86 protein-coding genes and 1 tRNA gene are annotated in these 82,145 nt (G+C 49.1%); 47 read left to right on the plus strand and 40 right to left on the minus strand.

Annotated features, from left to right (window positions below; all coding sequences use genetic code 11):
* The first annotated feature begins 233 nt into the window (after positions 1 to 233).
* The 6 genes from GKC03_00605 to fsa all read left to right on the plus strand — a co-directional run bounded on the left by GKC03_00605 (position 234) and on the right by fsa (position 5,057).
* Positions 234 to 1,253 (plus strand): hypothetical protein, encoded by a 1,020-nt coding sequence (locus GKC03_00605; GenBank protein NYT11034.1) that lies wholly within the window; start codon positions 234 to 236, stop codon positions 1,251 to 1,253.
* A gap of 141 nt (positions 1,254 to 1,394) precedes the next feature.
* A complete protein-coding gene (locus GKC03_00610; GenBank protein NYT11035.1) occupies positions 1,395 to 1,694 on the plus strand; it encodes a transcription factor S in 300 nt (99 codons plus the stop codon).
* 65 nt (positions 1,695 to 1,759) lie between these two features.
* Complete coding sequence (gene pcn / locus GKC03_00615) at positions 1,760 to 2,497, plus strand: proliferating cell nuclear antigen (pcna) (GenBank protein NYT11036.1); 738 nt, start codon at positions 1,760 to 1,762, stop codon at positions 2,495 to 2,497.
* 134 nt (positions 2,498 to 2,631) lie between these two features.
* The gene (locus GKC03_00620) at positions 2,632 to 3,465 is read left to right on the plus strand and encodes a transketolase (GenBank protein NYT11037.1); all 834 of its coding nucleotides are present in this window, start codon (positions 2,632 to 2,634) and stop codon (positions 3,463 to 3,465) included.
* Entirely contained in the window at positions 3,390 to 4,406 is a 1,017-nt protein-coding gene (locus tag GKC03_00625) for a transketolase family protein (GenBank protein NYT11038.1), read from the plus strand. The genes GKC03_00620 and GKC03_00625 overlap by 76 nt, the downstream gene beginning before the upstream one ends.
* 3 nt (positions 4,407 to 4,409) lie before the next feature.
* Positions 4,410 to 5,057: a fructose-6-phosphate aldolase gene (gene fsa / locus GKC03_00630; GenBank protein ID NYT11039.1), complete on the plus strand. Its 648-nt coding sequence runs from the start codon at positions 4,410 to 4,412 to the stop codon at positions 5,055 to 5,057.
* 38 nt (positions 5,058 to 5,095) lie between these two features.
* On the opposite strand, the gene GKC03_00635 is transcribed toward fsa, so the two are convergent.
* The gene (locus GKC03_00635; GenBank protein NYT11040.1) at positions 5,096 to 6,316 is read right to left on the minus strand and encodes a GAF domain-containing protein; all 1,221 of its coding nucleotides are present in this window, start codon (positions 6,314 to 6,316) and stop codon (positions 5,096 to 5,098) included.
* Between the two features lie 337 nt (positions 6,317 to 6,653).
* Between GKC03_00635 and GKC03_00640 the strand changes: the two genes are divergently transcribed.
* From GKC03_00640 to GKC03_00650, 3 genes are read left to right on the plus strand one after another with little or no spacing between them, the layout of a single operon-like run.
* Positions 6,654 to 8,231: an ATP-dependent DNA ligase gene (locus tag GKC03_00640; GenBank protein NYT11041.1), complete on the plus strand. Its 1,578-nt coding sequence runs from the start codon at positions 6,654 to 6,656 to the stop codon at positions 8,229 to 8,231.
* A gap of 50 nt (positions 8,232 to 8,281) precedes the next feature.
* Complete coding sequence (locus GKC03_00645) at positions 8,282 to 9,451, plus strand: NAD(P)/FAD-dependent oxidoreductase (protein ID NYT11042.1); 1,170 nt, start codon at positions 8,282 to 8,284, stop codon at positions 9,449 to 9,451.
* 20 nt (positions 9,452 to 9,471) lie between these two features.
* Positions 9,472 to 10,512: a class I SAM-dependent methyltransferase family protein gene (locus GKC03_00650; protein ID NYT11043.1), complete on the plus strand. Its 1,041-nt coding sequence runs from the start codon at positions 9,472 to 9,474 to the stop codon at positions 10,510 to 10,512.
* 2 nt (positions 10,513 to 10,514) lie between these two features.
* Here GKC03_00650 and GKC03_00655 read toward each other — a convergent pair whose 3' ends face one another.
* Entirely contained in the window at positions 10,515 to 12,041 is a 1,527-nt protein-coding gene (locus tag GKC03_00655) for a hypothetical protein (protein NYT11044.1), read from the minus strand.
* Positions 12,042 to 12,186: 145 nt separating this feature from the next.
* Between GKC03_00655 and GKC03_00660 the strand changes: the two genes are divergently transcribed.
* The gene (locus tag GKC03_00660; GenBank protein NYT11045.1) at positions 12,187 to 12,936 is read left to right on the plus strand and encodes a DUF835 domain-containing protein; all 750 of its coding nucleotides are present in this window, start codon (positions 12,187 to 12,189) and stop codon (positions 12,934 to 12,936) included.
* A gap of 88 nt (positions 12,937 to 13,024) precedes the next feature.
* On the opposite strand, the gene albA is transcribed toward GKC03_00660, so the two are convergent.
* The 3 genes from albA to GKC03_00675 all read right to left on the minus strand — a co-directional run bounded on the left by albA (position 13,025) and on the right by GKC03_00675 (position 15,919).
* Positions 13,025 to 13,306, minus strand: a complete 282-nt coding sequence (gene albA, locus GKC03_00665; GenBank protein ID NYT11046.1) for a DNA-binding protein Alba — start codon at positions 13,304 to 13,306, stop codon at positions 13,025 to 13,027.
* Positions 13,307 to 13,456: 150 nt separating this feature from the next.
* Entirely contained in the window at positions 13,457 to 14,365 is a 909-nt protein-coding gene (locus GKC03_00670; protein NYT11047.1) for a hypothetical protein, read from the minus strand.
* Between the two features lie 303 nt (positions 14,366 to 14,668).
* Positions 14,669 to 15,919 carry a Glu/Leu/Phe/Val dehydrogenase gene (locus GKC03_00675; protein NYT11048.1) on the minus strand — a complete coding sequence of 417 codons (1,251 nt, stop codon included), beginning with the start codon at positions 15,917 to 15,919 and terminating at the stop codon, positions 14,669 to 14,671.
* Between the two features lie 121 nt (positions 15,920 to 16,040).
* Here GKC03_00675 and GKC03_00680 point away from each other — a divergent pair, with 121 nt between their 5' ends.
* Genes GKC03_00680 through GKC03_00695 form a run of 4 tightly spaced genes read left to right on the plus strand, consistent with a single transcriptional unit; the run spans position 16,041 to position 20,098 of the window.
* Positions 16,041 to 16,346 (plus strand): hypothetical protein, encoded by a 306-nt coding sequence (locus GKC03_00680; protein ID NYT11049.1) that lies wholly within the window; start codon positions 16,041 to 16,043, stop codon positions 16,344 to 16,346.
* Between the two features lie 53 nt (positions 16,347 to 16,399).
* Positions 16,400 to 17,332 carry a ribose 1,5-bisphosphate isomerase gene (locus GKC03_00685; protein ID NYT11050.1) on the plus strand — a complete coding sequence of 311 codons (933 nt, stop codon included), beginning with the start codon at positions 16,400 to 16,402 and terminating at the stop codon, positions 17,330 to 17,332.
* Between the two features lie 13 nt (positions 17,333 to 17,345).
* Complete coding sequence (locus GKC03_00690; GenBank protein NYT11051.1) at positions 17,346 to 18,590, plus strand: ribulose 1,5-bisphosphate carboxylase large subunit; 1,245 nt, start codon at positions 17,346 to 17,348, stop codon at positions 18,588 to 18,590.
* Positions 18,587 to 20,098: an AMP phosphorylase gene (locus tag GKC03_00695; protein NYT11052.1), complete on the plus strand. Its 1,512-nt coding sequence runs from the start codon at positions 18,587 to 18,589 to the stop codon at positions 20,096 to 20,098. The genes GKC03_00690 and GKC03_00695 overlap by 4 nt, the downstream gene beginning before the upstream one ends.
* Here the strand turns inward: GKC03_00695 and GKC03_00700 are convergent.
* From GKC03_00700 to GKC03_00725, 6 genes are all read right to left on the minus strand, one after another.
* Positions 20,095 to 20,826 carry a hypothetical protein gene (locus GKC03_00700; GenBank protein NYT11053.1) on the minus strand — a complete coding sequence of 244 codons (732 nt, stop codon included), beginning with the start codon at positions 20,824 to 20,826 and terminating at the stop codon, positions 20,095 to 20,097. The two genes, GKC03_00695 and GKC03_00700, sit on opposite strands and share 4 nt — an antisense overlap.
* A 26-nt stretch (positions 20,827 to 20,852) precedes the next feature.
* Positions 20,853 to 22,094: an MFS transporter gene (locus tag GKC03_00705; GenBank protein NYT11054.1), complete on the minus strand. Its 1,242-nt coding sequence runs from the start codon at positions 22,092 to 22,094 to the stop codon at positions 20,853 to 20,855.
* 60 nt (positions 22,095 to 22,154) lie between these two features.
* On the minus strand, positions 22,155 to 23,303 hold the full coding sequence (gene dnaJ / locus GKC03_00710; GenBank protein ID NYT11055.1) for a molecular chaperone DnaJ: 1,149 nt from the start codon (positions 23,301 to 23,303) through the stop codon (positions 22,155 to 22,157).
* Between the two features lie 11 nt (positions 23,304 to 23,314).
* Positions 23,315 to 25,168: a molecular chaperone DnaK gene (gene dnaK / locus GKC03_00715; protein ID NYT11056.1), complete on the minus strand. Its 1,854-nt coding sequence runs from the start codon at positions 25,166 to 25,168 to the stop codon at positions 23,315 to 23,317.
* Between the two features lies 1 nt (position 25,169).
* A complete protein-coding gene (locus GKC03_00720) occupies positions 25,170 to 25,712 on the minus strand; it encodes a nucleotide exchange factor GrpE (protein ID NYT11057.1) in 543 nt (180 codons plus the stop codon).
* A gap of 79 nt (positions 25,713 to 25,791) precedes the next feature.
* Positions 25,792 to 27,429: a thermosome subunit gene (locus tag GKC03_00725; GenBank protein NYT11058.1), complete on the minus strand. Its 1,638-nt coding sequence runs from the start codon at positions 27,427 to 27,429 to the stop codon at positions 25,792 to 25,794.
* A 297-nt stretch (positions 27,430 to 27,726) separates the two neighbouring features.
* Here GKC03_00725 and GKC03_00730 point away from each other — a divergent pair, with 297 nt between their 5' ends.
* A complete protein-coding gene (locus GKC03_00730; protein ID NYT11059.1) occupies positions 27,727 to 28,440 on the plus strand; it encodes a hypothetical protein in 714 nt (237 codons plus the stop codon).
* 1 nt (position 28,441) lies between these two features.
* On the opposite strand, the gene GKC03_00735 is transcribed toward GKC03_00730, so the two are convergent.
* Positions 28,442 to 30,289 carry a KamA family radical SAM protein gene (locus GKC03_00735; protein NYT11060.1) on the minus strand — a complete coding sequence of 616 codons (1,848 nt, stop codon included), beginning with the start codon at positions 30,287 to 30,289 and terminating at the stop codon, positions 28,442 to 28,444.
* A 304-nt stretch (positions 30,290 to 30,593) separates the two neighbouring features.
* Between GKC03_00735 and GKC03_00740 the strand changes: the two genes are divergently transcribed.
* A complete protein-coding gene (locus GKC03_00740) occupies positions 30,594 to 31,070 on the plus strand; it encodes a DUF2240 family protein (protein NYT11061.1) in 477 nt (158 codons plus the stop codon).
* Here the strand turns inward: GKC03_00740 and GKC03_00745 are convergent, their stop codons facing one another.
* Positions 31,071 to 31,559: a TIGR00270 family protein gene (locus GKC03_00745; GenBank protein ID NYT11062.1), complete on the minus strand. Its 489-nt coding sequence runs from the start codon at positions 31,557 to 31,559 to the stop codon at positions 31,071 to 31,073. It abuts the gene before it with no gap.
* A gap of 213 nt (positions 31,560 to 31,772) precedes the next feature.
* On the opposite strand from GKC03_00745, the gene GKC03_00750 reads away from it, so the two are divergent.
* Together GKC03_00750 and GKC03_00755 are read left to right on the plus strand one after the other, a co-directional pair.
* On the plus strand, positions 31,773 to 32,045 hold the full coding sequence (locus tag GKC03_00750; protein NYT11063.1) for a hypothetical protein: 273 nt from the start codon (positions 31,773 to 31,775) through the stop codon (positions 32,043 to 32,045).
* A gap of 182 nt (positions 32,046 to 32,227) precedes the next feature.
* Complete coding sequence (locus tag GKC03_00755) at positions 32,228 to 33,400, plus strand: proteasome-activating nucleotidase (protein NYT11064.1); 1,173 nt, start codon at positions 32,228 to 32,230, stop codon at positions 33,398 to 33,400.
* Here GKC03_00755 and GKC03_00760 read toward each other — a convergent pair.
* The gene (locus tag GKC03_00760; GenBank protein ID NYT11065.1) at positions 33,380 to 33,577 is read right to left on the minus strand and encodes a hypothetical protein; all 198 of its coding nucleotides are present in this window, start codon (positions 33,575 to 33,577) and stop codon (positions 33,380 to 33,382) included. The genes GKC03_00755 and GKC03_00760 overlap by 21 nt on opposite strands.
* Before the next feature lie 524 nt (positions 33,578 to 34,101).
* Between GKC03_00760 and GKC03_00765 the strand changes: the two genes are divergently transcribed.
* Positions 34,102 to 34,257: a hypothetical protein gene (locus GKC03_00765; protein NYT11066.1), complete on the plus strand. Its 156-nt coding sequence runs from the start codon at positions 34,102 to 34,104 to the stop codon at positions 34,255 to 34,257.
* 72 nt (positions 34,258 to 34,329) lie between these two features.
* On the opposite strand, the gene GKC03_00770 is transcribed toward GKC03_00765, so the two are convergent.
* From GKC03_00770 to GKC03_00780, 3 genes are all read right to left on the minus strand, one after another.
* Positions 34,330 to 35,133: a hypothetical protein gene (locus GKC03_00770; protein ID NYT11067.1), complete on the minus strand. Its 804-nt coding sequence runs from the start codon at positions 35,131 to 35,133 to the stop codon at positions 34,330 to 34,332.
* Between the two features lie 54 nt (positions 35,134 to 35,187).
* Positions 35,188 to 35,952, minus strand: a complete 765-nt coding sequence (locus GKC03_00775; GenBank protein ID NYT11068.1) for a GTPase — start codon at positions 35,950 to 35,952, stop codon at positions 35,188 to 35,190.
* A 21-nt stretch (positions 35,953 to 35,973) separates the two neighbouring features.
* Positions 35,974 to 36,070 (minus strand) — tRNA-Lys (locus tag GKC03_00780).
* A gap of 110 nt (positions 36,071 to 36,180) precedes the next feature.
* Between GKC03_00780 and GKC03_00785 the strand changes: the two genes are divergently transcribed.
* Both GKC03_00785 and GKC03_00790 read left to right on the plus strand, forming a co-directional pair.
* Positions 36,181 to 36,660: a CBS domain-containing protein gene (locus GKC03_00785; GenBank protein ID NYT11069.1), complete on the plus strand. Its 480-nt coding sequence runs from the start codon at positions 36,181 to 36,183 to the stop codon at positions 36,658 to 36,660.
* Between the two features lie 56 nt (positions 36,661 to 36,716).
* Entirely contained in the window at positions 36,717 to 37,490 is a 774-nt protein-coding gene (locus tag GKC03_00790; GenBank protein ID NYT11070.1) for an MBL fold metallo-hydrolase, read from the plus strand.
* Between the two features lie 12 nt (positions 37,491 to 37,502).
* Here GKC03_00790 and GKC03_00795 read toward each other — a convergent pair whose 3' ends face one another.
* Entirely contained in the window at positions 37,503 to 38,246 is a 744-nt protein-coding gene (locus GKC03_00795; GenBank protein NYT11071.1) for a hypothetical protein, read from the minus strand.
* A 40-nt stretch (positions 38,247 to 38,286) separates the two neighbouring features.
* Between GKC03_00795 and GKC03_00800 the strand changes: the two genes are divergently transcribed.
* The 3 genes from GKC03_00800 (at position 38,287) to GKC03_00810 (ending at position 39,328) form a co-directional block, all read left to right on the plus strand.
* Positions 38,287 to 38,667, plus strand: coding sequence for a YggU family protein (locus GKC03_00800; protein NYT11072.1), 381 nt, complete (start codon positions 38,287 to 38,289; stop codon positions 38,665 to 38,667).
* On the plus strand, positions 38,664 to 39,071 hold the full coding sequence (locus GKC03_00805; protein ID NYT11073.1) for a DNA primase: 408 nt from the start codon (positions 38,664 to 38,666) through the stop codon (positions 39,069 to 39,071). The genes GKC03_00800 and GKC03_00805 overlap by 4 nt, the downstream gene beginning before the upstream one ends.
* A gap of 86 nt (positions 39,072 to 39,157) precedes the next feature.
* Entirely contained in the window at positions 39,158 to 39,328 is a 171-nt protein-coding gene (locus GKC03_00810) for a hypothetical protein (GenBank protein ID NYT11074.1), read from the plus strand.
* A gap of 12 nt (positions 39,329 to 39,340) precedes the next feature.
* Here the strand turns inward: GKC03_00810 and GKC03_00815 are convergent, their stop codons facing one another.
* Entirely contained in the window at positions 39,341 to 40,450 is a 1,110-nt protein-coding gene (locus GKC03_00815) for a mandelate racemase/muconate lactonizing enzyme family protein (GenBank protein ID NYT11075.1), read from the minus strand.
* Positions 40,451 to 40,732: 282 nt separating this feature from the next.
* On the opposite strand from GKC03_00815, the gene tmk reads away from it, so the two are divergent.
* Genes tmk through GKC03_00830 form a run of 3 tightly spaced genes read left to right on the plus strand, consistent with a single transcriptional unit; the run spans position 40,733 to position 43,528 of the window.
* Positions 40,733 to 41,407: a dTMP kinase gene (gene tmk, locus GKC03_00820; protein ID NYT11076.1), complete on the plus strand. Its 675-nt coding sequence runs from the start codon at positions 40,733 to 40,735 to the stop codon at positions 41,405 to 41,407.
* Positions 41,408 to 41,462: 55 nt separating this feature from the next.
* Positions 41,463 to 42,662, plus strand: coding sequence for a bifunctional phosphopantothenoylcysteine decarboxylase/phosphopantothenate--cysteine ligase CoaBC (gene coaBC / locus GKC03_00825; GenBank protein NYT11077.1), 1,200 nt, complete (start codon positions 41,463 to 41,465; stop codon positions 42,660 to 42,662).
* Positions 42,659 to 43,528 carry a hypothetical protein gene (locus GKC03_00830; GenBank protein ID NYT11078.1) on the plus strand — a complete coding sequence of 290 codons (870 nt, stop codon included), beginning with the start codon at positions 42,659 to 42,661 and terminating at the stop codon, positions 43,526 to 43,528. Before coaBC ends, GKC03_00830 begins: the two co-directional genes overlap by 4 nt.
* A 1-nt stretch (position 43,529) precedes the next feature.
* Here the strand turns inward: GKC03_00830 and GKC03_00835 are convergent, their stop codons facing one another.
* Positions 43,530 to 43,823, minus strand: a complete 294-nt coding sequence (locus GKC03_00835) for a DUF357 domain-containing protein (protein ID NYT11079.1) — start codon at positions 43,821 to 43,823, stop codon at positions 43,530 to 43,532.
* Complete coding sequence (locus GKC03_00840; GenBank protein ID NYT11080.1) at positions 43,824 to 45,323, minus strand: ATP-binding protein; 1,500 nt, start codon at positions 45,321 to 45,323, stop codon at positions 43,824 to 43,826.
* Between the two features lie 298 nt (positions 45,324 to 45,621).
* On the opposite strand from GKC03_00840, the gene GKC03_00845 reads away from it, so the two are divergent.
* On the plus strand, positions 45,622 to 46,470 hold the full coding sequence (locus GKC03_00845; GenBank protein NYT11081.1) for a ribose-phosphate diphosphokinase: 849 nt from the start codon (positions 45,622 to 45,624) through the stop codon (positions 46,468 to 46,470).
* A gap of 70 nt (positions 46,471 to 46,540) precedes the next feature.
* Positions 46,541 to 47,938: a proline--tRNA ligase gene (locus GKC03_00850; GenBank protein NYT11082.1), complete on the plus strand. Its 1,398-nt coding sequence runs from the start codon at positions 46,541 to 46,543 to the stop codon at positions 47,936 to 47,938.
* Between the two features lie 30 nt (positions 47,939 to 47,968).
* Here the strand turns inward: GKC03_00850 and GKC03_00855 are convergent, their stop codons facing one another.
* Positions 47,969 to 48,181, minus strand: a complete 213-nt coding sequence (locus tag GKC03_00855) for a hypothetical protein (protein ID NYT11083.1) — start codon at positions 48,179 to 48,181, stop codon at positions 47,969 to 47,971.
* A gap of 42 nt (positions 48,182 to 48,223) precedes the next feature.
* Entirely contained in the window at positions 48,224 to 48,940 is a 717-nt protein-coding gene (locus GKC03_00860; protein NYT11084.1) for a hypothetical protein, read from the minus strand.
* Between the two features lie 133 nt (positions 48,941 to 49,073).
* Here GKC03_00860 and GKC03_00865 point away from each other — a divergent pair, with 133 nt between their 5' ends.
* A complete protein-coding gene (locus tag GKC03_00865; GenBank protein ID NYT11085.1) occupies positions 49,074 to 50,648 on the plus strand; it encodes an NAD(P)H-hydrate dehydratase in 1,575 nt (524 codons plus the stop codon).
* Positions 50,649 to 50,705: 57 nt separating this feature from the next.
* The gene (locus GKC03_00870) at positions 50,706 to 51,230 is read left to right on the plus strand and encodes a hypothetical protein (protein ID NYT11086.1); all 525 of its coding nucleotides are present in this window, start codon (positions 50,706 to 50,708) and stop codon (positions 51,228 to 51,230) included.
* A gap of 217 nt (positions 51,231 to 51,447) precedes the next feature.
* Here GKC03_00870 and GKC03_00875 read toward each other — a convergent pair whose 3' ends face one another.
* The 3 genes from GKC03_00875 to GKC03_00885 all read right to left on the minus strand — a co-directional run bounded on the left by GKC03_00875 (position 51,448) and on the right by GKC03_00885 (position 53,752).
* Positions 51,448 to 51,687 carry a hypothetical protein gene (locus GKC03_00875; protein NYT11087.1) on the minus strand — a complete coding sequence of 80 codons (240 nt, stop codon included), beginning with the start codon at positions 51,685 to 51,687 and terminating at the stop codon, positions 51,448 to 51,450.
* A 236-nt stretch (positions 51,688 to 51,923) separates the two neighbouring features.
* Entirely contained in the window at positions 51,924 to 52,520 is a 597-nt protein-coding gene (locus tag GKC03_00880; protein ID NYT11088.1) for a cobalamin biosynthesis protein P47K, read from the minus strand.
* 743 nt (positions 52,521 to 53,263) lie between these two features.
* Positions 53,264 to 53,752 carry a hydrogenase maturation nickel metallochaperone HypA gene (locus tag GKC03_00885; GenBank protein NYT11089.1) on the minus strand — a complete coding sequence of 163 codons (489 nt, stop codon included), beginning with the start codon at positions 53,750 to 53,752 and terminating at the stop codon, positions 53,264 to 53,266.
* Between the two features lie 181 nt (positions 53,753 to 53,933).
* On the opposite strand from GKC03_00885, the gene GKC03_00890 reads away from it, so the two are divergent.
* The 7 genes from GKC03_00890 to purQ all read left to right on the plus strand — a co-directional run bounded on the left by GKC03_00890 (position 53,934) and on the right by purQ (position 59,985).
* Positions 53,934 to 54,332 (plus strand): hypothetical protein, encoded by a 399-nt coding sequence (locus tag GKC03_00890; protein ID NYT11090.1) that lies wholly within the window; start codon positions 53,934 to 53,936, stop codon positions 54,330 to 54,332.
* Positions 54,333 to 54,374: 42 nt separating this feature from the next.
* The gene (locus GKC03_00895; protein ID NYT11091.1) at positions 54,375 to 55,148 is read left to right on the plus strand and encodes a tRNA (adenine-N1)-methyltransferase; all 774 of its coding nucleotides are present in this window, start codon (positions 54,375 to 54,377) and stop codon (positions 55,146 to 55,148) included.
* A 35-nt stretch (positions 55,149 to 55,183) separates the two neighbouring features.
* Positions 55,184 to 55,810, plus strand: a complete 627-nt coding sequence (locus GKC03_00900) for a MarC family protein (protein ID NYT11092.1) — start codon at positions 55,184 to 55,186, stop codon at positions 55,808 to 55,810.
* Between the two features lie 65 nt (positions 55,811 to 55,875).
* Positions 55,876 to 56,520 (plus strand): NAAT family transporter, encoded by a 645-nt coding sequence (locus tag GKC03_00905; protein NYT11093.1) that lies wholly within the window; start codon positions 55,876 to 55,878, stop codon positions 56,518 to 56,520.
* A gap of 47 nt (positions 56,521 to 56,567) precedes the next feature.
* Complete coding sequence (purS, locus tag GKC03_00910; protein ID NYT11094.1) at positions 56,568 to 56,807, plus strand: phosphoribosylformylglycinamidine synthase subunit PurS; 240 nt, start codon at positions 56,568 to 56,570, stop codon at positions 56,805 to 56,807.
* Positions 56,808 to 56,831: 24 nt separating this feature from the next.
* Positions 56,832 to 59,144, plus strand: a complete 2,313-nt coding sequence (gene purL / locus GKC03_00915; protein NYT11095.1) for a phosphoribosylformylglycinamidine synthase subunit PurL — start codon at positions 56,832 to 56,834, stop codon at positions 59,142 to 59,144.
* A 19-nt stretch (positions 59,145 to 59,163) separates the two neighbouring features.
* Positions 59,164 to 59,985: a phosphoribosylformylglycinamidine synthase subunit PurQ gene (purQ, locus tag GKC03_00920; protein NYT11096.1), complete on the plus strand. Its 822-nt coding sequence runs from the start codon at positions 59,164 to 59,166 to the stop codon at positions 59,983 to 59,985.
* Between the two features lie 11 nt (positions 59,986 to 59,996).
* On the opposite strand, the gene GKC03_00925 is transcribed toward purQ, so the two are convergent.
* Positions 59,997 to 60,656 (minus strand): DUF120 domain-containing protein, encoded by a 660-nt coding sequence (locus GKC03_00925; protein ID NYT11097.1) that lies wholly within the window; start codon positions 60,654 to 60,656, stop codon positions 59,997 to 59,999.
* 180 nt (positions 60,657 to 60,836) lie between these two features.
* Between GKC03_00925 and GKC03_00930 the strand changes: the two genes are divergently transcribed.
* Positions 60,837 to 61,673, plus strand: coding sequence for a DUF2099 family protein (locus GKC03_00930; protein NYT11098.1), 837 nt, complete (start codon positions 60,837 to 60,839; stop codon positions 61,671 to 61,673).
* On the opposite strand, the gene GKC03_00935 is transcribed toward GKC03_00930, so the two are convergent.
* From GKC03_00935 to GKC03_00945, 3 genes are read right to left on the minus strand one after another with little or no spacing between them, the layout of a single operon-like run.
* Positions 61,670 to 62,026 (minus strand): twitching motility protein PilT, encoded by a 357-nt coding sequence (locus GKC03_00935; protein NYT11099.1) that lies wholly within the window; start codon positions 62,024 to 62,026, stop codon positions 61,670 to 61,672. The two genes, GKC03_00930 and GKC03_00935, sit on opposite strands and share 4 nt — an antisense overlap.
* 1 nt (position 62,027) lies before the next feature.
* A complete protein-coding gene (locus GKC03_00940; GenBank protein ID NYT11100.1) occupies positions 62,028 to 63,260 on the minus strand; it encodes a translation initiation factor IF-2 subunit gamma in 1,233 nt (410 codons plus the stop codon).
* Entirely contained in the window at positions 63,257 to 63,649 is a 393-nt protein-coding gene (locus tag GKC03_00945; GenBank protein NYT11101.1) for a 30S ribosomal protein S6e, read from the minus strand. Before GKC03_00945 ends, GKC03_00940 begins: the two co-directional genes overlap by 4 nt.
* 183 nt (positions 63,650 to 63,832) lie before the next feature.
* On the opposite strand from GKC03_00945, the gene GKC03_00950 reads away from it, so the two are divergent.
* Both GKC03_00950 and GKC03_00955 read left to right on the plus strand, forming a co-directional pair.
* Positions 63,833 to 64,723, plus strand: a complete 891-nt coding sequence (locus GKC03_00950; protein NYT11102.1) for a class I SAM-dependent methyltransferase — start codon at positions 63,833 to 63,835, stop codon at positions 64,721 to 64,723.
* A gap of 52 nt (positions 64,724 to 64,775) precedes the next feature.
* Entirely contained in the window at positions 64,776 to 64,985 is a 210-nt protein-coding gene (locus GKC03_00955) for a hypothetical protein (protein ID NYT11103.1), read from the plus strand.
* Between the two features lie 16 nt (positions 64,986 to 65,001).
* Here the strand turns inward: GKC03_00955 and infB are convergent, their stop codons facing one another.
* From infB to GKC03_00980, 5 genes are all read right to left on the minus strand, one after another.
* Positions 65,002 to 66,753: a translation initiation factor IF-2 gene (infB, locus tag GKC03_00960; GenBank protein ID NYT11104.1), complete on the minus strand. Its 1,752-nt coding sequence runs from the start codon at positions 66,751 to 66,753 to the stop codon at positions 65,002 to 65,004.
* A gap of 273 nt (positions 66,754 to 67,026) precedes the next feature.
* On the minus strand, positions 67,027 to 67,479 hold the full coding sequence (ndk, locus tag GKC03_00965) for a nucleoside-diphosphate kinase (GenBank protein NYT11105.1): 453 nt from the start codon (positions 67,477 to 67,479) through the stop codon (positions 67,027 to 67,029).
* 14 nt (positions 67,480 to 67,493) lie between these two features.
* Entirely contained in the window at positions 67,494 to 67,754 is a 261-nt protein-coding gene (locus GKC03_00970; protein ID NYT11106.1) for a 50S ribosomal protein L24e, read from the minus strand.
* A 17-nt stretch (positions 67,755 to 67,771) separates the two neighbouring features.
* Positions 67,772 to 67,984, minus strand: a complete 213-nt coding sequence (locus tag GKC03_00975) for a 30S ribosomal protein S28e (protein ID NYT11107.1) — start codon at positions 67,982 to 67,984, stop codon at positions 67,772 to 67,774.
* 10 nt (positions 67,985 to 67,994) lie between these two features.
* Positions 67,995 to 68,360: a 50S ribosomal protein L7ae gene (locus GKC03_00980; protein NYT11108.1), complete on the minus strand. Its 366-nt coding sequence runs from the start codon at positions 68,358 to 68,360 to the stop codon at positions 67,995 to 67,997.
* Positions 68,361 to 68,588: 228 nt separating this feature from the next.
* Between GKC03_00980 and GKC03_00985 the strand changes: the two genes are divergently transcribed.
* Positions 68,589 to 68,897, plus strand: coding sequence for a hypothetical protein (locus tag GKC03_00985; protein NYT11109.1), 309 nt, complete (start codon positions 68,589 to 68,591; stop codon positions 68,895 to 68,897).
* A 5-nt stretch (positions 68,898 to 68,902) separates the two neighbouring features.
* Here the strand turns inward: GKC03_00985 and GKC03_00990 are convergent, their stop codons facing one another.
* From GKC03_00990 to ilvB, 4 genes are all read right to left on the minus strand, one after another.
* Positions 68,903 to 69,406 (minus strand): rubrerythrin family protein, encoded by a 504-nt coding sequence (locus GKC03_00990; protein NYT11110.1) that lies wholly within the window; start codon positions 69,404 to 69,406, stop codon positions 68,903 to 68,905.
* Between the two features lie 90 nt (positions 69,407 to 69,496).
* Complete coding sequence (locus GKC03_00995) at positions 69,497 to 70,411, minus strand: branched-chain amino acid transaminase (GenBank protein ID NYT11111.1); 915 nt, start codon at positions 70,409 to 70,411, stop codon at positions 69,497 to 69,499.
* Between the two features lie 54 nt (positions 70,412 to 70,465).
* Positions 70,466 to 70,828 carry an acetolactate synthase gene (locus GKC03_01000; GenBank protein NYT11112.1) on the minus strand — a complete coding sequence of 121 codons (363 nt, stop codon included), beginning with the start codon at positions 70,826 to 70,828 and terminating at the stop codon, positions 70,466 to 70,468.
* Positions 70,829 to 72,502: a biosynthetic-type acetolactate synthase large subunit gene (ilvB, locus tag GKC03_01005; protein NYT11113.1), complete on the minus strand. Its 1,674-nt coding sequence runs from the start codon at positions 72,500 to 72,502 to the stop codon at positions 70,829 to 70,831.
* Between the two features lie 396 nt (positions 72,503 to 72,898).
* Here ilvB and GKC03_01010 point away from each other — a divergent pair, with 396 nt between their 5' ends.
* The 4 genes from GKC03_01010 to GKC03_01025 all read left to right on the plus strand — a co-directional run bounded on the left by GKC03_01010 (position 72,899) and on the right by GKC03_01025 (position 78,409).
* Positions 72,899 to 74,056 carry a glycosyltransferase family 4 protein gene (locus GKC03_01010; GenBank protein ID NYT11114.1) on the plus strand — a complete coding sequence of 386 codons (1,158 nt, stop codon included), beginning with the start codon at positions 72,899 to 72,901 and terminating at the stop codon, positions 74,054 to 74,056.
* Positions 74,057 to 74,222: 166 nt separating this feature from the next.
* The gene (locus tag GKC03_01015) at positions 74,223 to 75,347 is read left to right on the plus strand and encodes a glycosyltransferase family 4 protein (GenBank protein ID NYT11115.1); all 1,125 of its coding nucleotides are present in this window, start codon (positions 74,223 to 74,225) and stop codon (positions 75,345 to 75,347) included.
* Positions 75,340 to 77,265, plus strand: coding sequence for a hypothetical protein (locus GKC03_01020; GenBank protein ID NYT11116.1), 1,926 nt, complete (start codon positions 75,340 to 75,342; stop codon positions 77,263 to 77,265). Before GKC03_01015 ends, GKC03_01020 begins: the two co-directional genes overlap by 8 nt.
* A 10-nt stretch (positions 77,266 to 77,275) precedes the next feature.
* Positions 77,276 to 78,409, plus strand: coding sequence for a glycosyltransferase family 4 protein (locus tag GKC03_01025; protein NYT11117.1), 1,134 nt, complete (start codon positions 77,276 to 77,278; stop codon positions 78,407 to 78,409).
* 32 nt (positions 78,410 to 78,441) lie between these two features.
* Here the strand turns inward: GKC03_01025 and GKC03_01030 are convergent, their stop codons facing one another.
* Positions 78,442 to 80,190: a hypothetical protein gene (locus GKC03_01030; GenBank protein NYT11118.1), complete on the minus strand. Its 1,749-nt coding sequence runs from the start codon at positions 80,188 to 80,190 to the stop codon at positions 78,442 to 78,444.
* Positions 80,191 to 81,082: 892 nt separating this feature from the next.
* On the opposite strand from GKC03_01030, the gene GKC03_01035 reads away from it, so the two are divergent.
* Positions 81,083 to 82,000, plus strand: a complete 918-nt coding sequence (locus tag GKC03_01035; protein ID NYT11119.1) for a glycosyltransferase family 2 protein — start codon at positions 81,083 to 81,085, stop codon at positions 81,998 to 82,000.
* Positions 82,001 to 82,145 lie beyond the last annotated feature (145 nt).

Below are 82,145 nucleotides of genomic sequence, written 5' to 3' on the forward strand. Positions count from 1 at the left end.
CCGAGGCATATCACCCCAGAAAGCACTCGCCGGGCACTTCAAGAATGTGGCCTTCATTATTATCTTCCCAGGTGATCGTCGGACACATAATGTGCATACGTCTGCCAAGAAAGTCGCCTTTCAATTAATCTAAAATCGAAGCAAGATTTTCCCGCCAGCAACCTGAATCAGAAAAGTTATTTATAGTATCAAAAAGATAAACAGAATGTCGGACGTTATGTCCGACCGAAGGGATGGGAGTGTTATTCAGACGCAAGCGTCAAGAACAGGATGAGGCCACCTATTCACTCATCCACAGAGGAGTCTACCGAGTGCCCGACTTCTACGAAGACGACGAGGGCAAGAGGTTCAAGGGTGCGAAGGTGGCCTATAGTTTCTGGAGCGCCGTTAGATACACTTTCTTCCTTTCATTGCTGCTCTGGTGGTTGCCCATCTTCGGGCAAATGATCGCCGGATATGTTGGAGGAAGAAGAGCGGGCACGCCCTGGAAGGGAGTGGCTGCAGCACTGATTCCAGTCACGGTATTCTTCGTCGTCATGATGGCAATGGATATGGGTTATCTACCCACTGAGTTCTTCGGGATCAGTCTTTCACCTGCTGCCCTGCTTGGGTCAATCGCCGCCGAAATTCCTCTAATAGAGCCGTTCCTGAACTTCAGCGTCATGTACCTCGATTCGTTCCTGGATGCGATCCAGGCAACTACTTCTCTTCGTTTGGACAGCTATATCATCACTATCGCTTTCGCATACATTGGTGGGATTCTTTCCGAGCAGACCAGGAGGGAGATGGATTATGTTTCTAAGACCGGTGGTCCAAAGACCACTGTCGTAGTTGAAGGCACACACACCTCCCCCCAGGAAGTCGCCTCTTCCATACCCTCCTGGTCAGCTCATTTGCTTCAGCCTAGGAGGAGAACCACCGCCCCCATGAGTTTCGAGGAAATGACCCCCCTCGGTGCCAGGGCCTATGCGGATTATCTACCAGAGCAGACTATCCAGCCTACCCGACGTGCAATCCACCGGGAGGAAGGGGTAGGCGACATCGACCCCCAGGAACTGAAGCTACTTCAAGCTAGGAATCAAAGCATGATCAAGAACCAGAAGAAAGTGGAGAGGAAGGTACACGGTAAGAACAAAAGCGTACCCTTCGTCAAGAAGGGGAGCAGGAAACGCCTGGTCAAAACTGGGCAATCAGAGATACCGAAAGCTCCTGAGGAGCAGCTTCAGCGCAATGGAGACTGGGAGTTCATCTGAGCTCTTTTTCCTCCCACAAGTCCACAGTCACCTCTCCACACCACATCACTTTTTATGATGGCCAGATGATGAATTGTAGAAAGTTTAACTCAGAAGAGTTTTTATAGAATCATAGATTAACCCGAAATTGGCGATAATGATATGTTCTGTCCAGAATGTGGTTCGTTGATGTTCCCGAGAGAGGGGTTTTTCAAGTGCAGCCGATGTGATTGTGAGAAGGAGACCAATGGGACTTCACAAACATTCAAGACCAAGACCCGGGAAAGAGAAATCGCCGTAATCGATTCCAATGCCCCTACACTCCCTAAGACGCGTGTGGAATGTCCCAAATGTGGCCACTATGAGGCGTTTTGGGTACTGAGGCAGACACGAGCAGCGGACGAGCCAGAGACCCGGATATACCGATGCACCGAGTGCGGCCATTCCTGGCGTGAATACTAATTCCAGCAATCGAACCTGAGCAAGGTTTAATTAGAGATATTTCATTTAGGAGCAGGGGTTATTTAATGTTCCACGCCAAGGTCAGGTCTGAGACTCTCAAAGGTATCGTCGACATCGTTTCGACTCTGGTTGACGAGGCCAAGTTCAACATCAACTCTGAAGGATTCTCTCTAAAGGCTGTTGATCCAGCTCATGTTGCCATGGTTGATCTTGAGGTCGAGAAGGGCGCATTCGAGGAGTTCGTGGCGGATGATACCGAGTTGGGTATTGACCTGGACAAGATCAAAGAGGTCCTAAGACTGGCAAAGTCTGGGGATATCATAGATATGGAACAGGATGAGGAGCGAAATCGCCTGATTATGAACGTGGGCAACGTCAGCAGGAGGATGAACCTAGTCGATACTACTGGAATGTCCGACCCAAAGGTACCCAACCTCGATCTTCCCACAAAGTTGTCAGTTAGTGCTGAGGAGCTTCAGAAGGGTATCAGGGCAGCGGAGAGCGTTTCTGACCATATCGCTATGAATGCTAACGCAGAGGGTTTCGAATTATACTCTGAAGGAGATACGGACACCGTCAGTCTGAAACTTGACAAGGACTCATTGGTCTCTCTGCAAAGCGAGGAGAGCGTGCGGAGCTTGTTCCCACTGGATTACTTCTCCAATATGATAAGGGCGATCTCTGCGGGTACAGTCGTCCAAATAAGCCTAGGTAATGACTACCCTGTGAAGATGGAGTTCAATGTTGCTGGCGACAAGGGCCGTGTTAGCTACCTCCTTGCTCCAAGGATTGAGAGCGAATAGAGAATTCCGAAGAATGTAATGCGCCATGTCCATCGGCCAATATTGCGGTCCTAAATTCCCACAATTACAAAAGCTTTTAATGCATTCGCCCATTACTGCTCGAACTCCACATCCGCAGAACGAGGTGGCCCGTAGTGGTTGAATACACTGACTATGAGATTCTAGAGCTGGAGAAGAAGGCCAAGGTCATCAGGAAACATGTGCTGAAGATGACTCATGCTGCAGGCTCCGGACATCCTGGTGGTTCGCTTTCATACGCGGACATAATAACCGCGCTATACTTCAAGATCATGAATCACCGTCCAGAGGAACCTTATTGGGATGGCCGAGACCGCCTAGTTCTCTCCAAGGGTCATGCCGCCCCCACATATTACGCGGCTTTGGCTGAGAGCGGATACTTCCCAGTCGGGGAACTCCTGACACTGAGGAAACTAGGCAGCAGGCTTCAGGGCCACCCTTCAAGATCCAAGACCCCTGGGGTCGAGATGTCCACGGGTTCCCTCGGCCAAGGCCTGAGCGTGGCGAACGGAATGGCGCTAGCTGCGAAGTTGGATGGAAAACCGCACCATATATACTGCCTCTGCGGCGATGGGGAAATGGAGAGCGGCCAGATATGGGAGGCAGCGATGCTTGGGTCCCATTACAGACTGGATAATGTCACTGCATTCATAGACAAGAACGGTCTCCAGATCGATGGGGCTACAGAGAAGGTGATGTGTTCCGAGCCACTTTATGATAAGTGGAAGGCTTTTGGCTGGAATGTCATAGAAATAGATGGCCACTCCATGAGAGAGATCCTAACTTCTTGTGAGAGAGCGAAACAGGTGAAGGGGAAACCCACAATGATCATAGCCACCACGGTCAAGGGCAAGGGTGTTTCCTTCATGGAGGGATGCCTGAGATTCCATGGCACTCCTCCAAGCGACGAGGAGCTAGAAATCGCTCTGAACGAACTGGAGGAATCTTAGTGAGATTTGAGTACGCGGCACAGAGAAAGGAGTACGCCCGGGCTCTTATCGACCTTGGTAGGGAGAGGGAGGATATCGTTGTTCTTGACGCAGATCTTTCCACTTCTACCCAGACCTCTAAGTTCGGCGAGGTCTTTCCTGAAAGGTTCTTCAACTGCGGGATAGCAGAACAGAACATGATGGGGACTGCGGCAGGACTTTCAGCGAGCGGTAAGACCGTGTTTGCATCCACTTTCGCGGTATTCGCTACGGGCAGATGCTGGGATCAGATAAGGCAGTCCATTGCGTATCCCAAGTTCAATGTGAAGATTGTAGCCTCGCACGCCGGTGTGACAGTAGGTGGTGATGGAGCCTCTCATCAGATTGCCGAGGACATCGCCCTGATGCGCACGCTTCCAAACATGACCGTTGTGGTCCCGGCAGATGCAAACGAGACCTATAAGGCCGTTAGAGCGGTTGCCGATTGGCCTGGTCCTTGTTACGTCCGCCTGGGAAGGGTCGACTTTCCGGTGATCACCTCTAAGGAGGAACCTTTTGAGATTGGTAAGGCAACGATCATGAGGGAAGGAGAAGATGTGAGCCTGGTTGCCACTGGACAGATGGTAGCGGTGTGCTTGGAAGCTGCTGAGATCCTTCAATCAGAGGAGATCTCAGCTGAGATCGTCAATATGTCAACTATAAAGCCCCTCGACGAACGAGTACTGGCCAGATCGGCGAGATTGACAGGGGCCATCGTTACAGTGGAAGAGCACAACTACCTGACGGGATTGGGAAGTGCTGTAGCTTGCTACCTTGTCGAGAATGAAAATGTGCCCATGAGGCGGGTAGGCTTTCCCGACCTATTTGGCGAGTCGGGGGAAAGCGATGAACTCATGCAAAAGTATGGCTTGACCAAGGAAAAGGTCGTTGCCGCCGCCAAAGAAGTTATCCGGAGGAGATGACGGATGAAGATATTCATCGACACCGCCAACATCGACCAGATTAGAGAGGTCAACAGCTGGGGTATACTGGATGGTGTGACCACAAACCCCACCCTTGTCTCAAGGGAGAACAAGGACTTCAAGACCCTTGTGAAGGAGATATGCGAGATTGTGGATGGACCCATCAGTGCGGAGGCTATGAGCCTGGATGCTGATGGGATAATCAAAGAAGGTAGGGAACTTTCTAAAATACATCCGAATATCAACATCAAGGTTCCCATGACAGAAGCGGGCATCAAAGCGACAAAAGTATTGTCCAGCGAGGGGATCGATGTCAACGTGACACTGATATTCTCACCCGCTCAGGCACTGCTGGCATGCAAGGCAGGTGCTCGCTTTGTCTCACCTTTCGTAGGGAGATTGGATGACATAGGGCATTACGGCATGGACGTGGTGGAGGAGACGCTTGATATGCTCTGGAACTACGACTTCGAAACGGAGATCATAGTGGCGAGCGTGAGACATCCGACACACGTTCTGGAGGCGGCAAGGATGGGGGCCCATATAGCGACCATTCCCTACGCCGTACTGAAGAAGATGTTCAAACATCCACTCACAGATATCGGTATCGAAAGGTTTCTCAAGGACTGGGAGAAGGTTGAGAAACGCTGATCCTGCTCAAGCATCTGAAAAGATCGTTGATTCATAGCTCAGCCATTTGCCATGGAGAAGTGGGTTGGTGGAATCTTCATCTCGAACCTGACGCCCGACCCTTCCTGTCCTGACTCCCGAATTTCAATATCGTTTATTTTAAGGATTTCCCTGGAAAGGAAAAGACCCTGTCCGGTATTCTCTCCGAAACCATACTCGAATATTCGTTCCTTGTTCCTTGCCGGAATTCCCCTGCCGTCATCCTCGTAGATCAAAAATAGATTTCCATCATCTTCGGTCATATGAATCCTGATCTCACTCACCGTACCACCGTGTTCCAGGCTGTTGTGAAGGAGATTATAGAAGACTTTCTCCATCAGTGGATCGACGAACATATCTAAACCATCTAGGTCCACATTCATTCTCACGCGGCCCATATCCAGCTTTGAAACAGCCAAGTAGACGATATCCGAGGCCCTGGTCCACGCTGGCATCTCTGTTCCCATGTTCTCGTAATCTCTCTGGAATTCCAGAAGTCTGTTGACCCTTTCGACGGCATCTTTTAGCTTTCTCAAGTAGCCAGTGATTCTCTCATCTTCGATCAGTCCCTCTATGATGCCCTCATATCCAACAATTATCATGAGCTGGTTAAGAATGTCATGCCGCGTGGCGCTACCAAGTAGATTCAGTTTCCTATTGGCCATCTCAAGGGCCTTCTTGGTCGCGTTTCTCTCGCTGCTGTCTTTTATGGAATCGGGTAGATCCTTTCTTTGACAGGTCTTCATGGCGATTATTACTATGTTACCGAAATTGATGGCCATCTCTGCATCTTCATCGGTGAAACCTCCTGGCTTATCAAGTAAAGTCATGACACCTTTTCGCTCACCTTCAAACACGAGAGGGATGAAGAGAAGGTTCTCGAACGGAAGATTCTCAAGGGATGAATGATCAAGAGTAGATGAGTCTGAGAGGTCGTTGCAGTAACTGGCAATGCCGTGTCGATACTCCTTCCCAATTAGCCCTTGGATAACCATTAGGATCTTATCCACATCCAATATGGCGAATTTCTCAAGATCCTGATAGACAGTTTCGTGGTCGTGTCCATCTCTATCAAATAGGGCGATGTATCCACCACCCACACCAATGAATGACTTGCAGGAATCAAAGATCTTTGCGACAAACACATCAAACTCCTGAGGCTCCAGTAGTGAGCGGATAAGAAGGGAAAGGACATCTGTTCCATCATCCCTCATCGGCAATTCAACATTGTCTTCATTCACGACATCACCCCTGCAAATCTCATGCCAGAGATTGCATATCCCACACCATCTAAGGGAAAGACGTGGCCATCATAGTTGTTCTTGGATTCCTTATGAACATTCAATGAGAATAGTTATATTTGTATCGTTCTGGATTTCGTCGCTGGTTCCATCTGGAAAAGGAATGAAACTGAAATTGGAAAGGTGTATCAAACGCCTGGTAAACCCGCAAAGAACGTTGGACAAGTATCTTCCAGATCGACATTCTGCGATTGTGAGATTTAAAGTTTGCAGTCTCGCTGATTCCTCAGAAGTTAGTGCGAAATATTGATAGCGTCCGTTGGGCAATGTTAGGTCCGTGCCTGCTTCCATGGATGATTTCGCTGATCTTTGCGAGATGGTGGCCTCCACAAGCTCTAGGAAGCGGAAGGTCGAGTTCATTGCCGGGTTCCTAGATACACTGGATAGCAACGAGATTAAACCGGCCATACTATTACTGCTGGGTAGGCCCTTCCCTGAGATGGACTCAAGGAAGCTTGATGTGGGGTATGTCACCATCGAGAAGGTGCAGAGTGGAGCACGACAGAGCACGCTTTTCGACGAGAAGGTAATGTTGGTCGATGTCATCCCAATGCTATACCAAATCGCCGATAGCACTGGACCTGGATCAAGGAAGGTAAAGGAGAACTTACTCAGAAACCTTTTCGGAAGGCTCTCTCCACTTGCAGGGAAGTACCTGAAGCGGAGCCTATACAGGGAAATGAGGATAGGGGCCAGTGAGGGCGTGATACTGGAAGGGATAGCTAGAGCATCTGGGAAAGATCTGGAAGAGGTGAAGAGAGCTAACATGATCCTGGGCGACATCGGTAGACTGGCAGAGATGGCTCTGGCTAGAGAGGAATTTGAAATCTCGGCAAGAATGTTCGTCCCAATACGTCCGATGCTCGCGGAGACCGCTGAATCGGTGGATGTAGCCCTCCGAATCATGGGAAAAGCTGCCTTCGAGTACAAACTGGATGGTGTGAGGGTCCAGGTTCACAAGGATGGAGACGAGGTCAGGGTTTTCAGCCGAAGGCTAACAGAGGTGACTGAGAGTCTTGTCGAGATCCTGGAAATGGCTAAGGCTTTTCCTGAGAGGAGATACATTGTTGAGGGAGAGGTGGTGGCATATAGAGAACGCCCCCTTCCATTCCAGGATCTAATGAGAAGGTTCAGAAGGATAAATGAAGTTGAGGAGATGAGCAAGATCGTTCCCATCAGGCTATTCCTTTTCGACATCCTGCTCAGAGGCCAGAGAGACCTCATGTCAATCCCATATCAAAAAAGGTATGAAGAATTGGCATCGATTTTCCCTGCAGACCTCCTCGCCCCGCGGATTGTGACATCTAGCTATGAGAAGGCCAATGAATTCTACGAGAAAGCATTAGAGGATGGACACGAGGGGGTGATCGCAAAGGAACTTGATAGTCAATACACCATGGGAAAGAGGGGAAGGAAGTGGTTGAAGATAAAACGGAGTCACACTCTTGATCTGGTGATAGTTGCAGCAGAGTGGGGTCATGGAAGAAGGCGGGGTTGGTTGAGCGATTATTACCTCGCAGCCGTTGAAGGTAGTGGGTTTTCAGTGGTTGGGAAGACCTTCAAGGGCCTTACTGACACCGAATTCGAATGGATGACAAGAAGGCTTCTAGAACTGAAGATCGAAGAGGAGGACTATGTGGTCACGGTCCAACCACGGATAGTCGTGGAAGTGGCTTTTGATGAAGTACAGGCCAGTTCAAAATATCCATCGAAGATGTCTTTGAGATTTGCCAGGATAAAGGCCATTAGGGAAGATAAGCCCCCCGAGGATGCGGATACCTTTAGTGAGGTTGAGAGGATATACAACTTGCAGTTCGATAGAAAGGAGCGATTCGAAACGGATGCAGAGCTTTGATTGCCGATGACCTCAATAAAAAAGAAATATCTGACAGCAATTCGATGATGATGCCCCGCGATTTGATTGTGGTAGGCGGAGGACCTATTGGAAGCAGGGTGGCGGAGGGAACCGCCAAAGAGTGTGATACTGTTATCCTGGAGGAGCATTCTTTTCCAGGAAAGCCAGTCCAGTGTGCTGGTTTGGTCACTCCAAGGGTGGTGGGGGCCGCGGATGCTGAACGGGCTGTGTTGAACGAGCTTCGTGGGGCATTGATACATTTTCCTGGTGGAGAAGATCTGGAAATCATGGCAGAGGAAACTAAGGCCGTGGTGATCGACAGGGCGGAATTTGATGTCATCTGCCATGAGAGGGCCCTGAAGAATGGGGCTGAATTTCTTTCTAATCACAGGTTCAGGCAACTCCAATCCTCAGCCAATGGAATGGCCTTGAAAGTGGATTCCCCTAACGGCGAGAAGATTTTCCACACTCGGCTGGTGGTAGGTGCTGATGGGTGGAAGTCCAATGTCGGAAAAAAGGCTGGACTGAAAGGGCCACGCGAGATGATCAAAGGAATACAGGTGGACTTGGACCACCAGGTCGAGGATCAGGATAGGGTGGAGGTCTTTCTAGGGAGCGGTTGGGCTCCTGGATTCTTCGCCTGGAGCATACCCTGCGGTGATTTCACTAGGGTGGGTCTTTGCGTGTCTTCCGGAAATTCAGCCCCGAGCAGCTTCCTTGATAAATTGCTCGGGAGAATGAAATTGGACGATGCCACGAGACTAAGGACGATGGGAGGAGCTATTCCTCTGGGAACCGTTCCAAGAAGTTACACTGATCGGGTCATGTTGGTAGGTGATGCGGCAGCCCAGGCAAAACCTTTGAGCGGTGGAGGGCTGTATACAGGAATGGTGGCAGCGGACTATGCTGCCTCCACGGCAATAGAATCACTAGACGAAGATGATCTATCTAAGAAGAGCCTGTCAAGGTACGAGATAGGATGGAAGGGAGCTCTTGGCAGGGAACTAGAACGGGGGTATAGACTGAGAAAGGTCTTCCTTCGGATGAACGACAAAAAGCTGGACGAGGTTGGGAAGATTCTCAAGAAGCCAGAAGTTGAGGAACTTCTTTCCAGCGGGGACATAGACCAACCCAGTCTTCTTGCGCCAAAGGTGCTGAGGCTGGTCCCCTCTCTGGTTAGGTTCTCTCCACAGATCCTGGGCTCGTTCCTATCGAGATGAGGCGTTGGAAGTTGGGAAAAATGGATTGTGGTGAAGATGGCGGTTCGCGGCTGGCCAAAGTACCCCGCTCCCGCGCCGAAGAAGTCCGAAAGGGACTGAAGAGAGTGGGGTCCGTAAGGAAGGACAGGAAGATCGTGGAGGATGGTGATTACGTCCTTATTCCTCTTAACCAAGGGTTCGACACCATGAAGATGGAGGAGATGGGCATTGAGGTCGTCGAGGGAGATACGGATTCAAGGTGCTGTTACCGCTCACCTATGGAGAGGATCATCGACAAAATCGAGTTGGAGGACTGGGCGCTCCCGTTCTTACCGAGGAAATGGGAGAGAGTTGGAGACATCCTCATAATGAGATTTCCCAAGGAGATCGCACAATTGAAGATACAGGTGGCCAAGACCTACGCGGAAGTACTGGAAGCTAAGACGGTTTGTGAGGATTTGAGAGGCATCTCAGGGGTTTACCGATTACCATCTGTGGAAGTAATTCTGGGAACGGATACTGAAACGATTCATTATGAAAACGGGGTACATTTCATGATGGATGTCAAAAGAGTCATGTTCTCCTCAGGCAATGTTGATGAACGCCTGAGAATGGGAAATATCGACTGCTCGGGAGAAACTGTGGTGGACATGTTCGCGGGCATCGGTTACTTCACGCTTCCCTTGGCGGTGCATGGCAATCCACACAATGTCATTGCTTGCGAGATCAATCGGGATGCTCAGCACTACCTGGAAAAGAATTTGGAACTCAACGGAGTAGAATCTGTAGTAGAGATATTCGGGGGGGATAATCGGGATCTTCCTTTGAGTCAAGTCGCTGACCGGGTGATCATGGGATATGTTGGCACAGGTGAATTCTTGGAGAAGGGCATCGATCTGGTAAAGCCGGGCGGGATAGTGCATTATCACGACACCGCCCCTGTGGATCAGGTTGGTTTGCTAGAGGCTTTCGTCCTCAAGGCTGCTAAGGAAAGGGGTGCTGAGATAATCTCATTAAGAGAAGTGAAATCGTACGCACCCGCGGTTTCTCACTTCGTTGTGGATTTCAAGGTTCTACGATAGGCTCAGTCTCTCACTACTTCCTCCACCGCACCACTGGCATCCACCAGGACCTTGAGGGCGTCGTGGTACTCTTCTCCCTCAGATTCAATAAGGCGGGAGGCGAATTGAGCAAGGTAGCCGCCAAAATCCTTCTCCTCGCTGGTGAACTGCCAGCCTTTGGAGTCAGCTGCTTCAAGCGCAGAGATGAAAGCGTATATGACAGCTCTCATCCTGTGACCCCGGGAACGCACCTTCTCGATGGCTCTTAGAGTGGCTTCCTTTCCCTCAATCTTGAATGTCCTGGCTATGGAATTGGCCAGTTCCCCAACCTCGCCCAGTGATGCGTACGATGGCAGTGATAATTCAATCTCCCGATTCATATGAACACGATGTGCTTCTTTCAAAAGAGCGGAAGGTGAATCATCCTTGACTGATTTCCTGGCAACATAAATATCCTCATCATCAGCGACGTATGAAAGCAATTTCTTGGAGTGTTCTGACCAAAGATAGGCGATTATTCTGCCAGCTAGATCGGACTCAGAGATGATTGGAACATCCTTCTCTTTCAGCAGATTGGAGAGAGCCTCTTTCTCAACCTCGCTTCCGCGTATTCTCTCCAAGAATGTCTCCTTATCAGTCCCGAAACACTGGTCACCCACGATATAAAGGGTCCTGCCGGAGTTTCTAATGGCTGCGAGCTTCTCCTCCAAGTACCTTTCCACAAGGGTCAAGTCGTCGATATCGCCAGAGAGATATTGGCTAGCCAGTGATGACGAGATCTTGTAATCCTGGCCAACCGCGCAGTCATCCTCCCCGCCAAGGTAATCAAAATCATGCTCAACATTTATGTTGAAATCATCTGTTGGATCGCGGGCAGCAATTCTCCTCGCTAGATTCTGGACCAGATTTTCCTCCTTCAGACATTCCGAGCATACTGTTATGGTGACTTTGGCAGAAACCCATTCAAGAATCAGCTTAGTCCTTGTATCTTCATGACCGCAGCTCCCACTCTTGTCTAGCCGGTAAGGTGCATCCGCCATCATTTCCTCTACATATGCGGGTGGGACCTTGGGATCAGACGAGCAGAGCAAACGCTCTTCGGTGGAGTAGAGATGTATGTCCCTCTTTCTGGCGATATCCCAATATGCCAGGAGTCTTAGGTCAGGGTCATCGAAATGTTGAACGCCAATCAGCTTCTCCTTGTCCACCTTCCCCCTGACTGCGTAGGATATATCCCCGGATGGCACCTTGGCGGTCGCCAAGAATGGTATCTTACCCGCTGCTGCCAATGATATTGTGGCAGCATATGCCCTCACAAGTTGATCTCCACGCATGGCAAGTGCCTGCAGCCTTTCAGCATTGTCCGAATATGTCTGGATCTTCTCCATCTTCTTCAGAATCTTATCAAAATCACATTTCCTGCATTTGTCAATACAGGTAGGCATCAGAATGGAAGGGTTCTTTGCCAACTCCCTAGATCTCTCCAGGAGTTCTTTTTCCAGTTTCTTTGGAGTCGCCTTTGCTCCCCTGAATCTCCTAGGTCTCGCCATCATAGTGCGCAAGGGAGAAGGGTTGCTTAATCCTTTTCATTGCATCCTTTAATCCTAATCCACGAAATTGGTCCCAAGAGGGATATCTCTTTGTCGCGTGTGAAATGATTACGAAGTAAATTTATGCAAAGAGGTGTTTGAGAGGGTGAGTGATGAGTTGAGGGAAAGGAAAGAGCGTGCCAGAGGATACCTGGAAGGCTACGAAGATGGTCTAAAAGAAGCTTGGGATGACTTCATGGGACTGACCACAAAGGGGTACCAATCAAGAGAGATCCGTATTCTAGCCAAGAGTAAGATCTTGAACATCCAGAAAAGGGTGGACACGAAAAGGAAAGAGGTAGAATCTGAGTTGGGCGAGAGCCTTGAGGAGGCCCCCTCGGTCCTCGAGAAGAAATCAGATCCAGTTGCGAAGATATCAGCGGGTGGCACATATATTATCGAGGAACTGAACCCCGATAGATCATTTACGACTCTGAGATCACTCATTGAAAGTGGGTATAAAGGGCTCTGTGTCAGCAGGATCGAGCCGAAAAAGGTCGCGAGTAGGTACGGAGTGGAAGCCCAGCTGATATGGTTGACCAAGACTGAAGTCCCAGAATCCGCGAAGAAGGGAATGGCCGAAATAGACTTCATGACTCTTTCGCCAACAGGTCTGGATATGCTCACTACAATCATCATGAATTTCCTAAAAGAAGAAGGTGACAAGGTAATCTTGCTGGGAGGAATGGATTACTTGATGACCTACAACGAATTTTCCAAGATTCTCCGACTCCTGCAGAACATGAAGGACCGTGTCACCTATGCAGGGGCGATAATGTTGATCCCTTACGATCCAAGCCTGCTTGACGAAAAGGACCTGAGAAGACTGAGAAGCGAGATCGAGGAGCAGCTGTAAAATCAGAAAATAGTATACACTGAAGAAAGATGCACTCAAGGGCTTCCAGTGCTGAGTAAATCGAGATCTATGTACTTCTTACTCAATACTAGGGCGTCTTGTTTTGCATATAAATCTCAATTGAAGATACGTTAGCGGTTGTACCTCCTTCTCCGGACAATTGCTCGGTCTGGATCTTGATGTCCATGACCTCGGCATTGTGTATGAACCTGTTCCTTACTATCTCAGCTACATCAACGGCTCGACTGATGGCTCTTCCTCTGGCCTTGATTATGACGTCCGTTGATCCACTGTTGAATTGGGTTACGACTGCTAGAACATAGTTCATGGTTGGTTTCTTGCCAATGTACACTGTGTTTTCCTCTGCCATCATTGACCCCCCTGTTGGTGTTGCTAATTTATACCATTTGGAGCGTATTTATTTGTTTCGAAGTGCTGCAAACCTTTACTTGCCTAACGATTGGGATCCTGATCGATGCATTTTGGATTCGGTTGATTCTTCTCAATCTCTTGATTAAGTTCATCTCTTGAACTGGCGAGGATCGATGAAGTTTCTCCCCTTTTTCAGATACTTTCCGACCTCTTCCTCCACATCCCTCTTCAATATCAAACCAGAGTAATGCATCAGGGTATCATCTAGATCTGGCTCACGATCCATGGAAGCAAGACATGGATAGTGGTGATGAAGAAGCCCCGCCTTTTCTACGGCCTCATCGATCCTCGCCCCTGCGATATTCTTGGCCACGAAGGCCGTGCATCCACATGGTGCCCCTCTTCTTACCCTCATTTCGCTTACTGTTCTTCCATCATCAGTAGTGATCTCAAACTCTGGTTTCCCGAAGACCTCCGCGAACCTATCTATTGCCTCGGAGCCTATCGGCTCGAGGGAGCAGAACGGCCTGGGAAATGATGTCTCCACACCCCAACGAAGCATAGTCCTCTTAATCTGGGTGATCTGACCCGGTGGCATCCACTCGGTGCGGTCCACTGGTGCAATGAGCGCAATAGCTCCGCTTTCCTTCACTATATCTGGCACCAGCTGGGGTGTGTTATTTCCCTCAGAAAGAAAAAGGACGAGATCGGCCTTGGGGATCTCACCGGGTATGAGCGGTTCAGGATCATCGACGACCTCTGGGATCTCATCCGTCAACTCGATCCACTCTACAGTCCATGTTGGTGGCGAGACCTTCTTCAACCAATCAAGGATTCTTCTCCCATACTCCCCTTGAATGACGACCAGCAAGATCATGGCCTCGCCAAGATCCCTTGGAAGTACGGAGTATTCTATCCTCTCAGGATTTACCCTTTCCAGAGGATTTCGATCGATGGATGGTCTGGATTCAAACTCCAATGCGGCTTCCTCCAGCATTTCGGCAATGCCCTGAGATACCTCACTATCGGGATGAATCATCACCGTCTCATAGCCCATTTCAGATAATAGTTGAGTAGAATCTCTTGGATCGTGGACCCTGATGCGCTCCCCTCTTAGATCAAGGAAAATGCAATTGTATCTTCTCTCTTCTTTTGGAGATCCAGTGAAGGATACGGTAATGGGAGTGTACTGAAGTTTTCCATCAAGCCTTACGGCAAGTACATGGAGTGCACCGATTATCGCCTCTCCCTTCAGCGACCTGGAGAATTTAACGAGCAGGATTCCACCTCGATGTAATGACGTCTTCTCGCCTTGGAAATCCCATGCTTCCTACTATTGAAGGAGTAGTGCCAAGTCATCTCATGGGAAGATGCCCCTCAGCTCAATAACCTTCACTACCTCCGTCATCGCCACAATGTAAGCGGCCCACCTCATGTCCACTCCCTCAAGCTGACTGGTGGAGAATACCTTGGAGAAGGACTGAACGATGATGCCCTTCAACCTCTCCTTGATCTCTTCCAAGGACCATGAAAAATGTTGTAGCCCCTGGACCCATTCGAAATAGCTGACCGTCACACCCCCAGCATTGGCAAGTATATCTGGAATCACCATGATGCCCTTCTCCGATAATATTCGGTCAGCCGCAGGAGAGGTGGGCCCATTTGCTCCTTCCGCCACGATGATCGCCTTGATGTTATCGGCATTCTTGTCGGTGATGCTGTTCTCAAGAGCGGCGGGAACCAAGATGTCGCACTCCATTTCCAACAACTCCTCGTTGGAGACGCAGACCGCCTTGGGATATTCCATCACTGTACCTGTTCGGCGCTTGTGTTCGTAGACCTTTCTTGGATCCAGACCGTGTTTGTTCATTATCCCACCGGTAGAATCACTTACTGCGATCACATCACACCCCGCCTCCTCATTTAAAAGACGAGCTGCATGCCATCCTACATTCCCATAGCCTTGTATTGCCACCTTGGCTCCCTTTAGCTTGAGACCCTTCACTCTGGCGGCTTCCTCCACGGCATCCATGAGACCCCTAGAGGTGGCCTCCTCCCTTCCCAAAGACCCGCCAATCTCAATGGGCTTCCCAGTAACTACCTCTGGTATGGAATATCCATGCTTCATGCTGTAAGTGTCCATTATCCAAGCCATGATCTGGGGATCAGTATACATGTCTGGCGCAGGAATGTCCACCTTCGGTCCTATCATGTGAGATATTTCCTCCGTGAATCTCCTAGTTACCCGCTCGAGTTCATTCTTACTATATTGCTTGACATCGATTTTGACTCCGCCTTTTGCGCCACCATAGGGGAGGTTGACCACAGCACATTTCCATGTCATGAGCATTGAAAGAGCCCTGATCTCATTGATCCCGACATGAGGATGGTACCTTATCCCCCCCTTGGTTGGTCCTCTTGCCAGGTTGTGCTGAACACGGTAACCGGTGAGTACCTCAATCCTTCCGCTATCCATCTTCACAGGGAAATTGACAGTGAGCTCCTTCGCTGGCTTCTTAAGAATTTCGATGATTCCCTTGTCAATGCCAAGATGGGCTCCTACCTTTTCCACTTGGGCCTTTACAACCTCATATGGATTATCATATGGCATTAAATACCTCCATTAGTCCCCTTTTCAGGTCGCAAGTATTTATTGAACCATTTGGTATATATTCTCTGCAGAAAAAGTGCAGGAATAATAGATATCAGTCACGGTAGTTGAAGGTGTGTTCATGATCAACGGCAAGGTTATCGATATTCTTGAGGAGATAGCCGATCTTCTAGATGCCAGAAAGGACAATGTCTTCAAGATCAGGTCCTATCGACTTGCTGCGAAGAACATCGCGACGCTCGATCGTGATCTAAGGGACTACTACCAAGAGGGGAGACTCCAGGATATCCCTGGAGTGGGAAAGGCTATCGCAGAGAAGATCACTGAGATAATCCAGACAGGAGATCTCGCATACCTGAGGAGACTGCGGGAGGAGATCCGAGGAACCCAGGAAAACCTGATAAGGCTTCCCTGCAGCGATGAATAAGAATCGGAGAATCTCGATCGGTTTGATTTGTGGAATAGAAGAGGGGATCCAGTATGGGAGTGGAGAATGTAGCTGATGACATAAGAAGCATGAAGATCAGGGGAGCAGGAAGGATTGCCAGACAGGCGGCAGAGGCATTAATGAACCTGGTGGATGGATACGAAGGGGATGGTCTAGATGATCTCAAGAATGAATTGGAGAAGGGGCGGGAGACACTTCTTAGCTCCAGGCCTACTGCAGTATCACTCTGGAACGGAGTACAGGCTGTCCTGAAGGGCTATCGCAAAGCATCAACCTTGGACGATCTCAAGGATCTGGTCAAGGAGAATGGTGAGCTGTTCATCGAGAGGTCAAATCGAGCGACCGAGGTGATCGGGGAGATGGGGGCAAGGAGATTGAATGATGGTGACAGGATACTGACGCACTGCAACAGCTCTGTCGCCTTAAGTGTCATTAAGACCGCCTTTAGAGAGGGAAAGAACATCGAGGTCTTCGCAACTGAGTCCAGACCCTGGAGACAGGGACTGATAACCGTAAGAGAACTATCCGAAGAAGGAGTTCCGGTAACCCTGATAGTTGACTCTGCCGTCAGGTGGATAATGAAGGATATTGATATAGTTCTGGTGGGAGCGGACACCATATCTTCCAACGGAGCGGTCATAAACAAGATAGGGACTTCCCAGATCGCCCTTGTCGCCCACGAAGCAAGAGTACCGTTCGTTGTGTGTGCGGAGACCTACAAATTCTCTCCCATGACTCTGACCGGGAAACCTGTCGAGATTGAGGAGAGGGGATCCGAGGAGGTGGCGAGGCCAGGCGAACTGCCGGATACGGTCAAGGTGCTCAATCCAGTATTCGATGCCACCCCTCCCGAGTACATTGACTATATCATCACGGAAATCGGGCTCATACCTCCCAGCGCCTCATACGAGGTCATAGTTAGAATGCTTGGTCACGAGTTCCTGTTTGAGAACGAGGATTGGTAAAAGGAGGGTTAGAATGGAATATTCAGATAAATATCTCCATCTGGGAGAGAAGGTGGATGTTGACGATAACGTCATCTGTGTGTACCGAATCAGCAGCGAACTGCCTATGGAAACGGCAGCTGCGGCTATTGCCACTGAGCAGTCCACGGGAACCTGGACAGGACTGACCACACTCAGCGAAGATATATTCGATAGATTGAGCGGCAAGGTTATCGACATCCAGAAAGACAAGGCCACGATCGCATTTCCCTCTGAGGATTTCAGTCTGGAGGTGGGGGGAATTCCCCAAATCCTCAGCGTGATCGCCGGAAACCTCTTTGGTCTGGATTCTCTAAAGGGCGTGAGGCTTGAAGACGTTGAGTTTCCTATGAGCATGATCAGGGAATTCAGAGGTCCAAGATTCGGGATTGAGGGGATGCGCTCCCTGCTGGACAGACCTGAGAAGCCTCTTGTGGGGACCATCGTGAAGCCCAAGATAGGGCTATCGCCGTCGAAGACCGCGGACTACGTATACGAGGCAGGAATGGGCGGTTTGACGAACGGGAAGGATGATGAGACCTTGGTCGACCAGGACTTCTGTCCCATGGAGGAGAGGGTGGTTTCCATCGCCGAGGCCATTGATCGTGTTCGAGAAGAGACCGGGCATAAGATGATGCACGCGATCAACGTGTCCACGAGAGGAGACCGTATCGTTGAGGTTGCCGAGTGGGCACAGGATCTGGGAGCTACAGAGCTCATGGTGGATGTGCTCACCTGCGGCTTCGCCGCCGTGCAAGCCCTCTCCGAGGATGCCTCAATCAGGCTGCCCATACATGTCCATCGGACAATGCACGGGGCGATAACTCGAAACCCGGAGCACGGCGTATCGATGAGGGTCTTCACCAGGCTGGTAAGGATGTGCGGGGGCGATGCGCTTCACATTGGAACATTTGGCGTGGGTAAGATGAAGGGGGATCCAGAGGAGGACCTCCACAATAAAAGAGCTTGTGTTGAGGAGATGGGTACCCTGAAACCGGTCATGCCAGTTTGTTCCGGTGGGCTTCATCCAGGGATGGTACCCTCTCTGGTCAAGATAGGAGGGAGAGATATTCAGATCCAAGCTGGAGGGGGTGTGGCTGGCCACCCACTTGGTGTGAGAGGTGGAGCAAGGGCCATGGCCCAGGCAGTGGACGCGGCGGTCATGGAGGAAGACCTAGAGGACTACGCCAAGGACCACGAGGAATTGAGGATGGCCATTGACAGGTGGGGTCTAGAGTGAAACTGAAGGCGAAATATATTGACATGGACGCCGGTGAGTACACGGCAGTAATGCATGATGAGGACTGCATGGAGATCGGGGTGAGGGAGCAAGACAGGGTCAAGGTGAAGCACGAGAGAAAGGAGATCACTGCCATTCTCCAGACCACAGACACAATGTTGGCACAGGGTGAGATCGGACTGCTTGGGAAAGCGTTTAAAAGTATGGGAATAGAACCATCGGAAGAAGTGGAGGTCATATATACTCCAAAGCCAGAATCGGTGAGCTTCATCAAGAAGAAAATGAGGGGGGAGGAGCTCTCATCGGAGGAAATACACATCCTAGTGCAGGACATCACCAATAGAAATCTGTCCCCGGTGGAGATGTCCGCCTATGTCACCGCCCTCTACATCAACGGAATGAACATCAGTGAGACCGCGAACCTCACCGAGGCCATGGTGGACAGCGGCGAAACCATCGAATTCGATCATCCGGTTTTCGACTTCCACAGTGTTGGTGGATGCCCAGGGAACAAGGTAACCCTCCTGATAGTGCCCATAGTGGCAGCAGCGGGACTTATGATCCCGAAGACCTCCTCGAGGGCGATCAGTAGCGCTGCAGGTACGGCAGACGTTGTTGAGGTTTTCGCCAAGGTCTCGTTCGACTCGAGCCAGCTCAAGAACATTGCCGAGAAAGTGGGGGGAACACTGGCTTGGGGGGGCTCCATGAACCTTGCCCCGGCTGACGACCTCATCATCAAAGTCGAATATCCCCTTGGAATCGATCCGCACGCCCAGCTCCTGGCCTCGGTCATGTCCAAGAAGAAGGCTGTTGGTTCGCAGTTTCTGGTGGTGGATATACCCATGGGCGATGGCACCAAGGTCAAGGACATGGACGCAGCCAGGTCGTATTCAAGGGACTTCATTGACCTGGGCGAAAGGCTCGGGATAAAGGTGGAGTGCGCGATCACGTACGGAGGCCAGCCGGTCGGAAGGGCTGTTGGACCCGCGCTGGAGGCGAGGGAGGCCATCTCCGTGCTCGAGGGGGCTGACCACCCACGATCGGTGATCGAGAAGGCCTGCGGACTGGCAGGGATGCTCCTGGAGATGGGTGGAATACCCAGAGGGGAAGAGAGAGCCCATGAGATCCTGGAGTCTGGAGAAGCCTTGAAGAAATTCAGAGAGATCGTGGAAGCTCAGGGTGGTTCTCCCGACATTGGCTCTGAGGATATCGTGGTCGGCACCCATACCCATGATATCTTTGCATCGAGCTGTGGGTACATCAACAGCATAGACAACCAGGTCATCGTGAAGATTGCAAGAGCGGCTGGAGCACCTAAGGACAAGGGCGCTGGCCTTGTTCTCACGAAGAAGAAGGGGGACAGTGTCGAGAAGGGTGAAGTTCTCCTGACCATCTACGCAGAGAACGAGGCGAAGCTCCATAGAGCAATTGGAAAATCTCGTGAAAAGGATCCGGTGGTCATCGAGGGGATGCTACTAAAGAAGATTCCCTCCTTCGAGAGGATCTAGAGCTGCGAATCAATCGCTTCACGCAGGGTAATGACGCCCTTGGCCACGGTTCTCGCAAGCTCCGAAGATATCGTGATCCGTCCACCGCTTTCGATGCGACTCAATCGCTGAATCTCACGTATCTCGCCATCTGTAGGGCAAACAGTTGGGCGCTCCATCACCTGATGACCCGAGGTCTGAGCGATTATCATGGCTGCCTCGACATCGGGCAATCCCACCTTGGTGGTAGTGGATGTTTCGTCCACTATCTCGATCTTGTCAACGATATCCCATATAGCGCAAATGGTACGATTCCGATTGGTGGGATCGCCATGCCCGATTCGTACCATAAGTTTGGAAAATCCGATGTAGGAGATTATGTCAGAGATCTCATCCGATACCTTCTCTGGAGATTGAATCATCTTCTTGAGAACGAGTCTACCATCGGCGATTACTGCCATCCCAGGTCGGGGCCCTGGATCGATTCCCACAATAGCCAGATCGAACTTCTCCCCTCCTTTGAGGATACTCAATGCAAGATTAACAGCATGCTGAGGATCCTTGGAAGCAACTACCTTGGGGAAATTCACCAGATTCTTCTCCCTCTTGGAGGTGATGATCACCCCGACCGAGATAGGTACTGCATCATCGAATCCGAGTGAGATGAACGACTCACTGATCCTTTTCAAGATCTGGACGATCTCATAGAAGAAGTTGAAATCCTCAGTCATGACCCCAATTATCTTCATTCGGATGTAAGGGGCCGTAAGATGACTTAATTATTGCCATCTTTAGTTCCGGCCCGATCGGCCTCAGGGGAGAGCTTTCGCCCGAGCATTGCATACCCCACAGCACTCACCAGTCCAATGGTCGAGATCGCCCCCCATAGTATGATCGGTTCTGCAATGCTATCCAACAGAAGTCCACCAACTGCTGGCCCCAATGACCAACCGGTCGCGGTGAAGAAGCTGAACACCCCCATGTATCTGCCACGCTCTTTCTCTGGAGAAAGATTGGCCACCATGTTCATCGAGGTGGGCGAGACTACCAACTCTCCCAGGGTTATGATGATCATGCAGATGGCCAGGAGCATGAAACCTCCGGCCAAGCCAGCGATGAAGTAACCAACTACGTAAAGCAAGGAGCCAAGGATGAGTGCGCGTGTCATCTTCCGCGTTGACAGAAGCCTGGCTATCGGGATCTGTAATATGGCGACCATCGCCCCGTTGATCGAGTACAGGTATCCTATCTGAGTCTCCACGAGGCCTACCGTGCTCTTGGCAAACACCGAGTATGTGGATGACATCTGGGATATCAGGATCCAAAGGATGAATGAAGTGATGCAGAAATACAGGAAGGTCCTGTCGCTCCTGACGGAGGTTATGTCCTTCAGGCTGAATCCGGTGGTGGGCTTTTTCACGTGCATCGATTCGGATACCCAAAAGAGTATCATGACGAAGGATGCGGAGCTGCAGATTGCCGTGAGCATGAATAGTGACGAGTAGGAATAGGCTGCAAGGAATCCACCGATCATGGGGCCCAGAGCCCAGCCGATGTTTACCCCCACTCTCAGAAGTCCATAGGCTTCAAGGCGCCTACCGGGTTGGACAAGATCGGCGATCATCGCATTTGCAGAGGGTTCGAAGAGTGACCCAAAGAACCAGCTGATTATGACCAGGAAGGAGATTATGATGAATCCGTGACCCGCGGCCACTGACAAGGCCACTAAGAAGAAGGCAAGAGCCCTCATCCCAACGGAGAACAGCATTACGCGGCGTCGGCCAAGTCTATCGGATAGCTCTCCACCTACGATGGAACCCAGGGCGGCCATCAAGGCGCCAACGAGGTAGACGGTTCCAACGATGGACATTGGGACGCCCAGGCCATCATGGAGATATATGGCGAGAAAGGGCATCACCACTGAGAACCCGATAGCTACGATCAGGTCCGAGGTGAACAGTATCCAGATTCGCCTGTCATACTCCCTGTATTGATCGACCGCGCCCAGTATGCTCACTAGGCATCCCCCCTCGCCTAACCTTGAAGGCAGAGGTTCATTGACACTTTGGATATAAACCTAATGCCAAAGCTTGAAACGGTCAAAGAAGCTCTTTTCGTGGGGCTCTATCTCTGCAAACTTCTCAAGAAGTTCCTTCTGCTCCTTATTGAGCTTGGTAGGCACCTTGATCTTGATGCGAACGAACTGGTCCCCCTTTCCCCGACCGTTGGGCTTGGGCATTCCACTTCCTTTCAGTCGGAAAACAGTGTCGCTCTGGGATCCCGGTGGCACCTTCAACTTGACCTTGCCCCCTACCATGGGGACCTCCTCTTCAGCCCCTAATGCTGCATCGGTGAAGCAAATTGGCCAGTCGATGAATATGTTGGGGCCGTCCCTCTTGAATAACTCGTGCTCTTTCACATGGACGACGACAAAGAGATCACCGGGCGGTCCACCGTTCCTTCCGGGGTTTCCAGCCCCTGGAATGCGCAGTCTCGTACCGTTATCCACCCCAGGAGGTATCTCGATCTTCAATGTGGACGTCTTTCTGATCTGACCTCGCCCATCGCACTTCGAGCATTCCTTCTCTGCGATCACGCCCCTTCCATTGCACTTGGGGCATGCTTGGATCGAGACAAATTGAGAATATCCTCGGCGTTGGGCGGTTGACACCTGTCCCTTACCACCGCAGGTGGGGCACGTAATGGTGTTGCCCCCACGGGCTCCAGTGCCCTTACAGTCCTCACAGTTCACCCAAGTCGGAATTTTCGCCTCCTGGCTAAAGCCCTTGGCGGCGTCCTCCAGACTGATCTCTATGTCGTATCGAAGGGACTCTCCCTTTCTGGGGCGGTTACCCTGAGAAGCAGCTCCTCCAAGACCTCCGAAGAACATGTCGAAGATGCTGTTGCCGAACCCGAACCCCAGATCGCCGAAAATGTCCCTTATATCCCCATAATGGGTGAAGTCTCCCCAGTCAAAATCGCCACCACTGAACTGACCTGAAACGCCTGCATGACCATAGGTGTCGTAGAGCTTTCGCTTCTCGTCGTCGACCAGGACCTCGTATGCTTCGGACATCTCCTTGAACTTTTCCTCAGCGTCCTTGCGGTCCTCCTTTGTCACATCTGGGTGGTACTGCCTCGCTAGACGTCGATAGGATTTTTTGATCTCGTCGTTCGAGGCGCCACGCTCGACGCCCAGCACCTCATAGTAGTCCTTCTTGGCCATGCAAACTCAGCCTATTCCTCATCAACGATCTTGTAATCAGCATCAACGTAATCGCCCTCTTGCTCTCCTGAGGGCTCATCAGCCTGGGCCTGTTGCTGTGCCTGGGCCTGCTCTTGACTGATCTGCTGATAAATCCTCGAGGATATCTGATACATCTCTTTGCTAAGGGCTTCTGTCTTCTCCTTAATCTTCGAGATCTCTCCCTCCTCAAGGGCCTGGCGGAGTTCCTCGATTCCCTTCTGCATCATCTCCCTCTCTGCTGCTGTGACCTTGTCGCCGAGCTCCTCCAGCGTTTTCTCCGTTGAGTAGATAAGCGAGTCTGCTTGGTTTACAGCCTCGGCCTTCTCGCGGCGATTCTTGTCCTCATCGGCGAACTGCTCCGCCTCCTTGACAGCGTGGTTGATCTCGTCTTGGGATAGCTTCGTGCTCGCGGTTATCGTGATGCTCTGTTGCTTCCCCGTACCCAGATCCTTGGCAGATACATTCAGGATACCGTCGGCATCGATGTCGAACGTGACCTCGATCTGTGGGATTCCCCTCGGCGCGGACGGTATGCCCATTAGCTGAAATTTGCCCAATGATGTGTTGCCAACAGCCATTTCCCTCTCGCCCTGAAGCACGTGAATCTCAACGGTGGTCTGGTTATCAGCAGCGGTGGAGAATATCTGGCTCTTCCTTGTGGGGATGGTCGTGTTCCTTTCGATGAGCCTGGTGGCGATTCCTCCCAGGGTCTCGATGCTGAGGGAGAGAGGGGTCACATCCAGCAGGAGGACATCCTTGACCTCCCCGGCGAGAACCGCACCCTGAATGGCTGCTCCCATAGCCACGCATTCCATAGGATCGATCCCCCTCTGGATCTTCTTGCCTATGGTAGTTTCTAGGAACTTCTGGACGAGGGGCATCCTAGTCGGTCCTCCGACCATGATGATCTTGTCTATCTTGTCCGCACCGAAGCTGGAGTCCCTCAAGGCCTGGTCTATTGGGCCCTTGCATTTCCTGATCACAGGGTCCACTAACTCCTCCAACTTCGCCCTTGTGATGTTCATGGAAAGATGTCTGGGACCTGTCTGATCTGCGGTTATGAAAGGAAGGTTGATCTCTGTAGTCTGGGTGGTTGAAAGCTCGATCTTTGCTTTCTCACATGCCTCACGCACCCTCCACATGGCCATCTTATCATTCCTTAGGTCAATGCCCGACTCATTCTTGAACTCCTTCATGACGAAATCCATGAGCAGTTCATCCATGTCGGTACCGCCTAGCTGGGTGTCCCCGCTTGTGGATACGACCTCGAAAACACCCTCTGAGAACTCCATGATGGTAACGTCCAGGGTTCCGCCTCCAAAGTCAAAAACCATTATCTTCTGCTCTTCTTCGGTCTTGTCAATTCCATATGCAAGAGCGGCAGCTGTTGGTTCGTTGATGATCCTTACGACTTCCAACCCCGCAATAGCTCCCGCATCCTTTGTGGCCTGCCTCTGATTGTCGTTGAAGTAGGCGGGAACGGTGATTACAGCTTTTTGTATACTCTCGCCTAGGTACGCCTCGGCGTCCCTTTTTATCTTCTGAAGAATGAAAGCGGAGATCTGCTGTGGCGTGTACTGCTTGCCGAAAATCTCAGCCTTGTAATCAGTACCCATCTTCCGCTTGATGGCTTTAATGGTGCTCTCTGGATTGGTGACCGCCTGCCTTCGAGCGGGCTCTCCGACCAGGAGCTCTTTTTCCTTCGTGAACGCAACATACGAGGGGAAGGCCTTCCCCCCAATACTGGTACCCTCCGCGCTGGGAATGATGGTGGACCTCCCACCTTCCATGATCGCAGCCGCAGAGTTGCTTGTTCCCAGGTCTATGCCTATGATCCGAGACATATTATTCACCCTCTTTCTGCTTTCCAACCATTACCTTGGCATAACGAATAACCTTGTCTCCAAGGAAATAACCTTTCTGATAAACCTCCAAGATCTTTCCCTCTTCGCCTTCTCCCACGCAGAGCGCCTCGTGAAGGTCTGGATTGAACTGCCCATCGGCTGGTGCCTCCCTGAGGCCGTAACCTTTGAGAAGGGATTTGACATTGGAGTGTATCTGCCTTACACCCTCCATGCCCTTGTCCGAATCGGAAATGGCCAGGGCACGTTCGAAATCATCGATTATCAGGAGCAGCTCGGAGATGAGCTTTTCGTTGGCAGTCTCCGTTATCCTCTCTATCTCCCTCTGCTGCCGCTTCTTGTAATTGTCGAAGTCCGCCTGTATCCTCTTCGCAGAATTGAGGTAGTTCTTGGAAAAAGCCCTCTCCTCCATGAGCTGATCCTTGAGATCCTCGAGCTCCTGTTTCAGCGATTCTACTTCTTCGGTCTCCACTGAGTCTTCGGGAGATGCCTCCTCAGAGGCTGCCTCATCAAGCTCCTTTTCCATCGCGGCATCACCATGAGATGTAGGGATTGGGATATAGAAAAATGTTAAGTGGTTTGGGGGATGACCCCCCATTTCAAGTTTAATCCTCGAACGCCTCGTCAGGCATACCGCCGGGCATACCGCCGGGCATACCGCCGGGTCCGCCTCTTGAAGCGATCACGTCATCGATCCTGAGGATCATGACAGCTGCATCCGTGGCAGAGTTGATGGCCTGCTTGCCCACGCGGAAGGGCTCGAGAACATTCTCCTTGTACATGTCCACGACCTTTCCGTTGTAGACATTTACACCAGCATGCTTCTTGCCCGCCTTATGAGCCTTCCTCATCTCGATGAGTATATCGATTGGGTCAAGTCCGGCGTTCTCGGCGAGCGCGGTGGGAATAACCTCCATCGCGCTGGCGAAGGCGTCGATGGCTATCTGCTCCCTTCCGCCAATAGAGGCTGCATACTCCCTGAGCTTCATGGCCAACTCCACTGCAGTGGAGCCACCGCCGGTGACCATCTTACCATCCTCGATGGCAACTGCCACTACACTCATGGCATCCTCGAGAGAACGACCGATCTCCTCGACTACATGCAGGGTCCCGCCCCTTATCAGAATGGAAACTGCCTTGGGATTCTTGCAGCCGGTCACGAAGGTGAGTTCGTCCTCCTGGACCTTTCTCATCTCGACCAATGCGGCCTCACCGAGATCTGCTTTCTCGAGCTCGTCGATCTTGTTGGTGATGTTTGCGCCAGTAGCCTTGGACAGTTTCTCTATGTCGCTCTTCTTTACGCGCCTGAGAGCCAGTATGCCTTCCTTGGCGAGGAAGTGCTGAGCCAGGTCGTCAATGCCTTTCTGGCACATGACCACGTTGGCGCCCACTGACTTAATCTTGTCCACCATCTTGCGCAGCATCCTCTCTTCCTCGTCGAGGAACGCCTGAAGCTGAGTGGGGTCCGTGATCTCGATCTTCGCATCGATCTCGGTCTTCTTTATCTCAAGAGGTGCGTCGATGAGAGCGATCTTGGCCTTCTTGATCTTCTTGGGCATCTGGGGATTCACGGGTTCTTTGTCGATTATAATGCCCTCGATCATCTCGGTGTCCTCCATGGACCCGCCCTGCTTCTTCACAATCTGAACATTGTCGATGTCCACGACATAGCCGCCGTCCTTCTTCTCCGCTACAGCAGAAACCGCATCCACAGAGAGTTCAGCAAAGAGCTCTCTGGAACCCGACACAGCCTTGCTGATCATCGCGGTCATGGCTATCTTCTTCAAAGTTTCCTTGTCGTCGACACCAGTATCGATGGCGAGACCCTCGAGGACTTCGATAGCCTTCTTGGCCGCCATCCTGTATCCACCAGTGATGATCGTCGGGTGCACGTTGGCTTCGATTAGATCGACCGACTTCTTGAGAAGCTCTCCCGCAATCACTACAGCCGTGGTGGTCCCATCACCGCACTCTTCGTCCTGGGTCTTAGCAACCTCGACAAGCATCTTTGCGGCGGGGTGCTCCACATCAATCTCCTTAAGGATAGTCACGCCATCGTTTGTGATGACAACATCACCCATGGAATCAACGAGCATCTTGTCCATGCCCCTTGGACCCAGGGCGCTCCTGACCGAGTCGGCTATGGTCCGAGCTGCCATGATGTTGTTATATTGAGCGTCCTTGCCCTTATCTCGCCTGGTACCCTCCTTCAGGATAAGTATGGGGGTATTACCGTATCCCATGTCATTGCCTCCTATCAAATCAGATATGTATGACCACTAGCAGAGCTAGCGGGAAAACGAAATGTTTGTTCTTCTATATAAAATTAGAGGTTGGTAAGACGCGCATCCACCAATATGGGGAGCATGCGTAATCTTGCACAATATCATATTCCTATTTTAATATTATTTTCTACTCGTGAAGGGTAAATCTGCATCCAGTATCATTTGCATGAATCGTCACATCTCCAAAGAAAACATGATAGAAATGTCCTTCAGCCACAAAACCGTTATATTCCGATTCAGGGATTATGTTGATGCATGAGCAAGACATTGAAAACCTGCAACCTCTGCAATCAGGTCGAAGGCGACGTGGTACATGGCAAGAAGATTGTCATTGAAGAATATGGAGTCTGTTCGATCTGCAAGAATGAACTTAAGGAGCTTGAAGAGGTCTATATTAAAGATTACGAGGAACGAACTGGGAATGCAGTGGAGAGAGTAGTGCCCTGGCCAGCTTTCGACGGATTTAGCTGGCCACCCTACCCCGATGTCATCGTTTCGGGATGGGAATTCCAGAAGCACGAGTTCGGGCTTGCTATTACGGAGAATCTCCTGCTTGCTGGCCGGAGATCCATCGAGAGCTATGAGCGACAGGCATTCGATAGAATGCAGGAAATCCAGATGGCAATCGAGACCACCGATGACTACAGGGAGAAGATAGAGCTCAGAAGAGATTTGAGAAGCTGGCAAAAGAAGCTCGAAAACATCGAGAAACTCATGAGGATGGGGGAACGCCGACTTCCTATGATATCCTTGGAACTCGTCACCGAAATGGAAGGCGAGTTCTCTGATGATTGGATCAAAGTCAAATTCACTTGTAGGAGGATCAAATCAACCTTCTTCAACAAGAAGAGGGAGGTTCGGAGCAAGGACTTCTTCAAATTCTCGAGATTATACGAAGATGCCTTCGATTGCATGGCAGATAAGGTCAGGAAGAGTGGCGGAAAGGTCATCGTCTCTGGTAAAAGATGAGTCAGAAGTAGTACCAGATATTGCCATATTCGCTGACGTCCTCTCCAATCGCTTCCAAACGGTCGAGATAATCCAGGATGGGGATGTCCTTGAAGATGAAGGTTTCAGCCTGATGGATGTTCTTTTCCCAGGGATGGAACTCATAGAATCTTTCTCCAAGGAGGGAGAGCATTATATATTTGTGGTGCTGGCAGGATCTGAGGGGGTTCTTACCAATGGCTGGTATGTTGAATACGGGTTCGTCGGTCCTCACGATGCCGGGAAGTACCCTCGCTTCCTCTTTCCTCTCCTGGAGAATCCTTGCGATGGGCACTCGGTAGTATCTAGTCTCTTCCTTGCCCTTCGTATTGAAACTGTAGTATGGATCCACCCCTATGCGTTTAAGGGCCAACCTAAGCGCGGCGGTCTCGAATCTTCTGCTGTTCTCGAAAGTGAATACCTGCTGGTTATACGCACCCATCCCCACTCTTCTGATCCTCTGTATTGCCTTCATTGACTCGGGGGTTACCTCATATGAGTGCTCATAATGAGTGACAAGACAAACCTCTCTTTCAGGGGCAATGTGGTACTTGGCCAGAACATCAACGAAAGCGTCATTGATCCTCATGGGCAGAACGACTGGAACCCTAGTCCCGAGCCTTATCCTCTCCACATGCTCTATCTCAGATAGGCGAGATAGTATCCTGTCAAGCACCTGATCTCCCATAAGACCCGGATCTCCCCCAGTCACCAGGACTTCGGTCACCGTGGGATGCTCCTGAAACCACGAGATCGCCAACTCCAAATCTCTCTTGGACGCCATGGAAGTCGGGCAAAGAACCTCGTCTATCTCCCAATTCCTCTGACAGTAAACGCAGATCTGGGCACAGGTGTTGTAGGGCTTCATTATGGCTATCATGGGATATCGTCTTGTTACTAGAGGGACCGGGGATGTATCATGTTCCCGCATGAAATCGAGTGCATACTCCCTGTCGTCTCTGTGCTCCACCATGGTCGTGATATAATCCAGAGGAGGGATCACCTGCGCCCTGATCGCATGATCGTTTCTCCGAGATGGTTCGCGGTCCATGAGCGATACGTAATATGGGGTGATTCCAAAGGGTATGTGATTCTCATTTGCGATGTTCACCGCCTTCTTCTCTTCCTGAGTGAGCTCGATGAGGTCCTGAAGAGGATCGATTCCCCTGATTACATTCCTAATTTGCCACTTGTAATCGTTCCAGTCTTCTATGGTTCCGCCAAGATAATCAAGAATTCTATCCCTGTTCTCTTCCCTAAGAACCCTTACATCCGCATCCAGCCCCGTGGGATACGAGCGAATTCTATCCCAGCAGCGACCCGCAAAATCATCAAGGAAGTCTGATCTGAGGAAAGCGGCCTTTTTACCCTCGAGCCTTAGGAAGTCGAGGGATTCTCCCGAGTAGATTCCCGAAAGGCCAAGGGACCCCTCTAGCAACCTTTTCATCTCGATGAGAAATGCACCAGAAACCTGTTCTTCCCACTCCTTGGAATTTGAGGCTAGGCCATGGAGCACCTCGATGACGCTTGCACCGGTCATCTCCTCGTTCTTTGAGGAAAGGAATTGCTTGAGAACGTAGACGCAACTTAGCGCGTTGGTGCGCTCAAGATCATCCAGATCGCAATCCTTTGAGTGAAGCCAGAACTCCCTCTTGGTAAGAAGACCGTAGAGTCGATGCCTTGCATCCTCCAAGTCTTGTGAACCGAAGAGCACCCTTTTGAATTCAGGATCCGCTTCCCAAATGTCCTCCTTGGTTGCCCTGAACGTGGAGGCGGTGTTTGAGCTTGAGTGCTCTATTTGGTCAAACCCAGAGTCGATATTCTCGTCCATGTTCTGACCCCTCGAGTGAGAATCCAGCATTATACTGGGCGGAACATGCAAATCTATGGGGAAACTCCCGCGTTCAAGAAGAGGGCGGGAACCTCACCTTATGATAATGTATCCTTTCTCATTCATAACTATTAGGAATTTGATATATAACCATTTCCTATGAGCGTACTCGAAAAGACGTTGTCTTAGCATTTGGCAACTATAGACTTGTTTTTAATGTCGACTCCAGTCAACGAATGATTGAGAAATGTTATAAACAAAACCATTATCACTTCATTTGGACTATAGAGGTAGGTCGAGGGAAATGAGCTCACTTCAACAGGTACTTGCACTTATCTTCAAACGCAAAGGAAAGGGTGTCCTTTCGGAGAAAGAATTCGTCTTCTCCGCATCCATAGATTTCAGATGGTTCACACCGAAGGAGGCTCAGTTGCTCCTTGACTTGGGACTTAAGAACAAACTTGTGGAGAAGACCAACGGCTTCATCAAACCTACATTCGACTACAAGAAAATCGATGTTCCCCTAGACTTCAGACCAAGCAAGGATGTACTTTCTCAACCGGAGGCTATTGATCAGGAAAAGCCACTGTTTCCCCAAATCCTGGATGAGATCACGAGGTACTCGGGGATGAAGAGGAGAGATGTGGTAGCCCGGATCAACCACACCCAAGAGAGAGTGAATGTAGACATTGAGGTCGCCGCACTGGTCGTGGCCAGGGATATTGGCATGGATATAAAGGATCTAATCCAAGATGTAAGAGAGGAAATCATCTCTCGGTGACTACTTCTCGGTCCGAATGAAATCCCCCAAGGTCATTCCTTTTGAAGTTCCCTGCTTGAGCTCCGTCTTGAGGACGGGGACTTTCTCCTTCAATGTAATACCTAGTGTGCGCTCGAGCTTACTGATGAGGGCATCGTTGGGTTTAATATGCCCAGACTCCAGGTTGGTGATTACGCTCTTCTTCTCATTGATCTTGGCTGCAAGAGTTTCTTGCTTCCAATCGCGGGCCATCCTTGCTTCTCTGATCCTCTTGGAGTAGTCCACTGCGAGCTCGACCATCTCTTCCTGGCTGTAAACGTCCTTGGTTTTCATCCTGCGTTCTCTCTTCTCCAGCCTCTGAACGATATGAGTCTTTGGACCCGTCTCAGCCTTTGTTGTGGACTGACTCTCACCGAACTTGGCGCATTCGGGACATACCTTCAGCTCAGTCCCCTCTATAAGGGCCGTATTCAAACGCTGTGTTTCCTTACCGCAAAGCTCACACATCATGTCAGGTCAAATCACAATAACGAATCCGAAATTTAATGCTTCTGGGGTAACGACTTGGCTCCTAAGAGGAGGGCGAATACAAGAATAATGAAAAGATTGATCTATAGCCAGATAGCGAATTTAGTGTGGTGAAAACTGAAAATCATTATCGTTCGTGTTTCTTTCATAGGAATTTATTTAAATAAAGTAACTGCTTTTAGATTCCGAGGGAAGATGCTATCCACTGTCATTACTGCGGCAACGACTACAGCGACGACCAGCACGACTGCAGCTTCAAGTGCCATTTCAATGACAATCCCTATAGGGCTAGGAGTGGGTGGAGCAATAATAGCGATTTTCCTAATCATGCTCTTGGCTTCCAAGGAGCTTATCGGAGCTTCCCCAAAAGACTCCAGGTGGATCCGGACCTCCCTTAATGCACTCATCATACCGCTTATCGTTGTTTTCGCCCTTGACGTGATATTCAGAGTCATGGTCATCGTTTAATCGCATTTTCCATCATGGAACAGTATATATTATAGCGGAGTCCAATCTTACATAGGAAGAGATGTTAGGGCATCTGCCTCAAAATAGTGAGTGCGAAAGAGTCAAATATAACGCCGCTTCATAGAGGCGAAGAATGAGGTGACCTGGTGAAGGAGCCACATCTGGACGATTTCATAAGCGAGATGAGGGACAAAATCGAAGTCCTCGAGCGGAGAAATGGGGAGCTCCTTGAGGAGATCCGCAGAGTCGAGGGTGAGAAGCGTTACGTTGAAAGCGAATTGTTCAGGCTACAAAAGGACCTCAAGAGGATGAGAGCTGAGATGGAGCGCTTGAAATCTCCACCGCTTATTATTGGATCTGTCAAGGATGTTCTTCCCGACGGAAGAGTCATTGTCAAGAGTTCCACAGGTCCAGATTTCATTGTGAGCACCTCGGAATACGTACCGGCAGAGGATCTTGTTGTCGGTGCAAGGGTCTCACTCAACAAACAGACCCTTGCAGTCATGGGGGTTCTGCCTCCGTCCCTTGACCCCATCGTTGTGGGAGCGGAGATCATTGACAAACCGAAGGTCAACTACAAGGAAATAGGGGGCCTAGAGGACCAGATACTCGAGGTCAGAGAGGCCGTAGAAGATCCATTGCTCAAGCCTGATCTCTACAAGAAGGTGGGTATCGAGCCGCCCAAGGGCGTCCTATTGGTTGGCCCACCAGGTACAGGAAAGACTCTGTTGGCAAAAGCGGTCGCTCACCAGACAGAAGCGACCTTCATTCGCTTCGTTGGCTCAGAATTAGTCCAGAAGTACATCGGTGAGGGAGCAAGACTGGTCCGAGAGCTCTTCGAGCTCGCGAGGGAGAAGGCTCCTAGCATTGTATTCATCGACGAGCTTGACTCAATTGGGGCAAAGAGGCTTGAGGTCGCGACTTCGGGTGACCGAGAGGTCCAGAGAACATTGATGCAGTTGCTTTCAGAGCTGGATGGATTCAACCCTATTGGGGACGTTAAGATCATCGGAGCGACCAACAGGCCGGATATTCTGGACGAGGCGTTACTGCGTCCCGGTCGATTCGACAGGGTCATCACTATTCCAATTCCAGGCAATGAGGCCAGGGTTGAGATCTTTAGGATCCACACCAAGAACATGAACGTCGCTGATGACGTTGACGCTCAAGAACTGGCGATGAAGAGTGACGCCGCCACAGGAGCCGACATCAAGGCAATGTGCACCGAAGCGGGCATGTTCGCCATACGTGACGACCGCGATACTGTCACCATGTCAGACTTCGAGCGCGCCATTGCCAAAGTCCAACGGAGCGAGGAAATCAAGTGCATCGAATCAGGTGTCATGTTTGCCTGATCGCTTTTCTTCCCATTCCTTTTCCCAATCCTTCAGATCCTCCTCATCGGTTTCTATTACAAGTGAACCTATATACCCACAGCGCTTGCAATGGTACTTCTGGCCAGTGACCATGCCAGCCTCATAGTAAAGGTAGGGGGAGCCACACATAGGACAGACTTGAATTCTCCTTCCCATGGGATGTAATCCAACTCGTAGTAATTAAGCGGTAAGGGAGGTCACCGGAAAAGTACATGATCACTATCGATCAATGTCCGTTGACCAGTTGCCGATAGGAATCGGATGTAACCCAGGATAATAAATCATAACGCAATCGGCCTGGATGGGAGAATTTATTGGTCAGTTTTTTATTTGAGAGCCTGTTATCAATTGGCAATCAATATGGATGCTGATGCTAGTCTCAGCAGAATTGTTACCATATCGGCCGTGGAGGACTCGACCCTGAAGAGAACTCGGAAGATGTTGCCCCTGAGATCGATCCTGGAGATTAATGCTCTCTGTTCATATTACCTGATAGCAAGGAAAGGATTATAATTGGTAGAGGGGACAGCACTATTGGGGAGGACGTGGTGTCCTAATTTCCAATTCCACTCCGAACGGTTAGTGATTACCTTTTGAGACTCGGTGTACCATAAATAATCAAGGGAGAGGCGAAGGCATCACTCCAAGATGCTCCGGAGGAGCGCAATAGGAAGTTCTGGGTGGAGAAGGTAGTGATAGATATTGGTGGAACTCTGAACGACATTCTCTTGAGGCGGGGGTTTGTTGATGAGGTTGGTGAACTGATCCATCCATATCTGATTGATGGTTTTTCCCAAAACTCCCTCTTCAAGGCTCCTGACCTAGAATCAGAATAGATGATCTCTCCGCTACATCTTCAGAGAGTCAAGAGAAGGAAAGAAGGCCTGGCATGGATCGACTGGAGTTCGTCAAGGATTCATAGATCTCCCGACCAAATTATCTATCCCCTCCAGTCTTATCTCGGATAAAAGGTCAAGTATCCAGATCCTGACCTCCTCAGATTTCATCTGCAGATCTTCTAGACTGTTCACTAAGAAAAGATTGTCCAGCCTCTGCATAACGCTTCTTGGAAGCTCGTGCTGGAGGTACCGCACACCGAAATCATGGTGAGGTGCGTAGTACCTTATCCTGAGGAGGGCGACTAGGCTGTCCAAAAACACCCTCCTATAGGTCTCCAACGCGTCAATCAGGTTTCCCCTGAAGATCTCCTTCTCAAGGAAAGGACAGAACATAATGAACCTGTCTCTAATCGTTCCAACCCTTACTTCGAGGAGACGGGTCAATTCCAACCTATCGATATGGGGAAGTGTGAAATCCTTCCTAGTCAAGTAGATTTTCGCTCGCCCGTGGACCTCCACCTCAAGAAACTGCTCGGGGCTTCCCTCCTCGATCAAAGCTAGATCTAACAGGAGGAATTCTGAGGCTCCCTCCAGCTTGTAGAATGCTTGGCTCACCCCAGGCCAGGGAAGGCTGGTCAGAACGTATTTGACCTGTATGGGTGAGAGTGATTCCAGTGAAATCTCCACCTGCTTAAGAACCATGGCCGTTGTTCCCTTCTTGACCTTTACATAGAGGTCCAGGTCCGAGTACTCATCCAATCTGTCGAAGGCTGCAGAACCCCCTTCCCATAAGACAAGAACCTGTTCCAACGGTTCAAGTGAGGCCAATAGTCTTTCAATTATGGCTTCCCGAGAAATGGAGTCATGATTCAAGGTGACACCTTACCATGGGATGCTTTCCTTGGAAATATAGATTCCCTGATTTCCTCAATCTTTGGACAGGTCCTCTCCGCCCATGAAGGCTTGCTGGATGGTATTATAGATCTCCTCCATCCCTATGGACTCCTCAGAGGAAACCGGTGTCATCTCCCGATACATACCGACATTCTCCATGGCCCGGAAGAACTCCAGGTTGATCAAGGATTGAGATGAGAAGTCCCTCTCCACCAGACTGCTGTTGAGTGCCTCAGGAGAATTCGACCATTCCAAGATCATTTCTATCTCAGTATCGGAGAGCAGATCGACCTTGGAGAGAACATTTATTATGGGGATGGAGAACCGGAAATGGGTGAGGGCACATAACATCAGTGATGAGACGAAGCCATTAGGTGTTTTGCACAGATGGGGATCGGAAAGGAATACTAAGAAAGAATCCTGCCTGCCTAGTTGATCGATTATCAACTCGCTCGACTGGCGGAAGGTAAAGAGTTCCATCTGACCGGGCGTGTCCACTAGCACGTATTCTGTCTTGAATTCATCTATGGTCGGGGCCCATTCCATTATATTGAGTGCCATTAGGTCAGAGGAGACTATCTGTGCTCCGTTGGGGCCCAATCCATATTCATCCATGACCTCCGAGAGCCGTATCCAATCCCTGATATCCACTTCCGCTGGATATGGAACAATGTCCGCTCCAGGGTCAAGGTTGACTGAGATGCAGTCCAATCCTTGAAGGTTCATCCACTCTCTGAAAGCATTCACGAGTGTGCTCTTTCCACTTCCCGCCGTTCCGATAAAATAGATAAATCGCACGCGCTTCCTCCAGGAGGAGAGCGGGCCCGGAGGGATGTTCGGGCTTGTTTCCAAACCTTTCGAACCCTCGACCCATCGGTTAAGAGCCGATTGCTCTGCCTAGCTGAGCTACGGGCCCGGAGCGCCATATAATATTGTCCTAAATAAAGCTATCGAATATGTGGAGTCATGGAAGAGAAAAATTGACCTGGGAAAATCCTTAATTACGCTGGGGTCCAATGAGAATCCATGCGCCGACTAAGTGTCCGAAGCATCATGACCTCATCTGTGATATCTCTCAAAGAGAACGACAGCCTACACAGAGCTTCGATCATACTCGCCGTGAACGGCATTTCAGGCGCACCTGTCGTCGATGAGAGGGAGCAATTGCTAGGGATACTCAGCTCCATGGATATCCTGAGATTCATCAAGAGCTACAAGGACAAGATGCAGATCGACCAACCGGCCCTCCTACTGGCCGTCCCGCTGGATGATGACATCGAGGACGAGGGCCTAAAAAAGGCATACCGAGAGATATCAGAAACCAAGGTGGGTGAGATTATGACCAGGGATGTCCACTCGGTCAGTCCGGATGATAAACTGATTGATGCTCTTGATTTGATGTTGGACAAAGGAGTGAGAAGGTTGCCCGTCGTGGAGAAGGGGAGAGTGGTGGGTATCATTTCCAGAAAGGATATGGTTTGGGCGATCTACAGGGACAAGGCCTGAGGCAAACAGCTAACTTTTTCTAATTTGTGAGGAATACCGTCGTTAGGGATGCGCTTTTGGGTGCTAATGGTATAGAACTCCATGTACTGGCAAGCGGGAGTGATGGCAACTGTGCCGTGCTTCAAGCCGATGGTGTCTCGGTAATGATCGACGCCGGGCTCAGCGGAAGAGCCATATCGAGATTGGCCAGTGCGGCGGGTCTTGACCTCAAAGAAGTTACTGCCATTCTTATCACCCATGAACACGTAGACCATGTCAAGGGCGCTGGCGTGCTCTCGAGAAGGTTCGACATCCCACTCTATGCCAACCTTAGGACATTCAACGCTTCGAACATAGGGAAAGTCAGTAGTTGGGTGGAGTTTCAAACATTTTCCATGTTCAGGATAGGTGATCTTCAGATCAATCCATTACCAACCTCTCACCACGCGGTGAAACCCACCGCGTTCTCCTTCTCCTTCGATGGAAAGAAATGCCTGGTGGCCACCGATCTCGGAAAGGTTACACCCGAAATCCAGGTGGAGTTGGAGGAGTCTGGCCTCGCAATGTTGGAATCCAATCACGATATCGATATGCTGATGAACGGCTCCTATCCACAGTTCTTGAAAACCCTCATCAAAGGGGAAAGAGGTCACCTCTCTAACGACGATTGCGCAGAGGCCCTTTCCAAGGGTCATACTGATGGAAGGAAGGTATTTCTGGCACACATCAGTAAGAATAACAATCGTCCCGAGATAGCCAGGAGAACCGTGGCTGCGTCCCTGGGATGCTCGACGAACCGATTGCACTGCCTCGAAGAGGATGCTGAGGTCAAGTGCGTTACATATCCCTAGACATTATCAGCTTTAAAGCGTGAGCTGTCTAGAGGAGGTCATGACCTCCACTGCTTTTCCTCTGGAGACCAAAGCCCTAGCGATGACGGAGGGGAGCAACACAACATCCTCCCTAGAAAGAACATAATCCCGCTCCGGTCCAGCGAACGGGGGGATGTCCTCGAGTACCCTCACTAGAATCTGATCCTCGAGTACTGGCTCTGCAACGGTCGGTACCTCAACTTCTTCGAGATCTGCCTGAATGGTTTCTACCACCAGGATTTCCTGAGGCTGGTCGATCGTATCGTCGATCTGCACCTCAGTCTCCGGCTCTTCCTCCAAAACAGGATACTCGGGAGAGGGGGTCGGAATAGCTTTCTGGGTCGTCTGTTGGAAGAGTAGTGTATTCCTGTTAGAACTAAGCAGCTCGAGGGTATCTCCATACATGCCCCTCTCCTCCCGCGTAAGTTTCTCGGTTTCGACCTTGGCACCGCTAGAAGCCCTAAGGGCCATCAGAAGGATCTTCTCGGCCCTCATCTCGAAAATCTGGACAGCCTTCGAGCGCACCTTCTTCATGGTATCACTGATGCTAAGGGCTTTTAGGGAGAAAGGATCCTGGCACATTTCCGTCTCATTGTCCTTTCTGAGTTCATCAAGAAACCCCCTTACCGCCTGGTAGAAGTCACTTCTGATCTCGGTGAGGTCCTTTGATCGTCGCTCTCTCCTGTAAACCTCCGTCACGTCACGGAAGGTCAGTGGCTCGTGGGGTGGTCCCATCAATCTGATAGATTCGATTGGGGGTATTTGATAATTCGCAATGGACATTGGACATGAAGCTTCCGAATACAGGAAGGTAACGGGCGAAGGTAAGGTTTATCACATATCAGCGGTGTGTAAGAACGTGGACCCTGGAGTTGTGTTGAGAGAGGTCGATGGAGGAACAGAAATCGACGTTTCCGTCTCTCCTAACTCCTCTTATTCAGGGATCGAGGGAGTCGATCCCTGGAGGAAACGCCTAGTGGTCAGGGTGAAGGCGATGCCCAAGGATGGAAGGGCCAACAAGGAACTTTGTGATATCCTATCTAATGTATTTTCGGTTCCAGCGACGGTCATCAGGGGACAGACAAGCCGGACAAAGACGATCATGGTACCCTTGGACAGTGAAAGCGTTCTAGCGATAATTGAGGGAGCCATATGAGAGATTCGAAGGAGACCTTGAAGGATCTTGACCTACTGCTTCAGGAGCTTAGGGAGAGACCGAACAATTGCACCCTCCTAGTGGAGGGTAGGAAGGACAAGGCGGCCCTCTGGGTTCTTGGAGTCGAGGGAGATGTAATGTCCATCCAGAATGGAAAAAGAATTTTCCAAGTGGCCGAAGAGCTGGCAAGAGAAGGGCGAGAGGCAATAATACTAACGGACTGGGACAGAAAGGGCGGACAATTCTGCAGACTCCTGAAGCAAGCACTCAAAGCCTGTGGAGTTCCCCATGATGACACGAAGAGGGCAAAGCTAGCTAGACTTAGCAAGAAGGAGATAAAGGATGTGGAAAGCCTCCCCGCATTCATGTCAAGGCTAGTGTCTGAAACCCACAAGACACGCTGATCTCGACTAGTGATATCCATATAAATCAGCAGCTCCAATGTACTGATGAAGGAGATAAGGCGCAGATACTCTGCAAGAAGGAGAATATGGGTCTGGATTTTGATATCTCAGGAAGGATTGATGTGGAGGGCAAGAAAAAGAGCGCCGAGGAGAAGGCGAAGGAGGCCATAGCCAAAGCTAAGAAGATGGCGGAGGAATCGCACTGTCAGCAGTGCGACGCTATAATGTGCAGCCTCAAATCGGATGACGAGGAATGATTGAGTTCCAGTTCATTCGACACCGTACTTCTTGAGCAGATTCTCCGGGAGATGCACGCCAAGTCCAGGTGTCTCCGGGAGCTTGATATTACCCTCGCTGTCGATCTTCAATGGGTACTTCAAGAGTGCCTCGAACAATGGATATGGTGTGACATCCACCTCCAGCAGTTGGCAGTTGGGGGTGCACGCCATGACATGGATTGTGGCGGCGAGACCGACGCCCGTGGTGTAAGAGTGCGGGGAAACGGCGATATCGAACGCCTCTGCCAGCGCACATATCTTCTTGGTCTCGGTGATCCCACCGCAGCGCATGATGTCTGGCATCGCGTAGTCAACTCCATTCTTCAGAAAGAGCTCCTTGAACCCCCATTTGGTATACTCGTTCTCCCCTGTTGCGATAGGGATCTCAAGCTTTGACTTGAGCCATGCATATCCATCGACGTCGTATGGTGAAAGAGGCTCCTCGTACCAGAAGACGCCGTGCTTCTCCAGCATTCTGCCCAACTTCAGACCATCTATCCGGTCGTACCCGCAATTCATGTCCACCATTAGACCCGCATCTCCAATTGCATCCTTCATTGCCACGACTCGTTCCTCATCCGCTTCTAGACCGTTTCCAAGGTGGGTCTTCACCATCTGGAACCCCTGCTTCAAGTGTTTCTTCGCGGACCTGGCCATTTTCTCGGGTGTGTCCCAGAAAAGATCGCTAGCATATGCCTTGATCTTTCCTTCGCCCTTGGCGTCCCCGCCCATTAGCTTGTACACTGGAGCATCATAGAACTTGCCCGCGAGGTCCCAAAGTGCCATGTCGACGCCGCTGGCTGCGGATACCCCCTGACCCTTCTGATCCCAGTACACGGGTTCCATCAACATCTTGCGCCATATTCTCTCGATGTTCAGGGGATCTTCTCCCTTGATCATAGGTGCGTACTTCCTTTCCACGATCGTCTTGATGTTGAAGTACTCAGGGCCGTAACCCTCTCCAATCCCCTGGATGCCTTCATCTGTGTCAATGACCACAAAGGCCGCTCCCCTGAAGCCTATTTTACGCCCTCTTGAGAGTCCGACAGGTTCCTTCAGCTTGACCCCCATTGTGACAACGCTCACGTCAGTGATCTTCATGCCACTCCTCCTTTTTCGTAAAAAGGGTCTAGAATGTTAAAATAACTTGCTAAGGACCTATGGTTATTCAGATAAAACCCCTTGAAATCGAATCTTGATCGCAAAGGAATTAGAAATTATATTCTTGACCATGAATAAATTCATTCTTTCAACCAGATTCGCTCAAATAAAGATGGAAATGTCTCTTCTCTAACACACTTCATCGAATCAAGACAGGGTGGGTATCTCATATTGAATATCAGTGGCTACATTTTTTAAGCGGAAATCGCGTTGCTATCTATCATGACCACCGAGCTAGGACCGGTGCAAGGAGAGGCAACTTCCTCTGATGTCAAAGCCATTTCCACTCGGAGAACGGGTAAATTCTATGTCTTCGAGGGGATAGATGGTTCTGGCAAGACGACGGTCTCACGAAGGCTCTTCGAGAAGATATCTCAGGAAAGCCACAGAGAGGTCTTGCTCACTTCTGAACCCACTGATTGCTGGCTTGGTGATGCCGTGCGGCGGAGTTATGACGAGGATATTAGCCCCTTCACAGAAGCCTTGCTGTTCATAGCGGACAGAGCCAATCACACCGAACGCATTAAGGATTGGCTGTCAAAGGGAATAATCGTGTTATGTGATAGGTACAACGCCTCCACACTCGCCTATCAGGGCGCCATACTTCAGAAAAGAATGGGGGATTCGGCCATAGAATGGCTCAAGTCAGTGAGCAGTCGCGTGACGATTGAACCGGACATTACATTCCTTTTCAGCGTGTCACCGGAAACCGCCCTCCTCCGCCTGGATGAGCGGAATGAGATTTCCAAGTTCGAGAAACTAGGTTACCTCATGGAGGTCGACGCCATATATCGAAAGGTCGCCGATGACGATCCGACATTCTTCGTGGTGGATGCTTCAGCCCCTCTTGAGGATGTCGTTGAGGAGGTACTCAGGGCCATCAAGGCCGATCTCTGATTCGACCATTGATGTCCCGAAACGATTATATTCCTATGACTGGATGATTGGCCACATGCATCCGGTGGAGAGCATCAGGGGCCAGATTAGCCATCGTCTGTCCAACAAACGAATTCTGCTCGGGATAACTGGTAGCATCGCAGCTGTCCAATGTTTTGAGCTTGCCAGGGATCTTATCAGACATGGGGCAGATGTCGAGGTAGTCATGAGTGAGGAGGCCGCGAAGATAGTTACTCACTACGCTATGGAGTTCGCCACGGGAAATCCTCCGATCACTCGAATAGGTGGTGGAGTCGAGCACGTAGACCTCTGTGGTGAAAGCGAGGACCGGATAGATCTTCTGCTCATTGCGCCGTGTACGGCGAACACGATCTCCAAGATGGCCCTGGGCATAGATGATACCGCAGTGACCACCTTTGCCACCACTGCCATTGGGACCGGTATACCAGTACTGGTTGCCCCGGCAATGCATGGGTCCATGTACCGACATCCCATCGTCCAGAAGAACGTGCAGACTCTCGAAGACATCGGGGTAGAAGTGATAGGTCCCCACTTTCTGATGGGAAAAGCCAGAATCGCTTCCAACGGTGAATTGGTGGCGAGGGTTCTCCGCGCCCTGGGGTCTGGCGATCTCTCAGGCAAGAGATTGCTGGTAATAGGCGGCTCCTCCGAGGAGCCCATCGATGGTATGAGGGTCATAACCAACAAAGGCACGGGAGAGACCGCGGTCGAACTGGCCTCAGCCGCATTCGAGCGCGGTGCAGATGTTGAGCTCTGGATGGGAAGGCATCAGACCGAACTTCCAGATTACTTGAAGATAAGGCGCTACTTACGACTCAGGGAACTTGAGGGGATGGCAGAGGACATTGACCACGACCTTGTCATGGTTCCAGCTGCCCTTTCGGACTACGCTCCCGAGGAGGTAGAAGGTAAGATTCCAACAAGCGAGGAGGAACTTGTCCTTAGGCTAATGCCAATGCCCAAGTTACTCTCCAGATTGAGCCGAGAGGGTCATAGGCTGGTTGGATTCAAGGCTGAGCGGGGGATCACGCAAGACCAGCTTCGGGAACGAGCCCGATCCCGGCTGGAAGAGTACGGTCTAGACCTGATCGTGGCCAATGATCTCACCATGGTGAGCAGGGGTAAGACCAAGGTGATGATGATCTCCAGGAGCGGTGATGAAACTAGGGCAAGTGGCACCAAGAGAGAGGTGGCCGATTCCATCCTCAACGAGGTTTTGAAGGTCTTAGCATGAAGGCCAAAGCATTCTGTCCGGGGCACATAACCGGTTTCTTCCAGATATGCGAACATGATGATGTCGATAAGACAGGTTCCAGAGGGGCGGGCATATGCCTCAGCCGGGGAGCCACTTCCACCATCAAAGCAAGCAAAGGAAAGGGGAAACTTGAGGTCAGAATTAACGGGAAGAGGGATTCGGCTCCAGTGACAAGACAGGCTTTGGCCATGCTGGTGGACGTGCCTGAGTACGACATAACGGTGGAAACTCAATTGGAATTGCCGATGAAGCAGGGTTTTGGTATGAGCGCGGCGGGAACCTTATCGGCGGCTCTTGCACTCTGTGAGATTATGGGTTACGATTTTGAGGACGCCCTCAAGGCTGCCCATCACGCCGAGGTTCTTCACCGGACTGGGTTGGGAGACGTCGCAGCCCTTTCGAAAGGGGGAATCACCTTCAGGAAAAGGGAGGGACTACCACCATTTGGCAGAATAGACCGTATCAATAAGGACATCGAGCTGGCCATCGCCGTAGTAGGGCCGGAGATATCGACCTCGAACATACTTGGTGATCCCGATATGCGTGAGCGGATCAATCTTGTCGGCGAGGAGTGCGTTTCCAATCTGGAAAAGAGCCCCAGCCTTGCGAACTTCTTCCGCCTATGTGGGGAATTCTCCATGAGGACTGGTTTGATCACTCCCGAGGTCGAGAGCGCACTGGAATGCATTTCGGACATGGGTCCTGCCGGAATGGTGATGTTGGGAAACTCGGTTTTTGCCTCGGGTGATGTGGAGGGCGAGATAGCGGTGCTCTCGGATAGATGGGATGCCCATAAGGCAAGCGTTGATTGGCAAGGGCCAAGGGTCTTGGAATCTGGAAGATAGTTCACTCGAACAGCGTGAAGAGCTGGTCGTCTCCCCCAACATCGAACAGCCCAAGACGTGCCCCACAATCCAGCCAGCCATGGGAGTAATTGATGCAGGCGAAGGCGTTCACAAAATCCTGCTTCTCCATGAAGTGTTTCGCGTCAGAATAATACGAGTTGGCCATCTCCAAGAAGTCCTCTGCCAGACGTCTTCCGAAAGAACGATTTGGGGCGGCCACACTCAACCGCTCAAGTGCCTTACCAGTTAGATCCAGGTAGCGTTTCAGGTGATCCTCAGTGATCCTATCCCGCATTTAGACCCTCTCGGCCCCCACTATCTCCACGCTCTCGCCCCCATGCTTGCTCTCTCTAGGCCTTACCTCCACCAGCAGGGGCATCTGTATATTGCCTCCCATCACCAGAGAGACACCGATCGGAAGGCGCTGGATCTCATCCGCCGTCCCTGAGGTAAGTCCTTCCACGGATTGGATAATGGCTTTCAGATCGTTGGGATTCGTGACCTTCAGAATCATTTGAGTGTTGCACTGGCTTAGGACATTCTTATCAACCTTCGCTGCCCTCTGAGTGATTATTGTCAGACCTAGGCCGAACTTGCGACCTTCTGAGGCTATTGTCCTAAGAATCTTGTTCGACGAGACCGTACCCTGCTGTGGGCAGTAGTTGTGGGCTTCCTCCACCACCAGCATCATGGGCGGTATCTTGTCGACCTTTCTGAGCTCAAAGAGCGCGCCGCATATCCTGCTCACTATGAGATCCTGAATGTCAGGAGGCGTGCCCTTCAGGTTGATTATCGTAGTCTTTCCCTTAACAACCAGTTCATCGATCCTGGTGCCCTTTGGAGCAAAGATGTTCACTTCATTGAGATATTCCAGCTCCCCTATCAGTGCTGAATTCTGGTTCTCCTCATCCGCCTCTAGAATGTGAATGATATCCTTGAGAGTGTAATCCTTCTTCGCCCCTTTTACAAGTTCAATGGCCTTCCTGAGCGAAGTGAGGTAGGTTCTGACATTCTTTATATTCGTCAGGGCGAGAAGTTCCCTTGCCTCGATGTTTCCCAAGGTGAAACTGAGAGGCTTCGCTTTCTTGTTGATCGTGGTTTCTGCCGCGAACTCTACTATCTTCTCGGAATAGCCTTTGGGTTTGACGTTGAAGTTGCGAGAGGTCTCCATGTTTGATCCTTTATCCCGCATTGACCCGTACTCTCCATGAGGATCGATTATCATTACAGTGACATCGTGCTTCATCAGTTCCTCAACTACAGCACCGCAGAGGAAACTCTTTCCACCACCAGTCTTGGCCAATATGCTGACATGCTTCTGGACCATGGAGTTGATGTCGATCTCTACCCGGATATCGTGGCCCATAAGAAGGCCAATATATGCTCCTGTATCCGTCCTCTCCTTCAGACCAACAACATCCCTTATCAGAGAATCCTTCGCCAGATGGACGGAGTTGCCGGCCTTGAACGGCGTCCTGGGAACCTGAAGTAGATTCCTATCGTCCCTGAAGCCGATGATCTGCACCTTTGCGGTGACCTTTTCCTCGATGTCCACGTCATGACCATCGGAGATCATCTTGGCCTTTTCCAGGGAAAGATCGGTTTTCCTTTCGACCTCCACTACTTGGCCTAACACCCATCCATCGAGCTCGTGCTCAGCTTGGACATACTCCATTCTTTCCACGCGGCCAGTGACCCTGAAGTTAAAGGATGTCGTTCCCACATTGCCATAGATCACACCAACCATCTCTGGCCCGGTCGAAGATATGTTAGAAGGAGCTTCTTGTTCTGGCATCTCCTGGACGGCATCGGAATCCATTAACATCCCTTCCCGCGTGCTATATGAAGGGGTTTTGATAAAAGGTTTTGCCATCCGGTATCGGAACGATGGACTATCCATCTTGAGTCACGATGCACTTCATTAGGTGATGACGATGAATATGAAGCAAGGAATCCCTCACATTGATTCTGGTGAATCTCAAGGGATTAATCTTTCCTATCCGCATTCGAAATATGCAATCAAGACATGACTTAGAATGGCACTGGTCGGGTCAAACATCAGGTATAAAGACCTAGACCCTTATTCACCTGGGATGATAGTCATCGGCGGGTCTTCTTCCAAGGGGTTATCAACCGACCTGGCCTCGGTTCTGGGTGTTGAATGCGAGCAGGCAAAGGTAAGGCGTTTTCCAGATAACGAGTGCTATGTTAGAATTGAGAAGGAGAACCTGGGCACCGAAGCAATCCTAGTCCAAAACTCCTACCCAGACAATAATTTCGTTGAGCTGCTCCTTCTGCAGGAAGCGGTCAGGAGTCTTGGCGTGGAAAAGCTGATCACGGTGGTTCCCTACTTCGGTTACGCAAGGCAGGATAAGAGGTTCGAGGTTGGGGAGCCGATAAGCGCAAAAGTGATGGCCCATCACCTCCAGTTGAATTCGGATAGAATCATCACTGTAGACATCCATACTCCGGCCATACTTGATTGGTTTAACGAAGCGGAGTCTGTGGACGTTGGGGCAGCTCCCGAAATAGGCAATTATTTCTCTGAAGCGGGAATTGATCTGGTGCTTGCCCCAGACCAAGGAGCATCGAAGAGAGCCGCGGAGGTGGCGTCCGTAATAGGAGTGGAATGGGACTACCTGGTCAAGACAAGGCTGAGCGGGACTGAGGTGAAGATCTCACCAAAGAGCCTTGATGTCAGGGACAAGGATGTCCTTATTGTGGATGATATCATCTCTACCGGTGGGACCATAATCGCCGCCACCAGGGAGCTGAGGAAGATGGGGGCGTCCACCGTAACAGCATCCTGCACCCATGGTCTCTTTGCCAAGGGTGCGCTTCCCAAACTGCGTGAGGAGTGCGACGCTATAGTATCTGCAAACACACTTGAAGGAGAAGTTTCCGAGATATCAGTTGCGCCCCAGATAGCCAAGGTTATCTGACCATACTAGTCCGGAAAGGTTTATACTGAAGCGGTGCATTGGTGCAACACCCCGCCCAAAGGTGTGGTCCATGAAGAAGGAAGAAGACTTCAGCGAGTGGTATAACGAGATCGTCGAACGGGCGAACCTGACCGACAAGCGCTATCCCATAAAGGGAATGAACGTCTGGACGCCGTACGGATGGAAAATCATGAGGCTCATCGACTCCTTCATAAGAGAGGAGCTCGACGATACAGGCCATGACGAGGTGTGCTTCCCGCTCCTGATCCCAGAAACGGAGTTCGAGAAGGAAAAGGAGCACATCAAGGGGTTCGATGAGGAGGTCTACTGGGTCACCCACGCAGGTCTCAACGAGCTCGATGTGAGATTGGTGATGAGGCCTACTAGCGAGACCGCTATGTATCCAATCTTTGCCCTATGGGTTCGCTCTCACAGCGATCTTCCCCTCAAGACCTACCAGATTGTGAACACCTTTAGGTACGAGACAAAGCAGACGCGTGCCTTCATACGGGTAAGGGAGATCCATTTCTTTGAGAGTCACACCTGCCACATTGACGAGGAGGACGCTCAAAGGCAGGTGGAGGAGGACTTCGAGATACTTGAGAACCTCATGAAGAAGCTCTGCCTCTCTTACTTGCTCCTCAAAAGGACGGAATGGGACAAGTTCCCAGGTGCATACTATACCGTGGGAATAGACACCATAATGCCGGGGGGAAGGACTCTACAGCTTGGGAGCGTTCACCACTATAGGGATAACTTCTCTGTGCCGTTCGACATCAAGTACGAGGATATCGACGGCAGCTTGAAGCACACCCATCAAACCACATATGGCATGAGCGAGAGGCTTGTGGGCGCCATAGTAGGTGTTCACGGTGATGATCAGGGGCTAGTTCTGCCTCCCGATGTGGCACCATTCCAAGTGGTGATCGTGCCCATCCTCGCAAAAGGGAAATCAGAAGAAGTAATGAAACATTGCTATGCTCTCAGAGACAAGCTGAAGAATGAGGGTTTCAGGATCCATCTGGACGAGAGAGATGATCGACCGGGTAGCAAGTTCTACGATTGGGAGATAAAGGGTGTACCGCTCAGACTCGAACTGGGATCAAGGGATATCAAGGAAGCAGTGGTGACATTCTCGAGACGAGACCAAGGAATCAGAGGCACATTCAAGAGAGAGGAGCTGGCCGATAAGGTAAGATCACTCCTGAGCGAGATTTCTGAGGAGATGCGAAAGAAGGCCAAGGCGCAGTTGGAAGCGGCCGTGGTCACCATAGAATCACTGGATGAAGTTCCCAAGAAGATACTCAGAATGGGTTGGTGTGGATCGGAGGAATGCGGCAGGGAGATCGAGGAGACCACAGATCTCAACCTACTAGGGACCCCCTATGCCCCAGAGAATTTTAAAGGAAAATGCATCGTCTGCGGTAAGGAGACGTCCCGGTTGGTCTACGCTGCAAGGGCTATGTGATACCGACAGTAAAAGTTGAAGGTTGTATATTCAGGCCGCTGGCTCCTTGACGGTTAGGAGCAGGCCTACGACACCTGAAACTATGAGAATGATCACGATGGAATACACTCCAATGTATTCCTTTGCGAAAATGTTCCAACTTCCGTAGACCATGCCCCACACATAGAACATCGCTATTCCCAGAAAGATCAGGGCTATGGAGATGAACATCTTCAGGTTCTTGATGAAATCGGAACGCTCCATCGGGGGCGCTCAACGCCATCAGCATATAAAAACCCTTTTCCCTCATGATTTCTTGAAGGCTCTGAGAACATTTAGGATGCCATGACAGCGGCAGGAAGTGGCGATTCCCAGAAGCTGCCCTTCTCTGATATCTTGGAGAACATCCAGGGTTTTTTCGATGATGTCTCCCTTCAAGGTACCATAATGGCCTAACCAAGAGGTCACTGCAACAAATTCTCTATCTGTGCGTCCCCTGATTGCGTTCTTGATGATCTCATGCATAGGAGATGATATCACGTCACCTGTCACTGGGCAGACGATAGGTTGCTTGCAGTCATCCATACATTCTCTGTCTGAGGGCATGCGACTCAACACAATAAGGCCGTTCTCCTGGTCATGAACCTGGATGATTTCATCTGGAAGCTGTCTGGCCACTTCAATGGAGGACTGGCTATCTGGTATCAGTCGGAATCCTCTCCGCCTGAGGTAAGACACCGAGAGCTTGGCAAGGAGATGCCCGGTTGCCCCTGGAACGACATACTCTGGAACCCTTTTTTCAATGATGTCGAGTAGAACCTCGGTCGCATCCCCCAACACAAGTGTGATTCGATCTTTTTTCCAGAATTCTTTCTGAGGGGGACACTGTAGGATCTCATCCGCTATTCCTTTGGCATGGCAGGTCGGATCCCTGTCAATAACTACAACAGCCCAACCTCTACCCTTTCCCAGCAGGGCAGCATCACTGCCAATTCTTCCTCCACCGACGCAGACAAGCAACATGGAATCAATTGAAGACAGGTGATTCATACCAAGGATAGAATGAGATCATGACCGATAAATTGGTCGCCAAGTTATTGAGAGAACCGTTTGATTCATAGCGTATGAAATTAATCTATAGGTTTGAGGGGGAAACTTGAGGATCAGTACCGTCGCCCAGATGAGAAAGCTGGATAGGGGAGCAGGGGAGAATTACGGAATAGTTCCCTTAATGCTCATGGAAAACGCCGGCCTGGCCGTTTACGATGTCATAAAGGAGGAATTTGGCATAGAAGGCCGCAAATTCGCGATATTCTGCGGTCCTGGGAATAACGGAGGGGATGGTCTGGTAGTGGCGAGGAAAATACTCTCAAGCGGTGGCCTCCCCCAGGTTTATCTAATGAACCCCCCCGAGGAATATAAGGGAATCGCAAAGCAGAATTACGAGATACTGGACAGCCTTCCTGTCGAAATCATCTTGGTAGAATCAGTGGACGCGATCAGAAACAGGATCGTCCACTCAGATGCTATAGTGGACGGGATACTGGGAACGGGCATTAAGGGAGAACTTAAGGGAATCTACAGGGAGGTCATCGAGATGATAAACGATTTGGACCTTCCAGTGTTCAGCATCGATATCGCCTCTGGTGTCGTAGGGGATACTGGTGAAGTTCTGGGATCCGCCGTGCAGGCGGATGTTACGACCACCTTTGGATTGCCAAAGATCGGAAACATGTTGTACCCTGGCTTCGATCTCTGTGGAAAGCTCTATGTTTCTCATATCTCCTTTCCACCCGACCATTACAATTCAAAGGAGATAATGCTGGAAACAAGTAAGCCTAGCCAGTTACCAGAAAGAGCAAGGGATGGTCACAAGGGCACCTTCGGACAGGCTTTGTTCGTTGCTGGGGCATCGGGATACATGGGGGCCCCCTACTTCGCTGCAATGTCATTCTTGAAGGCGGGAGGGGGGTATTCCAGACTTGCCACACCTAGATCGATCTCACCCTTCCTTGCTTCAAAGGGTAGTGAGATAGTTCTCCATCCGATGGTGGAGACGGAATCTGGCAGCATTTCTCCGAGGAGTGAAGAGAGCATCTTCGAGATCACAGAAGGTATGGACTTTACCGTTTTAGGACCTGGTCTTTCTCTGGATCAAGGAACTGGGCAGCTAGTTCGAGGACTCACTAGCAGAATAAAAGTGCCCCTGCTCATAGATGGCGACGGCATTACTGCAGTGTGCCAAGACCTCGATTGTGTCCGGAATAGGGAAGGTCCAACGGTCCTTACGCCTCATCCTGGTGAAATGGCAAAGATTGCTGGAATTACCATTGGGGAGGTGCTTTCCGACCGTTTTGAAATACTGAGGAACTCCTGTGCGGATCTGAATGCTATAATCGTTCTCAAGACCGCCCACTCAATGATAGGCACTCCAGATGGTCGTTGCTTCATGAATCTCAGCGGAAACCCGGGCATGGGTTCTGCGGGCAGTGGGGATGTTCTCACCGGAACGATCGCGGCGATGTACGGATTAGGACTTGAGTTCGAGGATGCGGTCAGGACAGGGGTATTCATTCATGGATTCTCAGGAGATCTCGCAGCCAATGAGAAAGGAGAGGACGGTATCACTGCACAGGATGTCCTGGACTTCCTTCCAATAGCCATGAGATTGTTCAGAGATGAGTACTGGGAAATCATTAAAGATGAATACGGAAAGGTGTACGTTGTCTGATCCTAAACAGTATCAAACGATTGTTAATAGGATACGTCTTTATACTCCATTTGATAGATTGTGGTAGCCGTGCAGGAAAGAGGTTACTTCTCAAAACGATTGGACATTTGCAAGGATTTGCCCGACATTTTCGAGTTGGTCAAGGACGCCGTGAGGCAGTGCACTGGTTGGCAGCGCGCCGGCCTAATGCTGGGACTGGCAGATCTTGGAGGAGGCCCTCAGGGATTCATCGGAGCGTATTATCCCGTTGCTTCAAATATCATAGTGATGAACAAGCTGCCGCTGAGAAATATCGAGCAGACTGAACATAGCTTATACAAGCCTTACGCTTTCCACATTCTGCTTCATGAGTATCTGCACTCCCTCGGTTTGTTGGATGAGAGCACTACAAGGGCAAAGGTGCATGAGATAAGTTCTGCACTTTTCGGAGAAGACCATATTGTGACAAAGATCGCATCAGATCTGTCCAGCTTCGTTCCGAAGCTGATCTATCCGGACCAAGAGTGGTCACCGCCCGAAGATACGGGACTGCAGCTCATAAAGGGATTTGATAGGTCCAGCACAGATCCGTACATATACTGAACCGAATAGTGTATGTTCCACCTCGACTTCCATTCGCTTCTTCTTAATTGAAAGAAACTCAGCTCTCTTATTTCCCGATGATAATCTTTCATTCAAATGATCTAGCCAGTCTATGGAATGAGTATTTCGGAAATATCATGTACAATGTTTTCGTCCAAATATTGATCCTGAGTGAGGTGAAAGAATAAAAAGGGTTAGAGACTAGGCGGAAGAAGACTCACTCCTTCATGAAAACCTGGGTTACTCCAGTCTTACCCATTGAACCGCCAAGAATTGAGCCGAGGGTTATCAGGGCTGCTGCTATGACGCCCATATTCGGGTCCAAGCTCTCGCTGAATACCACATCGGCCGCAACGTTCACTACGAATAGCAAGATGATGAACCATACGATGCTCAAGATAATGAGCACGACGGCAGCAACGATCATCATTACTATCGCTTTAATTGCATCGTTCATTTTCAAAACCTCCTCATGGAAGTTGTCAGACATTACATTCTTAGAGATATCATTTAAATCTTTTTACTATTGAACTCAGCGAAATTCATCATGTCTTCCGTCATATGTAAGAAGAATCTCGATGAATCATCTACATTGACTGGTAATACTCAATAGGAGGAATTCAATCATTAAGAATGGGGCATCTCATTGGTGTCGTGACTAATGCTCACCAATTGCGAGATTATTGGAGATTCTCAGCTCACTAGAGAGTTATATACGCCATCCAAATTCCAGCCTTGTGTTGCAGATATCTCGATAATAGTTTTTTCAAATCCAGATTCCCTCACTTGGATTTTGATATTCTCCACAGTGCTTGGTTCCACCTCATCGATCTTGTTGATGAAGATAGCCTCAGCGGAACCGATCTGGTTCTGGAGTGGGATGGCCAGAACTTTCCTATATATGTCAAATCGGGACGCATCCAGGATGACGATGGTTCTAATCCTGTCAAAAGGAGGACCAGTGTATTTATCAAGAGTCTTAAGGATCATTCTTGGATCTGCAATCCCACTAGGTTCGATGATTACATAGTCCGGCTCAATCTCTTCCACAACTTTCTCGATGGTACTGGTCAGGAAGGATCCAAGGGTACAGCAAATGCAGCCTCCCCAAAACTCCTTGACCTTCAGACCATTTTTCTCCATCAATTTGCCATCAACACCGATCTTCCCAAAATCGTTGACAATAATAGCTACCTTCTTCCCATCATTCTCGTGGATCTTCTGAACAACTGAAAGTATCGTTGAGGTTTTTCCTGAGCCCAGGAACCCTGAGATTATGAGCATCTCCATGATAGCACCCCGATAGTCCGCCTAGAAGTAGAGCTAACGGTATATATCATTAGGCTTCATAGGTCACCTTATTGTCTTCCTGTGGCTTCAGTGAGAGGGGTAACATTGCTCTTGGTGAAGAAGCCGTCGAAATCTCCATACCGATGGATGTACTCATTGACCAATAGCGTACTGGGAAGTGGTTCTGTTAAGGTCTGTTTCAGTCCCTCGCCCGGGGATCCAACGAGATCTATCGGAAATTCCTGTCCGTTATCCATCAGGGCTTGATATGTTTCCTCAATATCCACTGTTTGGAATGCCAGATGATGACCCCCTGGGCCCGTAATTATGCACGAATGTCTCCGTTGGTCCTGAACCTGGTCCAGAATAGTCAGATATTCCAGACGTGAAGACCATAGCGAAGTCCTCTTGTGAAGGTCTGGAAACGCTGGTGATCGAGTTGAAAACCTTGACATAGATGGCGAAGTCGAAGTGTTAGTTGGTGAGGGAAATGAACTCGAGTATCGCGTGATCCCTATGCTCAGCGTGGATCCTAGTCGCTGCGTGATCCAATTTCCCAATCTTCTCAAGGAAGTCCTTCCTGGGTTCAACATCCCAATCCAACGGATCGCTTGATAACTGCCGGTAATTCTTCCTGATTCCGTGTCACTAGATGAAGCCCGGTGAATTACCAATGAATCTCGATGGGGTTGTCTGTATGAAAGAGTAACCGTCACCTTGAACCAAGTGATCGGTCATGAAGCTCACCCCTCATGATCTCTGGATGTCGATATATTTCTTAACATCCGATGTCTCGAAAAAAATGTCTCGAGCCTTGTGTTAGGAAGATGGGAAGTTCTGGGATGATTGCTCACGCTCTGAAATGGGTTATCATCAGTGCGGATGGTTATAAGGAAATCAGCTCCGACAGTTCCACCCAGCACGAATGTCCTCTTAGACCATTTTCCAAAGGCATCATTGATTCGCGGTCCAGTGCTGTGAAGGAGATCCTTCACAGCTTTCACCTGCATCTTAGCTTTGACGTTGATGATGACGGAATCAAGACCTCCCACCAGTCCTTCCAGGCCAGCATCCTTCTGCTCCTCAAGGATCAAATGTACTTGTTGGTTGAGATATTCCTCTGAGTTCTCGAAGTCGTAGACATGGGGCGCAGTGGAACCGCATTTGGGGCACCTTGCAGTTTCCGCCTCCTTGAACTCCTGCTTGCATTTGGAGCACACCAGCTTGGCCATGGGTCGCCCTTCTAAGATTCTCCATCTTGAAAAATGCGTTCTAATAGTACTTAATAGAGGAGAATATGAATCTACGAGCTTGGCAGAATAGAATTAAGGTGGTATGGACAAGGTCAGCAAGTGATTGGAATGGTAGTGATATTTTTATATAGCCAGAGGTGGTTGAAATGATGGCGATGGGATGGACCTCTGGTTAATCTTAATTGCGATTGCGTGGTTCGGTCTGGGTGCCATAATCGCGGTCTTTATCTACCTGGACATGAAGAGCAGGAAATCTATCCAGAACATTTGGATTGCTGTTGGTTTCCTGTTAAATGTGATTGGTCTTCTGCTGTACTACCTCTCTGTAAGGGTCTCGAGAAGACATCCATACCAGTACCCACCGTCCCCCAGATACGAGAATCCAGAGTACGATTTCGGTTCGAAGAAAGGCATGCAAGAGCCCTCAACGGAAGAGAAGAAAAAAGAAGCACCTCAGAGAGAGTTCACCGAAGGCATACCGAGGTGCCCTCATTGCGGAGCCGCCATATCTGCTCACGAATGGGAGTGTCCGCGCTGCAACGCCAATCTCCGCTTCTGATGAACACAATCCTTTTCTCGGAGAGGGAGGATAAGACAACCGATGCTAAGAGAGGGCGATCTGTTATATCTTCTAGATGAACAGGGAAGACGCCATTGGATGACCCTTGGAAGGGAAATGATCAAGATACAGGGATTGGGGGTTATCGATGGATCCCGGGTCCTCGAGCTCGAATGCGGAGATGCGCTTGAGATTGCACGAAAGAGATTCATCATCCTTAAACCAGGCATACCTGAGCTCATGGACTCCCTTGAGAGGGGGGCACAGATCATCACCCCCAAGGACGCGGAAACCATCGTCTTCCGGCTATCGATAAGTTGCGGTGATAAAGTGCTGGAGGGAGGTGTTGGCTCAGGCGCCATGACCTTGGCTCTTCTTCACGCAGTGGGAAGGAGTGGCAAGGTCATCTCGATCGAGATGCGCGAGGACTTCTCGAAGAGGGCAAGGAGGAATATCGAGCGGGCGGGTCTGTCGGAAAGTTGGGAGCTCATGCTAGGGGACGTAAGAGAGTTGACCTCGAGCATCGAAGTGGACGCGGTTGTCCTCGACATCCCAGATCCCTGGATGAGCATAGATTCTATCGCCAGATGCTTGCGTCCAGGAGGAAGGTTCTGTGCCTATGTGCCTAACTCCAACCAGGTCGAAACCACTGTGAAGGCTCTTAGGGAAAAGGGTTTCGTAGAGGTCTATGCCTTGGAGAACCTGCAGAGAGGAGTCGAGGTTCATGAAGGGGGTGTCAGGCCCTCTTTCGAGATGTTGGGGCACACTGGGTATTTGATCTTCGCCAGAATATCCAGCCTGGGAAAGGACGAATAAGTGTTAAGTAGCGAGGAAGTGGGTAACCGACCTAGATGGATGCGGCATTTATCGCCACCGTCTTCGGCACCCTGTTCGCCATAATCAACCCCGTAGGCAATGTGCCGATATTCGAGGCGGTGACCGACGGCTTCGATAAGAAGACCAAGAGAATGATAGCCAAGAAGGCGATGATTTACACCGCATTTGTCCTTATAGGCTTCGGTCTCTTCGGAAATTACATATTCGAACTTTTCGGGATCACCATACCAGCGTTCAAGGTGATGGGCGGCCTCTTAATATTCTATCTTGGATTCAACATGGTTGAGGGACGGGGGACCGCTCATAAGGTCACTGAGGACCATACGGAGGAGGCAGTCTCAGTGGCAATTGTCCCCCTCACAATACCCCTTTATGGAGGGCCGGGTTCCATCGCTACCACGATGGTCCTGATCTCCCAGGCTGACGGGGCTATGGACCTTACGATGGTGTTCGTAGCTATATTGTGTATTTTGGTTGTATCCTACGTCCTAATAATTAAGGCCGATATTATCTTCAAACGCCTGGGTAAGAGCGGTTCCATCGCCTTTACGCGCATCATGGGAGTACTTCTAGCAGGAATGGGGATCAGCTTCATAATCTCAGGGGCCATCGAGTCTGTCCAACAATCTGGGCTTATTTGAGGAGATGCCCTCCAAAATAGAGCATCTAGCAAATGTATTAATACCACCTTCAATTTCGCACCGCCGTGGTACTCGAGTTTGCCGTTGGTGCCTTTGCAACCATATTCGCTATAGTCAATCCTGTGGCGAATGTGCCCATTTTCGAAGCGGTCACCGATGGGTATAGCCAGGATCTAAAGAGAAGGGTGATTTACAAGATTTGCCTGGTCACGCTGGCGACACTTTTCGTTTTCGGTATCTTTGGACAATGGATATTCAACATTTATGGTATCACGATACCAGCATTCAAGGTGGCAGGTGGTCTCCTTCTGTTCTCAGTGGCATATGATATGCTGCATGGTAAGACCTCCCAGACCAAGCTTAACAAGATAGACGAAGAGCAGGCTTCCACCGCCGAGGTAGTGGGCATTGTACCCCTAGGCATCCCCTTGTTCGCTGGTCCCGGGTCCATCACCATTGTCATGATACTGGTTTCTGAGTCAATCGGTGACGGGAACCTGGTGAATCTGGTCTCAATTTTCCTGGCCATCACCTTGACTGTCATCATAAGCTACTTGCTACTAATGAACTCACACAGGGTGTTCGCCTTCATTGGAAAGAGCGGGGCAATGGCGTTCACCAGGATCATGGGCATCCTTCTCTCAGCAGTGGCTGTCAACTTCGTGTTCTCCGGAGCTCTGCAATTCCTTCAAGAAGCCGGCCTGGTCTGAGAGAAACAGAATTAAGTAGTCAACATGGATTATCGAGCGGTGCTTTGATGGTCATCGCAGAGATCAGGATCGAGCTCAAACCGGGCGTGGCAGACCCGGAGGGGCAGAACACCAGGAAAGCGTTGGAACTCCTGGGTTTTGAAGGGATCAAGAACGTGAGATCGATTAAGCTCTTCGAGGTTGACCTGGATTTGGAAGAGGAAGCAGCGACTAATTCCTGCGAGGAAATGTGCAAGAAGCTGCTTGCCAACCCTGTGATCCAGAGCTACCGCATTGACATAAGGTGAGGTCAAATGGCCACCACCAAACTCATGAAGAGACTTCAAGTTCCCTTCGAGCTCTTCGAGGTTGATCTACTTTCGGCCAGGGATGAGGATCTCAGGGAACTCAGCGATATAATGGGACTGAGCCTCAGCCTTGAGGAGATGGTCACCATAAGAGAATACTTCTCTAAAAAGGGCCGTCTTCCCACTGATGTGGAACTCCAGTCTACGGCCCAGGCATGGAGCGAGCACTGCTGCTACAAATCATCAAAGGTGTTCTTGAAGGAGCATGTGTTCAACATAAACCACCCCGATATTCTTTCCAAAGGTGATGCGGGAGTGATGGTTTTCGATGATGAGCATGGATACGCGCTCAGGATCGAGAGCCACAATCATCCCTCTGCGATAGAACCATACGGTGGGGCCGCAACGGGAATAGGGGGGATAATAAGGGACGTCGTGTGCATGGGAGCCCAGCCAGTGGCCCTGGTGGACCCTCTGTTCTTCGGTCCACCCGATTTCGAGGGAGAGCTGTCTCCGGGGGTGAAACACCCCAAATATCTGATTGGTGGGGTTGTTGCCGGGATAAGGGATTATGGTAACCGTTTGGGGATTCCTACCGTCTGCGGAGGAGTGTTCTTCGATCCGGCATACACTGGTAATTGTCTGGTTAATGTCGGATGCGTAGGTATCGTCAAGAAAAAAGATCTCGTTCGAAATGCTGTAGGAGGAGCACATGATCTCCTCATTTTGGTAGGAGGAAGGACCGGAAGGGACGGTATCCATGGTGTCACCTTTGCCTCGGCCGAGCTTGACGAGACATCTGAAGAGGAATCCAGGGGTGCGGTTCAGCTTGGGGATCCGATCATGAAAGAACCACTTATTCACGCCTGCCTTGAAGTGAATTCACGAGGGCTCATCAGCGGGATGAAGGACCTCGGTGGCGGAGGACTCTCCTGTGTGGTGGGAGAGATGGCCCTCGATGCCGGTTTCGGTGCTGAGGTCAACCTGAGTGATGTCCCCCTCAAGGAGGAAGGGTTGGCACCGTGGGAAATATGGGTCTCCGAGTCACAGGAAAGGATGATGCTGGCCGCTCCAGAGGAGAACATCAAGTACATCATGGAGGTTTTTGACCTCTGGGACGTGGAAGCCACCATTGTGGGAAAGGTCATTGAGGGAAAGAATGTGAGGCTTTTCTTCCAGGGCGAGAAAGTGTTCGAGATGGATCTCGATTTTCTCACGGCGGGACCGGAGTATTGCAGGGCTTGCGTGAGCAGAAGTCCATCCGATGAAGTGGAAGAGGTCCTTCCACAGCTGCCTGAGGACCTGAGTGAGGTTCTGTTGACCCTGCTTTCAGACCCTAATATCGCTTCGAAGGAGTGGGTCATCCGCCAGTATGACCACGAGGTCAGAGCTGGAACGGTCATCAAACCCCTCCAGGGACAGATTGGTCATCGCGGCCACGGAGACGCGGCGGTGATCAAACCCTTGGAGAACTCATTCAAGGGCCTGGCAATCGCACTTGGTGTAAATCCATGGTTTGTTGCAGATGACCCCTACAGAGGTGGAAAAAGTTGCATCGATGAGGTCTGCAGGAATATCGTTGCGGTCGGAGGAAGGCCCCATTCACTCACCGATTGCCTGAACTTTGGAAACCCCGAGAAGCCCGAAAGGCTTGGCGAGTTCAGGGACGCGGTTCGAGGGATTGGCGAAGTATGTCGGGCTCTATCGCTTCCCATTCCCTCAGGGAACGTCAGCTTCTACAATGAGACTCCCAAGGGCTCGGTGCTTCCCACCCCAACCGTGATGGGTGTTGGAATCGTGGAAGACATCACCAAGTGCGTCACCGCGGACCTTAAGAAAGCTGGTAATCCATTGTACCTGGTTGGTGAGACCAAAGGAGAGATGGGAGGTTCTGCTCTTTACCGCAATTATGGCGGAAATGGAGGAGAGGTGCCCGATGTGGATCTCAGAGAGCTTGAGTCAAGCATAGACTGCCTTCTCGAATGCATGAGCAAGGAATTCATAAGAGCCTGCCATGACTGTTCCGATGGAGGACTGGGGGTAGCACTAGCCGAGATGTGCATCTCGGGGAACATTGGCGCAACCATCGATGTTACTTTAATGGGAACAACGACCACGGAGAGAAAGCTCTTCTGCGAGACCAACACCCGCTGGTTGGTGGAGATCGACAGATCTAGGGAGAATGAATGGCTCGAACTTATGAAAACGAAGACCTTCCGATTAGGGGAGGTTGGACGCGACTTCCTCGAGATCAAGGACGGCGATTCCACAATGAACATGAGCATCGATAAGATGAGGGACGCTTGGTACACTCCTCTATGGAGGATATTGGGGTGAGATTATGAACCGCAAAGATATCCGGGTTTGCGTTCTCAGGATTGAGGGGACCAACTGCGAGGATGAAACGTTCTCAGCCTTTGCTAGTCTCGGGGCTTCTCCAGAGAAGGTGCATCTCAAGCAGTTAACAGGTGATTCCCCTCATACGCTGAGGAGATCGTTAGATGAATTCCATATCTTAGCCCTTCCAGGTGGATTCTCGTCTGGTGACTATGTCAGGGCGGGAGCCATTTTTGCGGCTAGGATGAAGAGCTCAATCAAGCGGGATCTCATCGAGTTCATCGAGAACGGCAAGCCGGTGATCGGGATCTGCAACGGGTTCCAGATACTGGTCGAGCTTGGACTACTTCCCGCAGTTGACGGTGTGATGAGCGAGCAACCTCAGGCGGCTCTTTCCACCAACGAATCAGGAAGATTTGAGTGCACCCCCACCCTCCTCAAACACGAGAATGATGGCAATTGCATCTTCACCAAAGGCATGGAAAGAGAACAGATAGTGATGTTTCCATGCGCCCATGCAGAGGGAAACCTCAAATTCCCACGTGGACAGGAGAGGGAATTCATAGAGATTCTTGAGGAGAATGATCAGATCGTCTTCAAGTACGTTGACGATCACGGCGATTACGCTGGTTATCCCTGGAATCCCAATGGATCGATAGACAACATCACCGGTATTTGCAACCCTCAGGGAAATGTATTGGGCCTGATGCCACACCCCGAGAGGGCATTCAATCGCTTCACACATCCAGACTGGACACTTGGTGACAAGGATCCGATTGGACCGGGTGACGGCAGAACGATCTTCGAATCCGCTCTCTCACACATCAACGGAAGGTACTGACCGGGTCTTGATCAATCCACGTCGATTATTATCTCGACCGAATCGCCATCCCCTATGCCCAGCGTGCGTCTGAGATGGTACTGACATAGTATCTCGATGATATCATCGTAATGAGATCTTGCAGGCATGACGACCGCACAGTGAATATTATGTATCCTGGCTGAGAAGGCCTTCACATCGCCAAAGGTCCTTCCGTTCCTCTCGAAGCCGTCAATTATTATGCCATCGCTGTTCCTGAGGACCTCGAGCTTGTCCACGTCAGCTGGATCTATCTTGACGTTGAGTGTCCCCTCATAGGGCATGAACTCCAGCTTATCCGAGAACTGTTGCTTATATGAAGGTTGATGGACGTAGTACTGTCCCTCGCCCATTCCTCTTGTAATCACTCCACGAACGACAACGTGTCCCTTTAACTCGAATATCTTCTGATATTCGAGATACTCCTGTCGGAGTAGGTCGATGCCCATTTCTGTCAGCTTGATGCGCTGCCTTCGAGCCCCTAGATCCCTCTGGATAAGGCCAGCCTCGAGTAGCTCGAGAATGCGCTTTGAGGCTGATTGCTGGCTCATTTCTAACTTATCACCTAATTCCCGTGATGAGATGGCTATGTAGTCGTGCATCCCACCCATTAAGGCGACCCTGCGTAATGCGGTGATGAACTTCTCATTCATTTCCTCACCCACAAGGGGAATGTGATCGTTTGATCCCCCTAGAATATTGGTTGATAAATGCCTTTCCTACCATAATAAGTGTTGCTGTTGGATGAATCAGTCGATTATAGGTTGCTACAAGGATTGGATAATGTATTTCTTGAGGGATGCCATCTCTTAAACTAGGTTCGGGAGAGTCTCATGAAGCGGAAGAACAGGCATATAATGGAAGCCATGGGAATGACGAGGATTGTCATCGAGGATGAGAAGGTTGTCGAGGTGGGGCAGCCCAAACTCAGCTACTGCCCACTCTTCTTCAAGTACCGAAAGATAGAGGAGATGACACCTGAAACCATCAGAGAGAACATACAGTTCAGGATAGACGACTTCGGTATGTGCAGTCCCCGGAGGAAGCTAAGGATGAGAGACTTCCTTAGCTTCGGAATATCCGAGGTTCTCGCCATGTGCGTGGAGGATGATATCCTGGATTGCGGGGTCATCGTATGTGACGGGGCAGGAACTGTGGTCATCTCAGATCCAGAGATCATCCAGGGTATCGGAGGGAGGATATCGGGATTGGTGGAAACTTCGCCCATACCAGAGGTGATCGGTGCTATAGGCGAGGAGAGAGTTCTGGACTCTTCTTCAGCTAGAATCGACCAGATCGATGGGGTGAAGCTGGCCTGGAAGCTCGGCAACGAGCGAATAGGAGTGACGGTTGCCAGGGCGGATGATGCACGAGGGATTAGGGAGATGTACGGCAAAGACATTGTAATATTCGCGGTTCATACTACTGGGGTCTCTCATGATGAGGCGAATATACTCTTCGATAACTGCGACGTGATAACCGCATGTGCTTCCAGACCGATAAGGGAGATCGGAAGGATAAGATCGCTGTACACCGTGGGCACCAAGATACCGATCTACGCGGCTACAGAAGTTGGTGCGAACATTATGAGAAGAAGAATGGAGAAGATCGGAAAAATCCGTAGCAAGGAGTATGTTGAAGAGCCTGACCCTCCTCGCCCCCTACTCTAAATTTCGTCAGCCTGGAGATACTTGCCTGAGCGTAGGTAGATCGTGGGAATGCCCATCTTTCTCAGACGTGAGCGAAGCTCCTTGTCGTTGGTGAGGACATAGGCACCCAGCTCCTTTGCGACCTGAATGATGCCCTCGTCGCCCTGCTTCATGGTCTCAGCTATCATGTACTTGCGGGCAAGGGTCAGTGCAGCCTTGGCATGCTTGCTCTTACTTCTCTTCAATTCCCCAATCACGGGTCCCGGTACAAATATCTCGCAGCTGCCAAGCAAGCGCCCGAGCTCATGGTCAATATTGATTGATGTTTCAAAAGGCATTAGAAGTGCGTTTGTATCTAGGACCACTTTCTGCATTTCACTCGATGATGCCATAGCCGATAAGGCGCCACTTGCCCAGTATCTTTCGAGAGATGGCGACTCTTTGCCCTTCAGCAGCACACACTGGTATCTTCAGAACGACCTCTGATATGTCAGACCTGGCGCTGGTAACTACGCCAACAGTGGTCGCGGTTCCAATACTCAACATCAGGGGCTCGTTGGTCTTAATGTTCTCCACGGGTATGTCATGGGTGGTTCCAACGACCCTTTCCAGTAGATTGGTTTTCATAACGAACTTGTGCAGCACTTCGGGTAGCGTACCTGGCTTACCGATCAGCCTGCCTGTAAGTCCATCGGACTTCGTCAGTGACGGATCCAGTTTGGTACCTATTGCGACAAGCCCTCCCGGCGTGGCCTTCTTTATGGATTTTCCGCCTCCGTGGAGTGACTCCACTGTGGTGGTGATATCTTCCCAAGCGGGTTTACCACCGACATCCACCTTCCTGCCAGGCTTGATCTCGATCTCGTCCCCTACGCTGACTTTCCCCTGGGTCAGAGTACCTCCAAGAACTCCCCCCTTGAGATCTTTGGGAGACGATCCTGGAGTGTTGATGTCAAAGGACCGAGCCGCGTACATTCTGAGAGGCTTCTTTTCATCGTATTTAGGGGTGGGTATATACTCTTCAATCGTTTGGATAAGCTTGTCGATGTTCACATCGTGGTGTGCTGACACCGGAATGATCGGTGCATTCTCGGCAATCGTGCCCTTCACGAACTCTTTGATCTGGTTGTAGTTCTCTATAGCCTCTTCCCTGGTGACTATATCGACCTTGTTCTGGACAACTATGATCTTCTCAACCCCGGATATGGAAAGGGCCATGAGGTGTTCCTTGGTCTGGGGCTGGGGACATGGTTCGTTTGCGGCGATCATGAGAAGAGCGCCCTGCATCATCGCTGCTCCCGAAAGCATGGTCGCCATCAGCGTCTCGTGTCCTGGTGCATCAACGAAGCTTACCGCTCGCAGGTATTCAGCCTTCCCTCCACACTGTTTGCACTTGGAATCGGTTCCGTACGCCTGAGGTTCCTGGCATCCAGAGCACTTATAGAATGCCGCGTCCGCATACCCTAATCTGATTGAGATGCCCCGCCTGACCTCCTCGGAATGCCTGTCAGTCCACTCACCACTGAGTGCCTTTGTCAGAGTGGTCTTACCGTGGTCGACATGACCTATCATCCCGATGTTGATCTCAGGCTGCTTGGGCACCTTCATTCGTTTTCCTCTTTGTTCATCAGATCCTCGATTGTCTTGGAACCCGGCTGGGTAATCTTCATGTTGAGCTGGGAGGTTTCAGGGGAAATAGTGTTCCCGCGCATGGTCTTCCTGCGTCTCTGGCCGTTCTCCCTGGGATGGAATCCAGTGCCACCGGCGATCAGGATTTTTTTCCTTTTCCCGCTTGGCAGGTCCTTCCTCATTGGGACCCCGTCCTTATCGCTGCCCCCGGTAATCATCAGCTTGTACCCAGGTAGGCCTACGAAAATACCATCGACCACCTCACCGATCTTCTTGCCAATGAGTGAGTTGGCGTGATGTCCCTCAACCGTCACCTGGAAGGACTTGCCGCTGGTGATGTCATTTATGACAGCTTTAAATTCTACCATTTACAGACACCTGCAGATAGCGCCTTAATGCTGTCCATAATAAATAGCTTTTGGTCAACGAGGGGAGACTGGTTGAGGCTTGGAATCTGTATGGCCACAGGTTATCCTTGAAAAGAAGCATTTCAAGGTTTGAGCTGCCCAAGAATCATCATTTTAATATCGGTTATTCAGATATTTGTTTTGATGTCGGAGAAGAAACAGCCTTTGGTAGAAAATCAATCAATAGATAGCGGAAGGATATGGTTTGAGCATTTAGAATCGCTGATTGAACCTCCTCACCCGTTCTCGGCTGGGGCTCCTTTCTGGGACGACCCCTATATCTCAAAGAATCTGCTGAACAGCTTTATCGACGCGGAGAAGGGGGTGGCATCAAGGCCGCCTGAGGTCATCCTGAGCTCGGTCGAGTGGATGATATCGAGATGCGGCCTGGATAGAGGCTCGTGTATCCTAGATCTCGGCTGCGGACCTGGCCCCTATTGTCAACATTTTGCTGAGATGGGGATGAAGGTAACGGGGGTCGATCTCTCTATCACCTCTTTGAGATATGCCAGTGTGGTTGCCCAATCCAGTGGATTAGAGATTGAATACCTAGAGGGGGACTATCTTCAAATGCAAATCGACGAGAAGTTCGACCTCATCATCATGGCGTATGGCGACCTCTGTACTCTTGGACCAGATGACAGGGATCTCTTGCTCAGAAAGGTGCATTCGTGGTTGAAACCTGATGGTTACTTCGTTTTCGACGTTGTGACATACAGCCGTCTCCAACACCTAGATCAGGTCAACCGCTGGTATACCTCGCATGACTCTTTTTGGAGATCTGGCCCCTACCTTCTACTGGAGCATTCCTTCGACTATCTCAAAGAGGGTGTTCGGTTAGAACAATACATCGTGATAGAGGATAATGGAAAGATCGCCGCCTATAGATTCTGGTACAAGCATTACTCGGAAATGGAGCTTGAAAAGGTGCTAAGAAAAGCGGATCTGGAAATAGAGAACATCTATGGAGATCTGATCGGATCATCCTACAGTGAGGAATGCGACTGGATGGGTGTTGTTACTAGACCTTTATGAATGATTGGTTTAGGGGCACAACTATATGTTGCTCGTTTGAGTTCAACCCATCATGGGCCGATACTTTTCTCCCAGGCATATAATCGCTATCTGCATCGGCATCCTGTTGATCATTACTGGGGCAGCTCTAGTACTAGAAGGCCAAGCACTGGGCGACCAGACCGTACTGATTGGCACCGGAGTTGGGCTTTTTGGTATGTTCTTTATCGCTGCAATAAGCAGTCTTGACCTATTCAATATTGGAAAAGATGACTCAGAATGATATTCTTGTGTGGGAACTACATTCCCCAGAACGAGTCGATTTTCCGCTTGATGGCTACTAGCTCCTCAAGGATCATTCGTTCATCCTCGTTCAGGTCAAAGGCCTGGAGCTCTCTTACCTTGCTTTCCAAAATGTCAATGTAGAGTATGTCCTCCACGTCTATCTGCCTGCCAACCGTCGCTCCCTCAATAGCCACGGCGACTTCCTCTCCCATCACGGCCTCTCGAAGAACGTCCTCACCCGATCTTAGGCTCCTGATTCTCCCCACGTCCTTTCCTTCCCGATTGACTAGAACCTGTCCGGGACGCATCCGTCCGGCCAGGACGCGAACGCCGACGATAGCCGGCTTCGAACCCCTGAAAACGCACCCGGGGAGGATCTTGATCTTTCCAGGAAAAGCGAACTGCGAACGCTTGTCCGATTCGATCTTGTTCCTTTCTTTCTCCCGCCATTCCTCGTATTCTTCGATGAGCCTGTAAACAACATCGTTCAAGAAGACCTTGACGTCGGAGTCTTGCAGTGCCTCTTTGGCATCGGCGAGGATGTTGACATTGAACCCTAGAACGACCCTGTGAAGTCCATCCCGTTGTGATGAGAACTCAACTATGTCCCTTCTGGATATGTCTCCCAATTCATACTTTTTTATGGAGATATCAGCATTCTTGGCCTCGTATGCCAGAGCTTCGAGGGAGCCGATAGCATCCGCCTTGATCAGCACACCCTCGTCCTGAATGTCTATGTGGACACGGGTCTCCTCTATCATCTTATTCAGGACCTGGTCCTTGTTCCCCTTGATCACCATGAGGGGGGCCCCGGCCAACACACCTTCTATATTTTGGCAGGAGAGCTTGACGCCAGCAGCCGCCGTGACCTCTTTCAACTGGTCGAACCTCTCCCTTGGATCTCTGATCTCATCGAGCGGCCTTGGCTTGAGGATGGCCTTGACCTTGGTCAATACCGGCTCACCTCTTGTTCCGAGCGCAACCTGGTCCCCTCTTCTCAGCTTTCCGGAATAGACTATGACATCCAGGGTCGGCCCGAGGCCTCTCTCCTCCTTGAGCTCAAGAATGGTTCCCTTCGCTGGCCCACCCTCTTCTGTCTCCAACAGTTCCTCCAGAAAGCGCTGCGCCAATCCAATAAGGACTAATAGCAATTCCGGAATGCCTTCTCCAGTCTTGGCACTGACCGGCACCATTGCTATGTTCTTCTTGAAATTCTCTATCCTGTCATACCTATCTACCGAAAGCCCCTCATTGTAGAACTTGCCAATCAGGGCATAGATCCTATTATCCAACTCAGTCGAAACTTGATCCATCTGATCCTTAATAGAAACCCCAAACGGTTTCCCCGGATTCTGTCTCCATCCTGGAATCAGGTCGATCTTATTGAGGGCGATCACAAACGGGGTCTTGAATCGCTTCAGGATGTTAATGGATTCTATTGTCTGGGGTTTCAGCCCTTCGTTCACGTCAATGACCAAGATCGCCAGATCTGCAAGGGATCCACCCCGGGCTCGGAGAGTGGTGAACGAATGATGACCTGGTGTATCTATGAAAAGCAATCCAGGAACGGTGAAATTTCTTTGTTTGATTAGAGCAGAACAGACATCGTATATGTGGTCAATGGGTACTTCAGTCGCCCCGATGTGTTGGGTGATGAGCCCTGCCTCTCTCTGGACGACTGTTGTCCCCCTGATGTAGTCGAGGAGCTTGGTCTTACCGTGGTCGACATGCCCCAAAACGCTTACAATTGGCTGCCTGATGCTCATCAAGGCTTCGATAAAGGATACTGTATTAGAATCTTTCCTAGGCTCTTATCAGTCTAGGTACTCTACTTTTTCTGATACATCAAAAGAATCTCCAGTCTCTAAGTGCAACGGCCTTAGACCGATGCGCCAAGGGACAGATTCGAGATCGAAGAACCCCTTACCTTCCATGACGAGTGATCCAACGCCTCAAATGTCGAGGACCCAGTCTCATTTCATGAATGGTATAGAAAATGAAATGTAAATGATTTTGACAGGTTCTTCGCGGCAGATGGCTCACTCGAACAGCCAGGGGTCGACGCTCATATCGAATGACTGCAGCTCGTAGTCATTGAAGAAGAGCTCGATCTCGCGCTTGGCCGACTCTGGCGAGTCGGATCCATGGATCAGGTTCCGGCCAGTCTGCTGACCGAAATCACCCCTTATGGTGCCGGGTGCAGCGTCCTGGGGATTGGTGGCGCCCATCATGTTTCTCATTACGGAGACGATGTTGTCACCTTCCCAGACCATGCATAAGGAGGGCCCCGAGGTAATGTATTGCAGAAGGGGCTCGAAGAAGCTCTTGCCCTTGTGTTCCCCATAGTGGCGCTCAGCAAGCTCCCTGGGGATCCGCATGAACTTCATGGAGATGGGTTTGAACCCCTTGGCCTCCAGGCGGGTCATGATCGTACCCATGAGACCTCGCTGGACCGCATCCGGTTTGAACATGATAAATGTCCTTTCTTTCATTGAAACCCTCCCAATCATTCATCAGAGTCGGGCTCTTCAGCCGCTTCCTCCTTGGCCTCTGAATGGGCGGCCATCGATCTGAGCTTGGCCTCTTTCTCTCTGAAGAACTGTGCGGTCCAGGCAGTTCGCCTGGGAACCCTTCGAAGCTGGACCATGTTCTTGTAGCACTTACTAGTGCAGAACTGGTAGACTGTACCGTCCTTCTTTACATGTAATCGCCCAGTGCCGGGTTCGATATCCTGTCCGCAGAATGAGCAGATCCTTCTCTCAACCATGGCTACACCTCAAGCGTCTACCTAATGGAGAGCTTCCTCGCCTCCCTTGAGGTCTCCCTTAACATAAGGATGTCGCCCATGCGGACAGGACCCATGATATTGCGAGTGATGATCCTACCCTTATCCCGGCCCTCGAGAACACGGACCTTGACCTGGGTCGCTTCCCCCGTCATGCCGGTCCTACCTATGATCTCGACCACCTCTGAAGGGATGCTGTCTTCGTCTGTCATCTCTCCACACCTACTTCTTCAGCTTGCTGATCTGATCTACGAGGCCATCGAACAGGGACTTGCCCTTTCCAATATCCAGTATCGCCACAGCCGCTGTAGGCTTCTCAAGACCACAGGCGTTGCCGAGCTCAGCCTTGCTTGCTACATAGGCGTATGGAACACTCCTCTCCTCACACAGAAGAGGCATATGAGCCAGAATCTCTGGTGGCTGGACGTCTTCGGCCATTACGACCATTGTAGCGTCGCCGCGTTCCACGAGCTTGGTCACCTCATTGGTACCTTTCTTGACCTTACCGGTATCCCTGGCGATCTCGACAAGCTCATAGACCTTGTCTTGAACGTCCTTAGGAACTTCAAATCTAACATATATTGCCAACTTGACACCTCCTTCCGATGCTTTTATACATCTTCATCATTCATCGGCTCAGAAGAGCAACGGTGCCAAAAGTGCTAGCTGTATAAAAGCTTTGTTCTAGCCAGAAACCTTCTTGATCCATGTTCCCTCTACAGCCAAGGATGAGTTGGTTATTGTCTGTTTCGTTGAGAATAAGTATGTTGTAGCTTACAAAAGAAAATATTATTAGTACACACATATAAACTAACGATGCAAAGGATCGAGATTCGGTGGAGAGAGCGCGTTGAGAAGCCTGAGGAAGAGGTCTGGGACGGTTACATCGAAGTACACGAGGATGTGGACCCTTACTTCGCACTTGAGGAGACTTTCAAGAACTGGCTGAATGACAAGATAGCTAGGAAATGCGGAATCATCGTGGACTTCGAGTTCCATATCAATGGAGAGTACTTGCACCTCACAAAAGCGCAGAAGAACCAGTACCGCCAGCGAATCATTGACTCTGCCCTAGAGACATATCCAGTCTGTGAGGTAGAGGATGACCTGAGTGAGTATGAGTAGTCAGCCTACCTTACCTCTTTAAAGACCTCAGGAGGGTTACCGCAGACTGGGCAGCTTTTGGGTACTTTGTCGATCTCGAGGTTCCCACACACCTGACAGACATAGTAAATCCTTAACTCTAGCTTCTTTCCAGACCTGATCGCTTCCAGGGCTTCTCGGTACATCCCCTCATGTCTCTCCTCCACGTTCTTCGCATAATTGAAGCAGAGTCTTGCCTCCTTCATTCCCTCCTCTTTGGCCTTGGTTATGAACTTGGGATACATCTCGGTGTACTCGTACTTCTCACCATTTATTGCCGACTCTAAATTTTCCTCAGTCTTTCCAATATCTCCCAGTGATCTGAGGTGACACATGAGATGGACGTTCTCAGACTCGGCGGCAGCCCTGAAGAGCTTGGCGACCTCAGGATGACCTTCATCATTCGCAATCATGGCATAGATAGTGTACTTCCTGTTGGCCTGAGACTCCCCGGCAAAGGCCTCCCACAGGTTGTCGATAGTATCGACCATAATAATCCCCTAAGAAGAACCATTCACGAAGCTGATATTTATTGTATGCTATGTACGAGAATAAAGGTGAAAGAAGGGGTTATGTTACCCCTATATCTGATCTAGCCAGTGTGAATACTGTGCGTTCCTACCCCTAACGATATCGCTGAAAATCCCCTGGAGTTCAGAGGTGACGGGACCCGCTTTGCCCTCACCGATGACCTGATCATCGATTAGCCGGATTGGCAGAACCTCAGCTGCCGTTCCTGTCATGAACACCTCGTCCGCAATGTAAAGCTCGGCACGAGCGATGTCTCGCTCGATCACCTCGTACCCCATGTCAGAGGCAATCTCCATCACAGAGTTTCGGGTAATGCCTTCCAGTATTCCAGCTGAAAGCGGAGTTGTGAATATCTTCCCTTTCTTCACCATAAAAATGTTCTCGCCCGTTCCCTCGGCGACATTGCCTTCAGAGTTGAGCATCAGTGCCTCATCGGCTCCCCGATGAACCGCCTCAAGTCTCGCCATTACGGAATTGATGTAGTTGCCACATATCTTGGCGCTGACTGCTGAAGCCCTGTTGGAGGGTTTCTCCCAAGACGAGGTGATTATCCTCGCACCAAGCTTCTGTTGCTCCTCGCCCAGGTAGGCACCCATGTGAACACAGGCGATTGCCACCCTAGTGGGCAAGCCGACGGGATTCAGCCCTATCACGCCCGTTCCATAGTAGGCGAGAGGACGAATGTAGTCAGCCTTAGGGCCGTTTATCCTGACCATCTCTCTGACCGAGTCACAAAGCTCGTCCACGGTGTATGGGATGTCAAGGAAGATCACTTTCGCGGAGTGGAAGAAACGAATCATGTGGTCCTTCAATCTGAAAATGGCCCTGCCTTCTTCCGTGTCGTAGACCCTAATTCCCTCGAATACTCCTCCTCCATAGTGGATGGCATGGGTCATTATGTGGACATTCGCGTCCTTCCAATCGACTACCTCACCGTCCATCCATATCTTCTCGGTAATCTCCATGGCTCTTCCTCCAGTTGGAATGGGATAATGCGAATTCTCATTTTTATACTATGGTCAGAGTGCGTTCACTGCCTCGATATACTTTTCGGGTTTCATTGAATCGATCAGCTTGACCACTTCTTGAATGCTTCCGATAAGGCGGACCTTGCCCTCCTCGTTTGCTACCAGCGCGTATGCCTCGTGCCTAGTCTCGTCCAATATGTCGACCTCTAGCACATCATGCAGTCGTTCCAATCTCTCCAGCGCCAGCTCTGCCTTGTCTCTTCCCAGGACGGTCAACACGATCCTGGCTTTTCCTTCAAGCTCGCACTTTCCGACAACAATGGTCTCTACGTTGATCTTCTTGCGGGTGAATTCTCCCATTACCCGCTGCATGACACCGAACTCGTCATTCACGATCATCGAAATTACCTGCATTCAGGATACCCCCTTCCAGGCACACTTGCCCTGTATGACCTTGGTCTCGGCTTGCCCCCTGATAGTCATGGGAAGGATCTGCTCCTCTGTGTCTATCCTGATATCGGCCAGGAACGGCTTGTCGGAGGTTATCCCCTCCTCGATTACCGAAGATAGGTCGGAAGGGTCGTCAACCCTCGCACCTTTGGCACCGAAGGCCTCTGCAAGCTTGACAAAGTCTGGGAAGGCCCCTAGCTGTTCAGCGAATAGTCTTCCGTCGTAAAATTGATTTTGAAGCTGCATGATCATCCCCAGCCTCTGGTTGTTAAGCAGGCATATGAATATCGGGATATCCTCTTTCACTGCGGTGACGATCTCCTGACACACCATCATTAAGCTGCCGTCTCCCGCAACATCAACGACCGCCCTGTCTGGAGCCGCTACCTTAGCGCCTATCGCCGCTGGAAGTCCAAATCCCATCGTCCCGAGCCCACCGGGTGTGATGAAACGCCTGTCTCCATCGCATCGCAGGAAGTGGGCTGCCCACATCTGGCACTGGCCAACTTCAGTGGTTATTATGGCATCATCCGGAAGGATTGTATTGAGTTCATGAATGACCTTCTGAGGCTTGATGGGACTATCCATGATGTTGAAGTCGCAGTTGCATCTCTCCTTCAACTCACCAACTCTGTTCGCCCAGGGTGTCGGTCCGGTTTTCTTTGCCATGGCCATTATCATTTGCCTGATTACAGTCCGCGCGTCGCCAGCTAAGGGTATCGTGGCCGTGACATTCTTGCCCAGTTCACCCGAGTCAATGTCCAGGTGAATGACCTTCGTCCTGCAGGAGGAAGGATCGCCAATCATCCTATCGCTAAACCTGGTGCCGATAGCGAGAAGGACATCGCACTCTTCCAGGGCCCAGTTGGCAACCCTTCGACCGTGCATTCCGACCATTCCCAGAACAAGCGGATGGTTCTCAGGTACAGCGCTCTTCCCCATAAGAGTGGTTACCACAGGGGACATGGTCATCTCCGCCAGTTCCATGACATCTTGACCGCATCCACACCAGATGCCACCTCCTCCGACAACAATCAGTGGACGTTCAGCCTTACGCAGTAGATTCACGGCATCGGGGAGCCTGCTAAGATCTTTCTTCATCCCGTTGGCCCTTAAGGGTTGCCTACCCGGAAGAGGGTCGATCTCAGCGTTCAATATGTCCTTGGGAAGGTCCACTTGAACGGGACCGTATCTGCCACTTCCAGCGATCTTGAATGCGCTCCTCAGATCATTCTCCAGGAGCTGGGGGTTCATTACCCTGAAGTTGTGCTTAGTGATTGGCATCATGAGGCTGAAGATGTCCGCTTCCTGAAAAGCGTCGTTCCCTATGATGGATGTGGGAACCTGTCCAGTAAGAGCAATAACGGGAGAGGAATCGAGGAAGGCTGTGGCTATTCCGGTGACCAGGTTGGTAGCTCCTGCCCCCGAGGTTGCCATGCAAACGGCGGGTCGCTTAGTTACTCTTGCATACCCATCAGCCATGTGTGCCGCACACTGCTCGTGGCGCACAAGCACATGCCGCATGTCGGACTCGGAAAGATGGTCATACAGCGGTAGCATGGCTCCCCCGGGGTAGCCGAACAGGACATTAACGCCCTCGTCCCGGAGAACATTCACAAGAATCTCAGCTCCTCTCATTCAAATTCCTCATAATCGCCTCTCGGGGGCCGACTCGAGGGAGTCGACCCTATCACACCAACAAAACCTGCACGCTAAGTAGCATAAGAATCGATTCAACATTGCGTGCAGGGGCGTTCATCAGTTTCCTTTAATGAGAAATTCGTACTTATAGGTTGGCCTATGTGAACAATGATATTGAAAAACAGTTTCAAAATGGACCAGAGCTCATACTAAGTGCTTGATTTTCAATAAATGACATTCTCCGCCAATGGAATGGGTATTTGGTTAAGATGAACGATGAATTCACGAACCACCTACTTAGGATAAGGTTTTTTATGGAATCTCTTATTAAGACAGTAATCCTTGCCACATTCGTCCTGGAAAATGAAATGAAGTATTGAAAGGAGAAATATCATGGAATATGCATCACAAGAAAAGCCTACAAGTATTGTGATGATCGGGACTTTGCCTCCTTTAAAGGGCATAAGCCCATACTGCCTGGAATTACTCAAGTCATTATCGAAAAAGATAAGAATCGATTTTATAGGTTTCAAATCTCTTTACCCCGAATTCCTTTATCCGGGGGGAACTAAATCTGAAGAAAGACCAATCGAAAATGATGATCCAAATTACAGAATACATAATGTCATCAAATATTACAATCCATTAAGTTGGGTAAGGGCGGGGCTCAAAGGGAATGGTGGTGTCCTACACGCCCAGTGGTGGGCACAACCACTTGCTCCCATTTTCATGACAATTTTTATTGTGTCAAAAATCCGGGGTAAAAGAATTGTGATTACCCTCCATAATGTGGAACCTCATGAAAATAGTAGATACTCAACCCTAATAACAAAATCGATTCTATCATTTGGCGATGAGTTCATAGTCCATAATGAAAGTAATAAGGAAGTTTTGTCTCAGTCATATCATTTGAATGGAAAGAAAATACATGTAATCCCTCATGGGATACTAAGAGCGAATAATTCTAAGACTTTATCAAGGGATGAAGCGAGAGAATCACTGAGATTGGGGAAAACGGACAAGGTTCTGCTCTTCTTCGGGAATATTAGAGATTACAAAGGATTGGATACACTTCTTGAAGCTGTGGGCATTCTGAAAAACGAGTTCACAAATCTGAAATTAATAATCGCAGGAAAACCTTGGGTCCAATGGGGGGTTTATAAAGAAATCATTGAGAGCACTGGAATAAGTCGCAATATTGTTGAGAAACTCGATTTCATTGAAATTGATGAGGTGAATGCCATTTTTACTGCAGTTGATCTTGTGGTTCTTCCATATAAGTATTTTGAAGCACAGAGCGGAGTTGGTACATTGGCCCTTTCTTTCAATAAACCAATTATAGTTACCGATGTTGGAGGCCTCCCCGATCTTGTTAAAGATGAAATGGCCATTGTCAAACCTAATGATCCACTGGATCTTGCTGAGAAAATATCAAATATACTTAAGGATGAACGATTGATAATGAAATTGAAAAAGGATACAAGGGAATTAGCCCAGGAATATGAATGGGAATCCATCGCTGAAAAGACTGTGCAGATATACACCAAATGATTTGGTCAAATTGCTGGTTGATATTTCGGTTATGTTTTTTCTGCATTGAAAAGAATTCACAAATGTGGATATTTAATTTCAAGGGAAATGATTTATGACAGAGGACAGTTCTGGATTCCCAAATGAAGTATGATAGAATAAATTCTAGTTAAACGGATGAAGATCGATGAGAATAATTCAGGTTTGCCATATCACCAAGGATGGGGGCGGGATAGAATCCTATGTAGAGAATCTATTGAAGAATCTCCCACTCAGAGGTTGCGAGGTATCCTTGATCGGATATGATCCAAACCCCATAAAAGATGGAAGTTATGAATATTATCCAATAGTGAAAAGAGAGAATAGATGGATGTATCTATTGAAATTGTACCTCAAATCGCCTTTCATAAAGATATTTAAGGAAGACATTCTCCACTTTCACCGATTAGATGATATGCTCCCCTTTTTAATCCTACACAAGAAAACACAAAAAGTATGTACACTTCATGGAAAGATATTGGAGAATGTCGAGTCGAAGCATTCGAGACCCGTTTCTTATATCTATGATATTGCAGAGAGAATTGCCTTGAGAAATCTAATTAAACAGAATACATTACTCATCGCGGTTGATGAAGGTACAAAGAACTACTACCTCAGCAAAGAGCCTGGGCTCGAAGAAAAAATTGTGGTAATTCCTGTTGGAGTCGATACGGACATGTTCAAGCCGATGAATAAGAAGAAAGCAAGGGAATCTAAGGGATTCTTCAACAATGATAAGATTGTTCTTTATATTGGTCGACTTGAAAAGGAGAAAGATATTGGTTTCCTTCTCCAAGCCTTTAATATTGTCCTTAAGAAGGAAAAAAACGCTAAGCTGGTAATTGTCGGAGAGGGTCGAGAAAAAGAAAAACTTAAAGGGGTTTCATCAGAGTTGGGAATAGAGAAAAATGTAGTATTCATGGGTAATATCCCTCATTCAAAAATACCCGAGATTATGAATAGTTCTGATGTTTTGGTCTTATGCTCCAAGTACGAAGGAAGTCCAACAATTGTGAAGGAAGCAATTTCTTGTGGAATCCCTGTGGTGTCCACAGATGTTGGGGACGTTTGGAAATTATTGCATAATAATGATCTGGGGGAAATAGTGAGGAAGGACGAATCTGATTATGCAAACGGGATTCTTAGGATCATTTCTGGTGATCGAATAGATAACAGTGCTTTCCAGAGTGTTAAAGAGAATTTGAGTATTGATCGAATGATAGATGAGATTCTGAAGAAGGCATATTCCTATGTGGCATCACAAAATGAATGAGAAACAAATCGTTGTCTTATCCGTTATTATTCTGTGGATCGCCTCTATTGTTTTACTGCTAATAGATCTGAAGAATCCGATTAGTGTGGTGATCCACTCAATCAACTTGATCTTCATTCCGGGCTTCCTGTTTCTCTTGGTTCTTAATAGGAAGCTGGATATGGAATTTCATGAACTTGTGATAATGGGGATAGCATTCAGTATATCTTTATTGATGATAATCACGATATTTTCCAGCTATTCGCCTACTGGAATATCGGATGGCATCACGGCGTTCATATTCATTTTGTTCGAGATACCATTGCTGTACTTGATCGGGAGAAAAGAAGCTGAGGTGAACCTTCCAAAATTCAAGATAAATGGTCCAGTTCTAGATATTATTATAATCGCCATTTTCGGAACACTCATTCTTTTTCCCTATATCTTACCATATGAATTCTTTGCCTGCTTGGACCCGTACGCAAACAAACCACTTGTTGAGGATATTTTGGCAGGTCTTAAACCGCTTGAATGGAGTGGCGGCATCTATAGCTCACTGTCCTTCAATGGTTTTTTCTATTTTCTTGCTTCTTTCACGCAATTCACGAGCATCTCTATCGATGAAATGACAAGATTTGGTGGCATATTCTTCTTTGTCTTGACTTCACTGGCGATATATGCTTTGACTTACAGGATTTCAGATAAGAGAAGTATCTCATTGCTCGCCACATTTCTCTACATGGTTTCTCCATATGTGGTAAAAAGGTTCACTATGACCATTCGGGAGAACCTTGCGATCTTCTTAGCCGTAGCAGTCATATTCTTAATCGCTTATATATGGTCAAAAGGAAGAGAAAAAGACTGGGCGATCCTTGCCATCCCTGGAATAGTACTTGCAGCAATCTTTGCCTCTCACACCCTTGCATTTATTATCGTAATTGCTATTATTGCAATAGCCATTCTTCAAGAACAATTCCATCGTATCAAACGATGGTACAATCATCATTTTGATAACCCTATGAATAGCCAGTATAATGGAAATGGGAGAAATATTACTTGGTATTTGATTGCGATTGTCCTGTTAAGCTTGCTATTTTCCTTCATCTATTTGATCACATTCTATAAGATGATCGCCTGGGAGATTTCAAACTTCCAGCAATACTTCGACATTTTTTGGATATGGAATTATACCCGACCTCCAAATTCAACTTTCTACATTAGAATAGATCATTTCCTTATAGCCCAGATCATCTTCGGATTCATCTTCGTTTCATATATGATAATAGGAATGATGAAGAAAAATATCTCGATCAAGAACAGCTATGTCAGATTCGTATTGATATGGTTCATCGTATGTGCAATTGCCATAATCGGATCAAGGATTGGTTTAATACCTTTGACTGAGGATAGAATCCTAATTTACCTATATTTACCTGTTTCAATAGCAGCTTCTTACGGCGTATTCATATTCTTCAACTATCTGAGGGGGTTGGGCAAAGAACTTCGTAAAATAATATCCATCTTAGTAATCTTGCTTATTATTGCACTTGGCGTTAGTTCTTCACAACAAGTATTCGTCTGGCATCCCATCACCGAACAGAATATTAATGATCTGAGTGAAATAGTTGAATCCCATCCTACGACCACAACAATGATCATAACCTATGGTAATGACAATGCACTAGCGAGGTACCTTGGATTTCCAAATGCCTGTTTTGATGAAGAATTCAAGAAAGAAATTGCATATTTGAATTCCACTGGGGAAATCATTGAAGAAACACATACAGAATATCCAAATGTAGACCTACTGATATTCTATTTCACTAAGGATTCGTATTATACATTTACGATGAATCAGTTTCCATTACTGGACATAATAGGTGAAGACATCTACCAATACTCCTATAGATCATATGTCGCTGAGATTTCAATAATTTGATGGAGATTAAATGACATTTGACTACAGGAATAATGTGACCGAATCGGAAAGATTGAGGGTACTTATTGTTGGAGGATTCATAGATTATCAGATACAACTAGCAAATTCACTAGTTAGCAATGGATGGGAAGTAGAGGTGGCGATCACTCGTAAGAGCATACCAGAAGATTATGAGAATTGCTATAATGATGGTATCAACATATATCCAATAGGACGAGGGAAGTCAAAACGCGATCCTTCCAACATATTTGCTCTGCTCGAATTCTGGTCAAAACTAAGAAAATTCAATCCTGATGTTGTTCATATGCAACTTGGAGGCACATTCACTGATTTCTCCCTCCTGCCAATGCTACGAATATATCCATTGGTGACAACATTTCATGATGTCAAGTTGCACAGGGGGGAGGCGTCCCTCAGAAGAAGGTTCTACCGGTATTGGCTTCGAAGGGCATCAGATCATATCTTTGTCCATGGAGATTTCTTAAAGAGCCAGATGATAAGCGAATATAATGTCAATCCAGATATCGTACATCCCATTGCATTTGGAGAACATGAGGTTGATCCATTCATAAGAAATGCAAATATCAACCAGGAAGAGGTCGACAATACTGTTCTATTTTTTGGCCGTATCTTTGAGTATAAAGGTTTAGATTATTTGATTAAAGCTGAACCTATGATTTCTGAGGAGGTTCCCGGTGTTAGATTCGTTATTGCTGGTGTGGGTGAGGATATCTCAAGATATCTGGACATGATGGTACATAGAGACAGGTTTGATGTTCGTAACTACCGAATATCATATGAAGAAGGTGCCAAGTTATTCCAGGAATGTAGTCTGGTAGTGCTTCCCTACATTGATGGCTCCCAAAGCGGTATCATACCAACGGCATATGCTTTCAAGAAACCTTTAGTAGCAACCTCAATAGGCGGTATTCCAGAGCTAATCGATGACGGCTCAACAGGCATTCTCGTTCCTCCTAAAGAAGTTGGCACTTTGGCAAGGGCTATTATCAAATTGCTAAGAGATAAGGAACTGAGGCAGAGCATGGGTGAGATGGGGTTCAGGAAGCTTAAAACGGACATGAGTTGGGAAAGAATAGCAGATAGAACGATTACAATATACAACCAAGCAATGACCCAGAGATAGGATAAAGATAAGTGGATAGGAATTCGAATGGTTTAATAGTGTTGAGTTGCTAAACCTAAAATGATAAAGACCTCCACTCCGACTACTTTTTCAAGGTTCAGATATTCTAGATTGTATTTCTCTTGTAGATATTCCAGCATTTGCAAGGAACCTTGGTCGTGAATGGATAGAACAAGATATACTGAGATATTCAAGTCCAATGATTGTATGATGATTTGATCAGTCTCTGATTCTCTTATATCACTAGGCACTCGAGGGAGATAGAAGATGTTTTGCCTCTCTGGGAATAATAACTTCCTTCCGTAAATGTCTGATATGAATATATCATCCACTCCAGTGGCGTTTAGAACATCGGCCTTGCCCTCAAGAATTATCTCTTCCTTATGATTGAGGTCTATCAAACCATAAGGCTGAAATAGGATCGCGATTGAAAATGACGCGACAATAAGCACGATCACTATGGCAATTGCGACTAGATGAACCCATTTTCGAAGGTGATTCTTCACCCATAGGAGGAGACCTATTACTCCTATTGGAAGAATCACATACAGGGGGAGCATATATCGAAGAAATGAAGAATGGAGATCCATTTGAAAGAATCCATAAGTGCTTGTATCCCTTCCATAGAACAGTATTAAACATACTGCCACTGAGACTACGAATAAAGGATAAGTCCTATATTTTGGACCCATCGTGTAAGAACCTACTATTGAGGGCACTAGTAAAGGAAATGCGAAGCTCGATCCAAGAAAATAAAGGGTAGACGTACCAATTGAATCTAGACTGAACCCCATGTTAAATATCCAGGGAACTCTGACTCCATTAGGATAGCCAGAATTTATAAGTGGCCAGGTGACTCCACACTGTCCACCAAGAAAAAGTGCGTCATTATAGAGCAGATAGTCCATCACCGGGTACAAGATGGCTATGACAAATAGTAGGGGAACGAGAAACTTCACATAAGACATCTTTTCACTTTTTTCGAAATAGAAGAGAATGAGAAACGGTATTGCCAGAATAATAGCATCTGGCCTTATAAAAACGGCTATTGATAACAGTAGGCCAGTTACGAAAAACCTCCTGTCGCTCCTAATTAGAAAAACCGAACATGTTGCAAGTAAGAAAAATGTTACCATGATTATATTGGAGAAATTATCCACAGACCATTTGGCGAATACTGGCATGGATAACAAGATGAATGCTCCAAATAACCCCCATTTCCTCGAATCGGTATATCCCTTGACCAAGAAAAATGTTGAAGCAACACATATTCCTCCAAAGAAACCGCTCACAAGGAAAAATGAATTATAACCAAAGATTGAGATGACTAACGCATAAAAAGAGATTTCACCTGGGAAAGTGTTCGTATATAATTCAGTAGGCGTTCTATAATTTCCATAAGGGGCAAACCCATACGTCTTATAATCTTCATTAACTGGATTATAAATATTGATACCTTGTCCGGAAGAAAGCAATTCCGCAGGGTATAAATCCGAAATTATATCCCCAGTATGAGTTGGGCTTGGAACTACAAAATACCAGAAAAAAGTGCAAGAGATTATGACTAAGAAGATAACAATGGATATATCGATGACAAGCTCTCTTCTTATCAAGATCTTATTCCACATTTTATCTAGATAACTTTGGAGGATTGGCTTTCTAAATACAGAAGCGAGGTCCTTGCTGATGCTGATTCGTCTCAGATACCCAATAGGGCGATCAAGGTTTTCAGCATAATCTTTGGCCCGATGAATAGATTCATCCATCATAATCGTACTCATGTCTAGGATTCGATTTTGAGGGCTATGGCTTTCAACCTTTTCATGATTGCCGTTAATATTTTGTAGATGTGTAATAAATAATCATATATAGATTAAAAAAGAGAATCTAATAACGCATATGATCATCTTCGAATAGATCTTGATCTCGTAGACTCTGACGGTCATAGACTATTGCGGTCGAATCTGGGAATAGTAGAAATAAGCAATGAAGAATCCTGAAAATGCCATTAGAACCAATACTAGCAAAGTATCTTTATCAGTAATCGACCAAATCAGAATGGCACCGAAGGCTGCGGCGCCAATAATCATTAGAAGATCCTTTCGATTCAACTTATCATTGAATTCTTTGTTTTCGTGGGAATAAAAGCCAAGAATCGTGATAACGACTATTACCATGGATGAGACAAGAATGGAAGTCTCATCAAATGCCTCGTTAAATACGGTTGTGTTGAGTACTGAAATGAATAATAATCCCAAAACAACAAAGATCAACAGAACTTGGAAGGCTTTAGCAATTATTCCTAAAATCAATGAACTATGGTAGGAATCTCTATTACTATGGATATATTCAGATGATAGAAATGTGAAATCATCATCTCTTTCCCTGGATTGGCTATTCGAATCCCACCTTCTTGAGATAGTAAAGCCTCCAAATGCTATCTAGGCTTTGTGATACCAAGGGGAGATATCAATGTTTTCTTGTAATTTCATCTGGAGGAAATTACCACCGTAACGGAGCCATGAAATTATTTTATTATTAAATTGATGGCATTAAGAATAACACTAGAGCAATTAATGCAGAATATCCCAAGCAATAGAATCACCGAAATATATATCGGCTATTTTGTCAATCGCCCAGCAGATAGAACGGCAGAAAACACCTGGTTTTATCATGAGAACTATTGCATTAATACCCGCATATAATGAAGAAAGAAACATCGAAAATATCATAACTCAAACCAAGAAATTTGTTGATCACATTCTTGTCATAGATGATGGAAGTACAGATAGAACTAGAGAACTGGCGAAAAAAGCAGGAGCTGAGGTCTTCTCTCATAAGAAGAATCAGGGCCTAGGAGTCACCATTCGAACTGGGTATTTACTGGCCTTAGATATGAAATATGATATAGTTGTGCAGATTGATGCTGATGGACAATATACCCCAAATGAGATCCCGGCTTTGGTAAGGCCAATCATTGAAGATGAAGCCGATATGGTTCTTGGAAGTAGGCTCGAGAATCTAATGTATGAAATGCCCAGAATCAAGAAGATTGGAAACAGAGCGTTTACCTGGGTTCTAAGGAAAATGACACATGAGGATATCAAGGATGGACAGACGGGTTTTAGAGCCTTAAGACGAGAAGTTCTTGAAACGGCTTTACCCAGCAGTAAATTCTCGTATACTCAGGAAATGATAATCAGAGTGGCAAAGGAAGGGTGGAGGATTAAGAGTGTTCCAATTCACTTCTACCCCCGTTACGATGGAAAATCCAGACTTTTTGGATCGTCGATCGCATTTGCCGTCAAGGGATGGGTGATCATCTTGCGAACGTTGAGGGATTATCACCCCCTTTCTTTCTTCGGATTCCCTGGTTTATTATTGGGCATATCAGGCTTCATAGTTTGTCTTTATGTCCTAGCTATGTACATTACAACTGGTTTAGTTTCACCCAGGATGCCCACCCTCATCCTTGGAGTATTACTCCTGCTTTCAGGGATACAACTCTTTTTTGCAGGTATGACTGCCGATATGATAAAAACACATCCGCCGAATGGAGCCAACTGGAAGAAACCTCCTGGGAGTTATTGATATACCTTTCCAGATATCGGTAGGAGGACACAAAAATGATAAATACCCACAACAAATTGTGTTCAATGGGGATGCAAAGCATTGGAAGATAGCGATACGCACAGATTCACGATCGTCCTCCCCACTCTAAACGAAGGGGCAACAA

This window comes from Methanomassiliicoccales archaeon (genome assembly GCA_013415695.1).
GTDB lineage: Archaea > Thermoplasmatota > Thermoplasmata > Methanomassiliicoccales > JAAEEP01 > JAAEEP01.

Bases quoted from the DNA above. Each gene is read 5' to 3' on its own strand.
- GKC03_00605 (NYT11034.1), top strand. From the start codon at position 234: ATGGGAGTGTTATTCAGACGCAAGCGTCAAGAACAGGATGAGGCCACC.
- GKC03_00610 (NYT11035.1), top strand. From the start codon at position 1,395: ATGTTCTGTCCAGAATGTGGTTCGTTGATGTTCCCGAGAGAGGGGTTT.
- pcn (NYT11036.1), top strand. From the start codon at position 1,760: ATGTTCCACGCCAAGGTCAGGTCTGAGACTCTCAAAGGTATCGTCGAC.
- GKC03_00625 (NYT11038.1), top strand. From the start codon at position 3,390: ATGCCTGAGATTCCATGGCACTCCTCCAAGCGACGAGGAGCTAGAAAT.
- fsa (NYT11039.1), top strand. From the start codon at position 4,410: ATGAAGATATTCATCGACACCGCCAACATCGACCAGATTAGAGAGGTC.
- GKC03_00645 (NYT11042.1), top strand. From the start codon at position 8,282: ATGCCCCGCGATTTGATTGTGGTAGGCGGAGGACCTATTGGAAGCAGG.
- GKC03_00650 (NYT11043.1), top strand. From the start codon at position 9,472: ATGGATTGTGGTGAAGATGGCGGTTCGCGGCTGGCCAAAGTACCCCGC.
- GKC03_00655 (NYT11044.1), bottom strand. From the start codon at position 12,041: ATGGCGAGACCTAGGAGATTCAGGGGAGCAAAGGCGACTCCAAAGAAA.
- albA (NYT11046.1), bottom strand. From the start codon at position 13,306: ATGGCAGAGGAAAACACAGTGTACATTGGCAAGAAACCAACCATGAAC.
- GKC03_00670 (NYT11047.1), bottom strand. From the start codon at position 14,365: ATGGGCTATGAGACGGTGATGATTCATCCCGATAGTGAGGTATCTCAG.
- GKC03_00675 (NYT11048.1), bottom strand. From the start codon at position 15,919: ATGCCATATGATAATCCATATGAGGTTGTAAAGGCCCAAGTGGAAAAG.
- GKC03_00680 (NYT11049.1), top strand. From the start codon at position 16,041: ATGATCAACGGCAAGGTTATCGATATTCTTGAGGAGATAGCCGATCTT.
- GKC03_00685 (NYT11050.1), top strand. From the start codon at position 16,400: ATGGGAGTGGAGAATGTAGCTGATGACATAAGAAGCATGAAGATCAGG.
- GKC03_00690 (NYT11051.1), top strand. From the start codon at position 17,346: ATGGAATATTCAGATAAATATCTCCATCTGGGAGAGAAGGTGGATGTT.
- GKC03_00700 (NYT11053.1), bottom strand. From the start codon at position 20,826: ATGAAGATAATTGGGGTCATGACTGAGGATTTCAACTTCTTCTATGAG.
- dnaJ (NYT11055.1), bottom strand. From the start codon at position 23,303: ATGGCCAAGAAGGACTACTATGAGGTGCTGGGCGTCGAGCGTGGCGCC.
- dnaK (NYT11056.1), bottom strand. From the start codon at position 25,168: ATGTCTCGGATCATAGGCATAGACCTGGGAACAAGCAACTCTGCGGCT.
- GKC03_00720 (NYT11057.1), bottom strand. From the start codon at position 25,712: ATGGAAAAGGAGCTTGATGAGGCAGCCTCTGAGGAGGCATCTCCCGAA.
- GKC03_00725 (NYT11058.1), bottom strand. From the start codon at position 27,429: ATGGGATACGGTAATACCCCCATACTTATCCTGAAGGAGGGTACCAGG.
- GKC03_00730 (NYT11059.1), top strand. From the start codon at position 27,727: ATGAGCAAGACATTGAAAACCTGCAACCTCTGCAATCAGGTCGAAGGC.
- GKC03_00735 (NYT11060.1), bottom strand. From the start codon at position 30,289: ATGGACGAGAATATCGACTCTGGGTTTGACCAAATAGAGCACTCAAGC.
- GKC03_00740 (NYT11061.1), top strand. From the start codon at position 30,594: ATGAGCTCACTTCAACAGGTACTTGCACTTATCTTCAAACGCAAAGGA.
- GKC03_00745 (NYT11062.1), bottom strand. From the start codon at position 31,559: ATGATGTGTGAGCTTTGCGGTAAGGAAACACAGCGTTTGAATACGGCC.
- GKC03_00750 (NYT11063.1), top strand. From the start codon at position 31,773: ATGCTATCCACTGTCATTACTGCGGCAACGACTACAGCGACGACCAGC.
- GKC03_00755 (NYT11064.1), top strand. From the start codon at position 32,228: ATGAGGGACAAAATCGAAGTCCTCGAGCGGAGAAATGGGGAGCTCCTT.
- GKC03_00760 (NYT11065.1), bottom strand. From the start codon at position 33,577: ATGGGAAGGAGAATTCAAGTCTGTCCTATGTGTGGCTCCCCCTACCTT.
- GKC03_00785 (NYT11069.1), top strand. From the start codon at position 36,181: ATGCGCCGACTAAGTGTCCGAAGCATCATGACCTCATCTGTGATATCT.
- GKC03_00795 (NYT11071.1), bottom strand. From the start codon at position 38,246: ATGGGACCACCCCACGAGCCACTGACCTTCCGTGACGTGACGGAGGTT.
- GKC03_00800 (NYT11072.1), top strand. From the start codon at position 38,287: ATGGACATTGGACATGAAGCTTCCGAATACAGGAAGGTAACGGGCGAA.
- GKC03_00805 (NYT11073.1), top strand. From the start codon at position 38,664: ATGAGAGATTCGAAGGAGACCTTGAAGGATCTTGACCTACTGCTTCAG.
- GKC03_00810 (NYT11074.1), top strand. From the start codon at position 39,158: ATGGGTCTGGATTTTGATATCTCAGGAAGGATTGATGTGGAGGGCAAG.
- GKC03_00815 (NYT11075.1), bottom strand. From the start codon at position 40,450: ATGAAGATCACTGACGTGAGCGTTGTCACAATGGGGGTCAAGCTGAAG.
- tmk (NYT11076.1), top strand. From the start codon at position 40,733: ATGACCACCGAGCTAGGACCGGTGCAAGGAGAGGCAACTTCCTCTGAT.
- coaBC (NYT11077.1), top strand. From the start codon at position 41,463: ATGCATCCGGTGGAGAGCATCAGGGGCCAGATTAGCCATCGTCTGTCC.
- GKC03_00830 (NYT11078.1), top strand. From the start codon at position 42,659: ATGAAGGCCAAAGCATTCTGTCCGGGGCACATAACCGGTTTCTTCCAG.
- GKC03_00835 (NYT11079.1), bottom strand. From the start codon at position 43,823: ATGCGGGATAGGATCACTGAGGATCACCTGAAACGCTACCTGGATCTA.
- GKC03_00840 (NYT11080.1), bottom strand. From the start codon at position 45,323: ATGCCAGAACAAGAAGCTCCTTCTAACATATCTTCGACCGGGCCAGAG.
- GKC03_00845 (NYT11081.1), top strand. From the start codon at position 45,622: ATGATAGTCATCGGCGGGTCTTCTTCCAAGGGGTTATCAACCGACCTG.
- GKC03_00850 (NYT11082.1), top strand. From the start codon at position 46,541: ATGAAGAAGGAAGAAGACTTCAGCGAGTGGTATAACGAGATCGTCGAA.
- GKC03_00855 (NYT11083.1), bottom strand. From the start codon at position 48,181: ATGGAGCGTTCCGATTTCATCAAGAACCTGAAGATGTTCATCTCCATA.
- GKC03_00860 (NYT11084.1), bottom strand. From the start codon at position 48,940: ATGTTGCTTGTCTGCGTCGGTGGAGGAAGAATTGGCAGTGATGCTGCC.
- GKC03_00875 (NYT11087.1), bottom strand. From the start codon at position 51,687: ATGAACGATGCAATTAAAGCGATAGTAATGATGATCGTTGCTGCCGTC.
- GKC03_00880 (NYT11088.1), bottom strand. From the start codon at position 52,520: ATGGAGATGCTCATAATCTCAGGGTTCCTGGGCTCAGGAAAAACCTCA.
- GKC03_00885 (NYT11089.1), bottom strand. From the start codon at position 53,752: ATGGCCAAGCTGGTGTGCTCCAAATGCAAGCAGGAGTTCAAGGAGGCG.
- GKC03_00890 (NYT11090.1), top strand. From the start codon at position 53,934: ATGGACCTCTGGTTAATCTTAATTGCGATTGCGTGGTTCGGTCTGGGT.
- GKC03_00895 (NYT11091.1), top strand. From the start codon at position 54,375: ATGCTAAGAGAGGGCGATCTGTTATATCTTCTAGATGAACAGGGAAGA.
- GKC03_00900 (NYT11092.1), top strand. From the start codon at position 55,184: ATGGATGCGGCATTTATCGCCACCGTCTTCGGCACCCTGTTCGCCATA.
- purS (NYT11094.1), top strand. From the start codon at position 56,568: ATGGTCATCGCAGAGATCAGGATCGAGCTCAAACCGGGCGTGGCAGAC.
- purL (NYT11095.1), top strand. From the start codon at position 56,832: ATGAAGAGACTTCAAGTTCCCTTCGAGCTCTTCGAGGTTGATCTACTT.
- GKC03_00925 (NYT11097.1), bottom strand. From the start codon at position 60,656: ATGAATGAGAAGTTCATCACCGCATTACGCAGGGTCGCCTTAATGGGT.
- GKC03_00930 (NYT11098.1), top strand. From the start codon at position 60,837: ATGAAGCGGAAGAACAGGCATATAATGGAAGCCATGGGAATGACGAGG.
- GKC03_00935 (NYT11099.1), bottom strand. From the start codon at position 62,026: ATGCAGAAAGTGGTCCTAGATACAAACGCACTTCTAATGCCTTTTGAA.
- GKC03_00940 (NYT11100.1), bottom strand. From the start codon at position 63,260: ATGAAGGTGCCCAAGCAGCCTGAGATCAACATCGGGATGATAGGTCAT.
- GKC03_00945 (NYT11101.1), bottom strand. From the start codon at position 63,649: ATGGTAGAATTTAAAGCTGTCATAAATGACATCACCAGCGGCAAGTCC.
- GKC03_00950 (NYT11102.1), top strand. From the start codon at position 63,833: ATGTCGGAGAAGAAACAGCCTTTGGTAGAAAATCAATCAATAGATAGC.
- GKC03_00955 (NYT11103.1), top strand. From the start codon at position 64,776: ATGGGCCGATACTTTTCTCCCAGGCATATAATCGCTATCTGCATCGGC.
- infB (NYT11104.1), bottom strand. From the start codon at position 66,753: ATGAGCATCAGGCAGCCAATTGTAAGCGTTTTGGGGCATGTCGACCAC.
- ndk (NYT11105.1), bottom strand. From the start codon at position 67,479: ATGAAAGAAAGGACATTTATCATGTTCAAACCGGATGCGGTCCAGCGA.
- GKC03_00970 (NYT11106.1), bottom strand. From the start codon at position 67,754: ATGGTTGAGAGAAGGATCTGCTCATTCTGCGGACAGGATATCGAACCC.
- GKC03_00975 (NYT11107.1), bottom strand. From the start codon at position 67,984: ATGACAGACGAAGACAGCATCCCTTCAGAGGTGGTCGAGATCATAGGT.
- GKC03_00985 (NYT11109.1), top strand. From the start codon at position 68,589: ATGCAAAGGATCGAGATTCGGTGGAGAGAGCGCGTTGAGAAGCCTGAG.
- GKC03_00990 (NYT11110.1), bottom strand. From the start codon at position 69,406: ATGGTCGATACTATCGACAACCTGTGGGAGGCCTTTGCCGGGGAGTCT.
- GKC03_00995 (NYT11111.1), bottom strand. From the start codon at position 70,411: ATGGAGATTACCGAGAAGATATGGATGGACGGTGAGGTAGTCGATTGG.
- GKC03_01000 (NYT11112.1), bottom strand. From the start codon at position 70,828: ATGCAGGTAATTTCGATGATCGTGAATGACGAGTTCGGTGTCATGCAG.
- ilvB (NYT11113.1), bottom strand. From the start codon at position 72,502: ATGAGAGGAGCTGAGATTCTTGTGAATGTTCTCCGGGACGAGGGCGTT.
- GKC03_01010 (NYT11114.1), top strand. From the start codon at position 72,899: ATGGAATATGCATCACAAGAAAAGCCTACAAGTATTGTGATGATCGGG.
- GKC03_01015 (NYT11115.1), top strand. From the start codon at position 74,223: ATGAGAATAATTCAGGTTTGCCATATCACCAAGGATGGGGGCGGGATA.
- GKC03_01020 (NYT11116.1), top strand. From the start codon at position 75,340: ATGAATGAGAAACAAATCGTTGTCTTATCCGTTATTATTCTGTGGATC.
- GKC03_01025 (NYT11117.1), top strand. From the start codon at position 77,276: ATGACATTTGACTACAGGAATAATGTGACCGAATCGGAAAGATTGAGG.
- GKC03_01030 (NYT11118.1), bottom strand. From the start codon at position 80,190: ATGAGTACGATTATGATGGATGAATCTATTCATCGGGCCAAAGATTAT.
- GKC03_01035 (NYT11119.1), top strand. From the start codon at position 81,083: ATGAGAACTATTGCATTAATACCCGCATATAATGAAGAAAGAAACATC.